The sequence below is a fragment of the Hydrogenophaga sp. genome (genome assembly GCF_030373245.1).
Lineage (GTDB): Bacteria > Pseudomonadota > Gammaproteobacteria > Burkholderiales > Burkholderiaceae_C > Hydrogenophaga.
This window is the reverse complement of sequence record NZ_JAUCZF010000005.1, coordinates 280,550-395,892: the sequence shown is the minus strand read 5'-3', so window position 1 is coordinate 395,892 and position 115,343 is coordinate 280,550. Positions and strand designations below refer to the sequence as shown.

Sequence of the window (115,343 nt, the reverse complement as noted above, 5' to 3'; positions counted from 1 at the left end):
CGGGCGCTGCAGAGGATGACGCTCAGCCAGCGGAATCTTCTTTCGCTTGCGCTTCCTGACCTGCAGCCCCGCCTGGGCATACAGGCGGTCGACGCGCTTGTGGTTGACCACCTCCCCAGCCTGGCGCAGCTTGAGGTAGATCATGCCGGCCCCATACCTCCGATGACGCTGAGCCAGGGCCATGATCTTTTCCTTGAGCGCACCGTTGCGGTCTGCGGCGGGCTCGTACCGGTAGGCGCTGGCGCTCATGCCGATGATCCGCAGTGAACGGCGTTCGCTCAGTCCGCTGCCGACCATGTGGCGCACCAGCTCGCGCCGTGCTGGTGCGCTCACCACTTTTTTCTCAAGGCTTCTTTCGTCACCTCGTTCTCAAGCATCGACTCGGCCAGCAGCCGTTTGAGGCGAGCGTTTTCAAGCTCGAGTTCCTTGAGGCGCTTGGCATCCGAGACGCTCATACCACCGAACTTGTTGCGCCAGAGGTAGTAGCTGGCTTCCGAGAAGCCGTGTCGGCGACACAGCTCGGCCACCGGCAGGCCGGTCTCGGCTTCGCGTAGGAAACCAATGATCTGTTCTTCCGTAAATCTCTTCTTCACGTCCAATCTCCTGTCTTCGGGATTGGACTCCAGAGTCAGCCGCTACTCAAATCCGGGGGGACGTCGCACGGGCAGTTGCCCATCACCCACGAACGGCGTCAACGCCTCCCCGCGCGCCAGGCTGTAGTCCAGCGCCTTTGCGCTTGCTCAGCCCTCGGGCACCTTCTGGCGTTTCAGCAGCATCGACTGGCGGGGGTCAGTCCATCGCTTGGTGGACACCATCGTTGCCGCTTAGGCCCATATCCCTTTAAGGGTGGGATGACCGCGCGCTTACGGGGGTTTAGCTGTGAGTGTTTGCGCACCGGCTTGCAGAAGCGTTCGATTTAATCAAACACGTCGTTGCTTCATGCACAGTTCGCGTTGCAAACGCACCACCTCTGTGGCAGCTTCACTGCGAAGGGGCGTATTCGGTCTGAGGCCCAACACCCCGCCACGCTCCTGGGTGACCCACCGCCTGAGCACGCTGGCTTGGATATCCAGGTCCCGCTCCATGTAAGTGACATTGGCTCCTGGCTGCATGCACAGTCTCACGCCTGAAGTCGTTCGTGAGCTCCCTCAGGCTCTTGTCATGCTAATTTCCTCAACACCTCATGTCATTCGATGTGGCCGGGAAACTGGGGGAAGCCCACATAGCGGCTATCTTTCCATCAAGCGCCCGTATAACTATCTGAATTTTGAAACCTTAAGATGTCACGCGACCAAATTGTCCTTGCGAAGAAAGGGCGCATTGTCAGGATCGCCCATAGAAGCCAGAGCATTGCTTGAGGTCTGGACGCTGTACTGCTACGGGCGTCCGCTACAAGGTATGTTCGATATCGTTTCAGACGCCATCCGTCGAATATATAGGTTCGGCCACTCTTTCGCCATGTGCTGTAGCGATCGTCTTCCTGTGCAAGTGATCGTGCCAAAATTTTCGTAGGTTTTTCTCTATCCTGGGCGATAGCATTTTCATGCGCCATGATGCTTTCATCGTGGATCCTATACTTCACCAGGGGCTTAGGAACATGTTTGATGCCATTTCGGGCGAGCGCTCGGAAGGTGAGGACATAGTCTTCGTACAGGATCAAACGATCGAGTGGTCCAAAGAATTCAAGCATGTCGCGGGAGTAAGCCGCAGCCATACCCCCAGCAATGAAGAACCTACCCCGGATAACTTGCTCCAGAGTCGGGATACTACGGTGCTCTGTTTGTGTCTTCAGCAGTTTGCCTTTATTGTCAATAAAATGCACATTCGAAAATACTAGATCGGGCTTGGGTTGTTGAGATTGATAGGCGGCAACCAATTCACTCGTTCGGTCAGGCAACGAGCAATCGTCACCTCCTTGAACAAGGATGAGCTCCCCTTGAGCGAGCGCAAATGCTGTATTTAAATTGCCGACAAGTCCGAGATTAGTTCGATTTTGATAGGCGGTGATATTTCGTTTCCCAGCATGCGTAAATAATGTTTTTTGTATGATTTCAAATGTCCTATCGGGAGAGCAGTCATCCGAAATGATTATTTCAAGAGGATCATATGTCTGAGCGAGTGCGCTTAATACGGCCTCCTCTATGTACCCTTCCTGTTTATAAGAACAAACTATTAAGCTCACCAATATTGGCTCAGGCATTTCCACCTCCGTAAAAAACAGCAAAGCCTTTTAAGCCCAATCGATCTTCACTCCCGACATGAATTCTTATTTCACGCACGCTCCTAATCCGGGCTAATTTTCTAAAATTCATGGGGCCCATCCAAGCATCAATACGACTCTTTCAAAGGAATTTTTGGCCTATTGGAGATATTGCGCATTCGTTGATGCGGAATAATTTCTATTGCTTAAGGCTGCCAGACAAGCAAGTCAATTGAGGTGGTGCTCTTGGTATAAAAGGCAACGTAAAAATCTCTAGATTGCTGGATTGAGACCTTGAAGACCCCTTCTTCTATCGAGTATTTTGACGTATTCTTTCACCAAAATCCAGTTGCATCATATTGTTAAAGAAAAGAATCAAAACTGCAGATCTTGGCATCATACGGTGAAGCGCTCTATGACAATACTGATCCCGATCGTGGTTCGATTTTGATGCTTGCCCTGGCGCGGGATGGGCACTAGAGATTCCAAATCAAGATTGGAATAAGTCAAGACTTAAACGAAAGTATAGCTGCAATGACCTTGTCCTGTTGTGCGGTGGTGAGATGAGGTCCCATAGGCAAACTCAGAACTTGGTTGGCCATGGTTTCCGCAATTGGGAAGTCACCTGGCTTATAGCCAAGATTCAAATAGGCCTGCTGCAGGTGCGGCGGAATAGGATAGTGAATCAAGGTGCCAATACCGTTTGCAGTCAAATGGGCTTGGAGTGATTCGCGCTGTGGGGAGCGCACTACGTACAGGTGCCATGCAGGTACTGCCCAGTGCGGCGTTAGTGGCAGCCTCAGTCCACAACCAGCTAGTGATTGCTGATAGCGCTGAGCAATCTTGTGGCGACGGCTATTCCATTCGTTAAGTTTGTGTAGCTTTACGCTGAGTACAGCAGCCTGTATTGGGTCGAGCCGACTGTTGTAGCCTCGAACTTCGTTAACATATTTGACACTTGAACCGTAGTTGCGCAATAATCGGAGACGTTCGGCCAATTCGGTATCGTTTGTGGTCACAGCTCCGCCATCACCTAATGCGCCAAGGTTCTTGCCAGGGTAGAAGCTCCACGCCACTGCATCACCATGCCCGCCGAGATAACGTCCATTATGGCGAGCTCCGTGAGCCTGTGCACCATCTTCAAGTACACGTAGACCATATTGGCGAGCAATTGTCAGTATGGGGGTTATGTCGGCTGGCTGACCGTATAGGTGAACAGGTAAAATGACTTTGGTGCGCTTATTGATAGCCTGTTCAATTTTAGTAGGGTCAATATTGCAAGTGGCTTCGCTCGGTTCAACCGGGATCGGTATTGCACCGCATTGGCTTACAGCCAACCAAGTGGCTATATAAGTGTTACTTGGGACGATCACTTCGTCACCAGGGCCTACTCCCATGGCTAGAAGGGTCAGGTGCAGCGCGTCAAGTCCGTTGCCAACACTAACGCAGTGCTTTATCTCGCAATAGGCTGCATACTCCTGCTCGAATCTGTCTACGACCGGTCCTAAAATATACCAGCCTGACTGCAGCACGTCAGAGACTGCTGCATCGATTTCAATCCTAAGTTCATTGTATGGGGCTTTAAGATCAAGAAACGGAATCACGGTTGTCCTCAATAAGGGTCAGGAACTCGGAATAGTCGCGGATATAGTCGGTGTGGTCGTAAAAGTGCGACGCAAAGACCAGTAGCACGGCATCGGGAGAGTATTTATACTGTATGCCCCATACCATTGGGGGTAAATGTATGCCTAAGTCTGGCTGATCGAGAAGAAACTCTTGCCTAGTATTGCCATCGTCCGCCACCACTGCGCAACTACCGCGAACGCAGATCAGGAACTGATGGCAAATCTTGTGCGCGTGCTCCCCTCTGGTTTCCCGGCTGGGAACGTCAAATACTAGGAAGTAGCGCTGTACCCGAAATGGGATGGTGCGTTCGAATTCCCCCACAGAAAGACTACCTCTGATGTCGGCTACGCTGGGCATTCTGTGAAGCGACACTCCATTCACACGTGTTGCATTGGTGCCTGGCTGTTTTGGCTTTGTCTCATCACTTAAACCGGCTACGCGCGTAGCGTCTGTATAGCCCACGATCTTGGCCGGATTACCCACAACCACTGCGTTTGGGGGTACCGAACGAGTAACAACGGCGCCCGCAGCGACCATCGAGCCTCGTCCAATAGTCACTCCGGGTAGAATCACTGCGCCGGCACCAATGGAGGCACCGTCTTCAATCACTGTGTTCAGAAATCGTTCGGGGCGCTGTCGGCTTCGGGGAAATCGGTCGTTGGTGAACGATGCGTTGGGCCCGACGAAAACATCATTGCCCAACCGCAGGCCGTCCCATAGCTGTACTCCACTTTTGATGGTAACTCGGTCGCCGATGATCACGTCGTTCTCAATGAGGCAGTGAGAGCATATGTTGCACTCACCTCCGATCACGGCCCCTGGTAACACGACAACAAACTGCCAGAATCTACTCCCGGATCCGATAGAGCTGGATTGCACATCAGCCAAGTGGTGAATGAAGTATTGAGTCATGGTTCTTATTTTTTGAGTGTAACTAAATGAAACTTCGCTGTATATGAAGTAAGGCGTACATTGACTCAGGCGAATTATTTCAGAATGGCGCGAGAGCTCTTGATTCAAACAAATGACTTGAGTTGAAGGCTGCAACTGGCTTTGCATCTATCCAATGTATTGTAAAATATTCTTTTCGAGGATAAGCGTTCAAGTCGTTTTGGGGAGGCAACTGGTGTGCTAATGTGGTAATGAGCAAACCGAGTTATTTGACGATTGCCATTCTCTAGATATCTACTGGATGCCCGAGACTCCGAAGCAAGTTGCCCATTTCCGCAGCACTGTTAAAGGCGTTGGCAAACTTTCCAACCAAGGATCGTTTCATAAAAGGGAAACCTGCCTCAAGAAGCTGCTTGGGCCAGCCAAGACAAAGATCATTTGCCTCGATCGATGTGGTGAACCAATATGAGCCGACGGTGTACTTTTCAGCGACCTTTCGAGCCATGGGGTTCTCCTGACAAAGTACAACAGACTCTTGCATGCGATATCGAAATGTTTTGGTCAGGATGCTTGAGAGGTGTTTTATGAATGCACCATCTATGCATTTGATGATGAATGCATAAGATTGAATATGGTTCTCATTCTGATTGTTGCCAGTGAACCCGGTCAAACGCCAAGGAGCTTGATCTATGAATGGAGCGACAGGACTAAACGGGCCATACACGGAATCGTTCATCACCAGAACATCGCTGCCTGATGCGTGCTCGGCCAATTCTGCAAGGCCAATTGCGTATCCGCAAAAGTCCCAGCCGCTGGACTCCTTCCACACCAGTGAGTCACATTGGGGCAATAGTTCATCGAGCACGGGGTGACCCGGTGGACAGGCGCAAACCAACATCAACTGAAGATCTTCTTGGGCGAGACGCTCAAGTGAAAAACGGTGTGCAGGTGTCAACTGTCCATCGGGCAAGAAGATGAAATACAGCACCCAGCGCCCAGGATTTGCCGGAGACTTGATGGTGAGCGATGCGGGCGCAGGCGCGCGTCTCATTTGCCCAATTAGCTTCCGAAATCGTGCGTTCCAAGTGGGTCTACTCGGGACGTAGGGCCAATAGACACAGGCTCCAGGAAAGGCGCGGACCAATTCAGTAGGCATTTTTACCCGTCAGTGCGCCCAGCGTGCGAATCAGAATGGTGAGGTCCATCCATAGCGACCAATTGTTGATGTACTCGATGTCAGCCTCGATGCGTTGCTGCATGCTGCCGATCTCGCTGGTTTCTCCGCGCAGCCCTCGTACCTGAGCCAGGCCGGTGATGCCAGGCTTGATGTTGTGTCGCGCGAAATAGGAGTCGATGCGCTGTGAATATTCCTCATCGTGCTGCACTGCATGTGGTCTTGGGCCCACCAGCGACATTTCGCCTTTGAGCACATTAAAGATTTGCGGCAATTCGTCCAAACTGGTCTTGCGCAAGAAAGCGCCTACGCGGGTGATGCGGGGGTCGTTGCGGGTGGCTTGCTGCACTATGCCGGCCTCGGGCTGGTGTACGAACATGCTGCGGAACTTCCAGATGTGGAAGATCTTTCCGCTCCAGCCCTTGCGCGCCTGGCGAAAGAATACTGGCCCCGAGCTGTCCAGTTTGATGGCGGCAGCTATCACGAGCAGCAACGGCGAGATCAGCAGCATGATCAGCGACGCCAAGACAACATCTTCGATCGCCTTGAGCAGCAGACGCGTACCCGTCAGAGGTGTTTCAGAGAGTGTCAACAGCGGTAGCCCCGCCATCTCGCGCACACTGTGATTGACGAGCAGCAGTGAGAAGATGTCGGGAACCCAGTGAACAGCCACGTGGCGATCCAGCAGTTGAAAATACATGTCCTCAATCAGATCGGATTCGCCCAAGGGAATGGCAAAGTAGATCGTGCGTACCTCTTGGCGGTCAATGATTGCCAACATCTCGTCCAGAGGGCCAATGATGTTGGGCTCTTTGAGGGTACCGAAGTCTGATGTTTCGTAGAGGGAGCCACCCAGCTTCTCAACACGACTCTGGGCGGCCGACGGCAGTTCTAGGCACCCCACCACCTTCTGGTTAAGCCAGGGATTGCCCGATATTTTGTGTTGGAGGTAGCGGGCGAGTTTGCCTGTTCCCACGATCAGCACGTTTTCAGCTGGCACCGCATGGAGCATCACACGGGTCTGCACCTCGCGGCTGAGGTACTGAAGCAGCAACTGAAGCAGATAGCCTGCCACATACAATTGCAGCAGCAGCAAGCGCGAAAAGGTGTCGGTCTGCTTGGCGGCAAAACCCACCACCAAAAGGAAACCAAAGGCCAACGACCAGGCTTTGAAGAGGGTCAATGCCTTGCGAGTGAAGCTGCTGTTGCTTCGGTAGACACCAAACTGGTCATAGGTGAATAGCATCCCCATGGCCAGCAGAAGCAAAAGCACTGAGTACTCGGCCGTCAGTTCACCAATCTGTTGACGGGTCAGCAGAAGGCCCAGTCCCATCACCGCTGTGAGATCCAGCAACGTCTGCACAGACGTGGAAATACTGCCGCGGCGTTTGAGGATGGATCGAGGGGGTCTCTTGGATGGGACCATGGCTGAAGAGTATAGGGTTACCAGGACTCTAAAAATCTCGATGAGTTAGGCAAACGCACGGCCAATCTAAGAAGTCAGGCTTTGCCTACGTGTACGGCGCACCGGTCGCCTAAAGGGGCTCAGGCGCGCGCATCGCCCCAGACGATGGTTGCGTACTCATCACCTACGTAGAGCGTTTCGCCATGTCGATCGACGCAGTACTGCGGCGACATGATGCGTTCGCTCACGGTCTGATCAGTACCGATCCGGGTGTACTCGAAAAGCACACTGCGCTCCACAAGGCAGTTGCTGCGCAGGTGGCTTCCGTGGCCGATCCAGCTGGGGCCAATGACTCGGGCGCCAGCTTCAATACAGACGCTCGAACCAATGTAGACCGGTCCTTCAATTTGCACCGTGTCCCAATCGATCGATGTGTTCAGTCCGACCCACACGCCGGGGCGGACCTGTTTGCCCGGCATGTCCATCTGGGCAATTTCGCCGCGCAGCACTCTTTGCAGCACCATCCAATAGTCGGAGAGGCGGCCAATGTCGATCCAGTTGAAGAATCGTTTTTGCGCGAAAAATGGCAGATCACGCTCAACCAGCAGAGGGAACAGCTGGCTGCCGATGTCGAACTGATGATTCGGGGGGACCAGCTCGAGCGCTGCAGGTTCGAAAATGTAGATGCCGGTGCTGGCGGCAGTGGAAAGCGCATCCTCTGGCTGCGGCTTTTCTTGGAACGAGCGAACCCGCCCTTGTTGGTCGGCCACCACGACACCATAGTTCTGCACTTGGTCGAGCGGCACATCGAGTGTGACCACGCTGGCCAGCGCTTGCTTGTGACGGTGCTCTGCCAAGGCGGCACCAATGTCCAAGTCGACGATGGCGTCGCCGCACATCACCAGCGTGGTTTCATCGAAGAAACCGCTGAAATCCTGAATTTTGCGCATGCCTCCGGCTGAGCCCATGGCACGGGGGACGATGTCGCCGTGTTCGCGAGCGCCCTCGTAGGAGTAGCCTATTTCAACGCCCCAGCGGCGACCATCACCAAAGTAGTTTTCGATTTTGTAGTGGTTGAAGGCCACGTTGACCATGATTTCGCGAATGCCATGGCGAGCGAGGTGTTCGATCAGGTATTCGAGCACCGGCTTGCCCAGGATAGGGACCATCGGTTTGGGGGTCTTTTGCGTCAGTGGACGCACTCGGGTCCCCTGGCCCGCCGCCAGGATCATGCCTTTTGCCATGTTGATTTACCTTTTTTGGGACTGTAGCTGGAGTTGGCCGCTGCGTGGGTCACCGTTTGCCTTGAAGCACCCCTGTCTTTGGGTAGCTTGTGACGACTTCCCAAACCACTTCCTGCATCATTTTCGCGACTTCGTCGCTCGGAGCGTCCGCAGCGCTTCCGTCAGCTCGCAACAGGCGGTGAGGAAGGCCAACCGGGCTGCGGTGGTACATCACGGCATAGTGCGTCAACGCCACCAGGTAGCTGCCCAAGTCATTGATGTGGATGTTATCGCGGGTTCCGTTGGCGGTCATCGCAAACAGGTCTTCCCGGGATGACAAGCCAGGCCTCCCTCCGTCCTTCTCAAGCCGTCGTACGAACCTGGCCATGACCTGCCCCGCCGGGATGACGTAGATCGGCGCGGTGGTGTCGCCATGGGCCAACGCCTTGGCCAGCAGTTCCCCTTCCCAGTGGCGCGATAGGTCGTCGTCTAAACGCTGGAGCCAGCCTTGCGGATCGTCCAGCTGGTGCCAGGTCTCGTAGAGGTAGACGCGCATCGTGGGCCGGGTGTTGTGGGCAAGGTGAGCCCAGTGCCGAAGGTAGGTCGGGCTGTCAAAGTACTTGATCGCATCCTTGATCTCGACCATCTCGGTCAGAACCAACGCATCAAAGTCACCACTCTTGATGGCTTCTGTGGCGTCCTGGTAGCGGGGATGGGCATTTTCCTGCTCAAACCCGTTGATGGGCACATCTGGTTCCCAGTGGGACTTCAGTGCGACACCCCAACCAAGCTGAGAGCGGTGATCGTGCCCCTGACCAGCAAGTTGTTCCAGCATGACCGGCATGTCCCGGCCAACCAGGCTGTGGCCGATGTGGAAGACCCGCAATGGCTTATCAGGAGGGGGTAGTGGCAGGGCGTACAGCGCCGACAGTTCAGCAGGGTCCAATGACTTCTGCCAGCCACAGGCGGCCAGGGCCAGGACCATCACATACTTCAAGGATCGTTGCAGGTACATACGATGAAACCGGAGGTAGGTTCGGAGCTGGAGGCAACGGCATGGGGCCGGGTGCGCGTCGCCTTCGCTTGCTTCACGTGAGCAAGCACGATGGGTGCCAAAACGTCCACATTTGGCGGGTCCATGATATCGCCGTGATTTCCAGGTACGCGCTGCATGGTCAAGCCCGGAACCAGCCCCCTCCATCCATAGGCTGGCGATGTGGATGGGTCGTCGCCGGCTTGCAGGAACAACATCGGCAGATTGCAGCTTGCCGCGTCGTAGGCGGCCATGGCCTGGGCATAGATCTGAACGCGACGGCTGCCAGGCTCGTGGCGCCGCGCAACCTGGGCCTTGTACACACGGTACACGTACATAAGATGCTTCAATCCCTGACGACGGATCAGCCGCAGACGCCTGCTCACGCCCGCCCGCAAGTGCTTGAGGCCTCGCCCGGGCAGCATGGAGTCAAGCATGACAACCAGCCCAATGGATTCGCCTGACCGCTGCAGCCGCTGCGCCACCTCGTAGGCCAGCGCACCACCGATCGAGTACCCGCCCAGAAAATAGGGGCCGTGAGGCTGAATGCCGCGAATCAGGGTGACGTACTCCTGCGCGAGTGCTTCGACGGACACAGCAGATGCAGCCGCTTGATCAGGCCTGTACAAAAGATCGATTTCGGTTTGCGAAAACACCCCGTACACCGGCATTTCCGGGTCAAGCCTGGATGCCAAATGGCGGTACATCTGCGCTCCTGCCAGCAGAAACAGGCCAGGACCTTGGCCATGAGGCTGAAGCACTGCCACCGGCGTATCAACGGTATTCGATGGGCGGGTCTGTGCAAGCGCAGCGGCCAGATCGGCCACCGTCGGGTGCTTGAACAAAAGGCCCAGTTCGCACGGTTGATTCAGGGCCGACTCAATGCGACTCACCACGCCGACAGCGAGTAGTGAATGTCCACCGAGATCGAAAAAATTGTCCAGAACGCCGAAGCCGTCCGTTTGCAGGGCTGCTTGCCAGACCTTCAGGATGGTCATTTCGGTGGCGTTTCGCGGCGCCAGTGGCGGCGTGCTTGAACCCGTGTGGCCCTGGTCGGGCGCTGGCAAGGCTTGTCGGTTCGTTTTGCCGTTGGGCAACACGGGCACAGTGGCCAGTTCGACGAAAATGCCGGGCACCATGTGATCGGGCAACCACTGGCGCAAATGCTCTCGCAGTTGTTCGCTCGAAGGCATCGCCCCAGCAGGCACCACATAGGCAACCAGCCTGGCTAGGCCTGGCGTGTCCTCTCGTTGCATCACCACCGCTCTGGCCACTGCCGGGTGGCGAAGCAGGCTGCTTTCGATTTCACCCAGCTCCACGCGAAACCCGCGCAGCTTGATCTGGTCGTCCAGCCGGCCACCGTGTTCCAGCGAGCCGTCGTGTCGCCAGCGCCCTCGGTCGCCGGTGCGGTAGAGGCGCGTGTTTTCCGGTACTTGGGCGCCTGGCTGGTCAATGAAGCGTTCAGCGCTCAGCTCAGGTCGATGGTGGTACCCCAGCGCCACGCCGGTGCCGCCAATCCAGATCTCGCCAGGAACGCCAATCGGGCACGGCTGGCGGTGTTCGTCGAGCACCTGGATCGAGGTGTTGTCCACTGGCCGGCCCAACGAAATGCATGGGGTGCTGTCTGCCAAAACACGCCAGCAACTCGACCACACCGTGGTTTCGGTGGGGCCATACATGTTCCAGACCTCGGCGCAGCGCTCCAGCAATTGGGCCGCCAGACTGGCCGTCAGGGGCTCGCCGCCCACCAAGGCTTTCAGTTGGGGGCGGCCAGTCCAGCCGGCGTCAATCAACAGGTGCCAGCGCGAGGGCGTGGCCTGAAGCAGGGTGACGTTTTCCTGGGCCATCATGGCAGCCAGCGCCCGGCCATCGTTGGCCTGCGCTTCGCTGGCAATCACCACCGTGCCGCCCGTGCCCAGCGGGAGCAACAGTTCCAGCACCGCAATATCGAAGCTGGGTGTGGTCACGGCCAGCAGACGATCTTCTGGCGCGATGCCCGGCGTTTGCGCCATGCTCGACAGCAGATTGACCACCGCCCGGTGGGGCACTGCGACACCCTTGGGTTGCCCTGTCGATCCAGAGGTGTAGATCACGTAGGCGGGATCCTCAGGCCTGGCATCCAGGTGAGCGTCGGCTTCGAGGGAATCGGATGATGAGGCTGAAATCCCCTGGGCTTCGGCGTCCAGCAGCAGACTCGGCGTCGATTCGCACGCCAGCGCCTGCGCCACCGACCTGTGGGTGACCATCAGCGCCAGATCGGCGTCAACGATCTGGAAACTCAGCCGCTGGACCGGGTAGTCGGGGTCGAGCGGAACATAGGCGGCTCCGGTTTTCAGGATGGCCAGCAGGGCGATGACGAGATCGTGACCGCGTGACAGGCAGAGTCCGACGCGGCTGCCGCGCGCGATCCCTCGCTGGCGCAGCACCCGGGCAAGGCGGTTCGACGCTGCGTCGAGCTCCTGATGGCTCATTCGCGCTGCACCAAAGACCAGGGCTTCTTGCTGGGGGTAGAGCCGGAAACCATTGGCAACCCACTCTGGCACGGATTGGGCAGCAGGCACCCTGGCAGCGCCCATTGACCAATCGTGCAGGCGGGCACGCTCGTCGGCGCCCATCAGGGATATGGCGGATATGCGGGTTTCGGGTACCTCCACCGCGGCGAGCAGGATGTGCTGCAAGTGCTCTCCCATGCGCTGCACGGTGTCACGGGCGAAAAGATCGGTCGCGTACTCGATCACGATGGCGTGGTCGTGAAGCAGATCGGCGACCACGCTCAGATCAAACTGGGTGGTCGCCCGGTCAAAATCGAGCCGTGACCATGTCATTCCCTCGAAGTGACAGTCGCGGGCCTGGGAGTTCACCATGTTGAACATCACGTTGAACAGCGGCTGACGGCTGGCGTCGGGACGTCCACCCAGTTCTCGCACCAGCAATTCGAATGGCATGTCCTGGTGCGCAAAAGCTTCCAGAGAGACTTCACGCACACGCGACAACACTGTCGAGAAATCCGGGTCGCCGCTCAGGTCGGTGCGGAACACCAGGGTGTTCACGAAGGAGCCAATGAGGTTTTCCGAGGCGAGGTGGTGGCGATTGGCGATCGGCACGCCAATGGCCAGGTCTGAGCTGCCCGTGTGCCGATGCAACATCACATTGAGCGCCGCAATCAGCACCATCGACAGGCTGGCACCATGGTCCGCACCGAGTCGGCGCAGTGCGGCAATCTGCTCGAGGGCCAAGGGCAGGCGTAACGCAGCTCCTCGAAAACTGGGCACCTCCGGTCGCGCAAAGTCTTCGTTCAACGCCAGAGGTTCGAGACCTTCGAGACGGCGTGACCAGTAGGCCAGTTCCTGCTCTCGCCGCTTCCCCTCGAACCATCTGCGGTGCCAGGATGCGTAGTCTGCGTACTGGATGGGAAGCGTGGGCAAATCGGCTTCGGCGCCGAGCTGGATGGCGCTGTAGTGCGCGGACAGCTCCCGACCCATTTCGGCAAACGACCATTGGTCGCTGATGATGTGATGCATCACGATCAGCAGTATGGCGTCCTGCTCGGCCAGCTGGACCAGCTGGGCGCGAATCAGCGGACACCTGTCCAGCTTGAAGGGCTGGCAGGTGACGGAAGCCAGATGGCGATTCAGCACCTCCTCAGAGACGAAGCCTGCGTCGGTCGCGAGTTTCACTTCCACGATCAGCGAGGGTGGTGGCGGCACCACTTCACCCACCACGCCCTCGGAAGACTTGACGAAACGCGTGCGCAGAATTTCATGCCGTTCAACCACACGTATAAGCGCTGTTTGCAGGGCAGCCCTGTCGAGCGGACCGCGCAGCCGGATGGAAACCGGCACGTTGTAGGCGCTGCTCTCAGGTGCCAGTTCGTTCATGAACCAAATGCGCTCCTGGGAGAAGGACAACCCGACCCGGGTGCCAGGCTCTCGAGGGCTGGAGGGCGCCGAAACTAGCGCATCTGGAGCGTCCGGCGACCCGGTCAGTTGCTGTTTTGCTGGCGCTTGCGCTACGAGCTCCGCGAGTCTGCGGACAGTGGTGCGTTCGAACAAGGCGCTGATGGGCAACTCAACACCCATCCTCTCGCGCAGGCGCGACACCAGCTGGGTGGCAAGAAGAGAGTCCCCGCCCAGGTCAAAGAAATTCGCGTCAGGGTCGATCGCCGCATGGCCCAGGACTTCGGACCACAAGCTGGACAGCATTGAGATGAGCGCAGTGTCAGCTGCTTGGTTTGGTGAGCCCGTCCAAAGCGACGCCATCTGTGATGAGCATCGCAGGGGCTCCAGCACACCTTGCAGGTAAAGTCGGCGCGCGGTATTGCGCTGCAGCTTGCCACTGGATGTCCGAGGCAAGGTACCGGGTCGCAACAGCAGGATTTCGTGCATGTCAAGCTGGTGCTCGATGGCTACCTGTCTGTGTATGCTGTCGATGAGTTTCCGGCCACCCTCTAGAGAGGGACGTCGGCTGCACTCGACCAGCATAATCACAGTTTCCTTTAGACCCTTGTCTACAGAGACAGCGATGACACCGCCGGATCTGACGTTAGGGTGCGCAGCCTCGGTGGTTTGCTCCAAATCTTGCGGGTACAGGTTGCGCCCGTTCACCACAATCAAGTCCTTGCGGCGACCCGCGACGAACAACTCGCCTCCGTGCATGAAGCCCATATCGCCCGTGCGCAAGTAGTGGGGTGCATCAGCGTCATCGCCGGCTATGGTCGCGTCAAATTGCTCGGCCGAGATCTCAGGTTGCGCCCAATACCCACTGCCCACGCTCGGACCAGCCACCCAGATCTCGCCAATGCGATCTGGCGCGCAGATTTCGGTGGTGTCGGGATTGACAATACGCAGCTGGAAACCTGGCAGTACTGGGCCGCACCCGACTAGGGTTCGGTTCCCATGTGTCGCTGGGTCCGTGACCAGCACCTCATGCCGCTCAATGGCTTGCGCGTCGAGTGTTATTTGCTGCAGTGGGTCGCCGATCGTGCGAACAGTAACCGCCAGCACTGCTTCGGCCAGGCCGTAGGAAGGCGCGAGTGAAGCATTGCTGAAGCCAAAGGGAGCAAAAGCGGTGGCGAAAGCATCCATGGTGGCGGCGCGAACCGGCTCCGCGCCACAGCTTGCCAGTTGCCAACAATCCAGTCGGGCGGCCCAACCGGGCGCGCGAGCCAGGGCTTGCACACAGGCGGCATAGGCGAAATTGGGCGCGCCACTGTGCGTCACCTCGTGCTTCTCGATAGCCTCCAACCACCTCAAAGGCTTCAAGAGGAAGTGTGTGGTGGACATCAGCAACGAGGTGCCACCCGCATAAAGCGGAAGAATCACGCCATGCACCAGTCCGTAATCGTGGAACCACGGTAGCCAGATCAGCCCCCGCTTGTTCTTGAGGTCTTTGCCACTGCTCAACGATGAGCATTGCGCCAGCACGTTTCCATGGGTGATCTCGACTCCACGCGGAGTACTGGTGGAGCCAGAGGTGTACTGTAGATAGGCAATATCTTTCTTGGCTTGACGTCCAGGCGGAGCTTCACCCAGTTCAGCCTCATGCAGTTCGCTCAACAAGGCTTGAAGAGAGCGCCACGGCACGTCAGGCATCTGGGTGCGAGCAACTTCCAAATGACTCTCATGAGTGAGGGCCAGGGTCACGCCTGCATTGGATGCTATGCTGCCCAATCGCGCCTTGCCGGCACCGCTCCGCCGGGTTTCCGGTGCAGGTGCTGGAATGGGAATCACGCCGGCCAGAATGCAGCCCCAGAACAGCTGGACCGCCTCCAAATCGTTGTTGAACGCCAGCAGTACCCGGTCACCGGGCGAAGTCCGCTCACGCAGCTTTCCAGCGATGGCCTCTGCAGCCCGGCCCAATTCGTTGTAGCTCAACGTTTGGGCAACCTCCAGATCGCCGCCTAGAAACACATAAGCCGGGCTTTCGCCAAGGGCCTCTACCTGTCCTCGAAGCAAGTCTTGAAGGCCCTGACCTTGGGAGGTCGGCGCTTGGGCGGCATGGGGGTTTCTTGGGAACATTCGCGATGCTGTTTGCGGCGCAAGGTCTGACATTTGCCTGGAGGAAGGGGCAACAAGATGCGGCAAAGTTGACGAACCTGCTGGGCGAAACACGCCAGGTCATGGGCCGAGTAGCGCGCTATCTGCTGTTGCTACCCCCGAAGGTTAAGCCGCATCACGCAGCTGCCACAAAGCAAGTACTGCGAAAGCGTGAATTTTTGGTACTGCTCAGCCTGTTGTTCGGGGTCGAACGACCGTTCAGACGAACAGTGAGAGCAGCAGTTCAAGTGGCACAGGCTCAAAGTGCGACGTCACTCGTTGACCAACTATGGATTGCTGCCGCATCATCGCGTTGTGTAGTGCCGTGAGAAGAGATTGGCTAGGTTGGACTTGTGAGCAATTCCTCGAAGCGGGCGCGTTCGCTTCTCGAAGACAGTTGGCGATGTGTCGTGTGCGCTTAAACCGCTCCGGCGGAGTTGAGACCGGTCTGCCAACGTCCCTTGGTCAAGGGATGCTGCCATCTGAAGCATGAGCTCCCTCCACAACAAGAGTCCTAAAATCCTCTCGGTCTACTGGGTACAACCAGTTGAATTTCGAAGCGACTGCGAAAAAAATGTCAATGGTGGCCGTATCGCAGATGCTTGATGCGCTGAGACCTGGCAGGCCCGCGTGACTTCAGAAATATATCTTCAAGGATCAGATGACCACACTTCCGGTGCAGGAGATTTGTCTAAAGAGCGATGGAGGCCGAATAGTTCGGTACATCGAGAATAAGCCTGTCAATCATTCAACCATACAGCGCTTGCTTTCGCTCAGCGCCGAAGCAAATCAATGGAGTAATTTTGGCCCAGTCAGTCGCCTGCTAGAGGAAAAGCTGGAAGAGGTGCTGGGGGTACCAGGTGAATTGCGAGTGATCGCGTGTAGCAATGCAACTGTCGCTTTGCATACACTTGTGGCAATGCATCAACACCTGCAAGGCAGACCTCTGCGTTGGATCAGCTCTTCCTTTGGATTTTACTCATCCATCGATGGGATACTTCAGTCAGCAGCCATCAGCGATTGTGATCAGAATGGCATGTTGGAACGGAGTTCCCTCGATCCTGAGGCCTTCGATGGAATGGTTATCACAAATATTTTTGGCAATTTCCAAGACTTGAGTCATTATCACGAATATGCGAAAAAACATCGAAAAATAGTCCTGATCGATGGAGCGATGAATTTTCAGTCGGGTGGACGAATGGCAAACGAATGCATCAGCTTGCACCACACCAAGCCCTGGGGATTTGGTGAGGGAGGGTGTGCGATTGTTGAGCGAGAACATAGCGAATTATTTCGCGATATGCTGGCTTTTGGTCACCACTCCTCAGATGCTCCAATTAATCGCCTGGCATCCAATGGAAAAATTTCTGATATAGCTTCTGCTTATCTCCTGATGCGACTTGAGGATTTGCAGAAATTTCGCAATGAGTATCAGTTTCAGTTTCGCAGAATTGCTCGTATCGGTGGTCAATTGGGCTTGTCAATTCTCAGCGGGGATGGCCCGCATCCCGGAATTCCTGCCAATGTTCCCATTCTCTTTCCTGGGCCAGTCAATCTGCCGTTGAACTCCAAGATACCTGTGCGCAAGTACTATTTTCCGTTGGCCAATACCCCGATTGCAGTTGATATATATCGGCGCATTGTCAATATCCCATGTCATTCAGAAATGGCGCGATTTTCAGACCTGGAAATTCAAGATCTTTTGATTAATCTGCTGGCGCAGTTTTCGCCGGTGCCCACTTGATGCTGTGATATGCGCATTGAAGGCATCTCGGTCGTCGTGACCTCATTCAATGGTGAAGCGTGGATTCGTGCCGCCATCGTCAGCATACTTGAGCAAGATCTCGCGTGCCCTGTCGAAGTGATAGTCATCGATGATGGATCAATAGATTCCACTGTTTCAATCATTCAGTCCCTAGACGATGCTAGGGTTCAGCTCATTCAAAATTCAACCAACTTAGGTACTGCGAAATCGCGCAATGTGGGTATTCAGCGAGCGCGGCATCAGTGGATTGCCTTCAATGATCAGGATGACGTCTGGTTGCCGCATAAACTGTCGCGCCAGTGCGAAATAATCGAAGATCACCCTGAGATTGACGGCGTAGCAGGAGGTTACGCTCGCCTAGCCAAGGATGGATTGACGCGTTGGACAGGAAGGGTCTTCAACAAGCTCTGGAGTCCGTGTCATACTCCCGCGTTGGAGGAGCCACCATATTATTTTCCAGCTCGCCATGGGACTTGCTATGTCCAGTCACTGCTTGTCTGCAGGAATGCCTTGCAACTGATTGGTGGATTTCGAGAAAATCTGCCGATAGCCTATGATCCTGATTTGATTATCCGCCTTGGCGAGGTCATCAAACTGGCAGCGCTCGAAGAGCCCGTATTTCTCTACCGCTTGAGCCATACCAGTATCACTGGGGCGGCAAACCTGAATACGCTTGAGTTCCTGAGCGGTTTTGCCTATATTTACGCGGCCCAAGAGGCGCGGGCCAGTGGTCAGCACGAGCCTGACATGAATGAGTTTATCAAAAATTATAAACCTGGTGCTAGAGAAATCGAGCAATTTAAAAAATCCCAGATTCTACGGAATATCAATACATGTTGGATCAATGATGGGCTGTTTTATGCAATGTTGACGGCATGTCAGCAGGTATTGAGGCATCCTTCATTGATTGGTATGATGGCGGTACGAATGCGATGGTGGAAAAAAGAATGATAGGTTGAATTCAATTATTCCATGAAAATCATCTATTTTACGGCTGAATTTCCCGGGCAGACCCACATCTTTTTGTGGCGTGAGTATCAAGAGCTACTTCGAATCGGGATTGACGTGCATATTGTATCCACACGGGCTCCACCCGTCGGGATGAATTCATTCAGCTGGAGTGCGCAGGCAAGGAAAGATACCGACTATCTGTACCCATTTTCTTTCAGTGATTGCTGGGGCGTAGCGGTGGCGATGCTTCGTTGCCCCAGGCGCAGGCTGAAAAAGATCTTTGGAGTGATCTTCTGCACTGGCAATTTGACTGTCCGTGACAGGATGTTATTGATTGTTCATCTGTTTCTTGCTACCAAGATGGTCAAACTGGTGGCATATGAGAATGCCACACACATTCATTGCACGACTTGTGCCGCAACTGCCAATATTGCTCTCTTCAATCATTTGCTTTCTGGGACTCCCTATAGCCTGTCTCTTTTGGGGCCAAGGTTGGAGACCTATGGGACTAATCAGGCAAATAAATGGCGTTATGCCAGCTTCAGTTTGTTTCAGTCGATTAAGCTATTGCGTGAAACACGCGAGTCTATCCCAGATTCCATCCCTGATCTTCATGCGTTTGCACCTGTGGGTGTCAATACCGAGATTGTTTGTCGCGATGTTCCGTACCAAGCATGGACCCCTAACTCTACCGTTAGACTTTATTGCTGCGGTCGACTCAACCCCGTCAAAGGACATGAATACGTTATTCAGGCCGTACGGCGACTGATTGATCGAGGGTATCAGGTGAGTCTCAAGATTGGGGGCGAGGACGCAGAGATGGGGCGGGGTTATCGAAAGGTCATCGAGTCAGAGATTGAACACAATCAACTACAGGATTGTGTGACCTTGCTGGGCGCTGTGTCAGAAGAGGAAAATATTCTGCAGTACAGTGATGCCCACGTCTATGTCATGGGAAGTCTGGACGAGGCAGCAGGTGCTGTCGCTGCCATGGAGGCCATGGCCATGGAGGTGCCCGTGGTGATGACTGACGCAGGTGCCAATAGTGAGTTGATCGACAATGGCATTGATGGGTTATTGGTGGAGGTAAAAAACGCCGATGCTTTGGCCAACGCGATTGAGCACTTGCTCAACAATCCTGAAGAGGCTGAGCGGTTGGGATGCAGTGGTCGTTCAAAGGTGCAGGAAAAATTTAATCATCACCTCAGTGCGAGAGCGATTGCTGATTTCTTGACTAAAACGCAGAAACTGAAATCGGTTCCGAATCGCTAATCATCTTGGCGGGCTTGTGCCTTACTTTGATCTGACTGGAATTTGAAATTGTTAAAGTGATTGATTCTCTGACATTTACGTACATTGATTTCCGCAGCCTGTGCTAAGACAATTTTTGGCCTTTATTGCCGTACAGGCGACGTCCCCCCGTATTCAGTAGCACTGGGCTTTGGAGTCCGGGGGTTAATTTAACGGGTTTTGCATCAGCCTTTGAGCATGGGCCGCCGGGGTCAGTCCGCCAAGGGACTTCTTGGAGCGCTCCTCGTTGTACTCCCGACGCCAGGTCTCGACGATCACGCGGGCATGTGCCAGGCTGGTGAACCAGTGCTCGTTCAGACATTCCTCCCGGAAGCGGCCGTTGAACGATTCGATGTAGGCGTTCTGGTTGGGCTTGCCCGGTTCGATCAGGAACAGCTGAATACCCCTGGCGTGGGCCCAGTTCAGCATGGCTCGACCGCAGAACTCTTTTCCGTTATCTGTCCTGATCGCTTTGGGTAGTCCCCTCGTGGCGGCAATTTGATCCAAGATGCGCACCACCTGGTTGCCACCCATCGCTCGCTCGGCCACGATGGCCACCGCCTCGTGAGTCGCGTCATCAATCACCGTCAGGTTCTTGATGCTGCGTCCTTCGGCCGTGCGGTCAAAGACGAAGTCCATCGACCACACCTGGTTGGCTGCCATCGGGCGCTGCAGAGGATGACGCTCAGCCAGCGGAATCTTCTTTCGCTTGCGCTTCCTGACCTGCAGCCCCGCCTGGGCATACAGGCGGTCGACGCGCTTGTGGTTGACCACCTCCCCAGCCTGGCGCAGCTTGAGGTAGATCATGCCGGCCCCATACCTCCGATGACGCTGAGCCAGGGCCATGATCTTTTCCTTGAGCGCACCGTTGCGGTCTGCGGCGGGCTCGTACCGGTAGGCGCTGGCGCTCATGCCGATGATCCGCAGTGAACGGCGTTCGCTCAGTCCGCTGCCGACCATGTGGCGCACCAGCTCGCGCCGTGCTGGTGCGCTCACCACTTTTTTCTCAAGGCTTCTTTCGTCACCTCGTTCTCAAGCATCGACTCGGCCAGCAGCCGTTTGAGGCGAGCGTTTTCAAGCTCGAGTTCCTTGAGGCGCTTGGCATCCGAGACGCTCATACCACCGAACTTGTTGCGCCAGAGGTAGTAGCTGGCTTCCGAGAAGCCGTGTCGGCGACACAGCTCGGCCACCGGCAGGCCGGTCTCGGCTTCGCGTAGGAAACCAATGATCTGTTCTTCCGTAAATCTCTTCTTCACGTCCAATCTCCTGTCTTCGGGATTGGACTCCAGAGTCAGCCGCTACTCAAATCCGGGGGGGGGGGGCGTCGGGGTTGTACAGAACTGTTCTGCCTGCGATACTCAATGGCTGGAGACGCGGACGGAGTGGTCGCGTGTTGACTTTTTCCTGGGTCCCGATGGTGAATCGTCCAACATTTCTTAGAACTTTTTTGGGATTTCGGAATGAGTATGTCTGCCGAACGTAGCCGATTTGATGAGGCATATGCCCGACTCGTTCTCTCCAATACCTTCATCGAAACCAGCGATTATTACAAGCAGCGAAAAGAACGGTATTGGAACACGCTGCGTCTGATGAAGCCGTTCTTGGTGCAAGGTCAACGCATGCTGGATATCGGAGGTGGCCAGTTTGCCTTGCTCACCAAGGCTTTGTATGCTTGTGATTCCGAGGTGGCTGATCTAGATTCGCGTCATCGAGCGTCAATCGACTCGGCAGGCGTCGCATTCCATCACCTTGACCTAATGAAAGACGATTTCCGCTTCGAAAGGCCGTTTGATCTGGTGATGCTTGGAGAGGTGATTGGGCATGTTCCAGCTCCACCTCATTGGATATTTGAAAAATTGAGTAAGATCCTGAAGGATGGTGGATGTTTGGTATTGACAACCCCCAATCTATTTCGACTTCGAAACGTTTTGCGCATGATGATGGCAAAGCCTATTTTTACGCCATTCGTCATGCCTGAGAAAGACCGGCCACCAGGTCATTTTATCGAGTACGATCAAATGCAACTGGAGTGGCAAATGCGTGAGGCCGGGTTCATAGTCGAGCTCAGCGAGCATGTGCAGCTCGACATGGGAGGTTCGACTGTCCCTGCACGAGTTGGACGCCGATTAGCTACGCCGTTGTACAGGTTACGACCAGTGTTGCGTGACAATCTGCTGTTAGTGGGTCGAAAGGTTTAAATTCGCCTATCTGTATCCTTTGCGAGATATGAATCCCAAAATCTGAAGTTGCTCGTCATCAGGGTTTCGGTGACCAGATAGGCAGTTTCCGCACCATTCCCTTTACCTTTCTGGTTAAGAAGTTTGGTGAAGTAGCAAGCCTAAGTTTTACGAGACGGGTCTTTATTGGCAATCTCACCGCAGAGCCACTCAATTCCCACCGGTCGAATACCGTGTGAAACAATTTCCCACCCTCTACTTTTGACTGGCTCAGGAAATCGAGGTGGCTTCGTCTTCAACTACTTCGTGTATTAATTAGCCGCATCTTTGCAAGGCACCTACATTAACGATTCTCTTACCCGTATCTCGTCTGCAAGACGGGTGGTCCGATAATCCAGGCCAGCATAAGGCCATTGGATGCCATCAGGCCACCTTCGCGGCTGCAAGTGGGCAAGGATTCAGTCACAGACACCGCGGGGCTTACGCAAAAGCTAGAGTAGTCTGAAATGAGTGTGACCTGTACATCACAAAACTCCAGCATACGTCCGGTTTGCGGGTACTGCCATTTGAAAAAGGCTTCCTTGGCACAGAAGTGTCGAGTCACGCACTGGCCTCGCTCCGATTGGGGCAAGGCGGCCAAGGCGGCCAGTTCTCCTGGTGTACAAATCGTGGGCCAGAGCGTCTGATCCATCTCAACGTCTTCTTCGACATCCACGCCGATTGCGTGGACCTGAATTCGACTCGCCACAATCGCGACACATGCGCTGCTCGTGTGTGCGATCGACCCTACCAGCCCGACGGGCCATGTCGGAGAACGATCTGGTGCACATGGCACGGCCGCCGGTGGATAGCCAATCTGGGCCATCGACTCACGGGCGGCCGCTCGACCGGCGGCGAATTCGCGCTGGCGCCTGGGAATGGCCTTTTGAATCGCCCTCTCTTCGACTGGCCAGAGATCAGCCGGATTACCGTCAACATCTCTGCAGGCGACGCCAATGCCTGGGCCGAGTGCCTTCGCAAGCTGCTGGCGCAAATTATCCAGCACTGAATATCCGTGCGAGGGTCTGGCTCCTGCAAGAGGCAGCATCAGTCCTGCGGCTCTTTGCCAGCCCGCATGGCTCGCCGTCGCGACATGGCGTCGGCGCGCAATTGCGCACGCTCTGTGGACTCGGCAGCCGCTTCTGGTGTATCGCGGGGCTTGTCGTCGAGGTGAGCAGCCAGTGCGGCCAGGGTTGGGAAGCGGAAGATGTCGGTGATGCTCAGGCGGGTGGTGTTCAAGGCCTGCTTGATCTCGCGGTGGGCTTGCACCGCGAGCAACGAGTGTCCGCCCAGCGCGAAGAAGCTGTCTTTGGCGCCAATCAGAGGTACGCCCAGGATGCGTGACCAGATGGCGGCGATCTTCTGCTCGATTTCGTTTTCTGGCTCGACAAAAACCTCGGTGCGTTCACGCTGGGTGGTTTGCGTGGGAGCGGGCAGGGCCTTGCGGTCAACCTTGCGGTTGGGCGTGAGCGGGAATTCGTCAACCGTCATGAAGTGGGCTGGCACCATGTGCTCGGGCAGGCGCGCGGCCGCCCAGTCGCGCAGGCGCTCGGTCGACATGCCTGGGTCAGCGCGGAGGTAGGCCACCAGCCGCACGTCACCCGGCTGGTCTTCGCGGGCAACCACCACGGCCTGGCGGATGCCGTCGGCCGATTCGAGCACGGCTTCAATTTCACCCAGCTCGATGCGGTAGCCGCGGATCTTGACCTGGAAATCGGCGCGACCGAGGAAATCAATTCGACCATCTGCACGCCAGCGTGCCAGGTCGCCAGTGCGGTACATGCGCGCACCGGCGGGAGCGGCGCAGTCTGGGCGAACGAAGGGGTCAGCGGGGAAGCGCTCGGCGGTGAGATCGGCACGCTGCCAGTAGCCGCGCGTGACACCGTCACCACCGATGTAGAGCTCTCCCGGTACGCCCACCGGCACGGGCTGCTGGTGGTCATCGAGCACATACATCTGGGTGTTGGCAATGGGGCGGCCGATGTTCACCACCGCCTCGCCTGCACTCGCGGTTTCGGTGGACGACCAGATGGTGGTCTCCGTGGGACCGTACATGTTTTCAATCGACGCCTGGGTGACCTGGCCGAGTTCCGCCACCAGCGTGCCGGGCAGCGCTTCGCCGCCGATCATGAGGTGCTTCACCTGGGACAGCGCCGCCTTGGCTTCGTCGTTCATGGCGATCATGCGAGCCATGCTGGGGGTGCACTGCAAATGGGTGACGCCGTGGCGCTTGATTTGCGCGGCGATGGAGAAGTCATCGTCGGACACCGCCGTCGGTTCATTGGACCGTCGCAGCACTTCGGCCAGGGGATACAGGCTTTCCATCACCTTCTCCGCCGGGATACCGTAGTCGATCAGGCAAGCGACTTCACCCACGCCAATGGCCTTGAGTTCTTCCACCCGCTGCAGACAATCGTCCACGGTGCCGAACAGGCCGGAGTCTTCGAAGTAGCGCAGAAAGGCAAAGTCCAGGATGCCTTCCATTTCTTCTTCCGACAACGACCGCAGATCGAGCTCGAATGGGTTGTTCACACCCACCGGCTTCTTGAAGGCGGGAAAAGCCCAGGCGTACTGCTTGATCAGGCCAGCCGCGCTGCGCAGGTAGTCCTTCATCGGGCCGCGTGAAATTTCGCGGGCCTGCTCACGGTCGCGAGCCACATAGGTGTGCAGCATCAGCGTGATGGTGAATTGCGCCGGGTCGTGACCGGCCTCGCGCAAGGCCTGGTGGTAGATCTTGATCTTGTCGGCGACCTCTGCGACGGTTTGCCCCAGCAGGTGGGTCAACACGTTGGCGCCGATGGCCCCCGCTTCTTTCCAGGTCTCCGGATTGCCCGCGGTGGTGACCCACACCCGCAAAGCTTTGGATACCGGACGCGGCTGGGTGATGACGTTGAACATCTCGCCGCTGGCGGTGGGAAAAGCCACTGCCTCGCCGCGCCAGAGCTGGCGCAACTGCTCGATGGTCTCGAACATGGCCTTCTTGTTGTGCGGTGGCGTGTTTTGTGGACGCAGCACAAAGTCGTCAGGCTGCCAGCCAGAGGCGATGGCCAGGGCAGCGCGGCCGTTGGTGAGGTTGTCGATGACGGCCCACTCCTCGGCGATGCGAGCCGGGTGGTGCAGTGGCCCCACGCAGCTCCCCGCGCGCACGCCGATGTTTTTCGTCACTGCCGCGACCGCGGCTCCTGTGACGGAGGGGTTGGGGTAGGGGCCGCCGAAGGCGTGGAAGTGGCGCTCGGGTGTCCAGACTGCGCAAAAGCCGTGCTGGTCGGCGAACTTGGCGCCTTCCAGCAGCAGCTCGTATTTCTTGGGGCCGGCACCATCGTCGTTGCCCCAGTAGTACAGGCTGAAATCCATCTTCTGCGCCGAGATCGGCGTCTGGCCGCTGGAGACGAGCGCTCGGTTTTCGTCGCTGGAGAGCACGAGCTTGAAGCCGCGCGCTAGGGTATAGAAGAGCTCCAGCACCGAGATGTCGAACGACAGGCTGGTCACGGCCAGCCACACACCGGGTGGATCGTGGCGGATGCGGTCGTCCATGCCGCGGAAAAAGTTGGCTACGTTGCGGTGCTCGACCATCACGCCTTTGGGGCGGCCGGTGGAGCCCGAGGTGTAGATCATGTAAGCGATGTCGGACGACAGCACCCCGCTGTCCAGATTGGTGACCGGCTGCGAGGCGATTTGCGCGTCTTCATCAATCACCAGCACCTGAGCCTGGTGCGCCGGCAGGCTGGCCACCAGGACCGACTGCGCCACGATCACCGGCGCGCCGCTGTCTTCGATGTAGAGCGCGATGCGGTCGGCGGGGTAGGCCGGGTCCAGGGGCACATAAGCGCCGCCCGCCTTCTGGATGGCGAGCGCGCCAATCAGCAGGTCCAGCGAGCGCTGGGTGTACAGGCCTACCAGCGTGCCAGGCTTGACGCCCATGCCCTGCAGGCGGTGCGCCACACGGTTCGCGCGGACATTGAGTTCGGTGTAGCTCAGCGCTGTGCCCTCGAACACAACGGCCGTGGCCTGGGGCGTGCGCTGGACCTGGGACTCGAAGAACTGGTGCACGCAGGTCTGGCGCTCGTAGTCACAGTGGGTGTTGTTCCAGCCATAGAGCACCTGCTCGCGCTCGGAGGCCGACATGATGGGCAGGCGTCCCAAGGGCGTCTCTTGCGCCGACGCGTCGCCCAGCGCGTCCAGCACGCTTTGCAGGCGTTGGGCCAGCTGTGCAGCGGCATCGTCGGGCAGGCGGGCGGCGTCGTGCCACATCGACACGCCGCCGTCTGGCGCCAGCACCACAGTGACCGCGCTGCCTTCGATGAATCCCGGTCTCTGCGAAACACCGACCTGGGGAACCGCGAGGCCGTGGATGGCCGGGTCGCGTGCGACCAGATCCAGCGCAAACGCCGGGTAGCGACGTGCCTTGTCCAACGCCGTGGTGCATTGCGCGACGAAAGCTGCGAACGGCAGTTCTCCCGCTGCTTCAAGTCGCCAAGGCACCCAGGTGGACAGGTAGCCCGGAGCCTGGGGCGCGGTGGCGTGCTGGTAAGCGAGATCGAAGGACGGCTTGCCGCTCACCCGGGCCACCCAGGCGGCCACAGCGGCCAGCAGGCGGTCGCCCGTCAGTCCAGTGGGGGCTTGCAGCGGCGTCTGACGCAGCACGGCAGGACCTGTGGCCGTGCTGGTCGAGGGAAGGTCGATGGCGTGGGGAGATTGCAGATGGCGGCGCCAGATGTCTTCGCCCGCCACCACCTGTGCCAGTGCGCCGGTCAGTGACTGCGCCTCGTCGGCATTCAGCAGGGGCAGGGTGTCGCCCGCCTTGGCAATGGTCGACGGGCACACGGCCTGACCGCTGGCATCGCGCAAGCCGGTCAGGCGCACCGGCACCGAGGCGGTCGCCACCACCAGACCCGCCGGCGTGGCTTCCACAACCTGCCCGGGTGATCCGGCGCCTGCCGCGGGCTCGGCCACGGCGCCTGACACCAGCAGCACGCGACCGCCCACATCCACCTTGGCGCATGTCAGCGGATTCCAGTAGGTGCTGTGGTCCAGCGCAGAAACCAAAGCCACGATGGATTCGGCGGCTTGCGCAAAGTCGATGCGCGCGGCTGCGGCCGGACGGTCGAGGCGCGCGTGGTACCTGCGCTGGCTGAGGTCTTGTGGTGTGCGCTGCGGCCCGGGGCCACGCAGGTCGGAGAGCAACTCGGCAAAGCTCTCCATCGCCGCTTCGTAGCAGCGCGTGTTCAGGGTGAGCGCGGTTTCGTTGGCTCCCATGTCGAACAGCCGCTGCTTGACGATATCTCCTTCGTCGATGCCGCCCTCGATCATGTGCCAGGTCACGCCGTGTTGTTTCTCACCCGCGAGAATGGCCCACACCGGAGCATTCAGGCCCGCGTGCTTGGGCAGCGGGCCGTCGTGGAAGTTGATGGCGCCGCGACGGGCTTGGTCAAGCACTGTCTGCGGGATGACCGACAAGTTGGCGATGCTGAACAGCCAGTCGAACTCGACGCCGGCGAGGCGCTCGGCCAAGTCGGCACCGGGCGCCTCCACCCTCATGTTCCGGTGCAAGGCCCAGGCGCGGATGTCGGCACTGCGTGTGACCACGGCAGTGATCCGGTCGCCCCCTTGCAGCAGGCGATCAGCACACTGGATCAGCAGGGACTCGTTGCCCATCAATACACAGGAGAATTGGCTCATGGAGAACTCCGGAAATCGCTGAATTTGGGGTGTCACGTGGACTCGTGGCTGCCATGTCCGGCAATGCGGCGGTTCCAAGCGCAGCGAAGGGCGTGGGATACCAGATCTTTGAGAAAGTGCTCAGGCTGACCATCTTCGGGGCGGCCAAGCCTGCGCAGCTTCGAAATCGTTGCACCTGCCGCATAGGCCACTGTAGCCGTAGCGGCGTAGAGTGCCCCGTGATTTTTGGTGAAGTACCAGAGGCGAGAATCGAACCAGAATGCTGGCATTCGTTTCCACGACTTCATGCCGGTGGAGACCGAGCCGATGTGCATGACGCGGCTCTGCGGCAGATACACTGAGTTCCATCCCAACCGCTTGGCTCGCAAGGACAGATCGGTTTCTTCAAAGTAGAGGAAGAAGCGCTCATCGAAGCCGCCGGTCTCCTCGAACACCCGGTGGCGCAACATCAGGCTGGCACCCGCCATCCAGTCCACGGTCTGGGCTTCAAGAGGTTCGGGCAGCGGAACGATGTAACGTCGCAGCAGGCGGGAGATCGGGCCTGTTGCCGCAGCGCTTTCGAATTCGCTGAAGAAAGTTGGAAACCGGAAAGCAGTCTGGTGGTAGACAGAGTCTTCCCCGTGGAGACGGCTTCCCGCAAGACCCACCAATGGATGGGCTTGCAGGTACTCCTTCAGTACTCGAATGGCACCAGCCTCAGGAAACGCATCCGAATTGAGGATGTAAACGAAATCCGGTACCGAACCATCGGGCAGGCCTTGGCGAATGCCGAAGTTGTTGCCTGCCCCGTAGCCGCCGTTGCGCCCCGACTGGAAGACCCGCACCCGGTTCCAGCCGCGCTCCTGAACCAACTTGACCAGGGTTTCATACGACCCGTCACCCGAATCGTTGTCAACCACCGTGATGGCGCCCGCAAGTCCCTCCATCTCGCCCAACGCCGCTTCCACGGCTCGAATCGTCAGGTCGGGTGTTCTGTAGTTGAGCACCACCGTCAACACGCTCGGTTGTGTGACCTGCTTCACTCGCCCCCTCCAAGCGATTGGGCCTTTTCGATGCAGTCCTTCAAAAGACTGGCCATCACGCGCACATTTGGTTCCAGCACCATGGAGTCGTGATCGCCGGGGACTTCCAGCACCTGGAGAGCGGGTATGTAGCGAGTCCAGTCGTTGTCAGGATAGACGTACTCTAGGCCGGAGCTGACCCAGCGTCCTCCGGAGACCTTCCAATGAAGATCCTGAGGAGGCCGGAACAACACCGCAGAGCCACCCCACCTTTCCAACCGGTAGCGCGGCAGCGCTGCCAGGAAGGCAGTCTGGATGGCTTCGTTGTTGAGCTGGTTCGATCGCGGCTGTATGGGCGGTGCGTTGCGATTGCGAAACCGGTTGAGTTCCCATTGAAAACGCCTGCGGGCCCAGTCCAGCAGGAAACCCGCGCCCTGTTTGCGCAGTTCCGCCAGCTTGATGATGGCTTTGTCCGTGCGGTTGAGCAATGGTCGCATCGGCAGGGGGGTGTCCAGCAGTACCAGCAAGGCCACCTCTTCTCCCGCTGCCTCCAGTTGCCTGGCGATCTCGTAGGCGGTGATACCACCACCCGAGAAGCCGCCCAGCAGGTACGGACCATGGGGCTGGACCTGGCGCATCTCGGCGATGTAATCGACTGCCGCTTCTTCAAAGGTCTCGTGGGGTGGCTGGTCGCCATACAGCCCGCGGGCCTGCAGACCGTAGAACGGCCGATCGGCCCCCAGAAGGCGGGCCAGGTGCCGCAGGTTGAGCACGTTGCCAAACATGCCGGCCACCAGGAAGAAGGGCGTGCGCTCTCCGCCCTCGCCGTCGTGCATGGCCACCAAGTGGGTGAAGCGTTTGCGGGGGGCCTTGGGTGCCGGCAGTGCCGAACCGTCGGCGGGTCCATCGGCCGCGTCGCCCAGGCGTTCGCGGATCAGGGCCGCGCTCAGAGCGATGGTGGGCGCCTCGAACAGCACCGAGATTGGGAACTCGACCCGGTAGGCCTTCTTGATCATGGCGAACAGGCGCACCGCGATCAGAGAGTGACCACCCAGGTCGAAGAAGCTGTCTTCCACGCCCACCTGGTTGACGCCGAGCAGTTCTTCCCAGAAGCCCACCAGCGTGCGCTCGGTGTCGTTGCGCGGGGCCACGTATTCGCTGTCGAGGTCGGGTCGCTGGAATTTCTGGCCGTCGCTCGCTTCGGTCTGCATGGACTGACCGGCCTGGCGCACCAGGGCTTCGAGGTCCATCGACGAGACGATCACCTGGGGCAGACCGGTCGCCAGGGCGCGGCCAAACGCGTCAGCGCCTTCGGCCGGCAGAATGCCTTGCGACACGTTGTACTGCAGCTGTTCTTCGCTCGGTGAAAGCTTATGACCGTTGTCGCCCGCGTGGCTCAGGTCTTCAAACTCGACTTCGCGCTCGTCGAGGCGGCTGGCCGCACCGAAACCCGAATCTTCCAGTCGACGGATCGAGAAACCCTCCACCTCTACACAGACCTGTCCCTGTTCATCGCACAGGGTCACGTCGAACACGGCGAAGGGCGCATCGGCCCGGTTGTCCTGTGCGTTGCGCACCCAGCTCCACAGCTGGGCGGGCAGGGGCCGGTGGACGCGCACCTCCCGGTAAGACACCGGCACCCACAGGTGGTCTGGTGCGTAGCCGCTGATTAGGTGCATGGCCCAGCCGGTGGCCAGGTCGAGCAGGGCAGGGTGCAGCTGGTAGCCCTCTTGCAGATCACTCTCAAAAGCGGCGGGCAGTTGCAGGCGTGCCAAGCCTTCGCCTTGGCCAAAGGCTACCGATTGCAGTACCCGCCAGCGCGGGCCGAAGTTCAAGTGCGTTTCCTGCGGCGAACGCCAGCCAGCCGGGTCTTCTTCCCGGTGCAGTGTGCAACGTGCCAGCACGGCTTGTGGGTCGATGGCAGCCGCCGCAGGCAGGCGACCCGGTACCAGCGTGGCCTGTGCGTTGAGCTGGAAGCCGTTGCGACCATCAAGCCGGCAATCGCTGCGCACCTCAAAACGGTAGCCTTCGTCGCTGCGGTGCAAACGAACGCGCAGCTGGCGCGGTTTGTCGTCTTCCACCTCCAGCGGTCGGAAAAAGTAGAGGTCCTGGATCGCGAACGGTCCGGTCTCGCCGTTGCCGCGCAGGGCCTGTGCGGCGAGTTCCAGATAGCCGGTGCCCGGCAACAGGGCCTGACCCGCTTTGGTGCGGTGGCCATCGAGAATCCAGCGGTCTTCACAGCGGTAGGTGGCGTTGAAGATGCGGTGTCCTTGCGCATCGAAGGTGGCTTCGTCCAGCAGAGGTTGCCCGGCCGGGTGGCGTGGTGCCGGTGGCTTTTCGCCCAGGCGTTCGGCCATGGCCGAAGCCGCCATGCCGACTTCGTTCCAGATGCCCCAGTTGACGGCAACCACCCGGGTGCGTCCGCCAGCGCGGTGCCGGGCATAGGCGTTGAGGTATTCGTTGGCGGCCACGTAGTCGACCTGGCCGGCCGGTGCAGTGACCGTACTGGTGGACGAAAACAGGACCAGATGGTCGATGCTGCCGTCGGGGAACAGGCCATGGAGGATCTGCACTCCGTGCACCTTGGGCGCGAACACTTCTTCGACCCCGCCCGAGGTTTTGGTGAGGATCGGTCCGTCGTCCACCACACCGGCGGCGTGGATCACCGCATGGATGCGCCCAAAGCGCTTCGTGGTCTGTTCGACCGCCTGCTGCATGTCGCGCACATTGCACACATCGGCCGCGAGTACCAGCACCTCGGCACCCAGGGACTGCAGGCGGCGGACGTCGAGAATGCGCCGCACCAGCAACTCGGCCGGATCGTTCGTGCGCAGAACTTCGTCCCAGGTTTCGACCGGTGGCATCTCACTGCGTGTCAGCAGCACCAGCCGCGCTTGCTTCTCGCGCGCCAGGCGCTCGGCCAAGGTCAGGCCGATGCCGCCCAGGCCGCCGGTGATCAGGCAGACGCATTGCCTGGGCCATGCGCCCAGGTCGTCCGATGGTGGCAGCGGCAATGGCGCGTAGCCGAGTTCCAGCCGCTTGGGCCCGCGCAACGCCACCTGGCGGTTACCTGGTGCAGCCAGCAATTCTTCGAGTACCTGGTCCACCAGCGCGCGAGCGGCCTCGGGGTCGGGTTTGGCGCGCCAGCCCGTGGGCAGGGTGGGCAATTGAAGGTCCAGCCAAGTGCAGGTGAGGCCCGGCAACTCGCGGGGCGCCACCTTCACCGGACCAGCCACCGTGGCTTTTTCGGGGTAGGGCAGGGCTTCTTCGCGCACGCGCACCGCGCCAGAACTGAGCACCGTCAGGTGCATCGGCTTGGGTAGGTTTTCTTCTGCCATGGCTTGCGCCAGGAACAACAGGCTGAAGAAGCCCTGTTCGATGTTGCGGTGGAAGAAACTGCTGCCCGGGCGGAAGCTTTCTTCGCGGGTGAGCAGCCAGGCGTGCACCACCGCCTGCGGCGTGTGGCCCGACGAAACCAGATCGCGCACGAGTTCGTCGTAACCCTCGCGGCCGCGCTCCGGGGCCAGCAGGTATTCGAATTCGCTGATGCGGGCGAACACGTCGCCCGAGCGCACCACGGTGACGGTGTGCCCCGCATCGCGCAAACGTGCCACGGCCGCTTCAGCGACGCCGGTCTCATCCAGAAAAACCAGCCAGTGGCGTGCCTCGGTCTGAGCGAGGTCCTGTGTGACGTCGATCTCGCAGTCGGCCGGGCGCGGACGCCAGCGGGGCTGATAGCCCCATTGGGTGATGTCGTCGGTGCGCGCAGGCCGGGCGTTTTCCACCTTGGTTTGTGCCACGCCGGGCGCGATGAAGTAAGGCTTGCGCTGGAAGGCATAGGTCGGCAGCGGTACGCGGTGGCGGCGCGATTCGCCCCAGATCGGCTCCCAGTCGACCGACACCCCGTTGGCCCACAACCGGCCCAGCGTGCCCAGGAACCACACATCGTCTGGAACGGCGTGGTCGGCGTGGCGCATCGAGTTGATGACCTGCGACGCGGGAACGCCGTTGGCCTGCGCCAGAGAGCCCAGCGTCTTCCCCGGGCCGACCTCCAAATACACCCGCTGGCTGTCCTTTTTCAAGGTCGACAGGCAGTCGGCAAAGTGGACCGTGTTGCGCAGGTGGCGCACCCAGTACAGCGGATCGGTGGCATCGGCTGCGCTCAGAGGCTGGCCATCGCGGTTGGAAATGATGGTCAGTTTGGGCGCGCTGAGGCGGATGCTGCGCAGGTACGCCTCGAACCGGGCCAGGATGGACTCAAGCATGCGCGAGTGCGCGGCAATGTCGATCTGCACGCGCTGCGGTTCCACCTCGCGCGCTCGCAGCTGGGCCTCGAGACGGTCCAGCGCATCTTGCGGGCCAGAGACCACACACAGTTCGGGCGCGTTCACACTGGCCATGTCCAGCGCTGGTTCCATCAAACCCTGCACCTCGGCCGCCGGAAGCGGTACGCTGAGCATGCCGCCCGGTGGAACCGAGTCGAACAGCTGCCCGCGCAGCAGCACCAGGCCGATGCAGTCCTCGAACGACATCACGCCCGCCAGACAGGCGGCAGTGTTTTCGCCCATGCTGTGGCCCACCAGGGCGGCGGGCTTGACGCCCCACGATATCCACAGCTGCGCGAGCGCGTACTCCACGATCATGATCAGCGGCAGCTGCACCGAGGGTCGCTTGAGTTTTTCCACCGCTTCGGCATGCTGCTTGGGCTCGGGCAGCCACACCGCGCGGATGTCGTAATTCAGCTGCTTCTGCAGCACGTCCAGACCCTGATCCATCCAGTCCTGAAACACCGGCTCGGTGGCGTACAGCTCGCGCGCCATGCCCGCGTATTGCGCGCCGCCGCCCGGGAACATGAACACCACCTCCGGATCGTCACCGAGATGAATGTGGGTGAAAACTCGTCGCGTGTCCGTGCCTTCGAGCAGGGTAGCGGCTTCTTCGTGCGTGGCAGCCACCAGCACGCGCCGGTGTTCAAAAGCCCGCCGTCCTTCCTTGAGCGTGAAGGCCACATCAGCCAGCAGCTGCTCCGGGTGAGCCCGTAGGTGCGCCGCCAGCGCCTTGGCGTTGGCGTCGACCGCAGCGCGCGAGCGCCCCGACACCACCAGCAACTGGAAGGGCCAATCCGATGGATCGGAAGCTTCGCGCTCAGGCGCTTCTTCCAGCACCGCATGTGCATTGGTGCCACCCACCCCGAGCGAGTTCACGCCAGCGCGACGTGGGCCCTTGTGCGACTCCCAGGCCCTCAGGGAGTGATTGACCTGAAACGGGCTGTTTTCAAAGTCGATCGAGGGGTTGGGCGCTTCGTAGCCGAGGCTGGGCGGAATCTCACGGTGCTTGAGCGCCAGCGACACCTTGATGAGGCTGGCCACGCCCGCGGCGGTGTCGGTGTGGCCGATGTTGGTTTTGACCGAGCCAATCCGGCAGAAGCCAGTCTCGGACGTGGTGGCCTGGAACGCTTGCGTCAGCGCGGCCACCTCGATCGGGTCGCCCAGGTAAGTGCCGGTGCCGTGACATTCCACGTAGTCGATCGTGTCGGCGCTCACCCCGGCCACAGCTTGCGCTTCGGCGATCGCCTTGGCCTGACCGTCCACGCTGGGCGCCAGGTACCCGGCCTTGGCCGCACCGTCGTTGTTGATCGCCGTGCCTCTGATCACGGCCCAGATGTGGTCGCCGTCCTGGAGGGCGTCTTCGAGTCGGCGCAGCACCACCACACCGGCACCAGATCCGAACACTGTGCCCTGAGCACGGTGGTCAAACGCGTGGCAGTGGCCGTCGGGCGAGAGGATCTCGCCTTCCTGAAAGATGTACCCGCGGGCATGCGGCAGCTCGATGGTCACGCCCCCGGCCAGGGCCATGTCGCACTCCCCGAGCAACAGGGACTGACAGGCGTAGTGCACCGCCACCAGCGAGGTCGAACACGCGGTCTGGATGTTGACGCTGGGACCCTTGAGGTCAAAGATGTGGCTGACTCGGGTCGACAGGAAATCCTTGTCGTTGCCGGTGTGACGCAGCAAGAACATCCCGGTGCTGGCCACCAGATCCGGGTTCGAGCAGATGTTGAAGTAGAAGTAGCTGCCCATGCCGCAACCGGCAAACACAGCGATCGGGCCGGCAAAGCTTTCGGGTGGGTGTCCTGCGCTCTCCAGCGCCTCCCAGGCCACCTCCAGAAACTGGCGGTGTTGCGGATCCATGATGGCCGCTTCCTTGGGGCTGAAGCCGAAAAATTCAGCGTCGAACTGTTCGAACCCGTCCAAGGGGGCTGCCGCCGGCACGTAGTTGCGGTGCCGCATGCGTTCGGGGCGCTCGCCGGCTGCAATCAGGTCCGCCTCGCTGATGCGCCGGATGGACTCAATGCCGTTTCGAAGGTTCGCCCAATAAGCGTTGGGGTCAGCGGCACCGGGCAGGTGCGCTGCCATGCCCACAATGGCGATGTCGTTTTGGGTTGAGCTGGACGTGGTCACGCGGGTTCTTGACTGAGCTGCCCGGTGACGAATTTGGCTCCGGGACTCCCATTGTTACTCAACAATTTGTAACATGGGTGCGAGGTACATCACGCTTTTTGGGGAGGTGCATCATCCTTGAAGCGACTGTCACCTGGTTGGGCGTCAACCTGCTTGAGGTCCCCGGGCTGGCTGATCTGGAAGTTGATGTCGCCCAGGACCCCAAACTGATGGCGATCCCTGAGCACTTCATCGACGATGTGCACGTCGATCAGCCGTTCCTCTTCCGCAAACCCATAGACCAGGGCCATTTCAGCGAGGATGTTGATGCTTCGGGGAATGCCGCCCGCAGCCCTTGCGATTTTGGATGTGGCCAGCGGCGTGAACAGCTGGCGTTCTCTGCCGGCCACCTTGAGCCGGTGCGCGATGTAGTCGCCTCCCTCCACCGAATTGAGGGGCGGGATGAAGAAGTCTGCCGCGACCCGCTGGGCAAACTGCTGCAACTCTGGCCGCTTCAGCAGGTCGCGCAACTGGGGTTGCCCTACCAATATGATCTGCAGCAACTGATCCTTGTCGGCATTGATGTTGGAGAGCATGCGCAGCGACTCCATGGCCGGCGCGCTCAAATTCTGGGCTTCGTCAACGATCAGCAAGACTCTGCGGCCCTGCCCGTATTCGTTGATCAGAAAGCGCTGGAAGGCGTCATAGCGCGCCACGGGCGTCAGGCGGTCATAGGGCAATCCGAACGCCAGCATGATCCACTCTGTCAGGTCGGCCAGATCGGGGTGGGTGTTGGTGACCATGCCTACCGAAACCTCGTCGCCCATCTCTTTGAGCAGTCGGCGGATCAGCGTGGTTTTGCCGCACCCGATGTCGCCGCAGATCACCGTGAAGCCAGCCCGGTTGTGGATGGCGTACTGCAGCATGGTGTAGGCGAGCGAATGCCGCTTGCCCATATAGAGAAAGTCGGGGTCTGGCTGAATGGAGAAAGGTTTCTCTTTCAGACCGTAGAAGGATTCGTACATGTTCTGTCTGGTGGTGAAAGCCGCCGATTCGGCAGGGGGGCGGTCTGGACCAGAAATGCTGCGGTGCTCCACAGGTGGGCACTGGGCCTCGCGCACGAATTCGAATCAACGGGCGAGAGCGCCGATTTGTTCACTAATCCAAAACAACATTATCGAATACGATCATGGCGAGGGGAGCCTCAGGCCGACAGTTTCAGTGGAATCTTGTGTTCGCATGACCGATATTTGTGATATTTGCGGGCTGACCGTTTCCCGCAGGGGCGTAAGCGATCACCTTAAAGAGGTGACAGACCGGGTCGGTCGGAGTGAGGGTGCGTGGCTGCTGACGCTTAACACTGAAATGCTCGCGCGCGGATCGCGCGATCCGGACTATTGGAAAATGATCCAGAAGGCAGACATCATCACTGCAGATGGCATGCCCCTGGTTTGGGCGTCAAATTTTAAGTATCCAGGGCGGACGATCGACGGGCGCACTACGGGCGTTGATCTGGTGGACGCTTTGCTCAGAGTCAAAAATGTGCCGAAGTTTGCCGTCATCGGTGGCAAGAGCCCGCTTGAGACCATCAAGACCTATGGTGCTCGGACGGTTGAGGCGTGTGCGTTTGTCTACGACGGCATGGTTGACCTCTCAGACGAACAGCTTTCATGGTTTTCTGATGAACTGATCCGGCACCAGGCACGCGTCGTGTTCATTGCACTCGGTGTGCCCAAGCAGGATCTGTTGGCCCTCGAGCTTCGCCGGAAAGTGCCACAGGCGGTGCTGATGGGTATTGGGGGCACATTTGAAATCCTGGGGCCGAAGGGCGGTCGTGCTCCTCATTGGATGCAGCGGGGAGGCCTTGAGTGGCTCTATCGTCTGGCAAAAGATCCAGGCCGTCTGTGGAAACGCTACCTGATCAACTATCCTCGTGGAATTTGGTTTCTGATCAAAGACTGTCTGGTGGCCAGCAAGTGAGCGAACTCGGAGCAATGGACTAAAGGCATTCGGGAAAGGGTTCTGAAATCTTGAACCACGCCCTGAACAGTTCCCTCTAGTCGCCCCCTTGGTCGCCATGATCTGCCGTCGCGCGCTGCTGATTGCTGAGTCAGCCAACCCCGAATGGACTAGCGTTCCCTTGATCGGATGGTCACTGTGCTCAGCGATCGCCAAAGAGATCGATGCACACATCGTGACCCAGACCCGCAATCGGGACGCTTTTCTCAGGGCTGGCTTGCGGGAGGGCGTGGATTTCACCGCTATCGATTCGGAAGCTATTGAGAGCCCGTTCTGGAAGCTTTCGAAATGGCTGCGCGGCGGGCAGGGCGTTGGCTGGACGACGCGCACTGCGTTGTCCAGCCTCGTCTACCCCTATTTCGAGCATCTGGTCTGGAAGCAGTTCGGGTCCAGGATCCAAGCGGGAGAGTTTTGTGTTGTCCACCGGATCACGCCCCTGACTCCGACAGCACCCAGTTCCCTGGCCATGCGCTGTGCTCAAGCGGGAGTTCCGTTTGTCCTTGGCCCGCTCAACGGAGGTGTGCCCTGGCCCAGAGCGTTTGGCAGAGAGCGTCGCCGGGAAAAGGAGTGGCTGTCCTATGTGCGGTCTGCCTACCGGTTGCTGCCTGGCATCTCAGAGACCTACCGCTGTGCGACCAGGGTTCTGGTGGGCTCGCAATTCACACTGAGCGACCTGCCTACAAGGTATCGTGACAAATACATCTACATGCCCGAGAACGGGGTGGATCCAGAGCGTTTCTCTCAATCTGTTCAGAGGCGCGACGACGGCCCTTTGCGTGCGGCTTTTGTCGGCAGACTGGTTCCCTACAAAGGGCCAGACATGTTGCTTCAGTCAGCGCTGGAGTTGCTGCGCGTCGGATCTATGACCATCGATGTCATTGGGGATGGGCCGATGATGGAAGCGTTGCGTTCATTCGTGCAACATCATGATCTCTGGTCGGTCGTGACCTTTCATGGCTGGGTGCCGAATGAGAAGGTGCAAGACATTCTGTGCCAGTGCGACATTTTGGCGTTCCCGAGTATCAGGGAGTTCGGTGGAGGGGTCGTGCTTGAAGCCATGGCGCTTGGCGTGGTGCCTGTCGTGGTTGATTACGCTGGTCCAGGGGAATTGGTAACCACGGAAACTGGGTTCAAAGTTCCCTTAGGGTCTCGTGATGAAGTCGTTGCAGGATTTCGAACCGTTCTTACCCGCCTCGTGACATCACGCGCAGAAGTACACGAACGGTCTGCTGGGGCGCGAACTCACGTCCAGCAAAGGTTCATTTGGCCAGTCAAGGCTCGACAGATCGTTGCCCTTTACGCCACCCTCGATAACCTTCGTGATCAGGATTTGCTGCTCACCCGAACCTCTTTGCCCGATAGTGCCGAATCGCAAAAAAGGCAGCTCTAGGCGCGATTGCTGCACCCACCCGGAAAAGCACCTAGGAGGGAGCGCACTGCCAACGACTTGACCTTGACCTGCCCCGACCTGACCGGACAGACTCATGTCGTCCACCAACCTCAGTAGCCGTGGTCAGACGAACGACAAGATCAGCGTAGGGCGAACCCTTGCCAGCTTTGATCTTGCGGCGATGCGCCACGCTCTGAATTTAGGCGAACCCTCCAGGCTCAGCTGGAATTGGCGAGTGGCACCTCATCCCACAGAAGCCATACCCTGCTCGGCGAGAGTTTTTAACCCTACCCAGAGGTTTTGGGTTGTTTGCGTGCCTTCTTGGATTGAAATGCACAGAGGTAGACTGTGGGCTTTGTAGGAAAGGGGGAGGTGCTTTTGATTCAACCTACACTGGCCTTGCTGCGCGGAATTCGTGAGATGACGGCATTGCGTTTGCTGCGCCGAATGCATCGCGTGACCCATCGTATGTCGCTGGTTTTAAGGCCGGTTGAAAAAGCGCGCGTTCTGGTTGTGGCGCCGCACATGGACGACGATGTCATCGGTGCTGGAGGCGCTCTGTTATTGCATCGTGAGTTGGGCAGCGAAGTAGCCGTGGTCTTTTGCGCCGCTGGAGCGACAGCCGAGGTGGATGCTGTGCGCAAGGCAGAGGCGAAGCAAGCAGCGTTAGAAATGGGATTCGCTCAGTTGGACTGGCTGAACTTGCCAGATGGTCGGATGTCGCACTTCGAAGCTCAGTTGGCTGAGGGGCTTGCTCGTCACTTGCGTGAATACGCCCCAGAGCAGATTTTCTGCCCGTTTGTGAGTGACCATCACCGTGATCACGCCGCTGTAGCCCAAGGTGTTGCCCTCGCCATTCGCGCGGCTGGCTGGCAAGGCGAAGTTTGGTGTTTTGAAGTGTGGTCTCCGCTCTGGCCCAATGTGGCTGTTGACATCTCGACGGTTGAGGCGAAAAAGCGGCAGATGATCGAAATCTACGCCTCACAGACTGCCGGACTGCACTACACGGAGGGCATTCTCGGGCTCAACTGCTACCGAGGACTCCGGGTCAACGTGAAACACGCCGAAGCGTTCTACGTTTCTGATGCCAAACGATTCTGTGTTTTGGCCGATGAGATGAACAACGTCTGAGCCCGCCGCCTTCGAAAGTTGCCTCGGGCAACTGGCAACGGGCAACGGTCACGAAGGATCGACGGGCAGGGGGAAAAAAGATGGTTTGTCCTCACGCCTTCGGCGCACCCAGTCATAGATTTGGGTCACCTGTGAGGCCTTTGCTTCCCAGGTGAACAGCGATTGAACCCTTGCACGAGCATGGTCCCCCAGTTCCTTCACTTCTAGGGGGTGATCAGCGCAATGGATCAATTGCTTTCGCAATCCGGCCACCACCTGATCACGATTGCCCATCGGCACTTTATATCCCGTTGCAGGAGTCACCAGTTCTGCGGGACCTGCATAGTCAAGAACGATTGGACACAGGCCCAACGCCATGGCCTCAAGTACCGCCCCGCCACCAAACTCCCGGATCGAGGGAAAAGCCAACGCTGAACACGTTGACGCAATGTCCTGAACTTCCTGATGAGATTTCCAGCCATGAAACACAACGCCAGGCAGGACCTTGGCCTGCTGTTTGAGGTCGGACATCATGGGTCCGTCACCGATGATGTCCAGTGTCATGCGACCTCCCCGGAGCAGTGGTTCGGCAGCGTTGAGCAGCATGTCCACGCCTTTCAGAGGAACAAGACGCCCGATGAAACAGGCTCGCAAGGGCCCCGCCGCATGTGAGGCCGCTCCATGAAACCGAGTAGGATCAACCCCGTTTTCAGGCAGGTAGATACATCTTGCAAGGTGGTGCGAGGGCAACTCGGACATGGCGTAACGTGACCCGACCAGGATGGCGTCGGCCCGCAGGGTTCCTGCTCTTCCAGGCAGGAACCGATAGGCTCCCCTGAGTTTGGAAAGCCATTCCTTCTCGCGCCTCATTTCCTTCTCAAAGCCTTTAGGCCAAGGCACGCCGCCATTGATCGGACCAAGGACAAAAGGCACCCCTATGCGACGGCATTTGGAGGCGATTGGACTTGGCAGAACCGGGGAGAGCGGGGTAATGCGGTGGACCACGTCGAACTCACCGCTCTTCAACCGATCACCGAATAGTTTCCAAACGAGGTGTTCGAAGTAGGGGTAGCTCAAAAAACTCATGGCCTGCTGTATGGTCCAGCCCTGGCCGCCGCCACCCGTCAGGATCTGGCTGATCTTCCAAAGAGGGCGGGCAATGGCCTCCGAGTCAATCGCAGTGAAGTCCTTTCCCTCGACCAGACCTGCACGCTGGAAAGCTTCCCGGTTGCGCAATTGCGTCACGATGTGAACATCGGCTTGCTTCGCCAGGGCTTGGGCCATGGACCATCCGACCAAGGGCACCGACACCCACTCTGGGTTCGCCGCTTCAGCGATCACCAGGACGCGAGTGCGGTTGGAAGACGAAATCAATGTGTAAGCCTTTCCGTCTGGCGAGAAATTACCTCACCCGAGTTCTTCTATTCCCGAATGGACCGATAGGGTGGTGCTAGCAACTCCCTATCGAACGACATTGACTTGAAATTTCATGAAAGTCTCGCTTTCCGAGTCCGGATCATCATAACCTTGACATGTGAATAGGCAGAGGATCCGCGCCAGCCCGCGCGGCTGGTTGAAGCGTGGGGTTGCCAAAGCCGGCGATGAATTCAGCAGCAGCTCTCGCCAACGCCTCGACCCTTTTCGACACGCATTTCCCGCTGGCCCGATTGAGAAACTCCGATCAGGCTTCATCGTCCGCGCGTCCACTGGTCGGAGGCTCTCCGTGAGCGAACCGCAATCCCCACTGCTGCATAAACCAGAAATCCCCAAGGGGCCTTGAGTGCCAGCAGCAACAAGTCACCAGGGCCAGTTGCCGACTTGCCTTCGTTGCGCATCAGTTCGGGCCACTTGTGAACGATTTCTTTCACACCCTGATCCTGTCTGCGTCTGACTCGCACCAGTCGGTTGAATCCTTCCACCATCGGCCATTCGTAAGTGGCTTGCACGCCTTTGCGTTCGTGCGGTGCAAATAGTAGGCGCACATAGGTGTCGTCGGAGATGATGTTCGGGAAACGGCCCCAGCGAGCCCGTCCCGCAGCGTTCACCGCGAAAAAGCCAAAGCCCGGGGCCTCACTGCGAGCAAAGGGGAGCATTTGCCAGAATCGCGCGTAGGCACGGGTCACCAAGGACTTCGCTGGCGATATGCGTGGAGTGCCGCTGGCGTAGCGCGGAGAGGAAGTGGCAGTCAGTTCAGCGAACACCATGCGCACCAGTGGCGGGCTCACCAGTACGTCGGCATCGAGGTAGACACGGAGCTCGCCTGTGGCCATATCGTCGCCGACGTTGAGAGCATTGAGCTTGCCCGGCTGAGCAAGGTCAATGACCTGCATGGTCCAACCGATTCGGCTTGCATCGGATTCAAACGCCCGAGCCACTTCAACCGTGTTGTCGGTGCAGGCGTTGGCTACCACCAACACCTGTACTTCACCAGCTGCTGGTTCCGAAGCCATCAGCGCCCGAAGGCAACTGGCCAGGTAAGCCTCTTCATTGTTGGCTGGAACGATGATGGTGAGCCTGGGGCGCTCTGGCGCGGATGCCATGGGCGCACGCGCATCGGTTCCTGGCGCGGGCGTCACGCAACACCCCGGAAAAGCTGCACCAGCTTGGCAGCTTCCACGTCGATATCGTGTCGAACATGGACCCGCTGTCGGCCCGCGCGGCCCATTTCCTGAAGCCTGGAGACGTCGCTTTCCAGCACCTCGGCCAGGACCTCGGCCAGCGCATCGACGTCGCCTGCCGGGATCAGCCACCCATCGACACCATGGCGCACCAGCTCTGGGATCCCGGCCACCATGGTGCTTACAACGGGACGTCCCAGCGCCATGGCCTCCATGATGACCACGGGCAGGCCTTCGGCAAAACTGGGCAGGACCATGGCCCTGGCTGCCTGAAGCTCTTCGCGCACTTGCTGGCTGCTGATCCATCCGGTGATGCGAACCCATTGCTTCAGACCAAACTGGATGGCCATCTGCTCCACCTCGGATCTCATTTCACCATCACCGGCCAGAACCAGCTCAAAGGAAGCACCTCTTTCTTTCAGCATCCGCGCGGCTTGCACCAGCAGGAGCTGGCCCTTTTGTTCGCACAGTCTGCCGACGCAAACCAGGCGGGGCGTGTCGAGGAAAAGTGCGGTCTCTGCCCCCTTATGGAAGCCTTTGTCCAGGCCGCAATGCACCACGTGAATCTTGTCCCAGTGCTCATGACTGACACACCGGTACAGCTGGCTGCGTCCGTAGGAACTGATGGCGACCACGAACGCTGCACTTTCAATCTTGTCGCGCAGATGGAGTGCAGCCGGCTGATCGAACTCCTCCGGCCCGTGAACCGTGAAGGAGTAGGGTGGTCCTCCTATCGCGCGGGCGAGCATGACGACCTCGGTTGAGTTCGTCCCAAAGTGGGCGTGGACATGGTGCACAGGATGGGTGCGCAGGCGAGCCAGTACCCAGCAAGCCTCCGCTAAATAGGCCAGATGAAAGGGCAGGGGACGGCTGGACCCCCGACTCATTCGCCAAACCAAGGAGAGCGCACGCACAAGGGCGACTGGCGTTCGAACCATTTGTCCCAGCAAGGCACCGATCAGACCCGACCACCCTCTGCGCAGAACATAAAAGGTCTTGGCCTGCTCGTCCTGATCCTCGGCGTCCACGAGTTGATCGCCCCAGCCTCGTAGGGCAAACCGGACCACCTCCACACCCTGACGTTCTAGCGCCAGGATCTCCCGCCGAATGAAGCTGTGGCTGACTTTCGGGTACTGATTGATGAAATAGGCAACCCTCATATCCTTGCAGGGGTACTGGCCCTCGTGTGCGCTCCCCATCCGATCACCAGCAATGAGCCCATTTCCAACACCCAGTTCAAAGGTACCCCCCCCATACGCCAGCCGAGCATCTCGTCCACATGGTGAAACGAAACTGCCCTGAGGGCAACGAAAATGACCAGGGCTGCGGCACCTGCGCAAGCCCACCGAGTGGCCGCGTGCGCATTCCAGACCAAAAGGCTGATTGCCGCCAGGATCGTCAGGCCCACCACCGGCACAGCAGCGATGAACGCTTCTTGATACTGCCGCCGATTTTCATACCATCCCTGTTGAAAAGCCAGGATTCTCGCCAACTCGGTCATGGCTGACTGAAGGTCCAACTGTTTGTTGATCCCCAGCGCAATCATCCCAACCATCAGCAAGCGCCATATAACACGCTCATTGTCATTCAAGAAGATGCAGCCTCGCCGTGCTCGCTGCAACACACGCAGGCAGGCCCATGCACCCCATGCATAGAGCGCCACGGTGACCCAGCCGCCGATGGTCGGGTCGCCAATGCCGGGCGACCAAGTGCCGATCCAAGCGGAGCGCATAGTCCGGGCTCACCAGACTTGCGCCTGTACGATTTCGTCGCACAAGTACACCAACCCAGGCTCCTTCGAGCCAAAGCAAGCGAGGACCGCTCCTGGCCAGGCGGTGTCTGAGCGAACTATTGTCAGGTTGGGAGCGTTGAGATCCAAACTTGGAAACAAACGTGGGTTTGGTGAATTCATGGATCAATAGCCAAAGAACTGTCTGTGGAGAATCGCCTTTTCCATCAGTTGATCAGGGTCTTCCAGGGGTTTCCATCCGAGGACGGTCTTGGACTTTTGGTTGGAGAACTTTGAAAGGTGGGCGCGTGACTTCCAGTCGGCCCGGGAAGGCCGACCGAGGTTGGCCTTTCTGAGAACATGTCGCTTCAGAAGGTACTTTACCCACTCGGTCACGAACATCAGTTCAAGACTGCCTGGTTTGGTTCGTATGCGTGACCCCGTGAGTTTGAAAATCATGTCGAAATACCCTTTGGCCGACAATTTGGGATCACCAACAAGATTGAACGACTCACCCACAACGCTTTCGTGATCCAGCAAACGCACCAGTCCATCGCTCACATCATCGATCAGCACCAGCGGAAGCGGGTTGTTGCCACGTCCCCACATCTTCACCGCCGACGACCCGTTCCACCGGCCGATACCCCAGTGCTGCAGTGGGCCACCGGGGCCAATGACGATCCCCGGTCTTGCAATGACCAGGGGCAGACCTTTCGTCTTGCAGGCCGCCATCAACAACTCTTCGCAGGCCGCCTTTGATCGACCGTAAAGTTGCCGGGACTCCATTGGCCCGAACATCGTGGACTCATCAATGACTTTCGTCGCGTCAGAGGCATCGTAGGACGCGATGGTGCCGGTATAGATGAACCGACGCACGCCAGCCTTAAGAGCTGCTTCTGCGATCTGGCCAGTCACTTTCACGTCGTTCTCCAAGTAATCCTCCCACGTGCGCCCATCTGTCTTTGCCAAGTGATAGACGGCAGCCGATCCTGCCATGGCGCTGGCCATTGTGTCCGCATTGGACAGGTCGACAGGGACCATCTCGACGGTCCGGCCCAAGTCGCTGAAGGGCGAACTGTTTCCACGGCTAAAGACCCGGACGCGATAGCCATCCTTCACAAGGCGTCGTGTGAGCGAGCGACCGATGAACCCTGTTCCACCAATGATCACCACTGATTCTCGGTTAGAGCTAGCAGTTTTTTCGGTTTCGACCGCTCCTGATGTAATGGGTGCGGGTTCGTTTTCCAATTGGCTTGCGGCAGAAGCAATGGATTGGCAGACGAAAGCAGCCGACTCGCCCGAGAAGCGGCGGTCCAAAGGTCGGTTTTCTCGCAAAGCATCGTAAAAGGCACCAACGGCGCCCGCCATGCTCAATGCGTACGGACTCTTTCTGTTCAATGAGCGAGCCTGAATCCATGTGTTGCGAAGTCCCTCTTTGAAATATTGTGTGCCGGTCGAGAAGGCCGACAGTAAGGGATCTAGAATGATTTCGCTGGAGTTCCCCCGATGCAAAATGAAGGTGTCAGCTCCAAAATCCAACTCGGCACGCCCTGTGACGCCGTGCAGGGTCACCGACCGGTCTTCGAAACCCTCGACAAGCGATATCGAAAGCTGTACGTCTGTGTGCGCAACTTGCCCGCATATAGAAAAACACTGAGGACGAATGCCCAAGCCAGGAACCTCAATTGGCTTCGATGTTCGAATATGCACATTTGACATTGTACCTAGCAAATCTTGCACGAATGCAAATAGATGGGGGCCAATCTCATTCAATAGATTCAAGCTAGATCTCAGCATCCACAGGCCATATGGCCCCGAGCGCAACGGCGACAATGGCAAGTGCCAGTTGGCTTCGAGGCGGTGAACCTTTCCTATCAATCCCTGTGTCAGGGCATCTTTGAGCCTTTGGTATGAATGCAACGCAAGAAAATTGTGATTGACCGCCACCAGTTTGTGAACTTTTTCAGAAGTCGCCAGCATCTCTGCTGCTTCTTCCGGGGTCAAGGCAAACGGCTTTTCTACCAAAACATGGCATCCTTTATGGAGTGCGGCTAATGCCTGCATGCAGTGGAGGTGGGGAGGTGATAAGACGTGAACTGCATCCAGCTGTTCTTGCTCGAGCATGGCGTCCAGCGACAGGTATGCCCTTGCGCCAAACGATTCGGCCAAGCCCTTGGCCGACTTTAAGCTAGGGTCACAGACCGCAGCCAAGGTGGCCACTCCTGTTTCGATCAGTGCGTTCGCATGCCAAGATGCTATGTAGCCCGCACCTATGAAGCCTACTTTCAGTTTTTGGTTGTTCATGAATTCGCTTTGCAAGGACTTTACTTGTACTCGATGATGGTAGGGGTGAGGTGCTTGGCTCGAGTTCTCCGCCAGGTGAGTATGCCTTGCAGGTTCGGGAATTTGGAGATCACGAGAAGAGCCGAAAGCTTGATTGCATGGGACCAAGAGAAGTCTCCACGCCTGAAGCTCCGTAGGCACTTTAGAAAAGAAGCCAAGTAGAGGAGCGGAGCAGTCAGCATCAATGGGGTCCATATCAAGGACAATATCGGCCCGGTCAATGGGACCCAAGTGCTCCAGAACCAAACGCGCCGCCGCTCTGTCCTGAAATACCCGGGATGTAGATCGCCTACCTGTGCAAATCCGTGACCCGCCCGAACTGCACGTTTCCACCACTGTGAAAAGCTGTTCATGTCCGCATCGTGGTGCGTCATGTCTGCGTCAAGGCGGTAGAGACCCCAGCCCTTCGCAATGAGCCGCTGGCAGACCTCGTTGTCCTCAGCCGCAATAACATCTTCCCTATAGCCGCCCACAGACGTTATCGCAGAATACCTCACGAGCATGTCACCGCCACAGGCGTGCGTCGGACCGAGTGGCGTATTCCATTCCCAGTCGCACATGCGGTTATAGATGGAGGCATCTGGATGTATTTCGCGCCGCCTTCCACAAACAGCTCCAATCGCTGGAAATCTCGCAAGGTGGTCGATACCTCGTTTCAGCCATTCCGAGGACAGACTGCAGTCGCCATCCATGAATTGCACATAGGCAGGAGGGAGTGGATGCCTAGTAATCTCTGCCAAGCCCGCGTTTCGGGCTCGAGCAGCTGTAAACGGAATGTTGACATCTAAGTTGACGACAATGGCATTGTACCGTTTGGCAATGGCCACGCTGTCATCGGTTGATCCGGAATCCACGTAGATCAGCCGTCGAGCGGCAGTTTCAATCGACCCGAAGGTGGCGTCCAGTCTTTTTCCTTCATTGCGCCCAATGACGACGATATCCACCACTGGCAATAACGTTGGTTGCGGTCGAGAAGATTTTAACATAGAGGGGGATGGAGTCTGGTAGGAAGCGCCACACCTATTTAAGGATGGTCTGCACAACACCCGCCGAGACGGTTGCTGATGCGCAGTTATTCAGATAACAGGAATTTCTGCGCTTTGCACGGTGTTTGAAGGTCGATTTCGACCGCATTCGCGGCCCTTTGGCCGTGTGCAGGCGCAACCATCCCTGGACCCTGCTTAAAGGCCGCTTGCGCGCCATCCACAGATTGCTCAGCGCAAACAGCGTCACCAATTTGGCCGTGTTCTTGGCCAGCCCCCGGTACTTGACCTTGACGTACCCAAACTGGCGCTTGATGACCCGAAACGGGTGCTCCACCTTGGCCCGAATGCTCGCCTTGGTCTTCTCAAGTTGCTCCAAGACAGCGCCCATCGGCCTGATCTTGTCCAGCACCCGGCGCTTGCCCGGCATCATGGCCACGTGCCAGCTCACATCGGGGTGCTCGGCCTGAACTTCTTCTCGCTTCTCAACACCCCGATAGCCCGAGTCGGCGAAGATGTCGGTTTCCTCGCCATGCAGCAGTGCGTGAGCCTGCGTGATGTCGTGCGCATTGGCCGCGGTGGTGGCCACACTGGGCACCAGGCCCGATTCGGCGTCAGCGCCAATGTGCGCTTTCATGCCGTGGTGCCACTGGTTGCCCTTCCTGGTCTGATGAATCTCCGGGTCGCGTGTGCCCGTGCTGTTCTTGGTGGAGCTGGGCGCTGCAATCAGCGTGGCGTCCACCACGGTCCCTTGCTTAAGCAACAAGCCCTTGGCGCTGAGCGTGGCGTTGACGGTGGCCAGGATTTGCAAGCCCAGGTCGTGGGCTTCGAGCAGGTGGCGAAACCGCAGGATGGTGCTCTCATCGGGCAGGTGGTCTTCGCCCACGTCCAGACCGGCGAACTCACGAAACATCGGCGTGTCGTACAGCGCCTCTTCCATTGCCGGATCGGACAGGTTGAACCACTGTTGCAAGAAGTGGATGCGCAGCATCGTCTGCGCGGGGAATGGCGGGCGTCCGCCCTTGGCGCCCGGTGCTGGCGCGTGCGGGGCAATCAACGAGACAAGCTCGGCCCATGGCACCACCAGGTTCATCTCGTCCAGGAACTCGCGCTTGCGCGTCCTCTTGGTCTTGCGCTCGAATCCGCTCTCGCTCATGCTCATTTGTTTCATGGCTTCAATACTGCACTTCCCGTGCCAGCGGGGAGGTTTTGCAGACGTTCCTTAATTGAAGATTTAGGTTGATTGAGCTTGTCCCACATGGCCTGGTGGACGCTGATGGGTGGGTAGAGGCCATGGATGGCGCACCGGCGACTATTGAGCAGGGCGGCAATCGCATCGAGCTGCTCCTGACAGTGGACCGACAGAGCCGGACCCTTGGCTAGCTGCTGGACGATTAGCCTGTTGGTGTTCTCGCAAGAGCCGTTCTGCCAAGGGCTGTGCGGGTTGCAGAAGTACACCATCAACCCAGTGTTGGCGGTTAGCGCGGCTTGGCGGGCCAGCTCCAGGCCCTGTCACTGTCTTGTGCATCGGTTCGACATTGCTGCGCAGCTTGGCCGTGCAGCCTTCCTGGAAAGTGGCGGCCGTCGTTTTGGCCAGCTTGATCAGCATCGTCACTCGAGAGCTGCGTTCGAGCGGCGCGCCCTCGGCTGAGCGGTTGCCTGGGCCCTTGATGAGATCGCCCTCCCAGTAACGGGGGAAGGCCCGTTCATTGGCCTTGGGTGGGCTCAGATGGATACTCGGGAGATCGGCCATCTGGTCCCTGCGATCTTTTCCTCGGCTGCGCGGCATGCGCTTGGCTTTGGCTCGCCGCAGGCAGGCGATTCGGTTACGGCGCAACTCGCCTTTGGGCATGGCGTAGATGGAGGTGTGGATGGTTTCTTGAAAGACGGTGCGCAGGGGTTCATCGGGCCACATACGTTGGAGAGCGCCCACTAGCTGCGAAGGCAACCAATCTTGTGCCAGAAAGTGCTGGACCACGCCAAGGAGCAAGGTGTCGGTGACCGGCTGGGCGCGCTTGCGACATTTGATGCGTTGGCGCCTGGTGCGCAGACCCGCAGCGAGGGCGTTACCTACCGGGGTGTTCCACTTCCGCTCGCACATGCAGTTGAAAATAGAGCGCTCCGGAAACCGTTCGCGACATTCATCGCGGACCACCGCATGGTGCAGATGGAATTTGAGGTGTTGAGGCGCTGCTTTCACCCGGTCCTCAACCACTTGGCAGTCGCCGTCCACAAACCGGACAAATCGAGTCTCTGGATGCTGGGCCAGAACGCGACGAAACCTCGTATTGCGCGCTCGCGCTACGGTGAAAGTTTGGGGCATGCTAAGCGGCAGCACATCCGCACTCATGGTGTTTTCCAGCTAGACGGAGCCATGAGTGGAGTCTGAGTCTAGGTAAACCGTGATGTCGCTCTTTTGGAGCATAGAGAAGAGGCGGGCGCTGAGTTCATCTACCTTGTTGCGATCGATTATCAGTGTGCCAGTTTCCGTCTCATTCATCGCAGATTCTGTCCCGAATTCGTGGTCGGCAGCGTGCCGGAATGCCGATGGCCACATGGTGAGCCGGCACGTCATGGACCACCACTGCGTTTGCTCCAATCACCGCATGGTCACCCACAACGACTGGGCCAAGTAGTTTGGCCCCGGCACCGATATCCACATGACCACCTACGACCGGTACGCCGCCTGATCCCACAGTTCCCAGGGTGACCTGCTGGAAAATCAGGCAATTTGGGCCGATACGGGCTTCAGGATGAATCACCACTCCATTCGGGTGAGGCAACAAGAGGCCGCCGCCGATGAGGCAGGTCAACGGAATGTCTGCGCCGCTTGTCACACTCCAGAAACCGTGCCTGACCACTGCCCACCACCTCAGCGGTAAGCACCAAGCCCCGGCCTTGCCCCATCGCTGGAAATCGCGCAAGCTGGCGAGCAGTCTTTTGCCTGGATTCCACTCGAAGAGGCACAATTGCTCCCTCGCCCAGTCAGGGTGTGTGGCACTGATCGTGGGAGCTGTTGGTGGCTGATGACTCATCTCAGGAAATGGGAAAACCTTGCCATCATGGCGAGTGTGCGGCGTTGGAGGCTATCTCCTTTGGAGCAAAACGGACAAGACAAATAGACTGAATGTCGATCTGTTCACGCTTGACCTCCTGCGCATTGCATTACCATCGCTGTTGTAGGTACAAATTGTGACACAGCACCTGCAGCCTGCCGCAGTTTCCAATCGGGCCTTCGTCTTTCTGATGACCAGTCATCACTCTGCGACACTCAAAACGGAGCCGAATGCCTTGGCTACACCGGTTGCCACAACATCTGCCTTGGGGATTCATATATGAGATACGCCGCACAGTTTTTTCTGTTCTTGTCGCTGGTTTTGCTGGGTACCACAGCCTCGGCCCAGACGGCGTCCCCTTACAAGCTGCGTCACGGCGATGCTCTGACGGTTTCCGTCTGGCGAGAAGACGCCTTGCGCATGGAGGTGCGTGTCCTGCCCGACGGCAGTATCACGTTTCCCTTGGCAGGTCGGGTGGAGGTGGCTGGCTTGACCACGCCACAGGCCGAAGAGCGCATTGCGGACAAGATCAAGGCTTACATCCGTGAAGCTGTCGTCACCGTTGCCGTCACCGGCATCGATGGCAGCCGGGTGTATGTGCTGGGCAAGGTGGCCACACCGGGTCCGGTCACGCTCATGTCCCCATCGACCACAGTTTTGCAAGTGCTCAGTCAAGCCGGTGGCCTGGACCGTTTTGCTGACGGCAATGCCATCCGGATTTTGCGTCAGACCAGTTCGGGTTCAACGGTGTTGCAGGTCCGCTACGACGATCTCATTCGGGGCAATTCGCTGGACACGAATGCTGTCCTTATGCCGGGTGACACCATTCTGGTGCCTTGACAATGAAGAACACCTCCACGCTGCAATGCTTGGGTATCACGGCATGCCTCACTTTGGGGAGCGCGCATGCTCAGCCGTCGGTAAGCGTGGCGTCCGGCATTGAGCGCATCGAGAATCCGTCACTGGCCAGCGTCAGTCCGGGCGGTACCACGGTGTTGCGTATAGCACCTGACTACACTCTCGAAACACTGGGTGATCGCTACCGATCCAGGCTGTCGTTGGGTGCGGTGCTTGAGCGATCCAGCAACACCGCGCTCGTCCCCAGCCGCAACTTTCCCAGCCTCGGTTACACCTGGGCCTACGGCTGGCCAACGGCGGGCGTCGAATTGCGCACCAATCTGGCGGAATCGGCCACGCGCAACAGCCAACTTTTGGATCTTGGACGAATCACGGTCGACAGCCGTGAACGCTCGGTTGTGGCAGGGGCTCGCTGGAACCAGGAGCTGACGGAACGCACGCGGCTGACCATGGATGTTGCCAGCACCCGCGTGAGCTACGACTCGATTTTGCTTCAGGGCTATCGCGAGTTGGTTGTTTCCAGCCAGCTCTCGTGGGAGGCCACTGACCGGATGGCGTACTTTCTTGAGCCAACCTACAGGCGACTAACTCCCTTGAGTGCGGGCGAAGAGTCGACACAAATCCGCTGGCTTGCGGGCACACGAGGTGATTTGTCGCCAGAATGGTCGCTCGCGGCCTTTGCGGGACAGGCGCGGACCAAGGGTTCGCAGACGGCCACGGGCACCCTGAGCGGATTGCAGCTGACCTACGCTGGCAGCCGCCTGTCCTCTGGAGTCGAATGGTCGAGGGACGTTGCCGCGACCGGTACGGCGTCTGGTTACATCAGGACCGAAGCCCTGGGACTGCGTTTGGCCTACCAGGTCGCCGAGGGCGCCACCCTGTCCGCAACCGTGACGAACAGCCGATCTGAGGGAGTTGCGGGTGGTCGGGGTCGTGTGTCCGGGCTGAGCCTTGACAACGTGTTGGGCGCCCGTTGGTCATCGACGTTGGGCATTGAAGACCGCTGGTCCCGAGGCTCCTCCGGGTCTTCTGCCAGAGGTTGGTCGGTTCGGGCGGGCTTGATCTACGCCTATCCTGGGCGCTGAAGGCTTGATCTATGTTCGGTGACTACCAGCTCAGCTTCCACGACTATTTGTCCATACTGCGCCGACGCGCATTGGCGATGATCCTAATATTTGGCGCGGTCTTGACCGCGTCTGTCGTGTTCGCGTTTATCTCGCCCAAGGTCTACGAATCCACAGCGACCATTCTGGTGGAAGGCCCTCAGGTTCAAGTGGCTGTGGCTGATGGAGCCATCCAGCGTCGCCCCGAAGACCGCGTGAACCTCATCCGCCAGAGGTTGATGACGCGGGAGAACTTGATCCGCATTTCTGATGAGCATCAGCTCTTTCCAAGGGTTGGTGGAGGGGGTGGACTCTCCGATACCGATGTGGTCAACGCCATGCGCAGCAGCATCTCGGTGGCGGTGATTGGTGGACAGGGAGAGCCCTGGGCGCCAAGAGCGTCCTCTCTTTCTTTCAATCTGGGGTTTCAACACGGTGATCCGGACAAGGTTTTGGCCGTGACGCGCGAGCTGGCAGACCTCTTCCTGGCCAGCAACCGGCAGGATCGCGTGGATCAGGCTTCCCGCACAACGGAGTTCCTCAGCGTCGAAGCCGAGCGCGTCAGAAAAGAGTTGGAGTCGCTTGAGGGAAAGATAGCGACCTTCAAATCACAACAGGCCGGTGGATTGCCCGAAAACACAGGGATCGCGCTTGGAGGACTCCAAGCCATGCAAGCTGACCTGCGGAATGTGGAAAGGGATCGTCGTTTGGCGTCCAGTGAACTCAGCGCACTTGAGGTGGACTTGGCCGCTGCGAAGAGAGGAGTGATGGCGCCGGGTTCTGTCACCTCGCTGGGCCCGAGTCAGACCGAACAGGAGCTGGAACGCGCTCGTGCCGAACTGGCGGGGTTGCGCGCTGTGTACTCGGAGAGCCATCCGGACGTTCGTTCCCTGGTCCGCCGGATTCAGAGCCTGGAACAGGCAGTCATCAACGAGCCCCGGGTGCAGACGCCTGCGAGGGCAGCGGTAAGAGATCAGGCTGATCTCGCCGCTTCTAGGCTGGAAGCCCAGGTGGAAGCAGCCAGATCCAGGGTGGGCCTGCTGACCAGCCAGGAGGCGAGCTTGAGGGCCAGCATCTCGCAGATGCGTGTGCAAGCGGTCAGGGCTCCCCAGCTGGAGAAGCAATTGGCTGCACTTGAGCGCGACTATGAGGCCGCTCAGACCAAGTATGAGGAATTGCGAAACCAGCTGTTGTCAGCCCAGGTTGTCGAGAACCTGGAGGGGGGTGAGCAGGCCGAGCGGTTTACTTTGCTGGAGCCACCGTTGATGCCGGAGTATCCGATCAAGCCTAGCCGCAAGAAGATCGTCGCCGCCGGTTTTGCCGCGGCGGTCGCTTCAGCGCTGGCTTTTGCCATGATGTTAGAGATGCTGTTTGCCCGAGTCTGGGGTGCCAATGCCTTGTCGGCGGCGGTCAATCAGAAGCCACTGGCGGTCATTCAGTACATTTCTACCAAAGCCGAGCTCCAGGCCAGTGAGGGCTTTCGCAGACGCGCAATCTGGATGGTACTGGCGAGCGGACTGCTGTTGCTTCTAGCCATTCACCTATGGGTGGCACCCCTTCAGGATGTTTTGAATTCTGTTACCACCCGCCAGGGCTAAGGGCCGTCCATGGAACGCATCAAGCAGGCCATAGAGAAGGCCAGAACCCGTCCTGAGGGACATCTCGTCGCAGAGAGGCAAGTTCGTGCAGGGGCTTCCAGGCCCTCTCCATTGCTCGAACATGATTCGTCCACCCCTGTTGAAGCACCTAAAGTTCAATATCTTCAAACGCTCACGGTAAATCTGGACGAAGAGCACCTTGAAAGCCAGCGCATTGTTGCGCACCAGAAATTACACCCCGCATCATGGGCCTTCGACCTGCTTAGAACCCAGGTTCTTCAAAAAATGGACGAGAATGGATGGCGGGTCTTGGCCATCACTTCACCTTCTATGGCGTCCGGCAAGACCGTTGTGGCGATCAACCTGGCGATTGGCATTGCACAGCTGGCAGATCGAACCTCCCTGCTGGTCGATCTGGATTTGCGCCGGCCCAGGGTGGCCAGCGTGCTGGGTTTGCGTGGTGCCCCTTCGTTGAACGAAGTTTTGACGGGTGACACTCCCGTTCATGAAGCTTTGGTCAACCCAGGCATTCCCCGCTTTGTTGTTCTGCCGACCCAAAGATCTGTTGCAAACTCTGCTGAGTTGCTTGGATCAAGCAGGACCGCAGCGCTTTTGAGCGAGTTTCGTGAGCGCTATTCTGACCGCATCGTGATCATCGATCTGCCTCCCGTACTGGCAGCTGACGACGTATTAGCCGTACTGCCACGTGTCGACTGCGTCTTGATGGTGGTAGGCAATGGCGTGTCTACGCAGAAAGAGATCGAGGAATCTATGACAAGGCTTTCCAGAAGCCATGTTCTGGGCGTGGTCCTTAACAAGGACGATGCGCCCAGTGGCCACGAGTATTACTAAACATCGTGCTGCGATGTCCTCGCGCCATGCGGTGCGACTGCGTTCGCAAGTCCAGGTCAGCCGCATGCGCCTCTTCATGCCTCCTAGCCGGCCTGACTTCAATGGAACCTGAAAGCCGTGCCTGAGCATTTACGTGCACTTGTGATGGTGCTCGCGTTAGGCAGTGTAGTCTGGCTGCTGGCTCGCCCCGCGATCACCAAAGTCGTCTCACTAGAGACATTTGCGCGCTGGCGTGCACTTTGGTACGTCACCACCCTTACTTGGTTCTTGTCACCGAATTTTTGGGTCTACGTGGGCATCATGACTGTGGTGCTCATCAGGGTTAGCCGGCGTGAAACCCAAATCTTTGGGCTGTACTTGCTGCTGTTGGTCGTTGCCCCTGCTTCGTCCACTCAAATACCGGGATTTGGCCTCATCAATTATTTCTTCGAAATAAATCACTACCGCTTCCTCGCACTGGTCTTATTGCTGCCCTACGCATGGCAACTCTCAAAACGCCCTGAAACCATCAGGTTCTTTCGATCGCCAGTGGATGGGTTTGTTGTGGGCTACCTGGTTCTCAACTCATTGCTTGCTTTTCGTTTCGGTAATTTCACCAGCGATGCGCGATCGGCACTGATGATGTGGATCGATTTTTTTCTACCCTATTACGTGGCCAGTCGAAGCATTCGCGATGCTGAGGGATTCCGACATGCGCTTGTCGGCCTGCTGCTGGGTGGGGTGCTTCTTTCCGTGATGGCGGTTGTCGAGGTTCTGCGCAGCTGGAAACTCTACGACGCTTCCGCCACGGCATTGGGATTGAATCCTTTTGGTATCTACAAATTGAGAGGTGGCTTTATTCGGCCAAGCGTGACAGTGATCGAATCTATTGTTCTGGGCTATACGATTGTCGTCGCTACCGGGGCATACCTATACCTTCAGAGTCTGGTAGACAAAAAAGCCTGGCGATTGGTCGGTTGGGTAGTGCTGGCGACAGGCATACTGGCCTCGCTGTCGCGCGGACCCTGGGTGGGAGCAGGGATCTTGTTCGTAGTGTTCGTTCTTACCAGCCCTCGACCACTCAAGAGGCTGACTCAGACTGTACTTGTTTCCAGCTGCGCCTTTTTGGTAATGTCCATGACGCCTTCGGGACAAAAAATCATCGACCTGCTACCGCTAGTTGGCTCAGCGGAACAAGGCAACGTTGATTACCGAGCTGATCTTTTGACTGTTTCCCGTCCGGTCATCGAGCGAAATTTGCTTTTTGGCTCAACCGACTTCTGGGATGCACCAGAACTCCAGGTGATGCGGCAAGGCGAAGGCATCATTGATATTGTCAACAGCTATCTCGGCGTTGCTTTGCAGGCGGGTATTGTGGGACTGTTTCTCTACACCGGCATGTTTGTTGGAGCCTTGGTGGTTCTCATGCGTGGTATGCGTTGGGCCCGTCGAGCTGAAAATTCCGATGCCTTATTGCTAGGGCGTGCGTTGTTTGCATCTGTTGTCACTGTGATGTTAATGATATTTACGCTCAGCAGTATTTTGCTTGTTCCGACAACTTATTTCGCCCTGTTGGGTATTTGTTGCGCGTACGCTTTGTGGATGCAACCCCAACGCCGCCCGGATTTATGGGCTGCACGGGTATGACTTCCGATCCTGAAAAAGAGGCTTCAGATGACCCAGCGGTTCAGAGCTTTGGAGGGCGGGCCAGGTCTGGGACGGCCTGGATTGTTTTGGCTTTTGGGCTTGGGCAGGTCCTGCGTTTGGGTGCCAATGTGGTGTTGGCCGCGCTCCTTTTCGAAGAGGCATTTGCCTTGATGGCCATTGTTTCTGCCGTGATGATGGGGCTGGCCATGTTCTCGGACATTGGACTCCAAACCAATGTTGTTCAGCATCCCCGTGGGGACGAGCCAGATTTTCTGAATACCGCCTGGACGTTGCAGGTAATACGAGGAATTTGTTTATTTTCTGTTGCATTGATATTGGCTTGGCCGCTCGCTCAAATATATGGTGCCAATGATCCTAAGGCGTATGAACTTCTGTACTTGATTCCTATCGTGGCATTGACTTCTTTGATTGATGGGTTCAAGTCTGCGAAGCTGATGACAGCTGCGAGGCACTTGAACATCAAGGAGGTGATACAGATCGATTTTATCGCTGGCATTTTCAATGCACTTGTGATAGTTGGTTTGGCCTGGTATCTGAGGTCAGTCTATGCGCTGGCGATTGCAGCCGTGTTGTCCACTGCTCTTTCCGCATCCCTGAGCTACTGGATGCTCAACGGGCCTCGCTCACAGTTGCGATGGGAGGCTGAGGCAATCAGAGCCATCATCTCCTTCGGCAAATGGATATTCATCAGCACGGTGATTACATTTCTGGCTCTTCAGATTGATCGCCTCGCGCTGGCGGGCACGTTCCCGCTCGCTGAAGTCGGCGTTTATGCCATCGCAGCCAGCCTCGCAGCGATTATTCCTGCGCTGGTGGGCAAGGTTCAGGGAAGTGTGCTGTTCGCTTGGTATTCGCGCATGCTTCAGCAAGGGATGCCGTTACCAGTTGCATTTGCGCGCACCCATATGGCAGCGCTGGTCCTATCAAGTTATCTCTGTGCTTTGCTGGTCAGCGGAGCTTCAAGCTTTTTCGCTCTTGCGTATGACGATCGCTATTCGATGGGTGGTGTGCTGTTGCCGATGCTTGCAATAGGCGCGTGGTTCAGTTGCCTGGAGACCATGTACGGCGCTGCCTTTATTGCGTCCGGACGTTCCAAATGGGTTGCGATCACGAGTGCCGTCAAGGTGGGGAGCTACGCGTTGATGCTGATCCCGCTGTTTCTTTTCAAGCTCGACATCGCGACTGCTGCCATGTTTTTCGCTGCTAGCGAAGTCGTCAGAATCTTTTGCTGTCAGTACCTCGGACGAACGCTTGGTCTGAGAAATGCTCGGGTAGAAGGTGGTATGTTGACCTTTTTCCTGATCGTTTCTCTGACCGGATGGTGGATGGCAGCCCATGCACCCTTTGTTTCAGAAATCAAGCCGTTTTGGCGGCTTGCCGTTTTAGGACTTTTTACAACGGGGTTGTTCTTGCCCTTATTTCTGCGTTTTGTGATTCCGCTCATCAGACCCAGGTGAGTTAGGTCAACACCTGAACGTCTGTATACTGGGTGTGATTGGGTCTTGAGTCCGTCCTGCAAATATCAACCAAACAGTTCAGCACGTCCCAAGATTCGGAACGAATGCTGGTTCCTGCCTCAGTGAAACGATGACAGCTTGACCCGAGAAATCGGCGCAAGCACTCACCAAAGGTTTCCTCAAGGAACCTGCTACACCACTGGATTAGATCCCTGTCGCCATTTTTGTCGACCCCACCAACCATGGTAGCGACCGAATGCCAGCACTTGGCCCTCGATCCAGTTGTAGGTTCGAGCGAACACAATGCCTACTGCCACCGCGGTGAATAGTGCAGTCCAAGGCCTCGGCTCGTGAAATAGTCGGGTTACGACTGACTGAACCTGATAATGGCTGAGGTACATAAACATCGACGCCCCAGCAATCTCACCGACCACTCTTTTCACTGAGACTGGAACCGATATTTCCGGCCAGAACAGCAAGAGGGCGCAACCACTCCATATATAACAGGAAGCTGCTGTAAAGCCATGGTGGAGCAGCACAACAGTCGCAACGATTGCCATCACCATCAAGCGAATCGGCAAATTTCGCAACGACGCGCTGGCTATGAGCATTCCACAAGCCACTGTCCACAAATACCAGATGGGTGTGCGATGGTAGATATAGTTGGTGTCCCAAACCCACTCAACCAAGGAGCTTAGTGCCATCGAAAGGACGATCAGGACGGTTGCGCTGATGAGGGGGCTTTTTTGAAATCTGTTCCGAATTGACCGGAAGGAGAGCAGTCCTGCAATTATCAGCAACAGTTGCATGTATATTTCTGCGAAGTAGAAATATACAACATGATATTGATGAGGATCAAAATAGTTTGAGATCAGCAACAGTGGCTTTAGCTCAGTTTCATGGGCCCAAAGCTGCATAGCCACCACCATCAGTACAGTCGGAATGGCGATTCGCAACACAGTACCAAAGATCGTTTTCACCTTTCCAGTACGACTGATTTCGGGCCACTGGAATCGCATAAGGCTGTAGCCCGCCAACATGAACAGGAAATATGCTGCACCCCAGGTTTTGCTATAGACAAAAGTGTCGAGATGCAGCGCCACGATACAAATCATGAAGAATGCGCGCGTCAGCGTTGCAGATTCCAGTCTCAGGAATGGTTTCCCAGAAGCGGGGGAGATCATGCTCTGCAATTGCGCGACTGTGAGTGACTCCCATCTGCTAGGCAACGGACCAAATCGTTGCTCAAATCCCATTGAAAACTGGATGTAGCCAAGCGAGTCACCTCCGAGAGCCTCGAAGCTTGCATCTGCGTCAATGTTTTGGCCTGGGAAAAAATGCTGGAAGAAACCCATCACATCCCCAGCCATTGGATCAACCGAGTGGCCACCCTCGGGACCTCTATCAACAGCCTCGTTCTCACGAACAAACTCTTCTGTCAGAATCCGACGCAGTGGTTTGCCGGTCGCAGTCTGTGGAATCGACGGCATTACCTTGGCGTGCAAGGCATCACCAACGTCGAGACCCAGCTTTTTCAGGGCCTGGCCCGAAGCTTTCTTGAGCTGAGCCAAGTCAAGGTCCTGCGATTCCGCCACCACCAGAACGCCTTCCCCGCGAAGCTTGTCGGGCACCTTGGTCACGACCAACTTTTCGCTTCGCTTCAGAAGCTTGCTGATCTGCGCCTCAAGCAGGTCTGGGTTGATCTTCACGCCGCCGCTGTTGATCTGATCGTCGGCTCTACCGTCAAAATAGAGGTGGCTACCGTTCATATGGCCCAGATCACTGGTCAGAAGCCAACCATCGGGCTCACATAGCGGCTGCTGATGATTCCCCTCAATGCGCCACTTCGCAACGTGAGGTCCTCGAACTCGGATGCGCCCGTCTGGCGATATGCCCACCTCTGTCTTGCCGACAGCGCAGCCCACTGATTCGAGCAATTCGTCCGGAGCGTCTGAGATCCTGAGGAATGTGCTGCGCGACGCTTCTGTGAGGCCGTAATGCTGCACGATTCTCGCGTTCGGAAACATTTCACGGATTCCGCGCTTCTCCGCAGCTGACATGTATTGGGAGCCGATCTCCATCCAGCGAAGCTTTTGGCCTGCCTCTCCAATCACCTCGGGACGCCGAAGCAGAATCCGCAGGAGCGTGGGCACAGCAGAAAGGGAGTTGACTTCACCAGCCCCGAGCATGCGGGACAATTCAAGGGGGTCAAAGCCGCGCGAAGGCAAGTAAGACCAGCCACCGACTGCGCTGATCACGCGTATTCGGGCCATACCAAAGCTGTGTGTGACCGGAACGCCAACGTACTCGCGCACATCAGCTGTCAGGTCCATCTCGCTGATGATTCGCTCTGCGGCGTCGGCGAGATTCGCGTAGCTGAGGATGATGCCCTTGGGTTTGCCTTCCGTGCCCGAGGTGTAGGTCACCTGCGCAGGTAGATCGTCATGAATCAATGCGTGCCGTTCGGTGAACCAGCCGCCTCCATCCTCAGGGACGATGCACCTCTCAATCTTGAGGCCAGCGGGCTCCTTGGCGGCCGCCTCATCTGGAAAGCTGACCAGAGGTTGGCGTTCTTTGTTGAGAGCAAAAACATGCCTCACAAAGGACAGAGAGTTGCGCCGAATCAGACCTGTTGCGTGCAGCGTGGAATCTTGCATCGTGAGCACCTGGAGTTCATATAGGCTCGTCCCTCAACCTAGAGCCTCGGCAGCATAGCACTAGCGATCTGGAAATAGTGAAGGCATCCAAATTTGCCAATAGGAGCAACATGCGGTATTGCACAGTATTTGGGCTGCCGTCGGGTTAGGTCACTTTCGTATCCGACGGAGCATACTTGAACGCTTTATTCCCAAACGAGTGTGCGCCCACCGCAGTTTGACGGTTCGTGCAGTCGTTCACGGCTCCAGGCGCGGCCTTTGGCAAAGCGGTTGACCTCCTTGTTGCCCGGGGGCGACCAAGGAGGACGGTCTGCCGGGCGCTGGGCGTAGCGCGCTCGCATGTGCATGAGCTGCTTCGCCGTAGCGAGGACTGGCGCGATGGTCGCAAGGGACGTACGCCGTCGGGTGACGCACAGCTGCTCGCACAGATCCGTGAGCAGATCACCGATCTGCCCAGCTACGGGTAACGACGCGCCTGCGCCCTGGTCAACCGCCAGCGCAGCACACGACGCGACGCGCGGGTCAATCCCAAGCGTGTCTACCGCGTGATGGCCCGGGCAGGGTTGCTTTGACCCTGTCCCAGGATTTCGTACTGTTCAGTTACAGAGAGGACCGGCATGATGAACGCCCCGAGTGGGCAGGAGCATGTCGTGAAGAAGAGCAAGTTCACCGAGGAGCAAATCGCCTTTGCTCTCAAGCAAGCCGAGCTGGGTACCCGTGTTGAGGAGGTCTGTCGCAAGATGGGCATCAGCGATGCGACGTTTTACGTGTGGAAGAGGCGCTATGGCGGCGTCGGTCCATCCGAACTGCGCCGATTGCGCCAGCTCGAAGAAGAGAACCGCAAGCTCAAGCAGATCGTGGCCGACCTGAGCCTGGACAAGGCCATGCTGCAGGCGGTGGTCGCAAAAAAGCTTTGAGACCCTCCCAGCGACGCGAGTTGGTACCCGAACTCATGCAGAGATTCGGTTGCAGCCAGCGCCAGGCGCTGCGGGTGGTGCGCATGTCGGCTTCGACCTATCTTTACGTCTCTCAACGCAGGGACGAGAGCGCACTGAAGTCGCGCATCAAGGAGATCACCGACACGCGCGTGCACTATGGCTTCCGCCGGGTACACGTGATGCTGCGCCGGGAGGGCCACATGGACAACGTCAAACGGGTGTATCGCCTCTACCGAGAGGAAGGCCTGTCGCTGCGCCTGAAGCGCCCCCGGCGCAACAAGGCCGCGCAACTCAGGCAACCCAAGCAGCTTGCACACGCGATCAACGATATCTGGAGCATGGACTTCGTGGCCGATGCCCTGTTCGATGGCGCAAGTTACGCATGCTCACGGTGGTCGATCTGTTCACGCGCGAGTGTCTGGCAATCGACGTCGGTCAGAGCCTCAAAGGCGAGGACGTCGTTCGTGTGCTCACGGCCATCAGCCATGAGCGCGGTCTACCACGCACGATCAAGTCCGACAACGGCAGCGAGTTCATCTCCAAGGTGATGGACAAGTGGGCGTATGAGCGCCGCGTCGAACTCGACTTCAGCCGACCCGGTAAGCCAACCGATAACGCCAACGTGGAAAGCTTCAATGGCAGGCTGCGTCAGGGGTGCCTCAATGCCACCTGGTTCCTGTCGCTCGACGATGCCCGGGGCAAGATCGAGGCATGGCGGCAGTACTACAACGAGAGTCGACCCCACTCAGCGCTAGACTGGGCGACCCCCGCCGAATTCGCCCGCCGTTGCAGGCAGCTGCCTGCAACGGCGATCTCAGAGGAGCCGGAAATCTCTACTTCCGAGCGGTACTGAATCGGGTACAGGGTCATGCAGCTCGCGTAGCTGCGCCAGGTGCGACACGCTCATGCCCGCGTACTGGCTCTTCCACTTGTAGTACGTGGGATCGTTGCCGTGCTTCCTGTACGTCTCATCGACCTTGGCACCGAGCTCGACCTCTTTGAGGATCGCCACGATCTGGCATTCACTGAATCTTGATTTCTTCATGTAGAGACTCCATCGGTTGGAATTCTCTACTCCCGACTGGTACAGGTTTTCGAGGTGGCTTCAATTGCTGTTGCTAAACTTCGCTGAGTTGCAAACATTCTTTCTGGTTCCAACTCTTTGATGGGGAATGCCGCAGGATGATGACCAAAGTATGTCTGAGGGCTTTCCAGGGTGTCTGTGGAGACCAGGAGGTGCCCATCGTGTTTGGGTCGGAATACCCAACCTTTGAGCTTGAGCTACTCAAAGACGTGGTTCATGTTGTGCGCATAGCTGGGGGTTCACGTTTTGGGTAAGACTAAGATCAACGATGCATGTATGGAGCCTATCGGACGGTTTTATTGTGTCGATGCATTGCGCGGCATTGCGGCGTTGATGATTGTGGTGTTTCACTATCACCACTTTTACCTGGCTGACGCCTATGACAGGGCAGCCATGCCCCCCGTTGATGCATTCCCTTACGCCGGCCTCCTGGCGCCCCTGTATGGTCCTTTTGCCGCCAAAGCTGTTGAATTATTTTGGCTCATCTCTGGCTTCGTCTTTGCGCATGTCTATCTGCCGCGCCAATCTAGCGCCTGGGCATTTGGCGTTGCTCGCTTCGCTCGCCTGTACCCCCTGCACTTTGCCACGTTGATCTACGTGGCGGTATTGCAGGCGATCAGTCTGCATTCTGTGGGTCATTGGCAGGTTTACGGTAACAACGACCTCAGGCACTTTGGACTTCAGTTGCTCATGTCGTCCAACTGGACCAGTTTGTCACGAGGCCTGAGTTTCAATGGGCCAATCTGGTCAGTTTCATTGGAAATGGTCGTCTATGCCATGTTCTTCTTGTCGCTGTTCATCATGAGACGGGGGGCCATAGGCGTGTCGCTGTTTCTTTGCGCTGCCTGTTGGATCTGGGTGGCGCTCGAGCCGGTGGCGCTCCCCCTGGTCCAGACAGGTGTTTTCGTCTGTGCCGGGTATTTCTTCCTGGGTTGCTTGCTCTACGCGCTGCGCCCTGACGCAGGCTTGGCGCGCGCGGCAACATTGACCATCCTCAGCTCATGCGCTGCTTTGGTTGGTCTGTTGGCAGGTTTCGAAGAGGTAACGATCGCTGGAATTGCCGTGGCAATGGTATCCATTGCTGCTGGGGCAGACCGGGTCGCCCCAGCATGGGGGGTACGCCTCAGCGCGCTGGGCGATATCAGCTACAGCGTCTACCTCGTGCATGTCCCACTTCAGATGACAGCGCTTCTGGTTGCAGATCTTGCCTTTGATGGATCTCGCGAGTTTGCCAACAGCTACCTGACGTTGCCGATCTACTTCATCGTATCGGTGGTGACAGCCTTTGCTGCGCACCGCTGGTTGGAGCGGCCAGCTGGTCAAGCCATCAGGGCGTTCTTGCTGCGCAGAGGGGCCTGATTGCTGATGTTCGACCTCAGTCCAAGCCAGTGGACTGGCCAAATGTGTTGAACTGATGCTCGTTGCTTGGCGTTGGGCAGAGGATGCGGCATGTTGCCCCACGCAAAACTCAGCTGCTGCGATCAGTCGAGAAAATTGACTGCAACTTATCGCGAACTCGAAAGATCAGCCTGGCCAACTTTGGCGGCATCCAGTCTCTCAGGTACTCATCGCTTCGGAACCGTCTGGCCAGAGCATGTGTCGAGCTGCTATCCTCTGGGCGCGCGTAGTACATCGTGCTGTGGCTCGGCACTTCTTTGTAAATGTTTCGCGAGCTGGTGTAGTAATACAGGGCAATGGAGCGTCTCTTGACGCCCTCTGGCGTTGCCAGCGGATCAGGGTGCCCATGAAAGCTGTCGGCGTCGGTGCTGAAAACAACACAGCGGTTCAGAAGTGGAAACACCTTCGAATGACAAGCCGTCATTTTCCGATCCCAAATTTCCAGTGCTCCTCCCCACTCCTCTTGCCAACCTGGGTTGAGATAGATCAGCAGATTCAGACGTCTCTCAAGATGCAACTTGTTGTTGATGCGAAAGTCGGCATGCACACCCAGCAAGCCACCATGGCTGATCTCATGAAAGCCGCCTCCCTCGAAGTAAGGATCGGGAATCAAGCCTTCGATACCGGTGAGTCCTTCCAGAAACTGAAGGACAGGACTCGAGTTTAGAAAGGCGAAAAGCGCCTGCGCATCTTGATTGCAGTCGTAGGGAAGGATCTGGCGCTTGTGGTGGCCGCCGTAGTCGATATCGAACACTCGGTCTGACTTCAGCGGCTCGGCAGGGAAGTTGTCTAGCGCCTGCTGGAGTAGTGCCTGCGGCAATAGTCCGTCTAGCACGATGTGGGGAAAGGGTTGCGCCGACTGGTATTCCTGCGCCAGCATCGCACCCGTGGCCCGGGCCTCTACGGGGTCCATGCCCAGAACGCCGTCGTTGTTGACTGGAAGCGTGAGATCAAAGCGGTTCATAGGTTCAAAACTCCTAGGATTTGACGACCTTGTTCAAATTCGGTCGCAAAGTGCCATGCTCCGTAGATGCCCAGCCACGCGAGGTGGCCACATATCAGCTTTCGATATTCGCGCGGCGCTGATAGCAAGGTAGCGAAGGGCTGTAATTTATACGCACAGTACACACGTGCACAGTGCTGTTCAGCCACACGTCCGTCGCCAATGGCATTTTCGGTTTGGTTGTGTTGAACGCTTGAACCCGGGCACTGGCGTAGCCGCTGACCAGTATGCGAGGCGAGCGGATGGAATCAGACGTGTGTGCGCAATCCTGGCGGAGAGGGCGGGATTCGAACCCGCGGTGGGGATAAACCCACACACGCTTTCCAGGCGTGCGACTTAAACCGCTCATCCACCTCTCCGCGAAGCCACTGATTGTATCAGGCGGCATAAGTCGTTTCTGACCTGGAGGCAGCGGCTCAGCTGTCTGCCTGAGAGCTGTCGTTGCGAGTCGGGCGCCAGGCGTGTTGCTGCAGTTCCACCAGGGTCACGTGCTGCAGGGCGGCTTCGTGGGTGGCGTCGAGCACCACGGGCGGCGCCACGCCAGCGTGAAGCGCCTCACGCCAGCGCTGTACGCACAGGCACCAGCGGTCTCCTGGGCGCAAGCCAGCGAAGCGCCACTGAGGGCGCGGCGTGACGAGGTCGTTGCCGCGGTCGGTGGAGTAGGCCAGGAACTCTGCCGTGACCCTGGCGCAGACCACATGGGTGCCCACGTCGCTCTCGTCGGTGCGGCAGCAGCCGTCCCGAAAAAAACCCGTGAGCGGGTCGTAGGAGCAAGCCTGAAGCGGCCCGCCCAGTACGTTTCGCGCGTCGGTGGTCATGCGTTGGACCTTATGCCTTGGCCTGAGTTTTGCCCACAAGGGTCATGGCGGTCCCGATCAGGGCCGAGAGCTCGGACATGTTGCCGGGCACGATCAGTGTGGTGGTGGCGTCGGCCGCGACCTTGCCGTAGGCATCGACCGCGCGCTCAGCTACCTTGAGCTGCACCGCCTGCTCGCCGCCTGGCTCGTTGATCGCGGACGCGACCTTGCGAATGGCGTCTGCCGTGGCTTCGGCCACCGAGATGATGGCGGCAGCTTCACCCTGAGCCATGTTGATCTGCGACTGCTTTTCGCCCTCGGAGCGGGCAATGAACGCCTCGCGCTCGCCAGTGGCGATGTTGATCTGCTCCTGGCGACGACCTTCAGAGGCGGCAATCAGGGCGCGCTTTTCGCGCTCGGCCGTGATCTGGGCCTGCATCGCCCGCAGGATCTCGGCAGGTGGGGTGAGGTCTTTGATTTCGTAGCGCAGCACTTTCACGCCCCAGTTGAGCGCAGCTTCGTCGATCGCAGCGACGATCTGGGCGTTGATCATGTCGCGCTCTTCAAACGTCTTGTCGAGCTCAAGCTTGCCGATCACCGAACGCAGCGAGGTCTGCGCCAGCTGGGTCACGGCCATGATGTAGTTCGATGAGCCGTAGCTGGCCCGCATGGGATCGGTGACCTGGAAGTAGAGGATGCCGTCCACCTGCAGCTGCGTGTTGTCGCGGGTGATGCAGACCTGGCTGGGCACATCCAGAGGAATTTCCTTCAGGCTGTGTTTGTAGGCTACCTTGTCAACAAAGGGCACCAGGAAGTTCAGGCCCGGCGCCAGCGAAGACTGGTATTTGCCCAGCCGTTCGACCACCCAGGCGTTCTGTTGGGGCACGATCTTGATGGAGCGGCTGACAAAGATGACCGCGATGATGAACAAAAGGACAGCGATTTCCATGGCGATTTTCTCGTGAGGGGAGGGATGGGGAAAGGGTCAGCGGCCAGCGACTCAGACTTTTTCAACCAGCAGGCGGCTGCCTACCAGCTCGACCACGCGGTAGCTGCCGGGCACGGGCGCGTTGCCGGGACGCTGAATGACGCTCCAGGATGCACCTCGGTACTTAACTTGCGCTGTGCCGTCAGGCAGCCACTCGTCGATCTGGATGATCTCGCCGACGTCGAGGTTGACGCTGCGCTGTGAGCGCGCCGAGGGGTCGCCTGGGCGGCGCTTCTTGATCTGGTACCACATTGCGACCGAGCCCAGCCCGACGACCGACGCGGTCACCAGCTGTGTGACCAGGGAAACGCCGAGATGGGCGGCGAGCGCGGCAGCCGCCGCGCCGAGTGCCAGCATCAGCAGGTAAAAGGTGCCGCTGACCAGCTCCAGTGCCACCAGGGCGCCAGCCAGCAGCCACCACATTGTCGAATCGGCCATTTGAGCTCCAGAAATCATCGTGGCCGGGGTCTCGGCCACCACCCATTCTGCGTCAAATGCACAACCGCCTCGGGACGGGCTGCTGGTTTTCCGTACACTCGTAAGCCGATTCCCCCGATTTGTATCGCCTGGCCTGTGAGCAGGCAGAGGACCGACATGAAATTTCGCTTTCCCATCGTCATCATCGACGAGGACTTCCGCTCCGAGAACTCGTCTGGCCTGGGCATTCGTGCGCTGGCCCAGGCGATCGAGACCGAGGGGTTTGAGGTCGTGGGTGTGACCAGCTACGGCGACCTGTCCTTGTTTGCGCAGCAGCAGTCGCGCGCCAGCGCTTTCATCCTGTCGATCGACGACGAAGAATTCAGCGCCGGTCCCGACGTTGACCCGGTGGTGCTGAACCTGCGCAACTTCATTGAAGAGGTGCGCCGCAAGAACGCCGACGTGCCGATCTACGTGCATGGCGAGACCAAGACCAGCCGCCACCTGCCCAACGACATCTTGCGCGAGCTGCATGGCTTCATCCACATGTTCGAGGACACGCCCGAGTTTGTGGCGCGCCACATCATCCGAGAAGCCAAGAGTTACCTCGAAGGCATTCAGCCGCCCTTTTTCAAGGCGTTGCTCGATTACGCCGAAGACGGTTCGTACTCCTGGCATTGCCCGGGTCATTCGGGTGGCGTGGCGTTCCTGAAGAGTCCGATCGGACAGATGTACCACCAGTTCTACGGTGAGAACATGCTGCGCGCCGACGTGTGCAATGCGGTGGAAGAGCTGGGCCAGTTGCTGGACCACAATGGCGCCATTGGCGCGAGCGAGCGCAATGCAGCACGCATTTTCAACGCCGACCACTGCTTTTTTGTCACCAACGGAACCAGCACCAGCAACAAAATGGTCTGGCACCACACGGTGGCGCCGGGCGATGTGGTGGTGGTGGACCGCAACTGCCACAAGTCCATTCTGCACAGCATCATCATGACGGGTGCCATCCCCGTGTTTCTGAAGCCCACGCGCAACCACTACGGCATCATCGGACCGATTCCGCAGAGCGAGTTCGAGATCGACGCCATCAAGGCCAAGATCCGGGCCAACCCGCTGCTCGCCGGCGTGGACGCCGAGGCGGTCAAACCGCGCATCCTCACGCTCACCCAGTCCACCTACGATGGTGTGCTCTACAACACCGAAACCATCAAGGGCCTGCTCGACGGTTACGTGGCCAATCTCCACTTCGACGAGGCTTGGCTGCCCCACGCGGCATTTCATTCCTTCTACGGCAGCTTCCACGCGATGGGCAAGAAGCGAGCCCGGCCCCAGCACTCGGTGGTCTACTCCACGCAATCGATCCACAAGTTGCTGGCTGGCATCAGCCAGGCCAGCCATGTGCTGGTACAGGATTCACAAGACACCAAGCTGGACCGCCACCTCTTCAACGAGGCCTACCTGATGCACACCAGCACGAGCCCGCAGTACAGCATCATCGCCAGCTGCGACGTGGCCGCCGCGATGATGGAGCCGCCCAGCGGCACCGCGCTGGTGGAGGAGAGCATCGCCGAGGCCCTCGATTTCCGCCGCGCCATGCGCAAGGTGGAAGACGAGTTCGGTACCGACGACTGGTGGTTCAAGGTCTGGGGTCCGGATCAACTGGTGGAGGAGGGCATCGGACGCTCCAGCGACTGGGTGCTCAAGCGCACCGATTCCGAGGGCGTGCAGCCGTCCGACGGCGAAGAGGCGTGGCACGGTTTTGGCGACATGGCGCCAGGCTTCAACATGCTGGATCCGATCAAGGCCACCATCGTCACGCCAGGCCTCAACCTCGACGGCCGTTTTGAGGAAACCGGCATACCGGCGTCCATCGTCACCAAGTTCCTCGCCGAACACGGTGTGGTGGTGGAGAAAACCGGGCTCTACAGCTTCTTCATCATGTTCACCATCGGCATCACCAAGGGCCGCTGGAACACGCTGCTGACCGCGCTGCAGCAGTTCAAGGACGACTACGCCAAGAACCAGCCGATGTGGCGCATCATGCCGGAGTTCTGCGCCAAGCAACCGCGCTACGAACAGCTCGGCCTGCGCGATCTATGCCAGCAGGTGCATGCGCAGTACGCCAAGCACGACATCGCGCGCCTGACCACCGAGATGTACCTCAGCGACCACTTGCCGGCCATGAAGCCCAGCGACGCGTTCGCGCACATCGCACACCGCACCACGCAGCGGGTGCCGATTGACGAGCTGGAGGGCCGCATCACCACCAGCCTGGTCACCCCATACCCGCCAGGCATTCCGCTGCTGATCCCGGGCGAGGTGTTCAACAAGAAGATCGTGGACTACCTCAAGTTCAACCGCGAGTTCGCTCGCGAGTGCCCGGGCTTTGAAACCGACATTCATGGTCTGGTCCAGGAAACCGGTGCCGACGGTGTGCTGCGCCACTTTGCCGATTGCGTCAGCGCCTGATCTGCCTCAAATCCTGCGCCAGATCTCGGGGTTACCATGAACGTCATGGATGTTTGGGCATGCTTGCCAGCTCCAGGTTCTTTCCCCTAACCAACCCGGAAGGCCGACACCGATGTTTCCTGAATACCGCGATCTCATCAGCAAGCTCAAAGGGCACGACGCGCACTTCACCCGGCTGTTCGACAAGCACAACGATCTGGATCAGTTGATCAAAAACAAGGAAGCTCACATCGAGCCTGGTTCACAGATCGAGATCGAGCAGCTGAAGAAGGAAAAGCTGCTGCTCAAGGACCAGATTTACGCCCACCTCAAGCAGGTGGGGTAACTCGCCAGGGGTCGCCTGCCTCAGCGCGAGGCGGGCGTTGGCGGTGGCTCCATGTCGCCTCGCACTCGCAGGTAGGTGGCAAAGCGCGGCAGGCCGCTGTCATTGAATCCCCTGTAGCGGTAGGTGACCCAGGCGCCGAGCGGCGGTGGCGATCGGCGCAGCGCATCACTCAGTCCACTGCCCAGGCGGAACTCGCGCCCGTCAGGCGTTCTCACCCGAAGTGCTCCCGTCAGGCCAGCGTACTGACCGCGGCCGGTCTCGTGTGCGATCACCTGCGCTTCGGCATCTTCATGCCGCTTGAGCTTAACCAGGTCGTCGCTGCGCTCAGCGCGGTAGGGCGTGTCGCCGCGGTGCAGCATCAGGCCTTCGCCACCCGCGCGCACGGTCGTGTCGAGCCGCTGCATCAGCTCGGAGTGGCTGGAAACACGCACCTGCTCAACCGCTTGCACCCAGGGTTGCTGTCGGGCATGCACCCATGCGTGGTAGGCAGCGATGCGTGAGGTGAAGTCTGCGGGATGCTCGGGCAGGTCAAACACCATGAAACGGATGCTGCGCCAGGCACCATCGTCAGGCGTCTGCTGGCGAACCGCAGACACAGTCTGCTGAAACCGACCCCGCCCCGCCCAGAGCTCGCCATCTGCTGGCTCGGCGGGCCAGCCTTCGGTGAACCAGGCGGGGGCTTGAATCCACAGACCGCCCCGGCTCACCAGCCGCTGTCCGTCCCAGAAGGCGCGCACCCCGTCGAGCTTCTCGCTCACCCAATACGCATTGAGGTCCAGACCCGGGTGGTAGCGGTTGGCCAGCATCAACGCTGGCGGTGAAGGTGTCGCTGTCTGAGCCAGCGTGACGCCGCATGGCCAGAGCCAGGCGGTGCCGATTGCGATCAAGCTCTGGCGCCTGCGCATACCCTGCCTCGAAGAGGTCGGGGGTGGTCGGCTGCGATCAGGCGACCGCTTGGCTGTCCTTGCTGATGCCGCCGGTCTGGCTGAAGCCACCATCCACGTAGGTGATTTCGGCGGTCACGCCTGACGCCAGGTCCGACAGCAGGAATGCTGCCACATTGCCCACTTCCTCAATGGTCACGTTGCGCCGGATCGGCGAGGCGCTGGCCACGAAGGACAGCAGCTTGCCGAAGTCCTTGATGCCACTGGCCGCGAGCGTCTTGATCGGGCCAGCGCTGATGCCGTTGACCCGCATGCCGCGTGGACCCAGCGACTCGGCCAGGTAGCGCACCGAAGCCTCCAGGCTGGCCTTGGCCAGTCCCATGGTGTTGTAGTGCGGCACGATGCGCATCGCACCGAGATAGCTCAGCGTCAGCAGCGAGGCGCGCTCGTTGAGGTAAGGCAAGGCCGCCTTGGCCATGCCCGGGAAGCTGTAGGCGCTGATGTCGTGCGCGATGCGGAAGTTTTCACGCGTCAGGCCGTCCAGAAAATCACCAGCGATGGCTTCGCGCGGCGCAAAGCCAATGCTGTGCACAAAACCGTCGAACTTGGGCCAGGTCTGGGTCAGATCGGCGATCATGCGGTCGATCTGGGCGTCGTCGCCGACGTCGCAGTCGAAGATCAGTTTGGAGTCGAATTCGGCTGCGAAGTCGGTGATGCGGTCCTTGAAACGCTCGCCCACGTAGCTGAACGCTAGCTCGGCGCCCTGGCTGTGGCAGGCCTTGGCGATGCCGTAGGCGATGGACCGGTTGGACAAAACGCCCGTGATCAGCAGCTTCTTGCCGGTGAGAAAACCCATTGTTCTATCTCCAAAGAAAATTCCAGCAGAATTGTCGCATGAGGCCCGTTATTTCCCGTTCTCGCTGGCAGCACGCACGTTGCTGCCTGCTGCTGGCGTTGGGCATGGGCCTGTCGAATGCCTGGGCAGCGCATGGTTACGCCCTGTGGGGCGAGCTCAAGTACCCGCCTGGTTTCACGCACTTCGACTACGTGAATCCGAGCGCACCCAAGGGCGGCGAGATCCGGCTGGTGAGCAACCTGCGCAATTCGACTTTCGACAAATACAACCCGTTCACCTTGCGGGGCAGCGCACCGGCCTATCTGGCCAACCTGATGTTCGACACCCTGCTCACCGGATCGCTCGACGAAACCGGTGCCGGCTACGGTTTGCTGGCCGAAGATGTGAGTGCTGCGCCAGACGGGCTGTCTGTCACCTTCCGGTTGCGGCCGCAGGCGCGTTTTCACAACGGCGATCCGGTGCTGGCGGCAGATGTGAAACACAGCTTCGACATCTTGATGGGACCTCACACCTCGCCGGCCTACAAGACCATCCTGGAAGACGTTGCCGGGCTTGACGTGCTCGACGAGCGCACCGTGCGCTACCGCTTCAAGAAACCCAACCGGGAGCTGCCCCTGACCGTGGGGGGGTTGCCAGTCTTCAGCCGCGCCTGGGGCAACGAGATCGACCCCAAGACAGGCGAGCGCAAGACCTTCGACCAGGTGGTGATGGACCTGCCAATTGGCAGCGGACCTTACCGCATCGGGCCAGTGCGCTTTGGCAGAGACATCACCTACGTGCGCGACCCTGATTACTGGGCCCGCGACCTGCCGGTGCGTCGCGGCACGGCCAACTTCGACCGGGTGCTGGTCAAGATCTACAGGGACAACACCGCGCGCCTGGAGGCGCTCAAGGCCGGTGAATTCGACCTGATGCGGTTTTTCTCTGCCGGCGACTGGGCCAGGCGCGTCAACGGCAAGCGTTTCGATTCGGGTGAGCTCGTGAAGACCGAGTTCACCCACCGCTTGCCCACCGGCTTCCAGAGCTATGTGCTCAACACCCGCAGACCACCGCTGGACGATCTGAGGGTGCGCCAGGCACTGGGTCTGGCGATGGATTACGAGTGGATGAACCGGCAGATGTTTTATGGCGCCTATCAGCGCGTGCAAGGTCTGTTCGGCAACACCGTCTGCTCGGCCCAGGGTCTGCCCGCTGCAGAGGAGGTGGCGCTGCTGCAACCTTGGCGCAGCCAGTTGCCGTCTGAGGTGTTCGGTCCGGCTTTTGCGCCGCCGAGAACCGACGGTGAAAGCTCGCTGCGCGCCAACTTGCGCGCCGCTCAGGCCTTGCTCCGCGAGGCCGGCTGGACGGTGCAGGCGGGTGAATTGCGCAATGAGCGCGGCGAGCCCATGTCGCTGACCTACCTGGACAGCAACGAGGCCGGCGCACGGGTGGTGACACCCTGGGCGAGAAATCTGGAGAAACTCGGCATCACGTTGCAGTTCCGTCCTGTCGACTTCGCGCTGTACCAGCAGCGCCTACGCACGTTTGATTTCGACATCATCTCGATCGCATTCGGCGGCACGCACAACCCAGGGGCCGAATACGCCGATCTGTTCGGCAGCCAGGCCGCCAAAACCGAAGACTCCGGTAACCTGGCGGGCGTGAGCAGCCCGGCGGTGGATGCGATCATCACCCAGATGACCTCGGCCCGCACGCAGCAGTCCTTCCAGGCAGCGTGCCGGGCGCTGGACCGCGTGATCAGCCATGGCCATTACCTGGTGCCCCAGTGGTCGGCCACCACCCACCGCATGGTCTACAACGCCTGGCGCCTGGCGCGTCCCGAGGTCATGCCGCCTTACGCGGCGGGCGAGACCTGGGCGATCGATACCTGGTGGGCAAAGTGAGCACCACCCCCGCGCCGCGCTTCGCGCGTCACCCCCTCCAGGGGGCAACACCTGTGGCCCGGCAAAGCCGGTTCCACGGTGTTTGCTGGGTTGATGGCCCTCGCGCCGGGGGCACCGGCTTCGTTCACGCCATTGGTTTACCTTGTGAGAGCGCGGGCTGACCATGTGGGTCTACATCCTCAAGCGCTTGCTGCTCATGATTCCGACGCTGTTCGGCGTCTTGCTGCTGACCTTTGTGGTGATCCAGTTCGTGCCGGGCGGACCGGTGGATCAGTACCTGGCCGAGGCGCGGGCAGGGGGGGGCACGGGCGCGGAGGGCGGATCGGTCTACCGGGGCGCGCAGGGCGTGGATCCACAGCGGCTGGAGCAGATCAAGGCGCTGTACGGCTTTGACAAACCGGCACACGAGCGGTTTTTCCAGATGCTCGGACAGTTCGCGCGGTTTGACCTGGGCACCAGCTTTTTCCAGAACAAGGCGGTTTCGGAACTGGTGATCGAGAAGCTGCCGGTCTCGATCAGCCTCGGGCTGTGGACGTTTTTCATCAGCTACCTGGTGGCCGTGCCGCTGGGCGTGGCCAAGGCAGTGCGCGCGGGCACGCGGTTTGACTTGGTGACCACGCTGCTGGTGCTGGTGGGTTATGCGATTCCCGGCTTTGTGCTGGGTGTGGCACTGCTGGTGATCTTTGGTGGCCAGCTGCAATGGTTTCCATTGCGAGGCCTCACCTCATCCAACTGGGAAGAGCTCACCTGGGGGGCGCGCATCGTCGACTACCTCTGGCACATCACGCTGCCGGTGACGGCGATGGTGCTGGGCAGCTTTGCCGTCACCACCATGCTGACCAAAAACGCATTTCTGGAAGAGATCCGCAAGCAGTACGTGATGACAGCGCGCGCCAAGGGCCTGAGCGAACGCCAGGTGATGTGGAAGCACGTGTTCCGCAACGCGCTCATCCCCATCGTGACCGGTTTCCCAGCGGCCTTCATCGGCGCGTTTTTTGCTGGCTCGCTGCTGATCGAGACACTGTTCTCGCTCGACGGCCTGGGCCTGCTCAGCTACGAGAGCGTGATCCGGCGCGACTACCCGGTGGTCATGGGCACGCTGTTTTTGTTCACGCTGATCGGGCTGGTGACCAAACTCATCTCCGATCTCTGTTACGTCTGGGTGGACCCGCGTGTCAAGTTCGACTAGCACCCCCCTGCGCCGCTGCGCGGCTTCCCCCCTCGCCTGCGGGAGGGGGGAAGCACCCTGTAGCCCGGCGAAGCCGGTTCCACTGCTGCCCTGGGTTGAGGAACGCGCGCCGGAGACTTTGTTGGTGGAGTTGGTTGCCTCATGACCGGCGTGGTCAGTCCTTCGCCTTCGCGCCGCGCCTGGCTCCGCTTCAAGCGCAACAAGCTCGGCTACTGGAGCCTGCTGATCTTTTGCGTGCTGGTGGTGGCCAGCCTGTTTGCCGAGGTATTGTCCAACGACCGCCCGCTGGTGGTCCGCTATGAGGGGCAGACCTATCTGCCGTTGTTCAATGACTACCCGGAAACGGTGTTCGGTGGGGACTTCGAAAGCAACACCGACTACCTCGACCCTTTCATCCGCGAGCGGCTGACCCTGGACGGCAATTGGGCGGTCTACGCGCCCAACCCCTACGGCCCGAAGACGCTCAACTACTTCGCCAAGGAACCCAACCCCTCGGCTCCCACAGCTGAGAACTGGCTGGGTACCGACGACCGTGGCCGCGACCTGCTGGCGCAGCTGATTTACGGGTTTCGCGTCAGCGTGCTGTTTGCGCTGGCGCTCACGTTCATTGGCGTGCTGCTGGGGGTGGTCGCCGGTGCCATCCAGGGCTTCTTTGGCGGCAAGACCGATCTGGCGTTTCAGCGCTTCATCGAGGTCTGGGGGGCCATGCCTGAGCTTTACCTGCTGATCATCTTCTCGGCGGTGTTTGCGCCCAGCCTGGGCTTGCTGCTGGTGTTGCTCAGCCTGTTTGGCTGGATGGGCCTGTCGGACTATGTACGTGCCGAGTTTCTGCGCAACCGCCAGCTCGACTATGTGCGCGCCGCCATGGCCATGGGCTTGTCCAACGGTCAGATCATCTGGCGCCATGTGCTGCCCAACAGCCTCACGCCGGTGGTCACTTTCTTGCCGTTTCGCATGAGTGCGGCCATCCTCGCGCTGACCTCGCTGGACTTTCTGGGTCTGGGTGTGCCCCCCGGCACACCGTCGCTGGGCGAGTTGCTGAGCCAGGGGAAAAACAACATTGACGCCTGGTGGATATCCATGTCCACCTTCGCGGTGCTGGTGATCACGCTGCTGCTGCTGACCTTCATGGGCGACGCGCTGCGCGACGCACTTGATCCCCGAAAGGCCGACCGGTGAGCATGACGCCCACTTTGCTCGATGTGCAGGGCCTGCGCGTGTCCTTTGGTGGCCAGAGCGTGGTGCATGGCATCGACTTTCACATCAACGCCGGCGAGCGCCTCGCGCTGGTGGGCGAGTCGGGCTCGGGCAAATCGGTGTCGGCCCTGTCGTTGCTGCGCCTGGTGCAGAACGCGGAGGTCTCGGGTTCGGCGAAGCTGGAGGGGCGCGACGTGCTCCAGATGAACGAGCGCGAGCTGCGCGGCGTGCGGGGCGATGCGGTGTCCATCATCTTCCAGGAACCCATGACGGCGCTCAACCCGCTGGCCACGGTGGGCGCGCAGATTGCCGAGGTGTTGCTGCTCAAAAAAGGCCTGACGCCACGCCAGGCCGAGGCGGCGGTGGTGGAGTTGCTCGCTTCCACCGGTATTCCCGAGCCGACCAGACGTGCTCAGGCCTACCCGCACCAGCTCAGTGGCGGGCAACGCCAGCGCGCCATGATCGCGATGGCCCTGGCCAGCAGCCCGAAGCTGCTGCTGGCAGACGAGCCGACCACTGCGCTGGACGTCAGTCTGCGCGGCCAGATCCTGAGCCTGCTGGGCGACCTGCAGCGGCAGCACGGCATGGCCTTGTTGCTCATCACCCACGACCTCAACCTGGTGCGCCGCTTTGCCAGCCGGGTGGCGGTGATGGAGCGCGGCCATCTGGTAGAGCAGGGTGCAGTGGAGGCGGTGTTTTCCGCGCCCCAACACGCCTACACCCGCATGCTGCTGGCCAGCCGACCCGAGCGCGATGTGGTCGAGCCCGCGCCGGCGGCGGGTACCGACGCGCCGGTGCTGGAGGCGCAGGGACTGCGAGTGAGTTACCCCGTGCCACTGCCGGGCCTGCGTGGCTGGTTTCGCAAGGGGGAATTCGTGGCGGTGCAGGGGGCCGACTTGCGGATTGCCGCGGGGCACACGCTGGGCGTGATCGGCGAGTCGGGCTCGGGCAAGTCCACGCTTGCGCTGGCCGCACTCGGCCTGCTGCCGCACCAGGGCCGCCTGGTGGTCACCGGCACCGACTGGCTGGTGGCGGCGAAAAACGGCCAGTCGCGCGCCTTGCGCCAGCGCATCCAGGTGGTGTTCCAGGACCCGTTTTCGTCGCTTTCTCCGCGCATGACGGTGGAGCAGATCGTGGGCGAGGGCTTGCTGGTGCACCAACCCCAGCTGACGGCTGAACAGCGCCGCACGAAGGTGGTGAACGCGTTGGCCGATGTGGGCCTGGTGGACGACGCCCGGCATGGCAGCGACTGGCTGCAGCGCTACCCGCACGAATTTTCCGGCGGCCAACGCCAGCGACTGGCGATTGCCCGGGCGCTGATCGTCGAGCCGCTGCTGCTGGTGCTTGACGAGCCCACCAGCGCGCTCGACGTGACGGTGCAAAAGCAGGTGCTGGCCCTGCTGCAGCGCTTGCAACGGGAGCGGGGCTTGAGCTATCTCTTCATCACCCACGATGTGGATGTGATCCGCGCCATGGCCCACGAGGTGCTGGTGATGAAAGATGGCGCGGTGGTCGAGCACGGACCTGTCGAACGGGTGCTGGGCGCACCCGAACACCCCTATACGCGCACGTTGGTGCAGGCGTCAGGCTGATACCAGGCCCCTCGGGTCGGGCGGGGGAGTCTGCCGCCATGACGCTGGCACACTCGGGGCATCGTTCCTTTGTTTGACATTTGTCATGGGGACCCCACGGGTGCACCGCTATAACCCAACCGGTCCCTTGGCATTTTTGCCTGGCCTCCCATGAACGCTCATCCCACAACACCCAATTCGCACGCCGTGCCCGTGACGCTAGCCTCACCCGCGCGCTGGCTGGCGCTGGGCTGGGGCGATCTGCGCCGCAATCCGTCCCCTGGCCTGTTGCATGGTCTGTTGCTGGCCTGCTTTGGCTGGCTGCTGCTCTGGGCTGCGCGAGACAAGTTCTGGTTGCTGGCCGGTGCTTTTTCCGGTTTTCTGATCGTCGCGCCCATTCTGGCCACCGGCCTCTACCACGTCAGCCGCTCGTGCAGCAGCGGCGCTTGCGTGGGCATGGGCGAGGTGGTGTCACTCTGGCGCTCGGGCGACAGGCGGCTGGTGGCGTTCGGCCTGCTGCTTGGTCTGGCTGGTACCGGCTGGGTGCTGACCTCGGCCGGGTTGATCACACTGTGGTCGTCGGTACCGATCGAGAAACCTGCGGACTTCCTGCGCCATGTGGTCTTGGTTCGGGAGCTGGGCTTGTTCGAGGCCTGGTTGTTGCTGGGCGCCTTGCTGGCTGCGCCGGTCTACGCGTCTACCGTGGTGGCGTTGCCCATGCTGGTCGACCGGCCGGTCGGGGTTATGGTCGCCGTCCAGGCCAGCTGGACGGCAGTGGCCAACCACCCGGGACCCGCGGTGGCCTGGGCATTGGTGATCGCGCTACTGGTCGGCCTGAGCATGTTGACTGCCCTGATCGGGCTGATCGTCATCCTGCCGCTGATCGCCCATGCCAGCTGGCACGTCTACTGCGACCTCACCCAGCGCGACACCCATGGGCTGCTTCAGGGCGCCGGGCAGCCCTGAACGGACCTACTGCTGCGCCATGGAAGCCACCCTGTTCGGCTACAACGAGGCCCAGATCGCCCAGTTCGGTCTGACCTTTGGCGTGGGCGCCTTCATCCTGTACATGCTGTTCATCGTGTTCAACCTCGCTCGCGAGTCCAAGGCGGGCAAGTTTGGCACCTTCATCCTGTTCCTGGTGCTGTCCTTTGGCATGCTGGGATTCCTGGCGAAGAACATCATTCAGTGGGTGCTGGAGCTGTGATGCCGAAGTTTGCGCATGGCGCTGCTCTCGATTGCAAAGGCGTCGATTAGCGGGCTATAATGCCGCCTTCACGACCAATTGGGCGGGTTACTACCGGCCCATTTTTTTTGGCCGAACGTTTTTCAACCCGAGCGATTCATTTCACGCCATCAGGACCACAGAACACAAGCGAATGACCTGGCAGCAAACCGTCGAGCAAACCGTCACCGGCATGGGCTTTGATCTGGTGGACCTGGATCGGTCCGCTGGCGGTTTGTTGCGGGTGACGATCGACTGGCCCTGGCAGCCGCCGGCGCCCGGTCAGGCAGCGGTGGAGCGGTTTGTGACGGTGGAAGATTGCGAAAAAATCACCCGCCAGCTGCAGTACCTGCTGGAGGTCGAGGGGCTGGAGTACCGGCGTCTGGAAGTGGGCTCGCCGGGCATTGACCGGCCGCTGCGCCGTGAACAGGATTACATGCGCTTTGAGGGGCAGATGGTGGACATCACGCTCAAGGCGCCGATCGGCGTGACCGGCACCGAGGTGTCGGCCAACCGCAAGAAGTTTCGCGGCACGCTGCAGCGTGCCGAGGACGGCGTCGAGTGGCGAATCGTCTGGAGCGATGCGCCTGAGCCCAAACCGGGCCAGCGCGTCAGCAAGAAGCGCCCGCCGGTGCCGCTGCAGGCGTTGAATTTTTCGCTGGCCGATGTGCAGCAGGCGCGATTGGCGCCGATCGTGAATTTCAAAGGCCGCCAAGCCACGGGCGAGGGGCCTAACGGATGATGACCGACCGTCGCATTCGAGAACAGCTTTGTTTTGATTTCCAAGAAGACATCCGGAAAGGTGGGCGAGTGAAATGAACCGCGAAATGTTGATGCTGATTGATGCCATCTCCCGCGAGAAAAACGTCGAGCGCGATGTGGTGCTCGGTGCGGTGGAGCTGGCACTGGCCTCGGCCACCAAAAAACTCTACAAGGGCGAGGTGGACATCCGCGTGGCGGTTGACCCCGACACCGGTGCCTACGAGACCTTCCGCCGCTGGCTGGTGGTTCCCGATGAGGCGGGCCTGCAGAACCCGGATGCTGAAGAGCTGCTGAGCGATGCGCGCGACGAACTCGCCGACATTGAAGAAGGCGACTTCATTGAGAAACCGATTGACAGCGTGCCGATCGGCCGCATCGGCGCCATGGCCGCCAAGCAGGTGATCCTGCAGAAGATCCGCGATGCCGAGCGCGAGATGCTGCTCAACGACTTCATGTCGCGCGGCGACAAGATCTTCGTGGGTACCGTCAAGCGCCTGGACAAGGGTGACCTCATCGTCGAGAGCGGGCGCGTCGAAGGCCGTCTGCGCCGAGGCGAGATGATCCCGAAGGAGAACTTCCGCACCGGGGATCGCGTGCGCGCCATGATCATGGAGGTGGACCTGACGCTGCGCGGCGCACCCATCCTGCTGTCGCGCTCGGCCCCCGAGTTCATGATCGAGCTGTTCCGTCAGGAAGTGCCTGAGATCGAACAGGGTTTGCTGGACATCAAGGCCTGCGCCCGCGATGCGGGTTCGCGCGCCAAGATCGCCGTGCAGTCGCACGACAAGCGCATCGATCCCATTGGCACCTGTGTGGGCGTGCGCGGCTCGCGCGTGACCGGCGTGACCAACGAGCTCGCTGGCGAGCGGGTGGACATCGTGCTTTGGAGCGATGATCCGGCTCAGTTCGTGATCGGTGCCCTCGCGCCGGCCAACGTGGTGTCGATCGTGGTGGACGAAGAACGTCATGCCATGGACGTGGTGGTGGATGAGGAGAACCTCGCGATCGCCATCGGCCGCGGCGGGCAGAACGTGCGCCTGGCCTCCGAGCTCACCGGCTGGCGCATCAACATCATGACGGCCGACGAGTCGGCGCAGAAGCAGGCCGAAGAGGCCGAAGGCATCCGTGCGGTCTTCATGGCCAAGCTCGATGTCGACCAGGAGATCGCTGACATCCTGATCGAAGAGGGTTTCACCAGCCTGGAAGAGGTGGCCTACGTGCCGCTGCAGGAAATGCTGGAGATCGAGTCGTTCGACGAAGACACGGTCAACGAGCTGCGCACGCGGGCCAAGGATGCGCTGCTGACGATGGAAATCGCTCGCGAAGAGAGCGTGGAAGAGGTCTCCCAGGAGCTGCGTGACCTCGAAGGTGTGACGCCTGAGCTGGTGGCCAAGCTGGCCGATGCCGGCGTGCACACGCGCGACGACCTGGCCGACCTCGCCACCGACGAATTGACCGACATCACCGGACAGACGGCCGAAGACGCCGTGAAACTGATCATGCTGGCCCGCGCTCACTGGTTCGCCGGTGACGAAGCGCAACCCACCACCTGAACAGCGGAGGCCCCAGCGGAGAAAAGACCCTATGACAAGTACCACCGTCGCCGAATTGGCTGCAGAGCTGAACAAGCCAACTTCCCTGTTGCTGGAGCAACTGACCGCTGCTGGCGTGCCCAAGACCGTTGGCACCGACCCGGTCTCTGAATCTGACAAGCAAAAGCTGCTCGGCCACCTCAAGGCCAGCCATGGAACGGCCGGCGGCGAGCGCAAGAAGATCACGCTCGTCAAGAAGTCCACCAGCGAGATCAAGCAGGCGGACGCGACGGGCCGTGCGCGCACCATCCAGGTTGAAGTGCGCAAGAAGCGCACCTTCATCAAGCGCGATGACGAGTCCGTGGCCGTTCCCGAGACGCAGCCCGAGGCGCCTGTGGTCGACACCGCAGAATTGGCGCGCCGTGAAGAAGACGCGCGCCGCCAGGCCGAGCTGCTGCGCCGCCAGGAAGAAGAGTTTGTGGCCAAGCGCGCTGCGCGCGAAGCCGAGGAGGCTCGCCAGGCCCAGGCCGAGCAGGCCGCCGAGCAAGCGGCTCAGGACAAGCTGACGGCAGATGCCAACGCCGCCGCGGCGGCTGTCGAGACCGACACCGAACCGAAGTCGCTGGCCGAAAAACACGCCAAGGCCAAAGAAGAGAGCCTGGAGCGTGAGTCCAACGCCCTGGCCAGCGCCGAGAAGAAGGCCGAGGCCAAAAAGGCGGATGACCTGCGTGCCAACGATTTGCAGGACCGCCGCAAGAAGGCCGAAAAAGAAGCCGCCAACATCCGCGCCATGATGGCGGCACCCGCCAAGACCCTGGTGGCCAAGAAGCCCGAGCCGGATGCCAAGGCTGGGCTCAAGGGCACGCTGCACAAGCCTGCAGGCACGCCTGGTGCCAAGCCTGCTGTCGGCACGGTGGCTGGCAAGAAAGAGATCAAATCGGAAAACCTGTCGTCGACGTGGAAAGACGATGCGGCCAAGAAAAAAGGCATCAAGACCCGTGGTGACACCAGTGCTGGCCGCTCCAGCTGGCGCGGCGGCCCGCGTGGAGGGGGGCGTCGAGGCGGTCGAGATGCAGGTGACGACAGCCATGGCAGCTTTGTGGCGCCGACCGAATTCAAAGCGATCGAAGTGCACGTTCCAGAAACCATCACGGTGGGCGAACTGGCGCACAAGATGAGCCTGAAGTCGTCCGAGGTGATCAAGGCGCTGATGAAGATGGGCCAGATGGTGACCATCAACCAGCCGCTGGACCAGGACACCGCGATGATCGTGGTGGAAGAACTGGGCCACACGGCGGTGGTGGCGGCACTGGACGATCCAGAGGCGTTCACCGAAGACGAGGCCACCCAGCAGTCCGCGGAATTGATGCCGCGTGCGCCGGTGGTGACGGTCATGGGCCACGTCGATCACGGCAAGACCTCTTTGCTGGACTACATTCGCCGCGCCAAAGTGGCCGCAGGCGAAGCCGGTGGCATCACCCAGCACATTGGCGCCTACCACGTCGAGACGCCGCGTGGCATGGTGTCTTTCCTCGATACCCCGGGTCACGAGGCGTTCACCGCCATGCGTGCACGTGGTGCACAGGCCACCGATATCGTGATCCTGGTGTGTGCGGCCGACGACGGCGTCATGCCCCAGACGCGTGAGGCCATCAAGCACGCGAAAGCGGCTGGCGTGCCCATCGTGGTGGCGCTGACCAAGATCGACAAGCCCGGCATCAACCTGGAAAAGGTGCGTGGCGAGCTGGTGACCGAGGAGGTCATCCCCGAAGAGTTTGGTGGCGAGGTGCCTTTCGTGGGTGTCTCGGCCAAGACCGGCGAGGGCATTGATGCGCTGCTGGAGCAGGTGTTGCTGCAGGCCGAGGTGCTTGAGCTCAAGGCGCCGGTGGACGCCATGGCCAAGGGCCTGGTGATCGAGGCGCGCCTGGACAAGGGTCGCGGCGCGGTTGCCACCGTGCTGGTGCAAAGCGGCACGCTGAAGACTGGCGATGTGGTGCTGGTAGGCCAGACCTCGGGTCGTGTGCGCGCCATGTTGGATGAAAACGGCAAGCCTATCAAGGAAGCCGGTCCCTCCATCCCGGTGGAAATCCAGGGCCTGTCGGAAGTGCCGCAAGCCGGTGACGACTTCATGGTCATGACCGACGAGCGCCGTGCGCGCGAGATCGCCACCTACCGCGCGGGCAAGTTCCGCAACACCAAGCTCGCGCGGCAACAGGCGGCCAAGCTGGACAACATGTTCTCCGACCTGTCGGCAGGCGAAGTCAAGGTGCTGCCCATCATCGTCAAGGCCGACGTGCAGGGTTCGCAAGAAGCGCTGGGCCAGTCACTGCTCAAGCTCTCGACCGAAGAGGTCAAGGTGCAGATCGTCTTTTCTGGCGTGGGTGGCATCAGCGAAAGTGATATCAACCTGGCGATCGCATCCAAGGCGGTGGTCATCGGATTCAATGTCCGTGCCGATGTGGGTGCGCGCAAGCTGGCCGAAGGCAACGATGTCGATGTGCGCTACTACAACATCATCTACGACGCGGTGGACGAGCTCAAGGCTGCCATGTCGGGCATGCTGGCGCCGGACAAGCGCGAAGAGGTGATCGGCTCGGCCGAAATCCGCACCGTGTTCGTCGCCTCCAAGATCGGTACGGTGGCCGGATCCATGATCACCTCAGGCCAAGTGGTGCGTGGTGCGCATTTCCGCCTGTTGCGCGACAACGTGGTGATTTACACCGGCGAAGTCGAGAGCCTCAAGCGTCTGAAAGACGATGTGCGCGAAGTCAAGGAAGGCTTCGAGTGCGGTATCAAGCTCAAGAACTACAACGACATCAAAGAAGGCGACCAGCTCGAATTCTTCGAGGTCAAGGAAGTGGCGCGTTCGCTCTAAGCCCTTGTCGACATGGCCCGCAAGTCCTCCAAGCCCAACCGCGGTTTTCAAGTGGCCGACCAGATCCAGCGCGATCTGGCGGAGCTGATCGCGCGCGAGCTCAAGGACCCGCGGGTGGGCATGGTCACCATCAATGCCGTGGAAGTGACGCCCGACTACGCTCATGCCAAGGTATTCTTCAGTCTGCTCACAGGCGAGCCGGAAGAGGCCGTGCATGGTCTGAATGCGGCGGCCGGCTTCCTGCGCAACAGCCTGTTCAAGCGCCTTCACATCCACACCGTGCCCACGCTTCACTTCGTGTTCGATCGCACCACTGAGCGCGCGGCCGACATGAACGCCTTGATTTCCAAGGCCGTGGCCTCCCGTTCAAAAGACGAGGAATAGGCATGCAGGGCCAACGCACCAGGGTGCAGCGGCGCCCTGTGCATGGGGTGCTGTTGCTCGACAAACCGCTGGGTCTCTCCAGCAACCAGGCTTTGCAGAAGGCCAAGTGGTTGCTGCGCGCCGAAAAGGCGGGTCACACCGGTACGCTGGATCCCCTGGCCACTGGCGTGCTGCCGCTCTGTTTCGGCGCTGCCACCAAGTTCAGCCAGCTGCATCTGGACGCCGACAAGACTTACGAGGCCACGATCCGCCTGGGCGTGAAAACCGCGACCGGGGATGCCGAGGGCGATGTCATCGAGTCGCGCCCGGTCACCTGCACGCCGGGTCAGGTGGTCGAGGTTTTGGACCGCTTCATGGGTGAAATCGATCAGATCCCACCCATGCACAGCGCGCTGAAGAAGGATGGCAAGCCGCTGTACGAATACGCACGGGCTGGAGAAACGATCGAGCGAGCGGCGCGGCGCGTGACCATCCACGACCTGGACCTGATCGATATGCAGTTGCAGGGCGAATCGCCAAGCCTGCGGCTGCGGGTGCGCTGCAGCAAGGGCACCTACATCCGAACCCTGGGCGAAGACATCGCCGAGGCACTGGGCTGCGGTGGCCATCTGAGCAACCTGCGCCGAGTCGCCACCGGTCCTTTTGGTACCGAGCAATGCGTGTCGCTCGCGACGCTGGAAGCCGAGTCGGAGGGCGAGCGCCTCGCTCACCTTCTGCCGGTGCGCAGCCTGTTGCCGGAACACACACCGGTCACACTGGACGAAGACAATGCAGCACGCTTCCTGAGCGGCGTGCGCCGTCGCGGCGACTGGCCCAACCAGGCGCAGGTGGCGGTGTTTGGACCAGCTTCAACCGGTCACAACAACACCACCTTGCTGGGCAGTGCCCACACCGCGGGTGGTGAACTCATCCCGGGGCGTCTGCTGAGCCCCATCGAAATACAGCAAATCCTGGAAACCGAATCGGAACTCACACCATGAGCAAACAAATCCGCAACATCGCGATCATCGCCCACGTCGACCACGGCAAGACCACCATGGTTGACCAGCTGCTTCGCCAGTCAGGCACCTTTGCCGACCATGAAAAGATCGTCGACACGGTGATGGACAACAATGCCATCGAGCGCGAGCGGGGCATCACCATCCTGGCCAAGAACTGTGCCGTGAGCTGGAAGGGCACCCACATCAACATCGTCGACACCCCCGGCCACGCGGATTTCGGTGGCGAGGTGGAGCGCGCCCTGTCCATGGTCGACGGCGTGGTGTTGCTGATCGATGCCCAGGAAGGCCCGATGCCGCAAACCCGCTTCGTGACCAAGAAGGCACTGGCGCTGGGCCTGCGTCCGATCCTGGTCGTCAACAAAGTGGACAAGCCCGGCGCGCGCCCCGACTTTGTGGTCAATGCCGCCTTCGACCTGTTCGACAAGCTCGGCGCGAGCGACGAGCAACTGGATTTCCCTATCGTCTACGCCTCCGGCATCAACGGCTGGACGTCGATGGAAGAGGGTGAGCCTGGTGAGCAGTGGGGCCCCGACATGTCGGCCCTGTTTGACACCGTGCTCAACCACGTGCCTGCCCAGACGGGCGACCCGGCTGCGCCGCTGCAACTGCAGATCTCCGCGCTTGACTTCTCCACTTTCGTCGGCCGCATCGGCGTAGGGCGGATCAGCGCGGGCACGATCAAGCCGCTGACCGATGTGTTGGTGATGGAGGGTGCGGACGGCAAGTCGTTCAAGGGCCGCATCAACCAGGTGCTGACCTTCCAGGGCCTGGAGCGCGTGCAGGTGAGCGAAGCGGGCCCGGGCGACATCGTGCTGATCAACGGTATTGCCGACATCGGCATTGGCGTGACCGTGACCGATGTGCAGAATCCCATGCCGCTGCCCATGCTCAAGGTGGACGAGCCGACGCTGACCATGAACTTCTGCGTCAACACCAGCCCGCTGGCCGGTCGCGAAGGCAAGTTCGTCACCAGCCGCCAGATCTGGGACCGCCTGCAGAAAGAGCTGCAGCACAACGTGGCACTCCGGGTGAACGAAACCGACGAAGAAGGTGTGTTCGAGGTGATGGGCCGAGGTGAACTGCACCTGACCATCCTGCTGGAAAACATGCGCCGGGAAGGTTACGAGCTGGCCGTGTCCAAGCCGCGCGTGGTGTTCAAGACCGTGGACGGCGAGAAGCACGAGCCCATCGAGCTGGTCACCGCCGACATCGAAGAAACCCACCAAGGCGGTGTGATGCAGGCGCTGGGTGAGCGCAAGGGCGAGCTGGTCAACATGGAGCCGGACGGCCGTGGCCGGGTGCGCCTGGAGTACCGGATCCCCGCGCGTGGCCTGATTGGCTTCACCAACGAATTCCTCAACCTGACCCGCGGCTCAGGTCTGATCAGCAATATCTTCGACAGTTACGAACCGCACAAGGGCGACATCGGCAGCCGCAAGAATGGCGTGCTGATTTCGATGGACGACGGCGAGATCTTTACCTACGCCCTTGGCAAGCTGGACGACCGCGGCCGCATGTTCGTGCGCGCCAACGACCCAGTTTACGAAGGCATGATCGTCGGCATCCACAACCGCGACAACGACCTCGTGGTCAATGCCACGCGCACCAAGCAGCTGACCAACTTCCGCGTCAGCGGTAAGGAAGACGCAATCAAGATCACCCCGCCGATCGACCTCACGCTGGAGTACGGTGTCGAGTTCATCGAAGAAGACGAACTGGTTGAAATCACGCCCAAGAGCGTGCGCCTGCGCAAGCGCTACCTGAAAGAGCACGAGCGCAAGCGCGCCTCGCGCGAGTAAGCCCAGGACGTCGGGCCACGCGCCCGCGTTCCGCTGCACCGCCATGTCCAGTACCCGTTCGCTCAGCCACAGCCAGGCCGTCGTGATGATGGTGGCGGCTGCGCTGCTGTGGTCGATTGCGGGGGTGGTCACGCGCCAGCTGGAATCTGCGGTGCGGTTCGAGGTCACGTTCTGGCGCAGCGCTTTCAATGCGCTGTCGCTGTTGCTGATCCTGCCCTTGTGGCGGGCGTCCAATCGCTCGGCTCATCGGGTGATGAGCCAGCCGGCGGCAGTGGCGCGCCGCTCCGCACTGGCAGGCTGGTTGCATCGGCACTGGGGCCTGCTCCCTGAGGCCCCAGCCTTCTGGGTGTCCGGCCTGTGCTGGAGCGTGATGTTCACCGCCTTCATGGTGGGCCTGACCTTCACCAGCGTGGCCAATGTGCTCATCATCATGGCCATTGGTCCCTTGCTCACCGCGCTGCTGTCTCGGGTGGTCACCGGTCAGCCGCTGGCCTGGCGGGTCTGGATCACCATCGTGATCGCTGGCGCTGGCATGGCCTATATGTATGGCGGGCAGATGCTGGCCCTCATGGCCAGCGACGAAGCGCAGGCGCACAACCTGATCGTGGGTTCGCTGATTGCGCTGTGTGTGCCGGTCGCGGGCGCCATCAACTGGACCGTGGTGCAACGTAGCCAGAACCAGGGCGAGCGCATCGACCTTGTGCCCTCAGTGTTGTTGGGGGCGGTGATCTCTTCATTGGCGACGCTGCCTCTGGCCTTTCCGTTTGCTGCCACCGGCAGCGACATCGCTTGGCTGGCGCTGCTGGGTTTGTGCCAGCTGGCCATTCCGTGCATGCTGGCCGTGACCGCCGCGCGCGTACTCAAGGCGCCCGAGGTGTCGCTGCTCGCTTTGCTGGAAGTGGTGTTTGGCATCCTCTGGCCCTGGCTCTGGGCCAATGAGGCCCCAAGCAGCCAGGTGCTGACCGGCGGCAGCGTCGTGCTGAGCGCGCTTGTGATCAACGAACTGCTGGGTTGGCGCGCTCGCGCAGAAACCCCGCGCATCCAGGTGCTGGAGGCCGAAGCTGCCCGACCCACCGATCCCCCACCTTCGGAGAAACCTGCATGACCACCGCTCCCACCCCCACGGCTCTCTTGGTGATCGCCGAGCTGCGAGGTCGGGTTGGCTGCATCACGCTCAACCGCCCCCAGGCGCTGAATGCCTTGTCACTGGAAATGATCCGGGATCTCACGGCCACGCTGATTGCCTGGCGAGACGATCCCATGGTGCTGGCCGTGGTGGTGCGCGGCATGGGCAAAGGGGGCCCGTTCGGCGCTTTCTGTGCTGGAGGCGACATCCGCTTTTTTCACCGAGCTGCGTTGGCTGGCGACGCTGACCTCGAAGCCTTCTTCACCGAGGAGTACGCGCTCAACCACCTGATCCACACCTACGCCAAGCCTTACATCGCCTTCATGGACGGCATCGTCATGGGCGGTGGCATGGGGATCAGCCAAGGCGCGAGCCTGCGTGTGGTGACCGAGCGCAGCAAGCTGGCCATGCCCGAGACCGGCATTGGGCTGTTTCCCGACGTGGGTGGTGGCTATTTCCTGAGCCGACTGCCTGGTCGCATGGGCGAATACCTGGCCCTGACCGGCCGCGTGCTCAGCGGCGCAGAGGCGGTCGCGGTGGGTCTTGCCGACGCGCACATGGACAGCGGGCGGCTCGCAGGGCTTTGGCAGAGCCTGGGACAAACGCCGTATGAAAGCGGTGAGGCGGTACAACGCTGGTGCGAGAACCACACCCAGAAAACGCCGCCCCGGGCCGACGCGCTGGGCGCTGGCCCACGCGCACAGATCGATGCGGTGTTTGGGCTGGACAGCGTGGCCAACATCGTCGCAGCGCTGGATGCCGCGCCGGATGACTGGTCGCGTCAGACCGCGTCGACCCTGCGCCAACGCTCGCCGCTCATGCTGCATGTGGTGCTGGAGCAGATTCGCCGCGCGCGCTCTCTGGGCCTGGCCGACAACCTGCGCCTGGAGCGGGGTCTGGTCCACCAGTGTTTCCACCTGCGTTCCGGCGCTGCAAGCGAAACCGTGGAAGGCATCCGTGCGCTGGCGATCGACAAGGACCACGCGCCGCGCTGGCAGCCAGCGTCGATTGATGAGGTCAGCCCGGCGCAGGTTTCCGCGTTTTTTGACAGTCCGTGGAAGGCAGCCGATCACCCACTCGCCGCACTGCACTGACCCGTTGGGTCGGCCTCAGCCTGTGATCTGAATCGGTATGTCATTATATGAAAAGTAATAAACTGTTCACAGTTTATAAATAAAATCTTATAATGTGGCGCTAAGTTCAATCCAACGTCCTGTTGGTTGAGCGGCTGGTCACTTTGTTTGCAGCAGCGTTCGTTTTCTCCAGGTCGTTGGATGTGCTTCCGCATTCACCGACCCCGCGCGTCGGTGGATTCATCGACACGAAGGAGAAAACGCATGAACCCCACCCGCCATTTCGCACTTGCCGCCCTCAGCAGCGCCATGCTGCTCGCCGCCTGCGGCAAGAAGGAAGAAGTCGCTGCACCAGCGGCCGCCCCCGCCGCTGAAGCCGTTGCCCAGGCCTGCGGCAAAGTCACCGTCGCCAACATGAACTGGCAGTCCGCCGAGGTGCTGGCCAACATCGACGAGATCATCCTGAGCAAGGGCTATGGCTGCGAAGTCGAGCTGGTGCCGGGCGACACCATGCCCACCCTGACGGCCATGATGGAAAAAGGCCAACCCGACGTGGCACCTGAGGCCTGGGTGAACGCCGTGCGCCAGCCGCTGGACGCGGCCGTGAAAGAGGGAAAGCTGCACTACGCCGCCCTCGCACTCAAAGACGGTGGCGTGGAAGGCTGGTGGATCCCGAAGTACGTGGCGGATGCCAACCCCGACATCAAGACGATCGACGACGCGCTGAAGCGCCCCGATCTGTTCCCGTCAGCGGAAAACAAGGGCAAGGGCGCGGTGCACAACTGCCCGTCTGGCTGGAACTGCCAGATCACGACCGGCAACGCGTTCAAGGCCTGGGATGCGGCGAAGCAAGGCTTTGTGCTGCTCGACACCGGGTCGGCAGCGGGCCTGGACGGCTCGATCGCCAAAGCCTATGAGCGAAAAGAAGGCTGGCTGGGCTACTACTGGGCGCCCACATCCATTCTCGGCAAGTACGAAATGGTGAAGCTGGACGCTGGCGTGCCTCACGACAAGGAAGCCTGGGAGGCATGCAACTCCAAGACCGAGTGTGACAACCCGGTGAAGAATGACTGGGCGAGTGCCGAGGTCTACACCGTCATCACCGACCGCTTCCAGAAGGCAGGCGGCCCGGCGGTGGATTACCTCAACACCCGTTCCTGGGGCAATGACACGGTCAACGGCTTGCTGGCCTGGATGAGCGACAACCAGGCCACCGGTGCCGATGGTGCGATGCACTTCCTCAAGTCCCAGCCTGAAATCTGGACCACCTGGGTCAGCCCGGAAGTCGCTGAAAAGATCAAAGGCGAAGTCCTCTGATCGGCGGTGTCTGACCAGACCGCCTGGCCTTCTCCGGCTTGGGCGATCCGCAGCGGCCGGTACCTCAACTCCTAGGGAGTGAAGGGCGCCGCGCCGCTTTGTCTTTTCAACACCAAGGAGCACCATGTCCTGGCTGCAAGAGTTCCCCTCCCTCGGTTCCGAGACCCTGAGTGCCATGCGACGCGCCATCGACGGCAGCTTTCGCGACTTCACCCGTGCCTACGGCGAACCACTGGAACGCGCCTTTGATCCGTTGCGCGATTTCCTCCTGTTTTCCGAGCGACTGCTTACCCAGTCACCCTGGCCCATTGTCGTCGGCGTGATCGCTGCCATCGCCTGGTTCGCCTCGCGCTCGGTCAAGATCGTGATCGGCACGGTGCTTACCCTGCTGGCCATCGGCTATTTTGGTATGTGGGACGACACCATGAAGACGATCTCGATGATCTTCGTGTGCACCGTCGTCGCACTCGCCCTTGGACTGCCCCTCGGCATCCTGATGAGCCGCTGGGACCGCTTGCAGAGGATCGTTAACCCGTCTCTGGACGTGATGCAGACCATGCCCAGCTTCGTCTACCTGATCCCGGTCGTGATGCTGCTGGGCATCGGCCGAGTACCCGGTCTCATCGCGGTGGTGATCTACGCGATTCCCCCGGTGATTCGCTTCACCAACCTGGGCATCCGCCTGGTGGACAAGGACCTTTTGGAGGCGGCCGATGCGTTTGGCTCCTCGGTCTGGCAAAAAATGAGCAAGGTGCAGCTGCCGCTGGCGCTGCCCACCATCATGGCAGGTGTGAACCAGACCATCATGCTGTCACTGGCCATGGTGGTGATCGCCTCCATGATCGGTGTGCAAGGCCTGGGACAGCCAGTGCTGAAAGCCATCTCCAACCAGTACTTCACCATGGGTGTGCTCAACGGTCTCGCGATCGTCGGCATCGCCATCATCTTTGACCGGGTGTCGCAGGCCTATGGCAAGCGACTGCAGAAACACCTGGAGGTCGTCCATGGCTGAAGCCCTCACAGCAAACCGCGCATCCGTCGAACCCACCACAGCCGCCGCCGTGCCAACCGCGCCAGCGGCAACCTCGGATACACCGTCGGGCATTGGCATTTCGGTGCGCAAGCTCTACAAAATCTTCGGCCCCACGCCAGACAAGTTCCTGGACCCGGTGCGAAACGGCATGACCAAGGAAGAGTTGCGCGATGTGCACGGCCATGTACTCGGCCTGCGCGACATCAACATCGACATGCCCGCTGGCGGCATCCAGGTGGTGATGGGCCTGTCGGGCTCAGGCAAGAGCACGCTGATTCGCCACGTCAACCGCCTGATCGATCCCACGGCGGGTGAACTGCTCGTGGGTGATCAGGATGTGGTCAAGATGAGCCACAGCGAACTGCTGAAATTTCGCCGCGAAAAGACCGCGATGGTGTTTCAGAAATTTGCGCTGTTCCCGCACTACACCGTCCTGGAGAACGCCGAGTACGGACTGGAGGTGCAGGGGATCAAGGGCAAGAAACGCCGCGAGCGCGCCATGCAATGGATTGAGCGGGTGGGCCTCAAGGGCTACGAAGACAACTATCCCAATCAGCTCTCAGGCGGCATGCAGCAGCGCGTGGGCCTGGCCCGGGCGCTGACCAATGACGCACCGATCCTGCTCATGGACGAGGCGTTTTCTGCGCTCGATCCGCTGATCCGCAGCGACATGCAAAGCGTGTTGCTCGACCTGCAGCAAGAGATCGGCAAGACCATCGTCTTCATTACCCATGATCTGGACGAAGCCCTGCGCCTGGGCGACAAGATCGCCATCTTGCGCGACGGCGAAGTGGTGCAACAAGGCACTGGCCAGCAGATCGTGCTGAAGCCCGCCAACGACTACATCGAGACCTTTGTGCGCGATGTGAACCGGGGCCGCGTCATCCGCTGCCGCACACTCATGGTGCCCGGCGCCCGCGTCGACGGACCGGATGTGGACCCGAGCCTGGTGATCGAAGAGGCTGCGCGCCAACTCAGCGGCGACAACAAGGAAGCCGCCAACGTGGTCACTGCCAAGGGCAAACATCTGGGCGTGATCACCATGAGCGACATCATCGGCGCCATCGTGCCGCAGAACCCCACGGCGGAAGAAAGCTCGAGGGGTTCCGTACCACCAGCCTGAGGCCGCGCAGCAAGGGTTGAATGCCCGCTGAGCCACCCTGTGGGGGCAGCGGGCATTTTCTTGATGGGCGTATGGCCTCCGCTGTTGAACCCGAAAGCCCAGAGCAACTGAGTCGCCTGCAAGATCCAGTGCTGTGCACGAGAAGGCTTGTACAGGCGCTTTCGCTTGGCCGTCGAAACCAGCCCTTGAACCAGCATCACGGCGTTCAACGGCCCACCATTGCTCTTCTGGCTGCGTCGCTTCCTCTCGAATCGGCCCTCCAGCGTCAGTGCATAAAACAGCTAAACTTTTCTCCATCCGCACATCGACCGAACCGGAGTCAACATGGCACTCATGAATTTCATCAACCGTCAATTCATCGACGTCATTGAGTGGGTTGACGATTCGCGCGACACCTTGTCGTTCCGATTCCCCGACGACGACAAGCAGATCAAGAACGATGCCCAGCTCATCGTGCGCGAAAGCCAGGTGGCGCAGTTCGTCTACGTGGGCCAGTTTGCCGACACGCTGGGTCCGGGCAAGCACACGCTCAAGACCGAAAACATCCCCATTCTGAGCGACTTGCTGGGCTGGAAATACAAGTTCCAGACGCCTTTCAAGTGCGACGTCTATTACGTCACCACCCGCGTGTTCCCGGGCAACAAGTGGGGCACGGCCAACCCGGTCATGATGCGCGACGCCGACTTCGGCGTGGTGCGCATGCGCGCCTTCGGCACCTACGATTTCAAGGTGGTCGAGCCCGCGCTGTTCCTGAAGGAGGTGGCGGGCACCGACCACCATTTCCGCCTCGACGAGTTCAGCGACGTGATGCGTTCGCGCATCGTGAGCGTGTTCAGCGAAGCCCTGGCCACGGCCAAGGTGCCGGCGCTGGATGTGGCCACGCGCTACGGCGAGCTGGGCGAGGCCTTGCTGGCGCCGCTCAATGCGGTGATGCGCGAAAAGTACGGTCTGGAGCTGACCGCATTTGTGGTGGAAAACGTGTCGGTGCCGCCGGAGCTGGAGCAGGCCATCGACAAGCGCGGCGCGATGACGGCCATCGGCAACCTGAACGACTATGTGAAATACAACATGGGCAACGCCCTGGCCGAAGGCAAGGCAGGTGTTGCCGGCGTGGGCGCCGAGCTGGCCGCCGGGCTGGCCATGGGGCAATCGATGTTGCAGGGTGGCGGCGCCGGAGGCATGGCGGCGGCGCCTTCGCAGCCTGGCTTCGTACCGGGCGCGGGGGGGGCCGTGGCGCCTTCTGCCGGCGGTGGTGCCGCGTTGCCCGAGCTTTTCACGCCGGAACAGGTGGCAGAGGCGCTGGCCGTGACACCGGCAGACGTGTTGCAGGAGCTGGAAGCAGGGACGTTGCAGGGACGCAAGATCGGTAGCCAGTGGCGCATCACGCGCAGCGCGCTCGACGAGTTCATGAAGGGCTGATGCCTCTGCGCGCTGGTCCGTCAGCTCCAGGCCTCGACACGTGAACCCCAACGCAGCGGCCAGCGCCGCCACCGACCCGGCCGAGCATCAGGCGCAGCGCAAGTTCAACTGCCCCGCCTGCGGTGGCGAGGCGCAATGGCACCCCGCGAGCCAGACGCTCAAATGTGCCTTCTGCGGCACCGAGTCGCCTTATGCCATTGAGGCCGAAGGCGAAGTGCAAGAGCTGGACCTGGTGGCCGCCTTGCGCGCCACGCCCGCTGCGAATCGAGGCCTGCAGGACGCAAGGCGCCAGGTGCGCTGCCAGCATTGCCAGGCCATCAGCTTTTTCAGCGCCGAGCAGCAGGGCAAACGTTGTGACTTTTGCGGCTCCAGCGCGCTGCTGCCGTTCGACGAAGGCGTGGACGTCATCCGCCCCCAGAGCCTGTTGCCTTTTCAGGTGGACGAACCCAAAGCCCGTGAGCGGGTGCGTCAGTGGTACGGCAGCCGCTGGTGGGCACCCAATGCGCTGAAAAAGAAGGCCCTCACCGACACCTTGCACGGCGTGTACCTGCCGTATTGGACATTTGACGCCAACGCCCAGGCCCGCTACACGGCGGAGGCCGGCACCTACTACCGTGACAACAACAACCGACAGCAGGTGCGCTGGCGCCGCGTGAGCGGGCAGGTGGCCACGCAGTTCGACGACACCCTGGTCTGCGGCTCCCGGGGGGTGCACCCCAGGTTGATGCGCGCCATCGAGCCCTTCGCCACCACCTCCGGCCTGCGCCCCTATGACCCGGCCTACCTGAGCGGGTGGACGGTGGAGCGCTATTCACTCGATTTGCGCGGCGCAGCGACCCAGGGCCAACAGCGCATGGAGCAGGCCTTGCGCAACCTCTGCGTCCAGGACATCGGCGCAGACACCCACCGCAACCTGAACATGCAGGCCAGCTTCGGCGCCCAGACCTTCAAGCACGTGCTGCTGCCCGTGTGGCTGGTCGGCTACCAATATGGCGCCAAGACCTACCAGGTCGTCATCAACGGACACAGCGGCCAGGTGGCGGGTGAGTACCCCAAGAGTTGGGTGAAGATCGGCTTGGCCGTGCTGGTGGGTTTGGTGGTGGTGTATTGGCTGTACCTCCGTTGAGCGCTGTTGTTTGGGTCAGATCAAGTAGGCATATCGCCAGCCATCAACGGCTCGGCCATCCGAAGCGAAATCCATGCTGGAGACAGGCTCACACCAGTCCCAGTTGCTCGAAGTTTCACTTACCGCGCACTGCCTTGGACAGGCCAGGCGCACGCATCGAACGTCAGCTTCCTGGCAGCGCTTGCTACTGTCACTGTCGGCCAGGCGCTGTCGGATGGCCAAGTGGAAAGCAGTCGCTCAACGTAAAAGTGAGTGGGACAAAATGGCACCACTGTGGATGCCGAAGCGCTCCGAACAACCCTCGCCGTTTTGGCTCCACTCGACTGCCGGGTTGGGCTTGCCGATGAACAATGGCACGGATGTGGGGCGGCTGAACTGAACGACCGAGAGGCCAGGGACCTTATGCATCACAGCACCCCAGGTGGAGCGAGATCAGGATGCACAGCGTAAATTGGATCTAGCAACTCATGCGAAACGCGCCCAATGACAAGGCCGACAGATTTCTTGAACGCGGCAAACTCAGACGGAGGAAGACTTTGCTGTGCTTGCTGCAGCGAGAGAGTCAAGTGCGCAATTGCGCACTCTAGTGACTCTGCGATGGCCTTAGCGGATTCGTGCTCCATAGTTGCCTCGATTAAACGCCCAACTTTGATTTAAACGGCAAAACGCCGGATACCCACAACCGCTGCCGTTAAACAAAGTCTCATGACATCCCCAAAATGTGTTTGAAATCAATCCTGTAGCGCCTCATACTGTATGCATAAACAGTTTTAACAGATCCGACAAACCCGACTGGGTCCCTCCCCGGTCCGCCCGGCTGCTGGATCAGGTGCGCGAACTGCCGGCCAGCCTACAGACCGAGACGGTCGGTGTCTACTGGACCAACGCGTTTGTGTTGTGAGGCTGCCCAACGGCACTGGACCGAATGCACATCGGCTGACAGACCGCTTTGCGGGCAATGCCTGTAGGCCCGCATAAGGTCGAGAGCGTGAGTTCACCCTCGGCGTGAGCAGTCGTTGCGTCGAACTCGTTTGGCCCACCTCGATCGGCCCTTGGCGAAAATTTGTCTCAGACTTTGTCGCCTGTCATGCGCTGCCGCCACCCGCTTCAGGGACGCACGGGCGGCAGTCAGGCACCAGCGGCCTGCGCCTGGATCCAGTTGACAAATGCCGCTACCGGCACCCGATGTTGGTCGGTGCTGCGCACGCTGACGAAATGCAGGGGCCGCCGGACCGTCTTCAGGCGCTTTCCTCCGAGCACCACCAGCTCACCACGTTCCAGTTCGCGCCACGCCAGCCGCGTGCTCTCCAGCGCTACGCCCAGGCCATCGACGGCGGCGGCAATGGCCATGGCGGCGCGGTCAAATGACTGCCGGGGGCCAGGTGGCAGCGCCAGGTCGTTGATCTGGAACCAGTGGGCCCAGTCCACCGGGCTGAGCTGGGATTCGATCAGCACCAGGCGCTGGATGGCCTTCGCGGCGCTTTCCCGATCGATCAGCAGGGACGGTGACACCATCGGGGCAATGAGTTCGTCGTCAAGCGAACGTGTGTCCAGCCCTGCCTGCTGGCGCGGCGCCCCATACGACAGGACCACATCGATGTCGCGCATCACGCTCAGGTCCACCGGCTCGGCGCCGGTGGTGAGCCGAATGTTGAGGCCAGGGTGCTGCCCCAGGAACGCGGGCAGTCGCGGGCCGAGCCACTTCAGCGCCAGGCTGGGCGCGCAGTGCAGTGCGAGCACCTCGTCGTGGGATGGCAGCTGCACCTCGGCGCAGGTGGCTTCCAGCGCGTCAAACAGGCGTGCAAGGCCCTCGAACAGGCGCTGTCCCTCTCGCGTGGTCTGCACCCGGCGGTGGTGGCGCTCGAACAGCGCACGACCGAAGTGCCGTTCCAGGTCGCGGATCTGGTGGCTGATGGCCGATGCGGTCAGGTGCAGCTCCTGGGCGGCGAGCGCAAAGCTCTGCAAGCGGGCAGCGGCTTCAAAGGTGCGCAAGCGCGCAAGCGGTGGAAAATTCCTCATGCCAAAAGCTTTCAGATGAAACTGGCTCATGTTTCCATGAGCATTCATCGTTTGTCAATTCACGGCTGCTGTCTCAGCATCGGTGCTCGAAAATACCTGAGGAGACAACATGTCCGCTGTGCTTGAAAAATTGCAGTCGCTGGGCCAGAAAGAACACCGTCACGATCCGCTGGCCGATCCCAAGGTCTCGATATATCAGCCCGATCAGCCCGGACTGATTTACCCTGGCATTCCCAGCTTCGACAACGTGGCGCAGGAGCGGCAGTACCTGAAAGAGCGTCTGGTGGGCGCCTGCCGCGCGTTTGCGCGCCAGCGCTTTGACTACGGCTTTGCTGGCCACCTCACCATTCGAGACCCCGAGCACCCGCATCTGTACTGGACCAACCCGATGGCGGTGCATTTTGCGCAGGTGAAGGTGTCCAACCTGATCCTGGTGGACCACCAGGGCGAGGTGGTGGAGGGGCGCCATGCGGTGAACCGCGCTGGCTTTGTGCTGCACGCCGCGGTGCATGAGGCGCACCCTGACATCCTGGCCATGTGCCACGCCCACACGGTTTACGGCACGGCGTTTGCGTCACTCGGCCAGCCGCTGCTGCCCATTTCGCAGGACGCCGCCGCATTTTTTGAAGACCATGTGGTGATTGGCGACGAGGCCGGGCAGGTGGCGGTGGAGGTCAAGGCCGGGTTGAAGGTGGCCGACTGGTTCAAGGGCGTCAAGGCCGCCATCCACCAGAACCACGGCCTGTTCACGGCCAGCCGCCACAGCATTGAAGCCGCGGCGTTCTGGTTCATCGCGCTGGAGCGTTGCTGCCAGCAGCAACTGGCCGTGATGGCCACCGGCCAGGCGCCGCGTCTGGTGCCTGCCGACCGGGCGCGCTACAGCCGAGAACATGTGGGCAGCGAGTACATCGGATGGCTGCATTTCCAGACCATCTGGAACGACCTGATTCCTACCGAGCCCGACCTGTTCGATTGATCTCGCCGGGCGGGTCGCTCGCCCTCAGCGGGTGCGAGACTTCATCACCCGCTCGACCTCGCGTTTGCCTTCGCGGTCTTTGATGGTGTCGCGCTTGTCGTGTTCGGCCTTGCCCTTGCCCAGGGCAATTTCGCATTTCACCTTGCCGTTTTTCCAGTGCAGGTTGAGTGGCACCAGGGTGTAGCCCTTCTGCTCCACCTTGCCGATCAGCCGCCGTATCTGGTCTTTTTGCAGGAGCAGTTTTTTGGTGCGCACCGAATCCGGGGTGACATGACTGGAGGCCGTGTTGAGGGGGTTGATCTGGCAGCCGATCAAGAACAGCTCGCCGCTGCGAATGATCACGTAGCCATCGGTGAGCTGTACCTTGCCCTCTCGCAGCGCTTTCACTTCCCAGCCTTCCAGCACCATGCCCGCCTCGAAGCGCTCTTCGATGGCGTAGTTGAACACCGCCTTCTTGTTGTCGGCGATGCGGGAGTCGCCGGTCTTGGTGGTGGCGGCTTTGCTGGGCTTGGTGGACATGGGGTCTTAGATGTGGCCGCATCGGACCAATACAATGACAACGTCTGCGTTGTCTGGGCGGCGCCCCGAGCCGGGTTGTGCGCCTGGCTCGACCCGCGATTGTATGAAAACGATTCAGAAGTCCGTCCTGCTCTGGCACAGCCCACACGAAATGTTTGCGCTGGTGACCGATGTGCACCACTACCCTCAGTTCCTGCCTTGGTGCGACCACAGCGAAGTGGTCGAGCGCCACGAATCCGGCATGGTGGCCAAGGTGGGTATGTCCATTGGCGGCCTGCGCCAGAGTTTCACCACCCGCAACACCCATGTGGAAGATCGCCAGGTGCTGCTGGATCTGGTCGATGGGCCGTTTTCGCATCTGCAAGGTTGCTGGGACTTTCACACCTTGGGCGACGGCACGCAGCGTGCCTGCAAGGTCGAATTTCGCCTGACTTACGGGTTTGCCAGCCAGACGCTGGCCAGTCTGGTGGGGCCAGTGTTCGACAAGATCGCGGGCAATCTGGTGGATGCTTTCGTCAAGCGCGCCGACCAGGTCTACGGCGAATGAAGGTCACACTCACCTATGCCAGCGCACCGCGCACCGTGCACGAGTTGGAACTGACGGTGCCTGCTGGTTCCACGGTGGCGGCGGCTCTGGAGGCTTCCGGCTGGGCGGGGCAGTTCCCTGGGCTGTTGGCGCTGCCGGTGGGCATCTGGAACCGACGAGCACTGGCCAGCGACGAGCTGCGTGAGGGCGATCGGGTCGAGGTGTATCGGCACCTGCGCGTGGACCCGAAGGTGGCTCGGCGGGAACGTTTTGCGGGACAGGGCGCCCGCGGCACCGGGCTGTTTTCGCGCCGCCGGCCAGGCGCTAAGCCGGGCTACTGAGCCAGCTCCATATCAGGGGTTCACTGAACGCCGGGTCCGCAGTCGGACTGGATGATGGCGTTGAGGCGCTGGTTTTCAGCCGCGCGGGCCTTGTCGTCCATGATCTCTCGCTCGCCCTTGGCATTGGTGGTGGCGATGCGGATGCCCGAATCCATCGTGGTCTTGTTGCGTTTGGCGCGCTCGCAGTTGTCCTGCCGAGCCTTGGCCACTTTTTCTTCATCGGCTTTTTTCTTGGCCTGTTCTTCCGCTTCTGCCTGCTTCTTCCTGGCTTCAAGCTGCTCATCGCGGCCACTGAGCTTGGGTGCCGCGGTCGTGGCGGTGCTGGCGGTAGCGGCCGGCGCACTCGTTTCATTCGCCAGCGGCTGCGCCGAAGGCGGGCCGGGCCGCTTCAGGATGTTCTTGTCGGGCACGCTGGCGGGCGGCGGCGTGTCGCTGAAGACCTTGCGGCCAGCGCCGTCCAGCCATTGCCATTGCGCCAAAGCGGCACTGCAACACAGCGCTGAGGCAACCAGAAGCAGGATTCGGGCAGGCGAACGAAAGCTTGGGATTTGGACCATTCGCGCAGTGTAGCGCGGCGTTTTCCGGCGTCCAGGCCATGGAGCCCAGCGGCGTGATTGAGTACCGGAACGGCGTGGTTTTCGGCCCTCGGGCGACCTTCCCGCAGGTCCTGAGGCACGGCCAGAGACTCCGGGGTGCACGGGTACAATCGTGTTTTTGGAGCTTTACCTCATGCGCCTCCTCGGCAAAGCGCTCACCTTCGACGACGTTCTTCTGGTGCCCGCGTACTCCCAGGTCCTGCCCAAGGACACCTCACTGGCGACCCAGTTTTCCCGCAACATCCACCTCAACCTGCCCCTGGTGTCGGCTGCCATGGACACAGTGACCGAGGCCCGTTTGGCGATCGCCATCGCGCAAGAGGGCGGCATCGGCATCGTGCACAAGAACCTGACCGCGCAGGAGCAGGCGGCTCAGGTGGCCAAGGTCAAGCGTTATGAGTCGGGCGTGTTGCGCGACCCGGTGGTGATCGCGCCGACCACCACGGTGCGCCAGGTCATGCAGCTCTCCGACGAGCTGGGTGTTTCGGGCTTTCCGGTCGTGGATGCGGGGAGGGTGGTGGGCATCGTCACCGGCCGTGACCTGCGGTTTGAAACCCGCTTCGATCTGCCAGTGAGCGAAATCATGACGCCGCGCGAGCGCCTGATCACCATGCCCGACGGCACCACGCCGGCCGAGGCCAAGACCCTGCTGAACAAGCACAAGCTCGAGCGCCTGCTGCTGGTCAACGACGCCTTCGAGCTCAAGGGCCTCATCACGGTCAAGGACATCACCAAACAGCTCAATTTTCCCAATGCGGCGCGTGATGCGGCTGGCCGCCTGCGCGTGGGCGCAGCGGTGGGTGTGGGCGAGGGCACCGAAGAGCGGGTGGAGGCGCTGGTGAAGGCAGGTGTCGACGCCATCGTGGTCGACACGGCCCACGGTCACAGCAAGGGCGTGATCGACCGCGTGCGCTGGGTCAAGCAGAACTACCCGCAGGTGGATGTGATCGGCGGCAACATCGCCACCGGCAGCGCCGCGCTGGCTCTGGTGGATGCCGGCGCCGATGCGGTGAAGGTTGGCATCGGTCCCGGCTCCATCTGCACCACCCGCATCGTGGCGGGGGTCGGCGTGCCGCAGATCATGGCGATCGACAGTGTTGCCACTGCCCTGCAAACCACTGGCATCCCCATGATTGCCGACGGCGGCATCCGCTACAGCGGCGACATCGCCAAAGCCATTGCGGCCGGCGCCAACACCGTGATGATGGGCGGCATGTTTGCTGGTACCGAAGAGGCGCCGGGCGAGATCGTGCTCTACCAGGGCCGCAGCTACAAGAGCTACCGCGGTATGGGCTCGATCGGGGCCATGCAGCAAGGCAGCGCCGACCGCTATTTCCAGGAAAGCACCACCGGCAACCCCAACGCCGACAAGCTGGTGCCCGAAGGCATCGAAGGTCGGGTGCCCTACAAGGGCTCGGTGGTTTCGATCATCTACCAGATGGCTGGTGGCCTGCGCGCCTCCATGGGCTACTGCGGCTGCCCGAGCATCGAGCACATGCGCGCCAAGGCGGAGTTTGTCGAGATCACCTCCGCCGGCATCCGCGAAAGCCATGTGCACGACGTGCAGATCACCAAAGAGGCGCCGAACTACAGGGCGGAGTAGATGCTCTCCCCCGCGCCGCAGGGTGAGATCCCCCCGCGCCGCCTGCGGCGTCAGCCCCCAGGGGGCGGCGCCAGCAGCCCGGCAAAGCCGGTTCCGCGGTGCCCTGGGTTGGCTCCCCCTCTCTTCTCGGGCCGTCCTTTGTGGCGGCCTTTGTTTTTTCTGAAGTCACCGACACGCCATGCAACACCAGAAAATCCTCATTCTTGATTTTGGCTCTCAGGTCACCCAGCTCATTGCCCGCCGGGTGCGGGAGGCCCATGTGTATTGCGAGGTGCATCCCTGCGACGTGAGCAGCGACTGGGTGCGGGAGTACGCAGCCGACGGACAGCTCAAGGGAATCATTCTGTCGGGCAGTCATGCCAGTGTCTACGAGGTGGACGACAAGGCGCCCGACGCCGTGTTTGCACTGGGCGTGCCGGTGCTGGGCATCTGCTACGGCATGCAGACCATGGCGCAGCAGCTGGGCGGCAAGGTCGAAGCCGGTCACACCCGCGAATTCGGTTACGCCGAAGTCCGCGCCCGAGGTCACACGGCACTGCTCAAGGGCATCGAGGACTTCCACACGCCGGACGGCCACGGCATGCTCAAGGTCTGGATGAGCCACGGCGACAAGGTCACGGAGATGCCGCCCGGCTTCAAGCTTATGGCCAGCACCGACAGCTGCCCCATCGCCGGCATGGCAGATGAGGTGCGCGGCTACTACGCAGTGCAGTTTCACCCCGAGGTCACGCACACGGTGCAAGGCAAGGCGCTGCTGGAGCGCTTCGTGCTGGAGATCTGCGGCGCCCGCCCGGACTGGGTGATGCGCGACCACATCGAAGAAGCGGTGCAGAAGATCCGCGAACAGGTGGGCGATGAAGAGGTGATCTTGGGTCTGTCCGGTGGCGTGGATTCTTCCGTGGCCGCTGCCCTGATCCACCGCGCGATTGGCGACCAGCTGACCTGCGTGTTCGTGGACCACGGCTTGCTGCGCCTGCACGAGGGCGACATGGTGATGGACATGTTCGTCGGCAAGCTGCACGCCAAGGTGATCCGCGTGGATGCGGCCGACCAGTTCCTCGGCCACCTGGCTGGCGTAAGCGAGCCGGAGACCAAGCGCAAGATCATTGGCCGCGAATTTGTCGAGGTTTTCAAGGCCGAAGCCGCCAAACTGATCTCAAGTGGTGCATCAACAAAAGGCGCCAAGTGGTTGGCACAAGGCACTATTTATCCGGACGTGATCGAGTCGGGCGGCGCCAAGAGCAAGAAAGCGGTCACCATCAAGAGCCACCACAACGTGGGTGGCCTGCCCGAACAGCTGGGCCTGAAACTGCTGGAGCCGCTGCGCGATCTGTTCAAGGATGAGGTGCGAGAACTCGGCGTGGCGCTCGGTCTGCCGCACGACATGGTCTACCGCCACCCGTTCCCGGGCCCAGGTCTGGGCGTGCGCATTCTGGGTGAAGTGAAAAAGGAATACGCCGACCTGCTGCGCCGGGCCGACGCGATCTTCATCGAAGAGCTGCGCTCCACCATCGACCACCCCAGCGGGAAGAGCTGGTACGACCTGACCAGCCAGGCCTTCACCGTGTTCCTGCCGGTCAAGAGCGTGGGCGTGATGGGCGACGGCCGCACCTACGACTACGTGGTGGCATTGCGTGCGGTGCAGACCAGCGACTTCATGACCGCCGATTGGGCCGAGCTGCCCTATGCGTTGCTCAAGAAGGTCAGCAGCCGCATCATCAACGAAGTGCGCGGCATCAACCGCGTGACCTACGACGTCAGCAGCAAACCGCCCGCCACCATCGAGTGGGAATGAGCTCCATGTACCTACCGCCCCAGTTCATTGCCAAGGACGCGACCATCGCACCTGAACTGATGCGCTTGCATCCGCTGGCGCAGCTGATCTCGGTTGACGGCGAAGGCCTGCCTTTCATCACGCCCTTGCCGCTGCACGTGGTGGAAGAGGGTGGTGGCCTCACCCTGCTGGGTCACGTGGCCCGGCCCAACCCACACGCTGGCTACTTGCGTGAGCGACCCACCGCGGTGGTCGTTTTCCAGGGGCCGCAGGCCTACATGACCACCCGGGTCTATCCCGATCTGGTGCGTGTGCCGACCTGGAGTTACCTGGCGGTGCACGCCACGGTGCAGGCGCGCATCGTCGAGGGCTTAGAGGACAAAGACCGCCTGCTCAAACACCTGATCCACGACCACGACCCGGCTTACGCCGACCAGTGGCGCGGTCTTGGGGAGGCGTACCAGCACAAGATGATGGCGGGCATCGTGGCGTTCGAATTGCGGGTGACCGATCTGCAGTGCAAGGTCAAACTCAACCAGCACCGGCCCGAGTCCCATGTGGCCATGCACGCTGCTTACGCCGCAGGCAATGCCGACGAGCAGGCGCTGGCCGGCTGGATGCAGCGGCTGGGCATGGTGCTGCCCACCGCAAAGGGAACGGCGTGATGCGTGGCTTGCTCGGTCTGGTTGGGCTGTTGCTGGTGGTGGTCATTGTGGGTTTGCTGGTGCGCAAACAACTGGCGCCGACCCAGTTGCCCACCGCGCCGGGCGCCGAGTCGCCTCGGCCAGGGAATCCGGCGCAGCAAAGCCGTGAGATCCAGGATCAGTTCAAGCAAGATCTGGAGAAGGCCCTGCAGCAGCCCCGCTTGCCGGCCGATCAATGACCCGTCCAGCCACGTCGATCGATGAGCGCTTCATGCTCCTGGCCCTGGCTCAGGCCGAGGCGGCGCAGCGAGCCGGGGAAATTCCCGTCGGTGCCGTGGTGGTCAAAGATGGGGCGGTGATCGCAGTCGGCCACAACGCACCAATCCAGGGCCACGACCCTACCGCCCATGCCGAAATCATGGCGTTGCGCGCAGCAGCGCAAGCCCTGGGCAACTACCGCCTGGAAGGCTGCACGCTTTACGTGACCTTGGAGCCTTGCGCCATGTGCAGCGGCGCCATGCTTCACGCACGCTTGGAACGAGTGGTCTTTGGCGCGCCAGATCCCAAGACCGGCGCAGCGGGTTCGGTGGTCAATCTGTTCACCCAACCCGAGCTCAACCACCACACCCAGGTGCTGGGCGGCATGCTGGAAAACGAGTGCGCGCATCTGTTGCGCGCATTCTTCAAGGAGCGACGCGTGAATCCTCACCCCCTGCGAGACGACGCCCTGCGCACGCCCGACGCGGCGTTTGCCAACTTGCCCGGCTACCCCTGGACGCCGAAGCACCTGAGCGATCTGCCCAGCCTGGACGGCCTGCGTCTCCATTACCTGGACGAGGGCCCGTCAGATGCACCCATCACCTGGCTGTGTCTGCACGGCAACCCGGCCTGGAGCTACCTCTATCGCCACATGATCCCCGTGTTCCTGGCCGCCGGGCACCGCGTGGTCGCGCCTGATCTGATCGGCTTCGGCAAGAGCGACAAGCCCAAAAAAGACGGCTTCCACACCTTTGGCTGGCATCGGCGGGTGTTGCTCGAATTTGTTGAACGGCTTGATCTGCAGCGCGTGGCCCTGGTGGTCCAGGACTGGGGCGGTCTGCTGGGCCTGACCCTGCCCATGGCCGCACCCGAGCGCTACGCATACCTGCTTGTGATGAACACCACGCTGGCCACCGGCGACGCGCCGCTGTCGCCCGGGTTTTTGGCCTGGCGTGAGATGTGTGCCAAGAAGCCGGACTTTGATGTGGCTCGCCTTTTTGCGCGCGGCAACCCGCAAATGAGCGAGGCCGAGTGCGCGGCTTACAACGCGCCATTTCCCGATGCTGGCCATCGGGCCGCGCTGCGCGCCTTTCCCGCCATGGTTCCCGAGCAGGGAAATGACGATGGCGCGGCCATCTCGCGCGAAGCCCGAATCTTCTGGCAAACGCGCTGGGCTGGTCAGTCTCTGATGGCCATCGGCCAGAAGGATCCGGTTCTGGGCGAGCCGGTGATGCGCGCTCTGGCCAGCCAGATCCGCGGTTGTCCCGCTCCCTTGCTGTTGCCAGAGGCCGGGCATTTTGTCCAGGAACACGGGGCAGGGCTTGCTCGGGACGCCGTGACCCGTTTCACCGGCACCAACTGAACACGAGTCCTTTCGACATGAGCCACATCTACATCTACTCACCGTCCAGCGCTGTGCGCGACAAGGCCGCGTTCCGGCGTGGCGTCAAACGCCTGGTGCAGCTCGGCCACGAGGTAGAGGTCGACGAGGCCGCGCTGCGCGGCCACCAGCGTTTTGCCGGCGACGACGCGACCCGCCTCGCCGCCATAGGTCGTGCGGCGGCCTGCGGGGCCGACATCGCCATGATTTCTCGCGGTGGTTACGGGCTCACCCGGCTGTTGCCCGATTTGCCCTACAAGAAACTGGCCAAAGCCATCGAAGCCGGGACCCGGTTTGTCGGCCTGAGCGACTTCACCGCGTTGCAGTGCGCGCTGCTGGCCAAGACTGGCGCCATCACCTGGGCCGGACCAGCGGTGGGCGAGGATTTCGGTACCGAGCTGCCACCTGACGACATCATGGCCGCCTGCTTCGACGATCTGGCCTGCGGTCAAGGCGAGGGGGCTGGCTGGCGCCTGCCATTGGGCGATGTGAAGGCACTGGCGGCGCGATCCACGACCCGCAAGCCACCTGCTCATCCCAGGCCCATGCCGGCGATGCGCATCCGCGGTGCCACACTCTGGGGCGGAAACCTCAACGTGATCTGCGCCCTGGCCGGCACACCCTACATGCCCGTGGTGGAGGGAGGTGTGCTGTTTCTGGAAGACACCAACGAGCACCCGTATCGCATCGAGCGCCAGCTCACGCAGCTGGTCAACGCCGGCATCATCGGGCGGCAGAAGGCGGTGCTGATGGGATCGTTCAACCGGTTCAAGCTGGTGCCGGGCTACGACCGAGGCTTCAACCTGCCTGCGGTGGTGAACTGGATCAGGGGCCAGACCCGCGTACCGGTGTTCACCGGTCTTCCCTTTGGCCATGTGCCAACCAAGGTGCTATTGCCCGTCGGGCAACGTGTGGATCTGATGGTGGAAGGGCGCGATGCCCTGATCTACTGGGGCTGAGCCTGGTTTGCAAAAGGCGATGCCTCAGCGGCGCATGCGGGCAGAATCGATCAGGGTCTTGGGAAGCAGGCCATGAAAGGCGGGTGAGATGGCTTGCACCATGTCAACCGCTTTGGCTTCACCATGCAGCCGGCTGAGCACCGATACCATCTCGGATCGGGCAAACCACAAGGCGTGGGCATCGGGCAGGTAGTTGAGGCGGTGCTTGAGGCGAGGACTCAAGCGCGAACCGTCCTCGCCGAGGGTCTCCAGCATGGCCTGACGCACCGGCTCCAGGGATTCTGGCGATTCCGTGCGCACCTCGGACCCGAGGAGGGCTGAAATGCTGTTGCGAAGACCGGGTTTGAACCAGCGCATGGGGGATGCCTCAACGACGTTGTATTTGTGGTGTGAAGGATACGCCCGCTGGCCTGGGCAATGCAATCATCCAGATACCTCAAATGACAAAAAACAACGCTGGAATCAATCGCTTACAAGAGGTCCTTGAATACGTTTCTCGCACATATGAGTACTTGGGTGTTACCCACAGATGGGGGATCAACCCCAGCGCGTCAAGCAACTAAGCCCTTGGCATGGATATGTAAAAGTGGCTGAGATAGCCGGCAGAAAACCGGTTCTTTTGTGACTTTCGCCACGGGCCGGCTGTGCTGCGACGGCAGATTCGTGTGATAAGAGGCCTCATGTCCGTCCCTGCTTGGGGTGCCTTCCTATGTTGTAATAACTGCAGAATGACCGCAAGAACATGGCAGAACTGACGATCGCGTTTGTGGACCTCACAGGCAGTGTCTCGGTGTTTGAAACACTGGGCAACGACCGCGCCACCAAGGCCGTGACCAAGCTCACCCAGTGGATTGGTTCCGTCGGCCTGGAGAACGGCGGCAAGGTGGTGAAGATGCTCGGTGACGGCGTTTTGCTGTCCTTCACCAACAACCGGCTCGCGGTTGAAACTATGACCCAGATCCAGCAGGAGCACGCGCAACGCGTGGCGCAATGGCCGAACCGGCTCAAGCTCATGATGCAGATCGGCATGGCCCGCGGCCAGGTGATCCAGGTCGACGGAGATTGTTTTGGCGACGCGGTGAATGTGGCTTCGCGCTTGAGTGACCTGGCCGGCCCCGAGCAGATACTCGTCACCGATGTCGTGATCCGCAAGCTCGGCACTCGCCACGGCGTGCGCAGCCGCAGCCTCGGGCCTATGCGCATCAAGGGTCGGGTTGAGCCTTGCGAGGTGTTCCGCATCGAGTGGCAGACCGAGATGCTGTCGGAGTTTCTCACCTTGCCGGCTGATCTGCATCAGCTCGGCATGTCGGCCGAGTCGGTTTTCGGGGGCATCGAGCTGGGCTGGCTGGATGCGAACCAGTCCTTCAATCTGACCGATCTGCCGCTGAAGATCGGTCGCGTGCCCGAGGCCGATTTTGTGGTCAACGACCCGCGGGTGTCGCGGCTGCATGCCAGCATCGACATCCGTTCAGGCAACTATGTGCTGGAGGACATCAGCAGCTACGGCACCTGGGTGCGGTTTGATGGCGCGGAAAACGCGATTTCCCTGCGTCGTCAGGAGTGTCTGCTGCACAGCGACGGCGAGATCGCGATGGGCGCGCCGTTCAGCGATTTCAGTGCGCCGACCATCTCGTTTCGTCTGGTTGATGGCCAGATGGTGCTGGGCCGTCCGCGCTGACCACCAGCCTCGCTCGACGCCTTATTTGAGGTTGCCCGAGAGGAATTGAGCGAGGCGCTCGCTCTTGGGGCGTGCCAGCACCTCGGCCGGCACCCCTTGCTCTTCGATCACGCCCTGATGCAAAAAGATCAGGTGATTGGAGACCTCGCGCGCAAAGCCCATTTCATGCGTCACCACCACCATGGTGCGGCCTTCTTCGGCCAGGGTGCGCATGACGCGAAGCACCTCGGTGACCAGCTCGGGATCGAGCGCACTGGTGGGTTCGTCGAACAGCATCACCTCGGGCTCCATCGCCAGCGCACGCGCAATCGCCACCCGTTGCTGCTGTCCGCCCGACATGTGGGCCGGGTACTTGCCTTCAACGTCTTTCAAACCGACCTTGTCGAGGTACTTGCGCGCCACCGTGACCGCTTCGTCCTTGCTCTTGCCCAGCACGTGCATCGGCGCCTCGGTGATGTTTTCCAGCACCGTGAGGTGAGACCAGAGGTTGAAATGCTGGAACACCATGGCCAGCTTGGCGCGAGCGCGCTGCAGCTGCTTGTCATCGGCCGCCTTCAGCATGCCGTCTTTTGCGGTGACGAGTTTGAGTTCTTCACCGGCCACAATGAGGCGGCCATGTTGCGGTCGCTCCAGCAAATTCATGCAGCGCAGAAAGGTGGACTTTCCTGAGCCCGAGGAGCCGATGATGCTGATCACATCGCCTGCGCGAGCGGTGAGCGACATGCCCTTGATGACCTCATGCGTGCCGTAGCTCTTGCGAATGTCAATGGCTTCAAGTTTGGTGGTCATGGCGTTGATCTTGTTCGAATCGGAATAGGTCAGGGGCTGAGCAGGTTGCCCGACCGGATGGGTTCGCGTCCCGCCACACGGCACAGTTCAAGACCGGCAGTGGCCCAGCGCAGGTTCTGCCGCGCATAGATCACGCCAGCGATGCTGCTCGTCACCGCGGTGCGCCGGTGCGCGACCGGGTCGACCACGTGCGCCAGCACCTGGCCCGGCTGCACCTCGTCTCCCGGCGCGCAGGTGAATGCGATCACGCCGGGGTGGGGTGCGATCAGCGCCTCGGTACCAGCCAGCGGGGTAGGCTCGCACAGGGCAGGGGGTAACGCGGGCGGGGCACCCGCCAGCAGGCCTTCGTGCTGCAGGTAATGGCAGATCGCCAGTGCGTCTTGCAGCGCCTGGGCATCAGACACATCGGTCTGTCCGCGCAGTTCGACCGTGGTGCTGGCGCAGCCCAGGGGCACGGGTGCTTGCCCGGCGAAATGCGCTCGCAGTCGCCACCAGGGCCCCGAAAGCGCTTCGTCAAACGAGATCGACCCACCAGACCCGTTGGCCCACAGCACCGCCCGCGCACCGAGGTAGCGCGCCAGTGGCGCAAGGCGATCCATCACCGCCTGCTCCACGTAGAGGTGCATCACCGCTTCGAAGTCGCAATGCAAATCAAGCACCAGATCAGCGTCATGGGACAGCCGCATCAAGTTTTGTCGCAGGCTTTGCAGCTCGGTTGAGGGTGCCTGCTCGTCCAGGGCGCGTGCCATGGCGGCGCGGACAGTGGCCTGGTTCTGCTTGGGGTCCGGACCGAGCAGCGGTGCCAGCTCGTCTCTGAGAAGGACAAAGAAGTCCGGGTAGTGCCGGTTGAAGTTTTCCATGCTCGCCAGCTCGAAACGACCCAGCTGGTGGTGCATGACGGTCTGACTCAGGCCGATCGGATTGGCCATCGGCACCAGGACCACCTTTCCGAGCAGCTCGTCGCGGGCTTCTGCAGCACTCAGCAGGTCCCGCAGGTGGTGCGCCACCAGCATGCCGGGCAGCTCGTCGGCGTGCAGGCTGGCCTGGATATAGGCCTTCTGGGTGGCCTGCTCCGGTCCGAAATGCAGGCTCGTCAGTGTGCGCCGGGTACCCAGCGAAGGTGAGAGAAGAGGGTGGTGGACAGTTTGCATCGGCTTGTTGGGTGCAGGTGCAGCCAGTGCTGGCGCCTGCAGCCCGTCAGTGCGTGCGTGGTTTCAGGTAGGCCAGGAAGCGGCGCTCCAGCAGGCGAAACCCATAGACCAAGGTGAAGGTCAAGCAGAAGTAGACCACTGCCACCGCAATGAAGGGCTGGAACGCCAGGTAGTAGGTCTTGTAGATGGCGTAGGCCGCGTTGGTGAGGTCGTACAGGGCCGGGACCACGCTGGCCAGCGAGGTGGCGTGCAGCATCATGACGACCTCGTTGGAATAGCCCGGCAGGGTGCGGCGCAGTGCACTGGGCAGGACCAGTCGGAACATCATGTTCCACTTGCCAAAGCCCGCCGCCTGAGCCGCTTCGATCTCGCCCGCCGGCGTTTCCCGGATGGCACCGGCCAGCATTTCCACGGTGTAGGCGCAGGTGTTGAGCGTGAAGGCAAACACCGCGCAAAAAAACGGATCCTTGAACCAGGTGAAGGGCCAGGTGGTGTCCCACAGGCTTTGCACCCATTCGAGCTGGGCAATCCCGTAATAGATGAAATACACCTGGATCAGCAGCGGCGTGCCCCGCACCACGTAGGTGAACAGCCAGACCGGGTAGGACAGCCATTTGCTCCGCGAGACGCGCATCAGCGTCAGTGGCAGCGTCAACAGGCCGCCTGCCACCAGGCTCACCGCCAGCAGCTCCAGCGTGGAGATCAGACCCACCCAGTACAGATGCAGATTCTGAGGCTCGAAGATGATGGCGAACTTGTCCATCAGAAGTCGCCCCGCTTGACCCCGGCGGAGTAGCGTTTTTCAGCCTTGCGCAGCAGCAGAAGGCTGACACTGGAGATCATCAGGTACAGGAAGCCGGCGAACGCCATGAAGATGATGGCCGCGCCAGGAATATCGCCGCGGGCAGCGGCCCCGGCCTGTTTGGCCAGGTTGGTGATGTCGGCCAGGCCGATCACGGACACCAGCGCCGTGGCCTTGAGCAGCACCAGCCAGTTGTTGGTGAAGCTGGGCAGAGCGAAGCGCACCATTTGCGGCAGCACTATGCGCCGGAAGGTGTAGAAGCGGCTCATGCCAAAGGCCCAGCCAGCCTCCGACTGGCCCTTGGACACGCTCATGATGGCGCCGCGGAATGTCTCCGTCATGTAAGCGCCATACACGAAGCCGATGGTGAGCACGCCAGCTACGAAAGGGTTGATCTGCGGCCCGCGCCGAAAGCCCAGCGCCTCCGCGATGTCGTTCACCAGAATCTGGCCGCCGAAATACAGCAGCAACATCCACACGAGATCCGGAACGCCCCGGATCACGGTGGAGTAGATGTCACCCAGCCAGTTGAGCGGCTTGTAGGGCGAGAGCTTGGCGGCCGCACCGGCCAGACCGAGGCAGGTGGCGACGATCAAGGCCCCCAGCGCGACACCCACAGTGACCAGCAGCCCCTGGAGGATGTTCAGGAAATACGTCGTCATCCGCGGGGCCGGCCGGTGCTACTTGGCCCGGACTCAAGAACCCCAGATGTCCACGCCCGGCACGTGCTTCTCAGCCAGTTCTTTCCACTTGCCGTTGTCGCGGATGGCCTTGATGCCAGCGTCCAGCGCATCGCGCAGCGCGGTGTCTTCCTTGCGCACGGCGATACCGGCACCCGAACCGAAGTACTTGGCGTCGAACTCGACCGGGATGCGGGCACCGGCGCAAGCGTAGTCCGTGCCGTCTGGCGTAGACAGGAAGCCGCCGTTGACCTCGACCACATCGGCCACAGTGCCGTCCAGACGGCCCGATTTGATATCCAGATACACCTGGTCCTGCGCGTCATAGGCCACGATGGTCGCGCCTGCTGGCTGAAGCTCACCCATGGCGTATTTTTCTTGAGTCGAGGCCTTGAGCACGCCGATCTTCTTGCCTTTGAAATTGGCTGCTTCGGCACCCAGGTTCAGCGCCGACTTCACCACCACACAAGATGGCGTGTTGTAGTACTTGCCGGTGAAATCCACTGCCTGCTTGCGCTCTTCGGTGATCGACATCGAGGAAACGATGGCGTCGTACTTCTTGGCTTGCAGGCCGGGGATCATGCCGTCCCAGGCTTGTTCGACGAACACGCATTTGCTCTTGAGCTCGTCGCACAAGGCTTTGGCCACGTCCACGTCAAAACCTGCTGGCTCGCCCGAATCGGTCTTGTAGGTGAAGGGCTTGTAGGTTGGGTCGATGGCTACGCGGATCTCGGGGAACTGGCTGGGAGCTTCAGCCGGTGCTGCGGCTGGTGCAGCTGCGGCTGGAGCTGCTGGCGGTGCCTCGGTCTTGCCACAGGCGGTCAATGCGGCGGCGCCAATCAGGCTGAGGGTCAGGATCAGATTTTTCATGGAGGTAGGTTGTGGGGTTGATGGGTGTTGGCTTGCGCGGCAATCCAAGACTTCAAATTGTAGGCCTCGCTGGCAAGGCATCTCAGGGCACCAACTTGGTGTTTGCCCGGATGTGGATTTCAGCGAAAGCAGGCCGGCTAACGACGGTAAGCAACTTGCGCGCCCACGCGATTGATATTGTACTTAACATAATATACATCGTAGAATGTACTGCTGCCGAAAAAGCGGAGCTCTGAGGCTCCTGGCCTCGTGCCAGCTCATTAGCCGCCTACGGCCCCAGCAACTTGGCCATGCGACCGAAGAACTTCCGCCAAGGTGTCAACACGGCCAAGTCTCCGACGCATTGGCTAAAAGACGGCCGAAGTTGCCGTTGGATGACGACTGGCAGGTTCCGGCGGCGGCCGAAATTCGGATGCAATACTTGACCGGCTGCAGTCTGGGCTCGGTCTGGTTCGAGGAGGATGAACTTTGAGCGTCCGGACGGAGAACGAAGGGAAGAACACTTCGGGTAGCTGGGAATCCAGCGCCTACTGACCTGCCTGTCGTTCCCCTCGTCTCCAGTCCCACGGCGCTACCGGCGCTGGCTCCCGCCAAAGACCTACCCGGCCTGCGCGCGCGTGTTCTTCGGCGCTGGCGTACATGAGACGGTCTGAGGAAGCCTGCTCTGTCTGGTATTTCTTGTAGTGCCAGGCCATGCCGGCGGTGACCATGGCCAGATTGGCATCTCGGCCGTCGATCAGCACCTTGCCAATCTGACGCCCGTACCGGTCCACCTTCTCGGTTTCAACCTGGACGCTCTTGCCGAACACCAGATCTGAAAGCTGCTCTTTGGCGCGTTGGCCAAACGGCTGCTTTCTCTCGGGCGCATCAATGCCAGCAAGCCGAATCTTGTGCTGGACTTTGGTGTCATCGAGCACGGTGATCGTGTCGCCGTCGGCAACGGCAACAACCTTGCCGACCAGGATGTCCGCCCAAGCAAGGGGCACGACCACGACCAGCGCCAGAATCAGTGCGCCAATTTTTCGACAAAACATCCTTGCGGCATCTTCCAAAAAGAAGCCCGGCGAGAGCCGGGCAAATTGAATCGCAGTGACGCGACTCCAGGGAGGATGGGCATGGTGAAGACCAAGCCCGGCATCATTATGAATACTCCTGGCGCGGGGCTCAAACGGTGGAGTGCCAGCCGACGTAGACAAAACGTCGATCGTTGAAAAGTGGGGAGAGGAAGTCGCCCAGAGAAATGAGGAGGCATCAGACTGACAGCCGACGGACGGTGCCAGCCGACAGGCAGATTTGGTCAGTTTAAAACCAATGCCCGTTGAAGGCTGATTGCAGTCAGACGGGACGAACAATTGCCTCAATTCACCACATCGGCACATGCATCAGTGCCGTCAACCAACCGTTCCCGCTCGAAGACGACCACGCGAGGTTTAGTCCTCTGCCTTAATTCGGACGTCCACACAGGCGGACTTAGAGCCCCAAAGCTAACTTCGTGGATGCTGTGGATTCATGGGAGGGTGCTGGGAAGCTCAAGTTTTTGACACCAAGCGCACCGCATGGATCGCCATGTTCGTATGCGCCACTCCCAAGAGGGGAGTCGAGCACGTCAGGCTTTGGCCTCGGCGAATCATGGCCCCCAAGATGTGATCGTGCTCGGTGTTCTGACCATCCAGCAAATCTCTGAGCATGGATGCGGTGAACGATGATCCCGTGGCGGTGAGCATCTCGAGCGCCTTGGCGGAAGCCGCGGCGCTGATGGCGCGGCCGGACGCGTGGGCCACACGGCAGCACTCCTCGTACATCTGCACTGTTGTCGCTTGGCCATAAGGCGTTGCCACGATGTCTCCGACCGAGCCACGACACAGTGTGGTCATGCCGGCCAGGGTGGCCAGAAAGACCCACTTGTCCCAGAGCACCTGTTCAATGTCGTCAGCCAGCAAGCTGTCGAAAGGGGCTTTCCTGCACAGTTCGATGAAGTCAGAGGCGACTTCTTGATGTGAGGGGTGCCGGGCCCCAACGGTCAGGCGGTGCATGTCGGTCAGTTGGCGGATGGCACCATCGGGCGTGATCGTGGCTGCGATGTGGGCTACGCCACCCATCACCCGCTCTTGGCCCAGCAGCGCATCCAGTTTGTCCAGATGATCCCGTCCGTTCAAAAAGGGCAGAACGATGCCTTGACCCAACGCGCCTTTCAATGAGTGCAGGGCGTCATCCAGGTCGTAAGACTTCGGTGCCAGGAGAATCAGGTCGTATTCGGGCTGGATGTCTTGAGCGGTGACGGTTTGCGGCTGCACCACAAATGCACCCTGCGGGGTTTCCACCCGCAGCCCTTGGGCATCGATGAGCGCTTTGCGTTTGTCACGCACCAGGTAAGTGACGTTCGCACCAGCCCGTATCAGGTGGGCGCCGAAATAGCCGCCGATGCCACCGGCGCCCAGGATCAGGATTTTCATGGATGAGCTCATTTCTGTTCAAAGTGCACCGGTGTATTCGCCACGCGCTGGATAGTCCTTGGCCACTGCAAAGTCGATGGCCCCCAGCAGATCCTGGAATTGCGGACGCGCAAACGGCATGGTCTGCGTAGACCCGTAGTAGAGCGTGCCGTCAGGCCGGATGATGAACACGCCCGGTTCG

Annotated in this window: 89 protein-coding genes, 1 tRNA gene and 3 pseudogenes (2 of these 93 running past the window's edge); 48 read left to right on the top strand and 45 right to left on the bottom strand. The window is 60.2% G+C overall.

The features are described from left to right. The 10 genes from QUV25_RS13950 to QUV25_RS13910 form a co-directional block, all read right to left on the bottom strand. Positions 1 to 593, bottom strand: a protein-coding gene (locus QUV25_RS13950; protein WP_300864801.1) for an IS3 family transposase whose coding sequence is annotated in 2 segments (ribosomal slippage) — positions 1 to 335 and positions 335 to 593 — 1,092 coding nt in all (it extends 498 nt beyond the left edge of the window). Because the reading frame shifts where the segments join, the coding sequence is not laid out codon by codon here. A 327-nt stretch (positions 594 to 920) separates the two neighbouring features. Continuing rightward, a complete protein-coding gene (locus QUV25_RS18275) occupies positions 921 to 1,112 on the bottom strand; it encodes a hypothetical protein (RefSeq protein WP_366945678.1) in 192 nt (63 codons plus the stop codon). Positions 1,113 to 1,240: 128 nt separating this feature from the next. Then, positions 1,241 to 2,200, bottom strand: a complete 960-nt coding sequence (locus QUV25_RS13945; protein ID WP_300864816.1) for a glycosyltransferase — start codon at positions 2,198 to 2,200, stop codon at positions 1,241 to 1,243. A gap of 506 nt (positions 2,201 to 2,706) precedes the next feature. Then, positions 2,707 to 3,804, bottom strand: coding sequence for a DegT/DnrJ/EryC1/StrS aminotransferase family protein (locus tag QUV25_RS13940; RefSeq protein WP_300864814.1), 1,098 nt, complete (start codon positions 3,802 to 3,804; stop codon positions 2,707 to 2,709). Next, entirely contained in the window at positions 3,788 to 4,885 is a 1,098-nt protein-coding gene (locus QUV25_RS13935) for a WxcM-like domain-containing protein (protein ID WP_366945677.1), read from the bottom strand. The genes QUV25_RS13940 and QUV25_RS13935 overlap by 17 nt, the downstream gene beginning before the upstream one ends. Before the next feature lie 118 nt (positions 4,886 to 5,003). Beyond that, positions 5,004 to 5,768, bottom strand: coding sequence for a hypothetical protein (locus tag QUV25_RS13930; RefSeq protein WP_300864813.1), 765 nt, complete (start codon positions 5,766 to 5,768; stop codon positions 5,004 to 5,006). A gap of 94 nt (positions 5,769 to 5,862) precedes the next feature. After that, the gene (locus QUV25_RS13925; protein WP_300864811.1) at positions 5,863 to 7,317 is read right to left on the bottom strand and encodes an undecaprenyl-phosphate glucose phosphotransferase; all 1,455 of its coding nucleotides are present in this window, start codon (positions 7,315 to 7,317) and stop codon (positions 5,863 to 5,865) included. A 119-nt stretch (positions 7,318 to 7,436) separates the two neighbouring features. Continuing rightward, on the bottom strand, positions 7,437 to 8,528 hold the full coding sequence (locus QUV25_RS13920; RefSeq protein WP_300864842.1) for an NDP-sugar synthase: 1,092 nt from the start codon (positions 8,526 to 8,528) through the stop codon (positions 7,437 to 7,439). 61 nt (positions 8,529 to 8,589) lie between these two features. Further along, a complete protein-coding gene (locus QUV25_RS13915; RefSeq protein WP_300864809.1) occupies positions 8,590 to 9,516 on the bottom strand; it encodes a hypothetical protein in 927 nt (308 codons plus the stop codon). Next, a complete protein-coding gene (locus QUV25_RS13910; RefSeq protein ID WP_366945676.1) occupies positions 9,513 to 15,569 on the bottom strand; it encodes an amino acid adenylation domain-containing protein in 6,057 nt (2,018 codons plus the stop codon). The genes QUV25_RS13915 and QUV25_RS13910 overlap by 4 nt, the downstream gene beginning before the upstream one ends. A gap of 679 nt (positions 15,570 to 16,248) precedes the next feature. Between QUV25_RS13910 and QUV25_RS13905 the strand changes: the two genes are divergently transcribed. From QUV25_RS13905 to epsE, 3 genes are read left to right on the top strand one after another with little or no spacing between them, the layout of a single operon-like run. Continuing rightward, positions 16,249 to 17,331: a DegT/DnrJ/EryC1/StrS family aminotransferase gene (locus tag QUV25_RS13905; RefSeq protein WP_300864807.1), complete on the top strand. Its 1,083-nt coding sequence runs from the start codon at positions 16,249 to 16,251 to the stop codon at positions 17,329 to 17,331. 9 nt (positions 17,332 to 17,340) lie between these two features. Next, entirely contained in the window at positions 17,341 to 18,303 is a 963-nt protein-coding gene (locus QUV25_RS13900; protein ID WP_300864805.1) for a glycosyltransferase, read from the top strand. Between the two features lie 21 nt (positions 18,304 to 18,324). Further along, the gene (epsE, locus tag QUV25_RS13895; RefSeq protein ID WP_300864803.1) at positions 18,325 to 19,575 is read left to right on the top strand and encodes an exopolysaccharide biosynthesis GT4 family glycosyltransferase EpsE; all 1,251 of its coding nucleotides are present in this window, start codon (positions 18,325 to 18,327) and stop codon (positions 19,573 to 19,575) included. A 183-nt stretch (positions 19,576 to 19,758) separates the two neighbouring features. On the opposite strand, the gene QUV25_RS13890 is transcribed toward epsE, so the two are convergent. Further along, a protein-coding gene (locus QUV25_RS13890; protein ID WP_300864801.1) for an IS3 family transposase occupies positions 19,759 to 20,849 on the bottom strand; the annotation gives its coding sequence in 2 pieces (ribosomal slippage) (positions 19,759 to 20,591 and positions 20,591 to 20,849; 1,092 coding nt in all). A gap of 210 nt (positions 20,850 to 21,059) precedes the next feature. On the opposite strand from QUV25_RS13890, the gene QUV25_RS13885 reads away from it, so the two are divergent. Then, the gene (locus QUV25_RS13885; RefSeq protein ID WP_300864799.1) at positions 21,060 to 21,791 is read left to right on the top strand and encodes a methyltransferase domain-containing protein; all 732 of its coding nucleotides are present in this window, start codon (positions 21,060 to 21,062) and stop codon (positions 21,789 to 21,791) included. 334 nt (positions 21,792 to 22,125) lie between these two features. Here the strand turns inward: QUV25_RS13885 and QUV25_RS18270 are convergent, their stop codons facing one another. Further along, positions 22,126 to 22,689: a 4'-phosphopantetheinyl transferase superfamily protein gene (locus QUV25_RS18270; protein WP_366945679.1), complete on the bottom strand. Its 564-nt coding sequence runs from the start codon at positions 22,687 to 22,689 to the stop codon at positions 22,126 to 22,128. Between the two features lie 6 nt (positions 22,690 to 22,695). On the opposite strand from QUV25_RS18270, the gene QUV25_RS13880 reads away from it, so the two are divergent. After that, entirely contained in the window at positions 22,696 to 22,818 is a 123-nt protein-coding gene (locus tag QUV25_RS13880; protein WP_300864797.1) for a hypothetical protein, read from the top strand. Positions 22,819 to 22,856: 38 nt separating this feature from the next. Here QUV25_RS13880 and QUV25_RS13875 read toward each other — a convergent pair whose 3' ends face one another. The 4 genes from QUV25_RS13875 to QUV25_RS13860 all read right to left on the bottom strand — a co-directional run bounded on the left by QUV25_RS13875 (position 22,857) and on the right by QUV25_RS13860 (position 35,954). Continuing rightward, positions 22,857 to 27,488: a MupA/Atu3671 family FMN-dependent luciferase-like monooxygenase gene (locus QUV25_RS13875; RefSeq protein ID WP_300864795.1), complete on the bottom strand. Its 4,632-nt coding sequence runs from the start codon at positions 27,486 to 27,488 to the stop codon at positions 22,857 to 22,859. 32 nt (positions 27,489 to 27,520) lie between these two features. Continuing rightward, a complete protein-coding gene (locus tag QUV25_RS13870; protein ID WP_300864794.1) occupies positions 27,521 to 28,510 on the bottom strand; it encodes a glycosyltransferase family 2 protein in 990 nt (329 codons plus the stop codon). Further along, positions 28,507 to 34,950 (bottom strand): type I polyketide synthase, encoded by a 6,444-nt coding sequence (locus QUV25_RS13865; RefSeq protein WP_300864792.1) that lies wholly within the window; start codon positions 34,948 to 34,950, stop codon positions 28,507 to 28,509. The genes QUV25_RS13870 and QUV25_RS13865 overlap by 4 nt, the downstream gene beginning before the upstream one ends. Before the next feature lie 89 nt (positions 34,951 to 35,039). Then, positions 35,040 to 35,954 carry an AAA family ATPase gene (locus QUV25_RS13860; protein ID WP_300864791.1) on the bottom strand — a complete coding sequence of 305 codons (915 nt, stop codon included), beginning with the start codon at positions 35,952 to 35,954 and terminating at the stop codon, positions 35,040 to 35,042. A 214-nt stretch (positions 35,955 to 36,168) separates the two neighbouring features. Between QUV25_RS13860 and QUV25_RS13855 the strand changes: the two genes are divergently transcribed. From QUV25_RS13855 to QUV25_RS13845, 3 genes are all read left to right on the top strand, one after another. Next, positions 36,169 to 36,909 carry a WecB/TagA/CpsF family glycosyltransferase gene (locus QUV25_RS13855; protein ID WP_300864790.1) on the top strand — a complete coding sequence of 247 codons (741 nt, stop codon included), beginning with the start codon at positions 36,169 to 36,171 and terminating at the stop codon, positions 36,907 to 36,909. Positions 36,910 to 37,006: 97 nt separating this feature from the next. Then, entirely contained in the window at positions 37,007 to 38,338 is a 1,332-nt protein-coding gene (locus tag QUV25_RS13850; RefSeq protein WP_300864838.1) for a glycosyltransferase family 4 protein, read from the top strand. Positions 38,339 to 38,710: 372 nt separating this feature from the next. Continuing rightward, positions 38,711 to 39,469 (top strand): PIG-L deacetylase family protein, encoded by a 759-nt coding sequence (locus QUV25_RS13845; RefSeq protein WP_300864789.1) that lies wholly within the window; start codon positions 38,711 to 38,713, stop codon positions 39,467 to 39,469. Between the two features lie 48 nt (positions 39,470 to 39,517). On the opposite strand, the gene QUV25_RS13840 is transcribed toward QUV25_RS13845, so the two are convergent. The 8 genes and pseudogenes from QUV25_RS13840 to QUV25_RS13805 form a co-directional block, all read right to left on the bottom strand. Further along, entirely contained in the window at positions 39,518 to 40,732 is a 1,215-nt protein-coding gene (locus QUV25_RS13840; protein WP_300864788.1) for a glycosyltransferase family 4 protein, read from the bottom strand. A 404-nt stretch (positions 40,733 to 41,136) separates the two neighbouring features. Continuing rightward, a complete protein-coding gene (locus QUV25_RS13835; protein WP_300864786.1) occupies positions 41,137 to 41,988 on the bottom strand; it encodes a glycosyltransferase in 852 nt (283 codons plus the stop codon). 32 nt (positions 41,989 to 42,020) lie between these two features. Then, complete coding sequence (locus tag QUV25_RS13830; RefSeq protein ID WP_300864785.1) at positions 42,021 to 43,226, bottom strand: glycosyltransferase family 4 protein; 1,206 nt, start codon at positions 43,224 to 43,226, stop codon at positions 42,021 to 42,023. After that, complete coding sequence (locus QUV25_RS13825) at positions 43,223 to 43,798, bottom strand: hypothetical protein (protein WP_300864784.1); 576 nt, start codon at positions 43,796 to 43,798, stop codon at positions 43,223 to 43,225. Before QUV25_RS13825 ends, QUV25_RS13830 begins: the two co-directional genes overlap by 4 nt. A gap of 183 nt (positions 43,799 to 43,981) precedes the next feature. Then, positions 43,982 to 46,099 carry an NAD-dependent epimerase/dehydratase family protein gene (locus tag QUV25_RS13820; RefSeq protein ID WP_300864783.1) on the bottom strand — a complete coding sequence of 706 codons (2,118 nt, stop codon included), beginning with the start codon at positions 46,097 to 46,099 and terminating at the stop codon, positions 43,982 to 43,984. A gap of 20 nt (positions 46,100 to 46,119) precedes the next feature. Then, on the bottom strand, positions 46,120 to 47,124 hold the full coding sequence (locus tag QUV25_RS13815) for a glycosyltransferase (RefSeq protein ID WP_300864782.1): 1,005 nt from the start codon (positions 47,122 to 47,124) through the stop codon (positions 46,120 to 46,122). 202 nt (positions 47,125 to 47,326) lie between these two features. Continuing rightward, positions 47,327 to 48,292 (bottom strand): annotated as a pseudogene (locus QUV25_RS13810) (IS5 family transposase); the annotation flags it as partial. 141 nt (positions 48,293 to 48,433) lie between these two features. Further along, positions 48,434 to 49,471: an IS30 family transposase gene (locus QUV25_RS13805; protein WP_300864781.1), complete on the bottom strand. Its 1,038-nt coding sequence runs from the start codon at positions 49,469 to 49,471 to the stop codon at positions 48,434 to 48,436. A 985-nt stretch (positions 49,472 to 50,456) separates the two neighbouring features. Between QUV25_RS13805 and QUV25_RS13795 the strand changes: the two genes are divergently transcribed. From QUV25_RS13795 to QUV25_RS13770, 6 genes are all read left to right on the top strand, one after another. Beyond that, on the top strand, positions 50,457 to 51,017 hold the full coding sequence (locus QUV25_RS13795) for a polysaccharide biosynthesis/export family protein (protein ID WP_300864779.1): 561 nt from the start codon (positions 50,457 to 50,459) through the stop codon (positions 51,015 to 51,017). Between the two features lie 2 nt (positions 51,018 to 51,019). Further along, positions 51,020 to 52,120, top strand: coding sequence for a hypothetical protein (locus tag QUV25_RS13790; RefSeq protein ID WP_300864778.1), 1,101 nt, complete (start codon positions 51,020 to 51,022; stop codon positions 52,118 to 52,120). Between the two features lie 11 nt (positions 52,121 to 52,131). Beyond that, entirely contained in the window at positions 52,132 to 53,736 is a 1,605-nt protein-coding gene (locus tag QUV25_RS13785) for a Wzz/FepE/Etk N-terminal domain-containing protein (RefSeq protein WP_300864777.1), read from the top strand. Positions 53,737 to 53,745: 9 nt separating this feature from the next. Next, entirely contained in the window at positions 53,746 to 54,588 is an 843-nt protein-coding gene (locus QUV25_RS13780) for a CpsD/CapB family tyrosine-protein kinase (RefSeq protein WP_300864776.1), read from the top strand. A gap of 117 nt (positions 54,589 to 54,705) precedes the next feature. Then, entirely contained in the window at positions 54,706 to 56,214 is a 1,509-nt protein-coding gene (locus tag QUV25_RS13775) for an O-antigen ligase (protein ID WP_300864775.1), read from the top strand. Continuing rightward, on the top strand, positions 56,211 to 57,692 hold the full coding sequence (locus QUV25_RS13770) for an oligosaccharide flippase family protein (protein ID WP_300864773.1): 1,482 nt from the start codon (positions 56,211 to 56,213) through the stop codon (positions 57,690 to 57,692). Before QUV25_RS13775 ends, QUV25_RS13770 begins: the two co-directional genes overlap by 4 nt. A 191-nt stretch (positions 57,693 to 57,883) precedes the next feature. Here QUV25_RS13770 and QUV25_RS13765 read toward each other — a convergent pair whose 3' ends face one another. Continuing rightward, positions 57,884 to 60,349 (bottom strand): AMP-binding protein, encoded by a 2,466-nt coding sequence (locus tag QUV25_RS13765; protein WP_300864772.1) that lies wholly within the window; start codon positions 60,347 to 60,349, stop codon positions 57,884 to 57,886. Between the two features lie 278 nt (positions 60,350 to 60,627). Here QUV25_RS13765 and QUV25_RS13760 point away from each other — a divergent pair. Both QUV25_RS13760 and QUV25_RS13755 read left to right on the top strand, forming a co-directional pair. Next, positions 60,628 to 60,918: pseudogene (locus QUV25_RS13760) on the top strand (IS3 family transposase); the annotation flags it as partial. 81 nt (positions 60,919 to 60,999) lie between these two features. Beyond that, positions 61,000 to 62,140: pseudogene (locus QUV25_RS13755) on the top strand (IS3 family transposase). Here the strand turns inward: QUV25_RS13755 and QUV25_RS13750 are convergent. After that, positions 62,102 to 62,332 carry a transposase gene (locus QUV25_RS13750; RefSeq protein WP_300864771.1) on the bottom strand — a complete coding sequence of 77 codons (231 nt, stop codon included), beginning with the start codon at positions 62,330 to 62,332 and terminating at the stop codon, positions 62,102 to 62,104. The pseudogene QUV25_RS13755 and the gene QUV25_RS13750 overlap by 39 nt on opposite strands. A gap of 315 nt (positions 62,333 to 62,647) precedes the next feature. Between QUV25_RS13750 and QUV25_RS13745 the strand changes: the two genes are divergently transcribed. After that, positions 62,648 to 63,730 (top strand): acyltransferase, encoded by a 1,083-nt coding sequence (locus QUV25_RS13745; protein WP_300864770.1) that lies wholly within the window; start codon positions 62,648 to 62,650, stop codon positions 63,728 to 63,730. A gap of 109 nt (positions 63,731 to 63,839) precedes the next feature. Here the strand turns inward: QUV25_RS13745 and QUV25_RS13740 are convergent, their stop codons facing one another. The 5 genes from QUV25_RS13740 to QUV25_RS13720 all read right to left on the bottom strand — a co-directional run bounded on the left by QUV25_RS13740 (position 63,840) and on the right by QUV25_RS13720 (position 66,995). Beyond that, the gene (locus QUV25_RS13740) at positions 63,840 to 64,733 is read right to left on the bottom strand and encodes a 2OG-Fe(II) oxygenase (protein WP_300864768.1); all 894 of its coding nucleotides are present in this window, start codon (positions 64,731 to 64,733) and stop codon (positions 63,840 to 63,842) included. Positions 64,734 to 65,041: 308 nt separating this feature from the next. Further along, positions 65,042 to 65,131 (bottom strand) — tRNA-Ser (locus tag QUV25_RS13735). A gap of 57 nt (positions 65,132 to 65,188) precedes the next feature. Continuing rightward, the gene (locus tag QUV25_RS13730; RefSeq protein ID WP_300864767.1) at positions 65,189 to 65,590 is read right to left on the bottom strand and encodes a DUF2237 domain-containing protein; all 402 of its coding nucleotides are present in this window, start codon (positions 65,588 to 65,590) and stop codon (positions 65,189 to 65,191) included. Positions 65,591 to 65,600: 10 nt separating this feature from the next. Further along, on the bottom strand, positions 65,601 to 66,518 hold the full coding sequence (locus tag QUV25_RS13725) for a stomatin-like protein (RefSeq protein WP_300864765.1): 918 nt from the start codon (positions 66,516 to 66,518) through the stop codon (positions 65,601 to 65,603). Between the two features lie 51 nt (positions 66,519 to 66,569). Beyond that, a complete protein-coding gene (locus QUV25_RS13720) occupies positions 66,570 to 66,995 on the bottom strand; it encodes an NfeD family protein (RefSeq protein ID WP_300864764.1) in 426 nt (141 codons plus the stop codon). Between the two features lie 156 nt (positions 66,996 to 67,151). Between QUV25_RS13720 and QUV25_RS13715 the strand changes: the two genes are divergently transcribed. Next, a complete protein-coding gene (locus QUV25_RS13715) occupies positions 67,152 to 69,443 on the top strand; it encodes an arginine/lysine/ornithine decarboxylase (RefSeq protein ID WP_300864763.1) in 2,292 nt (763 codons plus the stop codon). A 112-nt stretch (positions 69,444 to 69,555) separates the two neighbouring features. Beyond that, on the top strand, positions 69,556 to 69,768 hold the full coding sequence (locus QUV25_RS13710) for a YdcH family protein (protein WP_300864761.1): 213 nt from the start codon (positions 69,556 to 69,558) through the stop codon (positions 69,766 to 69,768). Positions 69,769 to 69,788: 20 nt separating this feature from the next. On the opposite strand, the gene QUV25_RS13705 is transcribed toward QUV25_RS13710, so the two are convergent. Together QUV25_RS13705 and fabI are read right to left on the bottom strand one after the other, a co-directional pair. Beyond that, positions 69,789 to 70,655 carry a DNA ligase gene (locus tag QUV25_RS13705; RefSeq protein ID WP_300864760.1) on the bottom strand — a complete coding sequence of 289 codons (867 nt, stop codon included), beginning with the start codon at positions 70,653 to 70,655 and terminating at the stop codon, positions 69,789 to 69,791. Between the two features lie 55 nt (positions 70,656 to 70,710). Then, the gene (fabI, locus tag QUV25_RS13700; RefSeq protein ID WP_300864759.1) at positions 70,711 to 71,508 is read right to left on the bottom strand and encodes an enoyl-ACP reductase FabI; all 798 of its coding nucleotides are present in this window, start codon (positions 71,506 to 71,508) and stop codon (positions 70,711 to 70,713) included. Positions 71,509 to 71,612: 104 nt separating this feature from the next. On the opposite strand from fabI, the gene QUV25_RS13695 reads away from it, so the two are divergent. The 19 genes from QUV25_RS13695 to QUV25_RS13605 all read left to right on the top strand — a co-directional run bounded on the left by QUV25_RS13695 (position 71,613) and on the right by QUV25_RS13605 (position 95,143). Next, positions 71,613 to 73,391 carry an extracellular solute-binding protein gene (locus QUV25_RS13695; protein ID WP_300864836.1) on the top strand — a complete coding sequence of 593 codons (1,779 nt, stop codon included), beginning with the start codon at positions 71,613 to 71,615 and terminating at the stop codon, positions 73,389 to 73,391. A 163-nt stretch (positions 73,392 to 73,554) separates the two neighbouring features. Continuing rightward, positions 73,555 to 74,580, top strand: coding sequence for a microcin C ABC transporter permease YejB (locus tag QUV25_RS13690; RefSeq protein WP_300864758.1), 1,026 nt, complete (start codon positions 73,555 to 73,557; stop codon positions 74,578 to 74,580). Positions 74,581 to 74,721: 141 nt separating this feature from the next. Further along, the gene (locus QUV25_RS13685) at positions 74,722 to 75,759 is read left to right on the top strand and encodes an ABC transporter permease (protein ID WP_300864757.1); all 1,038 of its coding nucleotides are present in this window, start codon (positions 74,722 to 74,724) and stop codon (positions 75,757 to 75,759) included. 2 nt (positions 75,760 to 75,761) lie between these two features. Beyond that, positions 75,762 to 77,369, top strand: a complete 1,608-nt coding sequence (locus QUV25_RS13680) for a dipeptide ABC transporter ATP-binding protein (protein WP_300864755.1) — start codon at positions 75,762 to 75,764, stop codon at positions 77,367 to 77,369. Between the two features lie 150 nt (positions 77,370 to 77,519). Beyond that, entirely contained in the window at positions 77,520 to 78,314 is a 795-nt protein-coding gene (locus QUV25_RS13675; RefSeq protein WP_300864754.1) for a DUF2189 domain-containing protein, read from the top strand. A 19-nt stretch (positions 78,315 to 78,333) separates the two neighbouring features. Next, complete coding sequence (locus tag QUV25_RS13670) at positions 78,334 to 78,555, top strand: DUF2788 domain-containing protein (RefSeq protein ID WP_300864753.1); 222 nt, start codon at positions 78,334 to 78,336, stop codon at positions 78,553 to 78,555. A 172-nt stretch (positions 78,556 to 78,727) separates the two neighbouring features. Further along, on the top strand, positions 78,728 to 79,315 hold the full coding sequence (rimP, locus tag QUV25_RS13665) for a ribosome maturation factor RimP (RefSeq protein ID WP_300864751.1): 588 nt from the start codon (positions 78,728 to 78,730) through the stop codon (positions 79,313 to 79,315). Between the two features lie 73 nt (positions 79,316 to 79,388). After that, a complete protein-coding gene (nusA, locus tag QUV25_RS13660; protein ID WP_300864749.1) occupies positions 79,389 to 80,888 on the top strand; it encodes a transcription termination factor NusA in 1,500 nt (499 codons plus the stop codon). Positions 80,889 to 80,919: 31 nt separating this feature from the next. Then, positions 80,920 to 83,742: a translation initiation factor IF-2 gene (gene infB / locus QUV25_RS13655; protein ID WP_300864748.1), complete on the top strand. Its 2,823-nt coding sequence runs from the start codon at positions 80,920 to 80,922 to the stop codon at positions 83,740 to 83,742. 12 nt (positions 83,743 to 83,754) lie between these two features. Then, complete coding sequence (gene rbfA / locus QUV25_RS13650) at positions 83,755 to 84,126, top strand: 30S ribosome-binding factor RbfA (RefSeq protein ID WP_300864747.1); 372 nt, start codon at positions 83,755 to 83,757, stop codon at positions 84,124 to 84,126. A 2-nt stretch (positions 84,127 to 84,128) separates the two neighbouring features. Beyond that, on the top strand, positions 84,129 to 85,106 hold the full coding sequence (truB, locus tag QUV25_RS13645) for a tRNA pseudouridine(55) synthase TruB (protein WP_300864745.1): 978 nt from the start codon (positions 84,129 to 84,131) through the stop codon (positions 85,104 to 85,106). Then, positions 85,103 to 86,926, top strand: a complete 1,824-nt coding sequence (typA, locus tag QUV25_RS13640) for a translational GTPase TypA (protein WP_300864742.1) — start codon at positions 85,103 to 85,105, stop codon at positions 86,924 to 86,926. The genes truB and typA overlap by 4 nt, the downstream gene beginning before the upstream one ends. A gap of 43 nt (positions 86,927 to 86,969) precedes the next feature. Beyond that, entirely contained in the window at positions 86,970 to 88,031 is a 1,062-nt protein-coding gene (locus QUV25_RS13635) for a DMT family transporter (protein WP_300864740.1), read from the top strand. Continuing rightward, a complete protein-coding gene (locus QUV25_RS13630; RefSeq protein ID WP_300864738.1) occupies positions 88,028 to 89,146 on the top strand; it encodes an enoyl-CoA hydratase/isomerase family protein in 1,119 nt (372 codons plus the stop codon). Before QUV25_RS13635 ends, QUV25_RS13630 begins: the two co-directional genes overlap by 4 nt. 243 nt (positions 89,147 to 89,389) lie before the next feature. After that, a complete protein-coding gene (locus tag QUV25_RS13625) occupies positions 89,390 to 90,442 on the top strand; it encodes an ABC transporter substrate-binding protein (RefSeq protein WP_300864736.1) in 1,053 nt (350 codons plus the stop codon). Between the two features lie 124 nt (positions 90,443 to 90,566). Beyond that, positions 90,567 to 91,454, top strand: a complete 888-nt coding sequence (locus QUV25_RS13620; RefSeq protein WP_300864735.1) for a proline/glycine betaine ABC transporter permease — start codon at positions 90,567 to 90,569, stop codon at positions 91,452 to 91,454. Beyond that, positions 91,447 to 92,598, top strand: a complete 1,152-nt coding sequence (locus tag QUV25_RS13615; protein ID WP_366945675.1) for a glycine betaine/L-proline ABC transporter ATP-binding protein — start codon at positions 91,447 to 91,449, stop codon at positions 92,596 to 92,598. The genes QUV25_RS13620 and QUV25_RS13615 overlap by 8 nt, the downstream gene beginning before the upstream one ends. A 324-nt stretch (positions 92,599 to 92,922) precedes the next feature. After that, on the top strand, positions 92,923 to 94,017 hold the full coding sequence (locus QUV25_RS13610; RefSeq protein ID WP_366945674.1) for an SPFH and helix-turn-helix domain-containing protein: 1,095 nt from the start codon (positions 92,923 to 92,925) through the stop codon (positions 94,015 to 94,017). Positions 94,018 to 94,057: 40 nt separating this feature from the next. After that, on the top strand, positions 94,058 to 95,143 hold the full coding sequence (locus QUV25_RS13605; RefSeq protein ID WP_300864733.1) for a zinc ribbon domain-containing protein: 1,086 nt from the start codon (positions 94,058 to 94,060) through the stop codon (positions 95,141 to 95,143). A gap of 1,128 nt (positions 95,144 to 96,271) precedes the next feature. On the opposite strand, the gene QUV25_RS13600 is transcribed toward QUV25_RS13605, so the two are convergent. Continuing rightward, the gene (locus QUV25_RS13600; RefSeq protein WP_300864732.1) at positions 96,272 to 97,192 is read right to left on the bottom strand and encodes a LysR substrate-binding domain-containing protein; all 921 of its coding nucleotides are present in this window, start codon (positions 97,190 to 97,192) and stop codon (positions 96,272 to 96,274) included. A 79-nt stretch (positions 97,193 to 97,271) separates the two neighbouring features. Between QUV25_RS13600 and QUV25_RS13595 the strand changes: the two genes are divergently transcribed. Further along, positions 97,272 to 98,138 (top strand): class II aldolase/adducin family protein, encoded by an 867-nt coding sequence (locus QUV25_RS13595; RefSeq protein WP_300864730.1) that lies wholly within the window; start codon positions 97,272 to 97,274, stop codon positions 98,136 to 98,138. A 24-nt stretch (positions 98,139 to 98,162) separates the two neighbouring features. Here the strand turns inward: QUV25_RS13595 and smpB are convergent, their stop codons facing one another. Then, on the bottom strand, positions 98,163 to 98,657 hold the full coding sequence (gene smpB / locus QUV25_RS13590; protein ID WP_300864729.1) for an SsrA-binding protein SmpB: 495 nt from the start codon (positions 98,655 to 98,657) through the stop codon (positions 98,163 to 98,165). Between the two features lie 103 nt (positions 98,658 to 98,760). Here smpB and QUV25_RS13585 point away from each other — a divergent pair, with 103 nt between their 5' ends. Together QUV25_RS13585 and QUV25_RS13580 are read left to right on the top strand one after the other, a co-directional pair. Continuing rightward, positions 98,761 to 99,204 (top strand): type II toxin-antitoxin system RatA family toxin, encoded by a 444-nt coding sequence (locus QUV25_RS13585; protein WP_300864727.1) that lies wholly within the window; start codon positions 98,761 to 98,763, stop codon positions 99,202 to 99,204. Then, a complete protein-coding gene (locus QUV25_RS13580; protein WP_300864726.1) occupies positions 99,201 to 99,524 on the top strand; it encodes an RnfH family protein in 324 nt (107 codons plus the stop codon). Before QUV25_RS13585 ends, QUV25_RS13580 begins: the two co-directional genes overlap by 4 nt. Before the next feature lie 20 nt (positions 99,525 to 99,544). On the opposite strand, the gene QUV25_RS13575 is transcribed toward QUV25_RS13580, so the two are convergent. Then, positions 99,545 to 100,081 carry a DUF4124 domain-containing protein gene (locus QUV25_RS13575; RefSeq protein ID WP_300864724.1) on the bottom strand — a complete coding sequence of 179 codons (537 nt, stop codon included), beginning with the start codon at positions 100,079 to 100,081 and terminating at the stop codon, positions 99,545 to 99,547. Positions 100,082 to 100,253: 172 nt separating this feature from the next. Between QUV25_RS13575 and guaB the strand changes: the two genes are divergently transcribed. The 6 genes from guaB (at position 100,254) to QUV25_RS13545 (ending at position 106,739) form a co-directional block, all read left to right on the top strand. Further along, the gene (gene guaB, locus QUV25_RS13570; RefSeq protein ID WP_300864722.1) at positions 100,254 to 101,723 is read left to right on the top strand and encodes an IMP dehydrogenase; all 1,470 of its coding nucleotides are present in this window, start codon (positions 100,254 to 100,256) and stop codon (positions 101,721 to 101,723) included. Positions 101,724 to 101,901: 178 nt separating this feature from the next. Further along, complete coding sequence (gene guaA, locus QUV25_RS13565) at positions 101,902 to 103,518, top strand: glutamine-hydrolyzing GMP synthase (RefSeq protein WP_300864720.1); 1,617 nt, start codon at positions 101,902 to 101,904, stop codon at positions 103,516 to 103,518. Positions 103,519 to 103,523: 5 nt separating this feature from the next. Further along, positions 103,524 to 104,162: an FMN-binding negative transcriptional regulator gene (locus QUV25_RS13560; protein ID WP_300864719.1), complete on the top strand. Its 639-nt coding sequence runs from the start codon at positions 103,524 to 103,526 to the stop codon at positions 104,160 to 104,162. Next, positions 104,162 to 104,380, top strand: coding sequence for a hypothetical protein (locus tag QUV25_RS13555; protein WP_300864718.1), 219 nt, complete (start codon positions 104,162 to 104,164; stop codon positions 104,378 to 104,380). Before QUV25_RS13560 ends, QUV25_RS13555 begins: the two co-directional genes overlap by 1 nt. After that, entirely contained in the window at positions 104,377 to 105,762 is a 1,386-nt protein-coding gene (tadA, locus tag QUV25_RS13550; protein WP_300864716.1) for a tRNA adenosine(34) deaminase TadA, read from the top strand. The genes QUV25_RS13555 and tadA overlap by 4 nt, the downstream gene beginning before the upstream one ends. 17 nt (positions 105,763 to 105,779) lie before the next feature. Beyond that, a complete protein-coding gene (locus QUV25_RS13545; RefSeq protein ID WP_300864715.1) occupies positions 105,780 to 106,739 on the top strand; it encodes an LD-carboxypeptidase in 960 nt (319 codons plus the stop codon). 24 nt (positions 106,740 to 106,763) lie between these two features. Here the strand turns inward: QUV25_RS13545 and QUV25_RS13540 are convergent, their stop codons facing one another. Further along, entirely contained in the window at positions 106,764 to 107,096 is a 333-nt protein-coding gene (locus QUV25_RS13540) for a hypothetical protein (protein WP_300864714.1), read from the bottom strand. A 385-nt stretch (positions 107,097 to 107,481) separates the two neighbouring features. Between QUV25_RS13540 and QUV25_RS13535 the strand changes: the two genes are divergently transcribed. Further along, positions 107,482 to 108,417, top strand: coding sequence for an adenylate/guanylate cyclase domain-containing protein (locus tag QUV25_RS13535; protein ID WP_300864713.1), 936 nt, complete (start codon positions 107,482 to 107,484; stop codon positions 108,415 to 108,417). A gap of 21 nt (positions 108,418 to 108,438) precedes the next feature. Here the strand turns inward: QUV25_RS13535 and QUV25_RS13530 are convergent, their stop codons facing one another. The 8 genes from QUV25_RS13530 to QUV25_RS13495 all read right to left on the bottom strand — a co-directional run. After that, positions 108,439 to 109,206, bottom strand: coding sequence for an ATP-binding cassette domain-containing protein (locus QUV25_RS13530; protein ID WP_300864711.1), 768 nt, complete (start codon positions 109,204 to 109,206; stop codon positions 108,439 to 108,441). A gap of 29 nt (positions 109,207 to 109,235) precedes the next feature. Next, positions 109,236 to 110,357 (bottom strand): succinylglutamate desuccinylase/aspartoacylase family protein, encoded by a 1,122-nt coding sequence (locus tag QUV25_RS13525; protein WP_300864709.1) that lies wholly within the window; start codon positions 110,355 to 110,357, stop codon positions 109,236 to 109,238. A 46-nt stretch (positions 110,358 to 110,403) separates the two neighbouring features. Next, complete coding sequence (locus QUV25_RS13520; protein ID WP_300864708.1) at positions 110,404 to 111,120, bottom strand: ABC transporter permease subunit; 717 nt, start codon at positions 111,118 to 111,120, stop codon at positions 110,404 to 110,406. Continuing rightward, entirely contained in the window at positions 111,120 to 111,821 is a 702-nt protein-coding gene (locus QUV25_RS13515) for an ABC transporter permease (protein WP_300864707.1), read from the bottom strand. The genes QUV25_RS13520 and QUV25_RS13515 overlap by 1 nt, the downstream gene beginning before the upstream one ends. A 33-nt stretch (positions 111,822 to 111,854) precedes the next feature. Further along, entirely contained in the window at positions 111,855 to 112,709 is an 855-nt protein-coding gene (locus QUV25_RS13510; RefSeq protein ID WP_300864706.1) for a transporter substrate-binding domain-containing protein, read from the bottom strand. 527 nt (positions 112,710 to 113,236) lie between these two features. Beyond that, positions 113,237 to 114,061 (bottom strand): thermonuclease family protein, encoded by an 825-nt coding sequence (locus tag QUV25_RS13505; protein ID WP_300864705.1) that lies wholly within the window; start codon positions 114,059 to 114,061, stop codon positions 113,237 to 113,239. Positions 114,062 to 114,238: 177 nt separating this feature from the next. Continuing rightward, entirely contained in the window at positions 114,239 to 115,162 is a 924-nt protein-coding gene (locus tag QUV25_RS13500; RefSeq protein ID WP_300864704.1) for a ketopantoate reductase family protein, read from the bottom strand. Between the two features lie 18 nt (positions 115,163 to 115,180). Next, positions 115,181 to 115,343, bottom strand: partial view of a peroxiredoxin-like family protein gene (locus QUV25_RS13495; RefSeq protein WP_300864703.1) — the final stretch only. The gene runs 386 nt beyond the window's last position; 163 of the gene's 549 nt are visible here — the last part of the coding sequence; the start codon falls outside the window, past its right edge — the gene reads right to left on this strand; it ends in the stop codon at positions 115,181 to 115,183.

Bases quoted from the DNA above. Each gene is read 5' to 3' on its own strand.
- QUV25_RS18275 (WP_366945678.1), bottom strand. From the start codon at position 1,112: ATGCAGCCAGGAGCCAATGTCACTTACATGGAGCGGGACCTGGATATC.
- QUV25_RS13945 (WP_300864816.1), bottom strand. From the start codon at position 2,200: ATGCCTGAGCCAATATTGGTGAGCTTAATAGTTTGTTCTTATAAACAG.
- QUV25_RS13935 (WP_366945677.1), bottom strand. From the start codon at position 4,885: ATGCAAAGCCAGTTGCAGCCTTCAACTCAAGTCATTTGTTTGAATCAA.
- QUV25_RS13930 (WP_300864813.1), bottom strand. From the start codon at position 5,768: ATGAGACGCGCGCCTGCGCCCGCATCGCTCACCATCAAGTCTCCGGCA.
- QUV25_RS13925 (WP_300864811.1), bottom strand. From the start codon at position 7,317: ATGGTCCCATCCAAGAGACCCCCTCGATCCATCCTCAAACGCCGCGGC.
- QUV25_RS13920 (WP_300864842.1), bottom strand. From the start codon at position 8,528: ATGATCCTGGCGGCGGGCCAGGGGACCCGAGTGCGTCCACTGACGCAA.
- QUV25_RS13910 (WP_366945676.1), bottom strand. From the start codon at position 15,569: ATGTTCCCAAGAAACCCCCATGCCGCCCAAGCGCCGACCTCCCAAGGT.
- QUV25_RS13905 (WP_300864807.1), top strand. From the start codon at position 16,249: ATGACCACACTTCCGGTGCAGGAGATTTGTCTAAAGAGCGATGGAGGC.
- QUV25_RS13900 (WP_300864805.1), top strand. From the start codon at position 17,341: ATGCGCATTGAAGGCATCTCGGTCGTCGTGACCTCATTCAATGGTGAA.
- epsE (WP_300864803.1), top strand. From the start codon at position 18,325: ATGAAAATCATCTATTTTACGGCTGAATTTCCCGGGCAGACCCACATC.
- QUV25_RS13885 (WP_300864799.1), top strand. From the start codon at position 21,060: ATGTCTGCCGAACGTAGCCGATTTGATGAGGCATATGCCCGACTCGTT.
- QUV25_RS13875 (WP_300864795.1), bottom strand. From the start codon at position 27,488: ATGAGCCAATTCTCCTGTGTATTGATGGGCAACGAGTCCCTGCTGATC.
- QUV25_RS13860 (WP_300864791.1), bottom strand. From the start codon at position 35,954: ATGTACGAATCCTTCTACGGTCTGAAAGAGAAACCTTTCTCCATTCAG.
- QUV25_RS13855 (WP_300864790.1), top strand. From the start codon at position 36,169: ATGACCGATATTTGTGATATTTGCGGGCTGACCGTTTCCCGCAGGGGC.
- QUV25_RS13850 (WP_300864838.1), top strand. From the start codon at position 37,007: ATGATCTGCCGTCGCGCGCTGCTGATTGCTGAGTCAGCCAACCCCGAA.
- QUV25_RS13840 (WP_300864788.1), bottom strand. From the start codon at position 40,732: ATGGCCCAAGCCCTGGCGAAGCAAGCCGATGTTCACATCGTGACGCAA.
- QUV25_RS13835 (WP_300864786.1), bottom strand. From the start codon at position 41,988: ATGGCATCCGCGCCAGAGCGCCCCAGGCTCACCATCATCGTTCCAGCC.
- QUV25_RS13830 (WP_300864785.1), bottom strand. From the start codon at position 43,226: ATGAGGGTTGCCTATTTCATCAATCAGTACCCGAAAGTCAGCCACAGC.
- QUV25_RS13825 (WP_300864784.1), bottom strand. From the start codon at position 43,798: ATGCGCTCCGCTTGGATCGGCACTTGGTCGCCCGGCATTGGCGACCCG.
- QUV25_RS13820 (WP_300864783.1), bottom strand. From the start codon at position 46,099: ATGAACAACCAAAAACTGAAAGTAGGCTTCATAGGTGCGGGCTACATA.
- QUV25_RS13815 (WP_300864782.1), bottom strand. From the start codon at position 47,124: ATGTTAAAATCTTCTCGACCGCAACCAACGTTATTGCCAGTGGTGGAT.
- QUV25_RS13805 (WP_300864781.1), bottom strand. From the start codon at position 49,471: ATGAGTGCGGATGTGCTGCCGCTTAGCATGCCCCAAACTTTCACCGTA.
- QUV25_RS13795 (WP_300864779.1), top strand. From the start codon at position 50,457: ATGAGATACGCCGCACAGTTTTTTCTGTTCTTGTCGCTGGTTTTGCTG.
- QUV25_RS13790 (WP_300864778.1), top strand. From the start codon at position 51,020: ATGAAGAACACCTCCACGCTGCAATGCTTGGGTATCACGGCATGCCTC.
- QUV25_RS13785 (WP_300864777.1), top strand. From the start codon at position 52,132: ATGTTCGGTGACTACCAGCTCAGCTTCCACGACTATTTGTCCATACTG.
- QUV25_RS13780 (WP_300864776.1), top strand. From the start codon at position 53,746: ATGGAACGCATCAAGCAGGCCATAGAGAAGGCCAGAACCCGTCCTGAG.
- QUV25_RS13770 (WP_300864773.1), top strand. From the start codon at position 56,211: ATGACTTCCGATCCTGAAAAAGAGGCTTCAGATGACCCAGCGGTTCAG.
- QUV25_RS13765 (WP_300864772.1), bottom strand. From the start codon at position 60,349: ATGCAAGATTCCACGCTGCACGCAACAGGTCTGATTCGGCGCAACTCT.
- QUV25_RS13750 (WP_300864771.1), bottom strand. From the start codon at position 62,332: ATGAAGAAATCAAGATTCAGTGAATGCCAGATCGTGGCGATCCTCAAA.
- QUV25_RS13745 (WP_300864770.1), top strand. From the start codon at position 62,648: ATGGAGCCTATCGGACGGTTTTATTGTGTCGATGCATTGCGCGGCATT.
- QUV25_RS13740 (WP_300864768.1), bottom strand. From the start codon at position 64,733: ATGAACCGCTTTGATCTCACGCTTCCAGTCAACAACGACGGCGTTCTG.
- QUV25_RS13730 (WP_300864767.1), bottom strand. From the start codon at position 65,590: ATGACCACCGACGCGCGAAACGTACTGGGCGGGCCGCTTCAGGCTTGC.
- QUV25_RS13725 (WP_300864765.1), bottom strand. From the start codon at position 66,518: ATGGAAATCGCTGTCCTTTTGTTCATCATCGCGGTCATCTTTGTCAGC.
- QUV25_RS13720 (WP_300864764.1), bottom strand. From the start codon at position 66,995: ATGGCCGATTCGACAATGTGGTGGCTGCTGGCTGGCGCCCTGGTGGCA.
- QUV25_RS13715 (WP_300864763.1), top strand. From the start codon at position 67,152: ATGAAATTTCGCTTTCCCATCGTCATCATCGACGAGGACTTCCGCTCC.
- QUV25_RS13710 (WP_300864761.1), top strand. From the start codon at position 69,556: ATGTTTCCTGAATACCGCGATCTCATCAGCAAGCTCAAAGGGCACGAC.
- fabI (WP_300864759.1), bottom strand. From the start codon at position 71,508: ATGGGTTTTCTCACCGGCAAGAAGCTGCTGATCACGGGCGTTTTGTCC.
- QUV25_RS13695 (WP_300864836.1), top strand. From the start codon at position 71,613: ATGGGCCTGTCGAATGCCTGGGCAGCGCATGGTTACGCCCTGTGGGGC.
- QUV25_RS13690 (WP_300864758.1), top strand. From the start codon at position 73,555: ATGTGGGTCTACATCCTCAAGCGCTTGCTGCTCATGATTCCGACGCTG.
- QUV25_RS13685 (WP_300864757.1), top strand. From the start codon at position 74,722: ATGACCGGCGTGGTCAGTCCTTCGCCTTCGCGCCGCGCCTGGCTCCGC.
- QUV25_RS13680 (WP_300864755.1), top strand. From the start codon at position 75,762: ATGACGCCCACTTTGCTCGATGTGCAGGGCCTGCGCGTGTCCTTTGGT.
- QUV25_RS13675 (WP_300864754.1), top strand. From the start codon at position 77,520: ATGAACGCTCATCCCACAACACCCAATTCGCACGCCGTGCCCGTGACG.
- QUV25_RS13670 (WP_300864753.1), top strand. From the start codon at position 78,334: ATGGAAGCCACCCTGTTCGGCTACAACGAGGCCCAGATCGCCCAGTTC.
- rimP (WP_300864751.1), top strand. From the start codon at position 78,728: ATGACCTGGCAGCAAACCGTCGAGCAAACCGTCACCGGCATGGGCTTT.
- nusA (WP_300864749.1), top strand. From the start codon at position 79,389: ATGAACCGCGAAATGTTGATGCTGATTGATGCCATCTCCCGCGAGAAA.
- infB (WP_300864748.1), top strand. From the start codon at position 80,920: ATGACAAGTACCACCGTCGCCGAATTGGCTGCAGAGCTGAACAAGCCA.
- rbfA (WP_300864747.1), top strand. From the start codon at position 83,755: ATGGCCCGCAAGTCCTCCAAGCCCAACCGCGGTTTTCAAGTGGCCGAC.
- truB (WP_300864745.1), top strand. From the start codon at position 84,129: ATGCAGGGCCAACGCACCAGGGTGCAGCGGCGCCCTGTGCATGGGGTG.
- typA (WP_300864742.1), top strand. From the start codon at position 85,103: ATGAGCAAACAAATCCGCAACATCGCGATCATCGCCCACGTCGACCAC.
- QUV25_RS13635 (WP_300864740.1), top strand. From the start codon at position 86,970: ATGTCCAGTACCCGTTCGCTCAGCCACAGCCAGGCCGTCGTGATGATG.
- QUV25_RS13630 (WP_300864738.1), top strand. From the start codon at position 88,028: ATGACCACCGCTCCCACCCCCACGGCTCTCTTGGTGATCGCCGAGCTG.
- QUV25_RS13625 (WP_300864736.1), top strand. From the start codon at position 89,390: ATGAACCCCACCCGCCATTTCGCACTTGCCGCCCTCAGCAGCGCCATG.
- QUV25_RS13620 (WP_300864735.1), top strand. From the start codon at position 90,567: ATGTCCTGGCTGCAAGAGTTCCCCTCCCTCGGTTCCGAGACCCTGAGT.
- QUV25_RS13615 (WP_366945675.1), top strand. From the start codon at position 91,447: ATGGCTGAAGCCCTCACAGCAAACCGCGCATCCGTCGAACCCACCACA.
- QUV25_RS13610 (WP_366945674.1), top strand. From the start codon at position 92,923: ATGGCACTCATGAATTTCATCAACCGTCAATTCATCGACGTCATTGAG.
- QUV25_RS13600 (WP_300864732.1), bottom strand. From the start codon at position 97,192: ATGAGCCAGTTTCATCTGAAAGCTTTTGGCATGAGGAATTTTCCACCG.
- QUV25_RS13595 (WP_300864730.1), top strand. From the start codon at position 97,272: ATGTCCGCTGTGCTTGAAAAATTGCAGTCGCTGGGCCAGAAAGAACAC.
- smpB (WP_300864729.1), bottom strand. From the start codon at position 98,657: ATGTCCACCAAGCCCAGCAAAGCCGCCACCACCAAGACCGGCGACTCC.
- QUV25_RS13585 (WP_300864727.1), top strand. From the start codon at position 98,761: ATGAAAACGATTCAGAAGTCCGTCCTGCTCTGGCACAGCCCACACGAA.
- QUV25_RS13580 (WP_300864726.1), top strand. From the start codon at position 99,201: ATGAAGGTCACACTCACCTATGCCAGCGCACCGCGCACCGTGCACGAG.
- QUV25_RS13575 (WP_300864724.1), bottom strand. From the start codon at position 100,081: ATGGTCCAAATCCCAAGCTTTCGTTCGCCTGCCCGAATCCTGCTTCTG.
- guaB (WP_300864722.1), top strand. From the start codon at position 100,254: ATGCGCCTCCTCGGCAAAGCGCTCACCTTCGACGACGTTCTTCTGGTG.
- guaA (WP_300864720.1), top strand. From the start codon at position 101,902: ATGCAACACCAGAAAATCCTCATTCTTGATTTTGGCTCTCAGGTCACC.
- QUV25_RS13560 (WP_300864719.1), top strand. From the start codon at position 103,524: ATGTACCTACCGCCCCAGTTCATTGCCAAGGACGCGACCATCGCACCT.
- QUV25_RS13555 (WP_300864718.1), top strand. From the start codon at position 104,162: ATGCGTGGCTTGCTCGGTCTGGTTGGGCTGTTGCTGGTGGTGGTCATT.
- tadA (WP_300864716.1), top strand. From the start codon at position 104,377: ATGACCCGTCCAGCCACGTCGATCGATGAGCGCTTCATGCTCCTGGCC.
- QUV25_RS13545 (WP_300864715.1), top strand. From the start codon at position 105,780: ATGAGCCACATCTACATCTACTCACCGTCCAGCGCTGTGCGCGACAAG.
- QUV25_RS13540 (WP_300864714.1), bottom strand. From the start codon at position 107,096: ATGCGCTGGTTCAAACCCGGTCTTCGCAACAGCATTTCAGCCCTCCTC.
- QUV25_RS13535 (WP_300864713.1), top strand. From the start codon at position 107,482: ATGGCAGAACTGACGATCGCGTTTGTGGACCTCACAGGCAGTGTCTCG.
- QUV25_RS13530 (WP_300864711.1), bottom strand. From the start codon at position 109,206: ATGACCACCAAACTTGAAGCCATTGACATTCGCAAGAGCTACGGCACG.
- QUV25_RS13525 (WP_300864709.1), bottom strand. From the start codon at position 110,357: ATGCAAACTGTCCACCACCCTCTTCTCTCACCTTCGCTGGGTACCCGG.
- QUV25_RS13520 (WP_300864708.1), bottom strand. From the start codon at position 111,120: ATGGACAAGTTCGCCATCATCTTCGAGCCTCAGAATCTGCATCTGTAC.
- QUV25_RS13515 (WP_300864707.1), bottom strand. From the start codon at position 111,821: ATGACGACGTATTTCCTGAACATCCTCCAGGGGCTGCTGGTCACTGTG.
- QUV25_RS13510 (WP_300864706.1), bottom strand. From the start codon at position 112,709: ATGAAAAATCTGATCCTGACCCTCAGCCTGATTGGCGCCGCCGCATTG.
- QUV25_RS13500 (WP_300864704.1), bottom strand. From the start codon at position 115,162: ATGAAAATCCTGATCCTGGGCGCCGGTGGCATCGGCGGCTATTTCGGC.